We start from the raw sequence: 115,343 nt of genomic DNA on the forward strand, positions 1-115,343 counted from the left end.
TGGTTGCCACCCACGTTGTCCGCATCTACGCGGGCCTGTGCCTTGGCGATCGCCTTGGCGCAGTGGTACTCATCGCCCGTCACCGCGTACAACAGCGCGTGACCCGAGGCGGACGTGCCATTGGAATGGACATGATTGACCCAACTGGCCCACGCCTGACTATCCGGGTCGTGGTCCGGTAGTGGGATCATGCCGAGGGATTCAGGCTCTGGCAGTTCAGGTTCAGGTTCCGGTTCCGGTTCCGGTTCCGGTTCCGGTTCCGGGTTAGGCTCCGGTTCTGGTTCTGGTTCGGGGTCAGGTTCTGGCGTCTGCCTGCCCTTCCCGATCTTCTGAGAGTTAGTTTGACGCTCGATAGCGAGGGTAATGGCCGTGACTGCGGATGCCCACTCACCTCTACCCGCCCGGCCTAGTGCCGCGAGCAGAGCCGACTCGGCAGCCTCGGGCTGTGACTCCGGTTCGGGCTCCGGTTCGGGCTCCGGTTCGGGCTCCGGTTCGGGCTCCGGTTCGGGCTCCGGTTGCGGTTGGAGTACCACAGTCGGGTTGAGTTGATTGATATAGAGAGCGGCCTGATCGCTGTTTCGCTTTGCAGTTCCAGTGTTGCCGCCGCCCGCAACTATCACGTCAATATCGCCGTCGCCATCAGCATCGCCGGGGTAGATGGCCTCGCCGTCAACGTGTCGGAGAGCACGGGCGATATGAAACGCGCCCTCGCGGTTATCTAGTATCCACGCCTTGGTGCTGCGCTTGTTACTCATGATCAGGTCGAGGTCACCATCTTGATCAAGGTCTATGGCCCACACGTCCCACTCATAGGCTACTGAGCCAACAGACAGCTCGCTATTGATGGTCGGCATGTCACCAGATTCATCAAGCACAAACTGCCCGGCAGCGTCCTGACGATAGACGCCTGCGGCGGAGGAATACTGGACCACTACGTCCAAATCGCCATCACCATCTACATCCAGCGGTCTGTGGGCCATCCCACTTGGCGGCAGGCCAATGTCAACCACCTGGTTGTTGCGAATGGTGTAGATGAACTTTTCGCCGGCATAGCCTCCGCCGTAGGTAGCGATATAGGTCGAGGCGTCCAGGTCATAAATGCGCAGCCTGTGGAACCGATCATCGGCAGCCGCCACCCTGGCAACCACCTCTTGGGGTGCCCCTTCTGGCAGCGTTGCCGCTTGTGCCTGCCATGCGAATCCATGACCGGATAGATTGCTGCCCGTCAGCACAGCGCCCAGCGGCCACCGGCTGTTGCGGCTACGATATGTCTCTACATCGGGGTATCCGTCGCCGTTAGCGTCTATAATCCGTCCGTTGGATTTGGCCACACGGTGATCCTTGGAAAATGTCCACGTACCGTCACCGTTGTTCAACAGACTGGCAGCATCGCGCGACTCATCCCCCGTGTGCAGAATATCTACATAACCGTTGTTGTTCACGTCCAGCAACCAGGGGCGGTTTTCAGCCGGGCGAGTGATGCTGTCGTCTGGCGGGGTCGGGGAAATATCGGTGTAGCTCCCGTCCACATTACGCTTGAACAGGAAGCCGCTACCATGCCCGTGGAACACGAAGTAGGCGTAGGAGCCCGACGGGTCAGACCACGTGTTAGCGCCCCATAGCCAGGTACTCTGTCCGGCAGCAATAGCTTCTTGCTTGTGGGCTTCCAGCACCGCCCCGATGCCAACGTCAGCACCGTCAACAAACTGAAAGCTCAGGTCTGCCCGACACACACCGGGTATGAGCAGCAGGATGGCAAGAGCTTTTCGCATGGTTTCTCCCCTCAAAAGGACGGGACACTACATGAATGCCATTCAGCATAAAATAGTCGTCACAAGCTTTTCTGGACATTTCCGTAGAAAGCCGGGCTGAACTGGCCGACCTGAGGGGATAGTGTCCATACCGATCCGGTCCACCAACAGTGGAATGCCCCTAACAGGCTGCTAAAAAGGCGTTATTCTGACGTATTCGACTTTCTCGTCCTTCAAGACCAGGATAACTCTGGCCGCCGACGATACTTTTTTGTTGTACAATCAAAAAGGTAGACATCCGTGTCCGGGGGGGCCCGCGTTGGAAAATGTGTCCCATCGAAGCGCTGCCAAATTGGCGACATGCCCCACGGCTGTACATATCCTGCGGTCCAATTTTGGGGAGGGCCATTTATCTACCCTGCGGCGAGGCAAGAAAATCCCCGGAACTGGAGCGTGAAGTAGAAATGAATATACCCTGGAGAGTGAAGTCGGCAACATTCAAATTGGTCGATCTGTTTAATGCGCCGCGCTTTCTATATTTTCTTCAAAGACACGTTACAAAGCGGTCACGGATAACTCAACTTGGTATTAGCGACGACTGGGTCAGGCACGGCAACACAATAAATAAATATAAAGCTAGCTGCCGTGTATTTGAATTCGGTGCCGGGAAAAATCTGGCTCAAAATCTCTATTTGAGTGACATTATTGGTACGCAAATCGTGGTCGATCTAAATCCGATGATTGATCTAGACTTGGTGAATACTGCTCGCAGACTGCTTTCAGAAAAATGCCAGCTCAGATCGAACGAAGAAATTGATTCGATCAAAGATTTAACGTATTACGGAATTGACTACCGTGCGCCTTATGACGCCTCTGATACTGATTTCGAGGATAGCTCGATAGATTCCTGTATATCTACAAATACGCTTGAGCACATTCCACGGGAAAGTATTCTGGAAATTTTTGATGAACTGCATCGTATATTAAAGCCTGGCGGAATCATATCCGCAAAAATTGATTATAGTGATCACTACGCACACACCGATCCGTCGATTTCGCTGCTCAATTTTCTTAAATTTTCGGAGACTGAATGGAAATTATTTAATCACAATTGCCATTATCAGAACCGAATGCGGCATTATGATTTCATCCAGATCTTCGACAAATTGGGATTTAAAATTGTCGAGGAAGAAGCGACTTATGACGAAAACAAAATTCCCCAGGAAATTGCTGACAGGTTCGATACCCAACCCGATACCTGGGCTGCGACTTCAGGCTACTTCGTACTGATGAAGGACCCGATTCACCACCCATTTCTGAAGCGTTGAGCACAAAGTAATTTGCACGAGACGTTCTGTTGGAGCTTTTGGATGTCAAATCAAGTAAGCGTGATCGTTCCGGTTTACAACGCGGAGCAGTACATTGAGCGCTGCCTGGACTCCATCTTTCGCCAGACTTTTCAGGATCTGGAAATCATTGCAACAAATGATGGGTCTACCGATAAATCCTTCGAAATTCTCCGAGAGCATTCCGATAGCATAACAATACTATCCCAAACCAATCGCGGCGCGTCTTCAGCCCGAAATCTCGGAATACGAGAAGCGGCCGGCAAGTATATTGCCTTTATCGATGCAGACGATTGCTGGCACCCAGCTAAACTGCAAATTCAAGTGAGGCTCATGGAAGAAAATCCGCAGTTACTCGCTTGTTATACCGGAAAGACAAGAGAGCTTGATCTGCTAGCTTTGGAAATCAACCCTGACGCCCCGTTGAAATTTTCGACGAAGTCCCTCAGTGATGTTTTTCGATCGCCGTACCTTGGAACCTCCAGTTTCATGATAAAGCGAAGCGTTATTGATTACCTTGGCGGCTTCGACGAAGCACTGAAAACAGCCGAAGATATAGATTTGTATCTTAAGGTAGCAAGCCAGGGGGCCATAGCTGAGATAGACCAGCCACTCGTGTTTAAGGCGAGAATTGATGACAGCCTTGGGGGGCAACTGTCATCCTACCGCGACAATCTTTATGTGGTCGATCGATTCCTCTCGGGCTCAGATTCAAGGAACGAATTGCAAGCGTCTGCTAAAGTGGTCAAGGCAAAGATATATTATGATTGGGCAAAAGATCTAGCGTGGCACGGTCACACTGCAGAGTGCATTTTGAGATCTGCTCAACACCTTGGATACTCCCGTAAAGTTAAGGACTTGTTAAGTATTGGAAAATTTGTTGGTAAATCACTACTGGAGAAGAAAACGTAACAATCTCACTACAAACGAATCGGTGATCAAGGTAGTTTACCTGGCGATCACAACGTGTCCAAGAAGTGGACTATACCAATCCGGAATTGGCGGGCGACCTCTAACCGGTTTATGATCAGCATCGAATATTGATTGATCGACTATGTTTAACCTAGGCGGGTGCACAGAATTATTTGCAGGTTCGATGCTGGGCCTTTTGATGCGGCTGGCCGAATCGCTGGGCGATCTCCACCCCCTGGCATTGAACCTGATGGTCGATCCGGCGGCAGTCCGGGAGAGTCTGCCCACTCTGGTCACACAATCTGCCGGCAACATATGGGAGGCGGCATGAAGCACGCCGATATGAAAATCTCTGTCATCATTCCCTGTCACAATGCCGAACTCTACTTGGCGCAAACCATCGGTTCGGTACTGGATCAGAACCACTGCCCCAATGAGATTATTATCGTCGATGACGGATCCACGGACAGAAGTCTCGAGATTGCGCGTCGGTTCCAATTGGCTGCTGGAGATTTGGTTCAGGTGTATTCCGAATCCTTTCGGAACGCTGCCCGGACGCGCAATCTCGGCGCATCGCTCGCGAACGGAGACGCACTGATGTTTCTCGATGCTGACGATCTGCTCGCCCCCGATGCGCTTGAATCCTTGGCGGCCGGACTTGCAGATCGGCCAGGCGGAATTGCTGCCTGTCCGTGGCGAAGGCTTGAACTCGAGAACGGCGAATGGATAAGCCGACCTGCTTCCTGCGCTCGACGACGGCCCGACCAGGATGCGCTCAGCGCCTGGCTGGTGGGCTGGTATTATACTACTTGCTCGGTCCTCTGGTCGAAAAAGGCCTTTGTGCATACCGGAGGTTGGGACGAAGAAACATTCCTCAACGATGACGGCGACCTGATGATGCGCGCCCTGCTGAGCGACATTCCGTTGATCGAGACTGCTTCCGGGACATCATACTACCGCAGACTTCCAGAAGGGCAGACTTCTCTGAGCGGCAAGCGTTATACCTACGGCGGACTCATCGGGCGGATGGCGGTCATCGAAAAAGTTGCCCGTATGTTGGAGGAGCAGAAACGGATTGATATCTACAAGCCGTCGGTAAGTCACGCGTTTGCCTTGATTGCCGCCGACGCAGCCGGACGTTTCGACGGCCTCTGCCAGCAGGCCAGAACTCGCATGCGGCAGTACGCTCCTTCGCTTTGGTCGCGCGCGCTGGCTTCTCGCGCCCGCAGTCGCGTGTCGTCCAACGGGATGAAGCCAGTCGCCGCGCCGCCGCGAGATCGTGTTGAAGTGATTCGTTTCGGAACCAATCGTGCCGAAACTGTGCTAGCTTCGGCCTTGGCGAACTCTGAGCCAGATGCTGCAAGCCTCTGCCCGCTGCCGAACCTCCCGGCCGTCAGCGTCATCATTCCGGTCTATAACCGCGCTCACCTGTTACCACGCACACTCGATGGCGTACTCAAACAGACATTTACTGATTTCGAGGTCCTCATCGTCGATGACTGCTCGCAGGATGATCCCGCATCTGTCGTTGCAGGTTTTCAGGATCCGCGCCTGCGCTATTTGCGGCAGCCTGAAAACCGGGGGGTCGCGGCCGCTCGCAATCGCGGTCTGCGAGACGCCCGCGCGCCACTCGTTGCCTTTCTTGACGATGATGATGAGTGGTTTCCAGAAAAGCTGGACATGCAGGTTGATCTTTTTCGCCGATCCCCCCGCGAAGTGGCGCTGATCTATACGGGTCTCGAAACAGTGCGATGTGAGGGTAGTCATACTTTGCAGGAACCTACCGCGCGTGGTGACTTGTATCGGGAACTTCTCGTGAGAAACATTCTGCATGGCGCGGGAAGCAACGCGATGATCCGGCGAAATGTCGTTGCGGAGGTTGGCTTTTTCGATGAGAACCTGCCGGCGATCGAGGATTATGATTATTGGTTGCGTGTCTCTCGCCACTACAAGATCGATTGTATCAGTACGCCCCTGGTTCGCTACAATGACAGTCGCGATCTTTCAGGATCTAGTGGTGACGAGGTCCGTCGGTCACTGAATGTAAAAGCCAATCAAGAAGCGCGAAATCAATTTTATACAAAGCATGGCGCGCAGATGCGAAAGGCGGGGCTAGCTCACCTCTTTCTAATCGACAGCGCACGCAGGCTTCTCGCGCCCGGAAGGAATGATGTGAATGCTGCGCGGCGGCTTGCCTTGCGTGCCTTTGCTTTGGCGCCAACATCCTGGGAGGTGCGCAACATGCTGCTCCAGGCATTCACTTCCGACAAGATGCGCATATTTTTGGCTAAGGGGCAGCGCGTGTTCGAGCGTATTGTCCGGATGGGAGCACGAAATACCGCCCCTCGCAGGGAGTAGCTTGCCCGGGACCATCATCAGAAAAATGCTCCTCGGCACAAATAATTAGTGGCAAGTTTTTCTAGTGGAAATCAAAATAGCCATGGTCGTCCAGATCAACCCCAATCTTTGCAGCGAGTGCTTGATTACTCATCGAATATGCGCTGAGAATACTGCGCGAAATATCGGAAGTGAGTTCAATTGTGTGCTCCCTTTTGCCAAAGGACCAATTAGGCAAAGCAAATCCGCCAATTTTCCGAACAGCCGGGGGGCGCAGGCGCCATATTCCTTGCTCAGAGCGAACGTTTGCAGTTGTACCTCGGGTTAAGCGAACAATCTCCGCAATTTTGTCGGACGGAGTATCAAGTCTTTCTAACAAAGTCGGCAGGAATACCTCCGGTGATTTTCTCAACAGTTCGTACGGCAACATCAATAGGTTCCCTGTACCCACTACTTCCCTAAGTTGGTCGTAGATCACGCTGAAATCCAAAAGCATACCAAATTCATATCGGGCAAATTGGGGCGAGGTAACTTCTCGCACAAGACACTCGAAGTCCGCTTGCCCCGCAATGGGGTTTCGATCAGACATTTGTGCATAATGGGAGGCAAGCCAGTGATCCTGGCGACGAATTATGCACACAATGTTGAGGCGTCCAAAGCCCCATTCCTTAGCTTTTCGCTGCATCTCGTCGATGTGGGCGGCAAACAAGGCTGGACGCGTAGCTTGACGCCCCATTCCTTCATCGGAGATTAATAGGTCTCGACCATCCGTGAGCCATGTCTGACGATCTCCGAGCAGGTCCTTGAAAATCTCATCGCCAAAGCCCCGCCAAATTTCGCTGGATCGCCTGAAAGCGCCGGTCAACAGCCGCCGCTCAGCTACTTCACGAGCATGCTCAAATAATGAACTCTTTGGACAGTCCAGATACTCAAGATGCTGAAGCAATGTAAAGACTTTCTCTTGAAGCCAAGTAGAGGCTGTCTTCGGAAGGCCAATATGTAAGTGCAAAGCCCTCCGCGGACTTTTCCCGCTCAGTTTTCCGCTTTCCATGTCTTATCCAGTGTAAAGTTTTGGACCTTCAGAAATTTGGTGGGCGGCATCCAGCATCGGTAATGCCGCAAGCGAAGTATACAAGGCGATCCCTGTCGCATGAAATGTTCTAATGCATAGGACTTTCTGATAGTCAATTGGCTATCTATGATACCGCACAGACCTGACTGCCTCGCGCCCTGCTTCTGGCATTATAGTGTCCGCTTGAGGACTACTTAAGGGGCACTTGCAGAATGCTGGTACGATTTTTCGGTCTTCCACAGATTGCGCGTGCGGCGCCACGAAAAGCGGGGGAAGGGTCGAGCAACCCTCGTGCGGGTTGATTTACCGGCACAAGGATTTGTGCCAAAGTGGTGAGACAGGAAATGGCGCTGAATGCGGGAGTAAAAATGAGTTCAGTGAACGTAGAGAAAAATCCAAAGACTCCGAGGAAGTTGGCGTTGCGGCGAGTCTTGCTGATGAAAGGAGGCCCTGATCGTTCAGAGCCCATTCGTGACTTGGCCCGTGAACTGAATGACCTGGGCGTCAATGTAAAAGTTATCAATCAGATATCAAAGCTAAATGTGCCAGCCTGGCTCTATTTCGCATGGCGTAGCGAGGTCGTTGTATTTGTTCGATATCACAACGGCGACGGTACCTTCTTACGACGACAGCTTTACCGCGCCAGGATGCTCGACTGTGCCGTGGTGCGATGGTGGGTTGGCTCGGATGTACTGTACTCTAGCAAGTCCGATAAAACCGTCCGTGTCGCCAAGGCGATTGATGAGTTTATTGACCTGAATATTGCAGTTTCTCCTCATTTGGTTACCGAACTTCGTGAGATTGGGATCGAGGCTGAATATGTTCCTTCCTTCTGCAAAATTAACAGCGATCTGAATGATACACCGTCAAGTCTCCCAAGAGGTGTACTGACTTATCTGCCCACTGAACGCAGAACTTTTTACGGCGAAGACATGGTTATTGCGGCCATAGAGGCAAATCCGGACCTCCAATTCTTCATCATCGCTGATGAATCCCATTCTCTGAACCACTACCCGAATGTGACCAGCCTGGGCTGGGTCGAGGATATGAGAGAGGTCTGGGCCCAAATAGGTATGCTGTTACGCGTAACCAAACACGATGGCATGCCGCGCATGGTATTGGAGGCACTCGCCAGACGTCGCTACGTAATTTATTCAGAAATCTTTGAAGGTTGCTGGTTTGCACGATCGACCGAACAGGTACTGCAGCATCTGGAAACGTTCAGGACACTCGAGAAGCCGAATAATACCGGAACCGCAGTGATTGACTCATCAATAAATGCTGCCACCGAATATGCAGACAAATTGGCAAAACTCTTAAAAAGTCCCTCTTGAGCGAAGTGATTGAAGGGCGAGATAATTGCCTACAGATATTCACATCAAAGTTGAAGAGTTCACTTTTATGCTCCTTACTCAAGAACGTCTTGTCAACCGCAAGGTAGCTCTGCCGAATCTGCCGGGAGAGCTGGGGAATTGCACAGGCCCGCCGGAGCGGCTTGCAGCCTTGGTGCACCATGTTGTAAGCTCAGCTTACTGTCCAATAGAGCGCCCAGGTATCTTGTACTCCGCCTGGTCGGCCACTCTACGATTCCTCAAATGAATTTCTTTAAACCTGCTGCTCGTCTCCTCCGGAAACCTTTCTACAAAGTCGCTAATCGTTTATCCAGAATATCCAGAGAGCGGGCGCGGTTTTACGTTAAAGCCATACGCGCACGCGCAACTGATCCCGGCGCCCGTGTTCTCATCTTTGCCCAGGGCCGCAGCGGTACGACCGTCCTTGAGAGTCTAGTCTGCTCTACAGGACTGTTTGTCCCAAACGATGAACCGCTTATTGGGCTTGGTCGAGGAGCTCAGTGGCCAACTGCGTATGTCAAGGGTTTTTCCCGTGATCCCACTCGGCAGGGACCAGGGGGGAACTTCATTTGTCACGTTAAGCCGGATCACCTCGACACATACAGGGCGAGGTCAGGACTGGCTCCCGCCGACATCAATGCCTTTGTTCAGTCTTTGGTACGCGATCGTTGGCACGTTTTGCATGTTCACCGCGGGGACCTCATCAGGCAAGTGCTATCGGAGATAGTAGGTCAGGCCAGTGGCTACTGGCATAAGCGAGATGACCGTCCGGAAATGTTGACTGTCCACGTTGATCGGGATGATCTCCACGCCCGGATCCGTTACAACAAGGCGATGAGGGCACGAGAGCAGGAAATACTTGCAAAGATCCCCCACCTCTCACTCGTCTATGAGCGGGATCTTCTTGATCCCGCCTCTCACGAACGAACGGTTGATGCCGTCCTCAATCACATTGGACTTACGCGGGCAAGACCTGTTTCCACTGAACTCCGCAAGATCAATACGCGCCCTCTCACTGAAATCGTTGAGAACTATGAGGAATTCAGTGGCTGGGTCGAAGAGCTTGAGCTTGGGGGCTTACTGGCCCCTGATGCCAAATCGAGATGACGATGCTCGGCTATTCAACGAACTGGTGTAAGCTTACGGGAATACATCGAGAAACTACTGCAGCACTTGGGATTTGAGCGCACCCCATGTAATTCAGATGAACTCACGATAAACGAGCGAATCTATATCGCAAAGTCTTGCGATTTTCTCCTGAATATTGATCGGCTGCTCCTCAAACGTCGGGTATTTTTGCGCAGGGCTTGACATCAAGTGTTCCAGAGGATTCTTTATGTTGTACATTTCACGGAGTTGTTGTTCGAAATCCTTTCGCTTCTCAAGAATGCCAACCGCCAAAAATTTTCCTAGATTCCGGATCGAGCGCTCAGCAGCTTCCCTGGCTTCAGCAGGACGGGTAAACTGACAAAGAGACTCGCCCAGTCGTATATCGCCAACAAACATTCGCGTAAATACCAGCGCCGCTTTCCTCGCCTCCTCCGTACCCAGCCATTCCTCCAGGTCAGTTTCGATCGCAAAATGTTCCCTTTTCGGATTATAACGATTGTAGTAATACTGTGACAGAAGGCGTGACTTCGGTTCACGCAAAATCGTGATCACATCAAAGCTATCGAATATATCGCTCATCGTGCGTTCGCTAAAAGGATAATGTCCGCTGAAAAGGACCTTTTCCGGGAAGTAAAGATTGTAGGCGAGCAAGATTTCTCTGACCTGGCCCAGTGAGAGGTCCAATTTCTCAGATAGTTGCCGAGACGCATGAGCTGAGAGCGTCTCTCCTGTGCCGAATTTTTCTTGCAGTAGGGATTCCACGGACGTCCCACCGCACTTTGGGGGATGGAAGAAAAGTATTGGTTTGTGGTTTTTGGACTTGAACTCTGCGGGCAATCTCGACCGACGGCTAATATGAAGGTCCATTTTCGAAAGCACGTGATTATTAAGAAATCTCGCGATGTCAGGCAGCATAGGCAAGCTCTCCTTTAGCAGGCCGCTGAAAATTCATGATTTTGACGCGTTCAACTTTCTCGTCGTCTCATGCCCCGTGTTTAGAAACTTTGCTAGCTGTGGCACAGTAGAACTCCAGGAGAATTTTTTCGCGTACGTTATTCCTTTTTGAGGATCATGCTTTTTTTGAGAATCTATTAGTGAACGTACCAACGATATAAACTCATCGTGATCTTGAGCTACATAAAGGGCGTCTGCAAATTTACTCACGTTTGAGCAATTAGTCGTCACTACGGGTACACCACATGCCATATAGTCAAGAACCTTTAAGAGATCATTGCCACGCGTGTGTTCATTTATCAAGTGTGGAACTATCGCAACATCAAATGACTTAATGAAGTAAGGAAGGATCTCATAGGGTACTGACTCGATGAAAAGTACATTTGACCCAACCTCTGCTATCTCCTTTCGCAAAGACTTATCATTGGTGTAGCCGACAAAAATGAATGTAATGTCAGGGAACTGGCTTAACAGGCGTGTCACTAAAGGCTCATCTATTCGTCCCTTGTTGAATCCGCCAATAAACCCAACGTATTTAGTGCCTACGGGTTTCGGCAACACCGGAGGGTGGTAGTAGTATGGGTCGTCTTTGGCAAAGTTCGAATAATCAGTACAATTTGGAAAGATATACGTGTTCCAATGTGGGTATTTGGAGGCAACGTGCTTGTTAATAGCTATAACAGCGTGTGCTTTTTCCGTGTAATGTTTCAGTCTCCCATCGACATCATCATCTGGAGCATTTTTGAAGGCCGTGAAATCGTCAGAGAGATCAACCACTACCTTCTCGGCTCCCTGCATAAGTCCGTCTGCGATGTATAAAAAGGATGCTTCTGGGCTATTGATCCACAAACAATAGCGCTGATTCCCTATCAACCCTCTGACTTTTTTGACTACACATGAAGACAGAATTTTTGCAACAGGCCGCCGGTAACTGAATGGCAAGTAAAGAACAGGGGATAGCACCTTGATTTTACTGGAAAATCTTTTTACTCGTTGTGAAGTCTTTCTTGCTTTCAATCGATCAATCAATGATGCACTTCGCGGAAGATACTGGGGTACGTCAACAAAAATACCGGATGTAAAAATGGACTCACCCTCAACGAGATTAACGAATATAGACTGGTTTCTCTTTCTCATAGTTGAAAAAGGAAGGTTTGAGAGGTTGACGAGAATCAATGCGCACCTCCGAATACGACGTCCATAGCTAGATGCAATTTAACACAAGCGCGCTTTCAGTCGCAGCAGGGTCAAAGTACGCCAGCGGAAAGCCGCTGAAAATGTTGACCATGAGAGACAAGGTCACTCCAGTTTCCAACCTCAACGAGCTCACCTGCAGAAAACACACAAATAAAATCGCAATCCTTAACAGTGGTTAGTCGATGTGCCACGAGGAATATCGTTTTCTGGCCAGCAAGATTGTGAATTGCATCCATCACACTCTGCTCTGTCGCATTATCCAAGGCACTGGTAGCCTCATCGAAGATCAGGACTGACGGGTCCCGGTACAGTGCCCTTGCGATACCTATGCGCTGCCGTTGTCCGCCCGACAAGCGTACGCCCCGCTCACCTATGGATGTTTTGTAACCCATAGGAAGTTCGTTAACGACGAAATCGTGTAAATTGGCCAGTCGTGCAGCGTGCTCTACAGCTTCCTGGTCAATTTCGTCCTCTGGTACTCCCAGCGCGATATTCTGTGCCACTGACTGATCCGCCAAAAAAATATGCTGTGGCACATAACCCAATGTGGCCTGCCACTGCGGAATTGCTTCGGCGGTCAAAACAACGTCATCTATCCGAATTTCACCCTTCTCTGGGTCCAGCAAGCCAAGTAGCAAATCAATCAGCGTGCTTTTGCCAGCACCGGATGCTCCCACAATGCCCGCGGTAGATCGCGCCGGAATCGAAAGGCTCACATTCCGCAGCGCAGGCTCGTCAGCACCGGCATAGCGGAACGTTAAATCCATTAATTTGATTTCGTGCTTGGGAACCAAGGGATTCAGTGTCGCCGAGGCATCGGGCAATGGCCTTGAACCCTCTCGATCACCCAGGTCATCCAACACATTATCGACGGACGGCATGTTAAATCGCAACTCCGTAATCGTGCCGAAAATCCTGTTGACTGCTGGAATAAGCTGCTTTCCGGCAAGGCCGTACAACCCAATAAGTGGCAAAGCGGTTGCCACTCCACCCTCCCCGGCCATCAGAGCCAGCACGACCAGCAGCACACCACCAAACGCGATTGCCTCCATGGCAAACACCGGTAGATTTTTTAGCAATTTGGCATTTGCCGTGTGCATCGCAAGCCTCTGCGACGGCTCCCGGTAACGTTCAAGGTACTCGTTTTCGCGCGCTAGCAGGCGGATCTCCTTTGCGCCGGCAAAGGCTTCTGCGGATGCCGTAAAGCGTTGCCGGTTCGCCAGGATCCGATCCCTTCCAGTGCGGTCGAGCCATGCTCTCGAAACCAGATAGACTGCCGTGTAGCTAACACCAACAGCCAGCGCAACACTCACCGCAAGAACCGGGTGAGCTATCACAAGAAGACCGACAATGGCGGCGGCGAGCAGCACGTGGCCTACGAACTGCATGGCTGGCAGCAAAGCGCCATTCACTGCAATCCCGGTTTCCTGTAGTACGGTTTTGGCGAGGTCGCCGGAGTTTCGCGAAAGAAAGAAAGAATACGGCCTTCGGAGGTAGTCAGCCATCAACCGGCGCGAAAGATGATACTGCTGGAGTTGGGAGAATCGGGTAACCACCCAAAGCGAGGCCGCTTGCAACGCCGTGCCCATTGTGAATATCAGGAAGGCAGCAATACCTAAAAAGTAAAGGAATGCTTCCACAGAGTTAAAACCAAGCCGTGTGAATACGAAGTTGAGAGCGTCATTTTTAGTCACCATCTCGGGGTCAGCAAGAACCGCGAGAAAAGGCATGATGGAGGCGATACCGACTGTTTGGACAAACGCCGTCACCACCATGAGCATAACAACCAGGATCACCTTTTTGCGATCCCCGAATTCCAGTAGTGAGTTGAGTTTTTTTAAAACATTCCACATCTGAGTTACAATCTCTCTTCGCTTGAAGCGCATTGGCGGTAGCTTGACTCATCGCGATCGATGAAGTTGGCGGCTTGATTTTCGAGTATGAAATTCCGATAGGATCCGGGATTACCATCCATACCCGCCTCAGCTGCCTTGATAATATTGTAGACCTCCCTCGAGTTAACGTAATGCAGCATATGCTGCTCTCCGTCGTTATAGCGAGTCTCAAGATAGGAAAACATTCGATCCATTGGATCGCCGAGTAATGTATCCATATCCTGCTCCTGGGTGCCATGCGTATGCACTTTCACGAATATCCACTCAGGTCGCCCTTTCACATGAATATTCGCTTTTACCCAAAGGTCAGCCCGATCCTCTGTCGGGGGCATTGCCGACCTTATGTCACCCGCTTCAATGCGGGGCAGAAAGCCATACTTCCGGTCTTTCCAGTTGAGTGCCAGGGGACCCTGCACGATCATAAGGTCCCCTTCCGGCTCACCATTTACGCAGACATCGGTACCAGTGTCATGTGATTTTGGGGCATCGGGGTTGTCTGTCGCATAGTAAATGCTGTTTATTTTGCGTGTCTGAGTGTCGCTGGGCGCTGATGGTAAAGTGAAATCCGCGTAACAGCCGGTATTCTTTAACACCAGCAGCTCGTCATTTACTCCGCACCAGCGGCCATCCGCACGCGAATTGTCGAGGCTCCAGTTGCCGTGGATAAATCCGTATTTTACTTCACCCGTTTCCTTACAGACCGGTAGAGCTCCGTGATTTTCGTGAAGAGTTCTCACAAAACCCGTCAATGTTTGCGTAAGGTGGGTGGAGTTGTCGTTGTCGTGGTGCAGATGGACCTCAATCTCACCATAGCCCTTGTTGCACAGCCTGCTTAGTTTATCGAGGTGCTCTTTACGGTATTCTTCCTCCGGGTAGAAAAACGTATGTTGAGGGTGTACTCCATCGGCATCCACGTGCCTGGCGGCAAGTTTCGGGTATTCAGCACACCATCTGTCCACCCTCGCCCGCTCCTGCTCCAGTGTCACATCCTTGCCCCACTGCGGCTCATAGTGGTCAACAAAGCAGAACATGATGTGCCTGGGGCCGCTAACGGCGGGTCTTGATATCTTGTGACGAATATAGCCCGGCAGCCAATGCGTCATATTCTTGCGTTTCAGCACCAGATAAAGACCCAGCAGGGGGATGGCGAAAAGGCATACAATGCTCAAGTATATCATCGAACTGTCCTGGCCCATGTGCCCTTCGAATCTCGGCTGAACAGTCTCACAAACCCTACCATGAAGGCCATGTTCATCAGGAACAGGAAACCAGCAGCCCTCACCGGGGCAGGCATTCTGTCGAGGACTTTTAGCCAGACCAACAGGGACAGACAGAAATATACCGCAATCTGCAGGGCGAAAGTGATCAGGTAGAAAGGCTGCGAAAGCAGAAAACAGTTGGCCAGTAAAGCGCCAATAGCCAGGTGTGGCACGAACCAGCGCAAGACCTTATGCGAGACATAGGTAAATGTGAGCCAGCCATGCCGGGGGTGAAATAACCCCGGCAAGCGGAAAAAAGCCTGGTAATTACCCGTACCAATACGTACCCGGCGTCGAAATTCACTACCGACATCCGGTGAGGTTTCCTCCCTGGCGACAGCTGCTGGATCATAGCAAACCCGGTACCCCTGCATGGCCACACGCATGACAATCATGAAATCATCGATCAATGTGTCGCTGGGCAGCGCTTGGTAGAGTTCCTTCCGGATCGCGTAGATACCGCCATTGGCACCCAGCAGGCCGCCAAGTCTTGCTTCATGGAACTTGAGTACGCGCTCAACTTTCCAGTAAGCGCTGTCCTGGTTGGCAGATGCAACTTTTCCCGCGTTATGTAGTTGCAGCTCCCCGCAAACAGCCCCGACGTCTTCATCGACAAAATGTCGCGCCAGATTCCGTAACGCGCCCGCCTCAAAATCCGTGTTGGCATCAGAGAAAACTACGATTCCCTCGCTGACATTTTCCAGCAGATCGTTCAGCACAGTAGCCTTGCCGCGGTTGGGCTCAAACAAGAACACCTGTAGCCTTGGGTCAGAAAATGCCTCCAGTATACCGTTGGTGCCGTCGGTACTGCCGTCGGAGCCAATCAGAATGCGGTAGCGACCCAGCGGGTAGTCCTGCGCCATAAGATTTGTGACCCGTTGCTCTATGCAACTCTCTTCGTTATAGGCCGATATCACCACAGCAAGAGATGGCAACTGCGAATCATCGGCTTGAACAGCCACCCGGCGCTCGTTCTTGCGCAGGACATAGAGTGAATCACTTACAGCACCAAGGGTTCCGGACAACAAATGCAGTACCACGGCGTAGCCAATGTAAGTGTACACGACGGCCGAGATACATAACCAAAATACCAGTTCCACTTTACTGCTTCTCCGGGCTATCGGGCTTATGTGACCTGGCCGACCAACCAAGCATGCGTTGCGGATCCGCTGCCAATAAGGTCATGTGTTCACCAGGCCCAGTATTTGCTCGGCGTTATGGATCCACTGCCGTTCTGTTTCGATGTAGCTCCGGGCCTGCTCGCCAACCCTGCGCTGCGCACTCCGGTCCTGATAAACTTCCAGCACCCGGGCCACACAGGCGGCTCTGTCGCCTGCCGGAAACAGCCAGGCCGTCTCCGCATCGCGCACTACCTCACAAATGGGAGAGAAAGCCGGCGCTACCATGGCCTTTCCCATAGCCATGAATTCGAACAGTTTCATGGGGGAGCCATACTCGTTGGAGTCCGGCAAAACCCCAAAGTCCATTGCCGCCAGATACTCCGCCACCTCCGAATGACGCAGGCGCCCGGTAAGCAGTACCTGGGATTCAGCGTTGTGAGCAATCACTTGCTTCTGGATTCCCGGATAACAGACACCGTCGCCCACCAGCAACAGGACCAGGTCCGGGAAATCCCGCAGCATGGGCAGAATGTCCTCTACGAACCAGTCAATCCCGTGCCAATGCACAAAGGCCCCGACATAGCCACAGACTACCTTGCCTTCCAGCCCCAGCTCTCCGCGCAGCCTTGCAGGGTCTATGCCGTAGTAGTCAAAATCCTTGAGATCCGCAGCGTTTGGCAGCACCAGCAAAGGCCCACCCACACGCGCACCGGCCACGGCGGGGCTGCCGCCGGTCAATTGGTAGGACTCTTGCGCAAGGTCGCGGAAATACCCTGAAATGAACACCAGGCCATCGGCACGCCGGAAGATCTGCTTTTCAAACCAACCGGCCAATCTGCGGAATACCAACCGCCTCACCCGGGGCACCAGCGCGGAATCATTGACTTCAAGAATGAGTGGAATTCCACGCATCCGGGCCACCAGCAAGCCAGCAAACATGAACAAGGAATAACGTTCGTAAATGAAACCGGTGGTCTTGTCTGTCGCGCGGTATAAACGCACTGTGGCCATCAGGTTATAGGCGATTTCCAAAAGTTCAAACAGGAATTCCGGCAGCTCCCCAGCCAGGGAAGCCAGCGGGCCGTCTTTTCGCTCGCCAATTGCCGCCTGCGCTTGCCCGGTGACCTTGCGCTCTGGGTCTGCTCCCGGAAAGGATACAATGGTGACCTTGTGCCCCAGTCGGCGTAAGGCACTTACAATCCCCATGATATGTACTCCCTCGGCGCCAGCCCCCCGGGTACGATGATGATAAACAATATTCATGGCCTTGCTCGCTCGCCGTTCACCGAGGCAACGCGGCAAAAGTCATACCTGCAGCCCTCCACCAGGGCACCAGTTCCCACAGCGCGTCGGCGCATAAAGCGCCATCATCGTGAAAGAGCATGACATCGCCAGCCACCGGATTCGCGACTTTCATGCGCTGAATGAACTCCGCAGTCGGTTCCTTCTTGTAATCAAGGGAATCAAAAGACCAGTGTACACATCTGATTCCACGGGACATTAGCTGCAACAACAGCCCAGCGTTCCAATTGCCCTGAGGGGCACGAAATAGATGCCCCCGCTTACCGGTGATTTCCTGCAACAGGCGGTCTGTCTGTTCAACCTCCTGCAGCTGACTGGCGCGCGGCAGACTTCCGAAACGCTGGTGGCAGAACGAGTGGTTCCCCAGCGTATGCCCCTCCCGATGGGCACGGGCCGCCAGTTCCGGGTGGCGTTCCAGGTTCCGGCCAATGCAGAAAAATGTCGCCGGGGCCTCGAGTTCGCCGAGCAGGTCCAGCACCCGCGGTGTAAACTGCGGGTCGGGGCCGTCGTCAAAGGTCAGATACAACCGGTTGTCCACCCCTTGCATGCGGAAAACAAACTTCGATTGTGGCAACAGCAGTGCCAGGATTTCAGCCTTAACGGGTCGCGTGGATATCACCATGGTTATCCCTCCTCAGCCCAGCGCTGTGTCCAGCGCGGCGATATTGGCACTCCAACTGAACCGGGTGGAGTGCGCCGCTATATGCTCATGGCTCCAGCTGTAAGCGAGCGCCCGGGACAATGTCCGGGCCAGTGAACCCACATCCCTTGCCTTGCATAGAAAGCCCGTTTCTCCGTCGACCACAACCTCGGGGATGCCGCCGACGCGAGTTGCCACCACCGGCGTTCCAGAGGCCATAGCCTCCAGCACGACGTTCGGGACTCCCTCGTTGTAGCTGGGTAGTGCCAGCAATCTGGATTGCCGCAGGGCAAGGGCGACCTGATCGTGAGGCAAGGCACCGCCCAGGGTTACCCGTTCAGCCAGCCCCTGAGTCTTGATCGTGTCGCGCAGCCCGGCTTCTTCACCCCCAGAACCAATGATCAACAGCTGTAACCCGAGTTCGGCACTGGCTATCGCTCCGAATGCGGCCAACAATTCATAGATCCCCTTGTCCCGCTTGAGATTGCCAATAAAGATCAGCTGATTCAATCTATGCGAGCCAGGGAAAAAAGTCCCGTGGTCAACGCCATTGTAGAGCACCTGCACGCTGGCCCGTCCCTCGGTGATCTCCTCAATCCTCGTCTTCAGTGCGGCACTTACCGCAAAGACCTCGCGGGCTGACTCACAGCTCCTGCGAATGCACTGCAAGCGCAACCCTTTGTCGGCGAGAACGTTGATATCGGATCCATGCACTTTCAGGTAAAACCGTAAGCGGAATACACGCGCCAACCACAGCCCAGCGTAACCATCAGGATAAGCCCAACTAGCCAAAAGGGCATCAAATCGTTTGCCAGCGATCCATAGCCCGGAGTTAAGCAGCAGGGACAGCGTCATCATGAACCCATACAGGGATCTGCCCGCCCGGGGGGTATAGAAATACCACGTGTAGCGTATATCGGCCTGCGTCAGTGAATTCCGCAGGCCGACCTGCCGCAGCCAGGTACCAATGGCCACGGGCACCAGGATCTCCAGATCGCGCTGGCTGCCCAGGCGGGAAAACTGCTGCCTGTTGAACAGCCCCCGGTTGGGCTCCCAGGGCAGCGGATACAGATTGGTCAGGATGAGCAGTCTGGACACGTTCAAGGCCCCGTTAGCTCATTGACGACAACCCGGTGTTTGCCCGAGGGGGTGGCCGGAATGGCATCCACGGGTCTGAGCTCAATCGCCAATGAACCCTGGGTGTAGGTGTTCAGTGCCTTGGCGATGGCGGTTGAGGTGGCAGCTTGGATACCGGTACGGCAAACCACCAGCAGCTCAATCCGCTCAAGTTGGTGCTGCCTGACCTGGAATTTTTCGACTTCAGGGAAATCTTTGAGCAGATGCGGGAAAAACTCACCGGGGAGCCGGGCGCCGTTAGGTGCATGGATAATATCCAGCTTTCTGCCATTGATTTTCTCTATCAAGGGCAGCGGATTACCGCAGTCACACACTCTGTCAGTCAGGGTGGCCATGTCCCCATTGATATAGCGAATGAATGGCATGCCATAGTTGGACAGGTCCGTGATAGCCACTTGGCCTTCTACCCCGAATACGGAATCGCCCTGTTCATCCAGCGTTTCCACCACCAGGTGGTCAATGTTCGTATGCAACCCCTGCTTACGCCCACACTCGGCGGCCACCAGCATGAACTCCCGGCAGCCATAGGTGTTGATTACCGCGCATCCGAAAGCCTGCTCGATCACGCTTCGCTGAAATTCGTGCAGAGGCTCCGCACCGGTCAAAATAACCTTCGGAGACCTCACCGAGTTGCCACTTTGCAGTATGTAGTTCGCCAGGGTCACAAGGGGCGACACGTAGCACACCATGGCATCCGCCTTGTAGGTGTTGAGCGCGGTGACATAAGACGCCAGATTCTCTTCGTTCATGCCGAAGCTGTCGAATATCTTCCGATTATAGAAGCGATGATAGCCGGAGTCCTTTAGCCGCTGCCTGAGGCTGGAGGGGCCCACATTTACCCCCCACAAATAAGCTGTTTTCATTCCCAGCTGTAGCCCGGCCCATGCATACCCGCGCCACATGACCGCTTCCCGCAACTCATTGCTCTGCCGGGTAATTTCAAACCTGAGAGGCTCACCGCTTGAGCCCCCCGTTGCCTTGGCTATATTGGTAGGCTGAGTGCCACTGGCCCGTAGCTCACTGTAGTGCTGTTGTATGATCTCTTTGGTTATCACCGGGAACTGGGCAAAGTCACCAAGGCTATGCACATCTTGCGGGTGGATGCCCAGCGCCTCCCAGGTCTGCCGGTAGTAGGGCACCTGGTCGTGGGCGTGGTGCAATAGCGCTTTCAGCTTCCGCAGTTGCAGAGTTCGCAATTCCTCTGTGGACATGCCCAGGTTCGCCTGGTATTCGCGGAGCGCTTGTGCGGTGCCACGCCTGCGCAGCATACGGTCGTATACGGGGAAAATCACCTTGCGGAACAAGGAAGCATAAACGCTCATGTCAGCGCGCTCATGACATCACCTTGGTGGCAAAATGCAGCAGGTAGATGGATACCAGAATCACCAGGAATACCGGCTTGGCGATTGCTGGTGCTTGATAGTCGGGATAGAGCGCCTTCATCCTCGCGTGCTGGGCAACCGCCAGGCCGCACATCAGAAATATGACCACAATATAGGAGCGACTCAGGAAAAAGGCAGCCGCCAACGCACCCAGAATGGCGAACAACAGGGCAAATGCGATCTTGCGCTCCCGGATCTCGTGCGCGGTCAGTGCGCCCAGCGCTGCCAGGCGGTCTCCGAGGAATTTGTACTTGTACCAGAGCTGAAAGACGCTGTAGCTGAGCATGGCCATCCACAGTGAGTAACCCAGCATGCCCAACTCCGCCAGCACCAGTACCCAGGAATTGTGTGCGGTTTTCGGGTGGTAATCCATAAAACCAGCCTTGCCAATACCGAACACCGGGCGCCACTTGAACATCTTTATACCTTCATTCCAGGCGTAAATACGCTCCATGGACGACGAATCGTCGGTAATGAGCATTCGCGAGGGAGCCACTGCGTAAAACACCGGTGTCAGGATAGGCACCGCGATGGCCAGCACCACGACAGCTTTTATGCCCCCGTAACGGAACAGGGCATACAGCACGACGATGGCCATCAATGCCACCATGGTTCCCCTGGAGTTGGTCAACCATACCGCGTACAGGTGCAGTAGCAGCAGCGGGATCCACAGCGCCACTTTCAGACCAAAGCCGTCGCGGTTCAGAAAATACAAAATCAGCGGGATGCAGAACAGCAGATACATGCCAAGGTCATTGGGGTCATTGAATATGCCCACGTAGCGGATCTGCCATACCGGGTCCGCTATTGAGTCATACCTCACATTCGCGGCCACGCCCGACCAGCCGATCTTGTCGGGGTCCAGAATCTGGTCCACCCCGTGAAGAGCCATCACCGCACCACAGAAAATGAAAATTGCCAGTATTTTCTCCTCTCGCTCCAGGGTATCCGCGAATGCCGCGGCAAACAGAAAGGGCAAGACCGAATAAAGCACGAAGTCAAAGGTTCGGTCGACCATGAGGGACCAGGAAACCAGGAACAGTGAAACAGGTACGGCCACCACCAGGCCGAACACATGGAAGTATTGCGGAGCATTCAATTTCAGGCGGAACAGACAGCCGGACATTAGCAGCAACAAACTGAGCGCAAAGATCACCGGCTGTTCGAGCATAAACAGGAGGAAATCCTGCGGCCGGATCAGCAGTCCGAGCAGATAAAGAAAGAACAGGAAGAACCCCATCAGCAGCCGGCCCTCAACGAAAGTACGAGAATAGCTTGGGGTAGCAAAGCCGGGAGCAAAAATAGGGGTAGTCTACATAACGCTCCACATGTATACGCCGCAGCGCGTAGCGATCGAGCTTATGTCGGTAATTGACCCCTCCCCGGTAATCGCAGGCATAGAGGTATCCGGCGTCTGCCACCGATTTCATCAGCTCCCGCGAAAACCCGCTGCTGCCTCCCACCGGATAGGCGAAGGAGCGGCACTCCACATGGAGGTTACGCTCTATGCAGCGTTTCGATTCCAGCAGCTCATGCATAAGGCTGTCGTGGTCGAGCCGTCTCAATAACGGGTGACTGCAGGTATGCGAGCCGATTTCCATACCGTCAAGACTCATTTCCTGCAACATCGGCCAGGTCATCATACGACTGCCCGGGTGGCCATCAGCCGGCTGGGCACAGCCAAACGCCCGTTCAATCGCCCCGATCGTCTCAATGCGCGTATGGTCCGGTACTGCTTTAAGGTAATCCAACATGCGCCGAGGGGTATCCTTCGCCACCACCTCGTGGAACTCCCCATTGTTCACAGATAACAGCCTGCCCTGGTTTTCCTTGAGCATTTTTACAACCCAATCGAACCAGATTATTTCCTTGCTGCCGATCAGGTCGGTCGCCACGAACAGTGTCGCTGGCAAGTCGTGGGCCTTCAGCAAGGGAAAGGCATTGCTATAGAAATCATCGAAGCCATCATCGAAGGTGAGAACGCACAGCCGCTCATCCGGTTTGTCTTGCTGAATGGCCGCATCCAACTCGCCAAGGGGCACCACGGTGAAATTCGCTTTTACAAACCGGAGTTGCTTGTCGAACTCATCGCGACTGGCGCTGACAAGGTCCTCGTCAAAGGGAAAATCGGCATGATCATCGACGATCCGGTGATATGCCAGTATACGAACGTATTGCCCGCTTTCCCCCAGCGGGCTGAGTGCGTTGAGCCCCGACCAGTGAAACAGTCTGCTCAAGCCCTGCCTGGACATCATGCCGGACACCGCTTGTCAGAGCGCCAACGAATTCTGCTGATAACATTGAGCGCAGTAAATGCCAAATACCTCAATAGAGCGCCTACTCGCGGGCGCAGCATCGTATAGTTGTAAAGATTAACGCCGGGGCGACAGAAACTCTGCTTGTAGGACTCCCTCGCACCACCTTTCATGAAATCGTAGGTGGTGAAACCTTGTCGAATGGCCCACTCGATAGCCAGGTAATGCGCAAGAATCCCAGGGGAGACGTTTGGCGTCACTGTCGGATCAATGCCACTCTGGTAAAAATGACACTCGCCACGATAAACCAGCAAGTAAAGCACTGCAACCGGGGCACCGTCCAGGGCCAGCACCGCCAGATAAGCTGAACTTCTTGGGCCCGGCAAGCGCAGCAGGTCGCGATGGAAACCGGCAAAGCTGGCATCGGCAAATACGCCCCTGCCTCCCTTGCCCCGCCAGCGATTATTGTGCAACCGCACCAAGTCTGCATAGCAGATGTCGAAATCGACGGAATCAGTATCCACTACGATGAAATCACCACCTGCTTTCAGCATGCGGCGCCGGGCGACCTGCAATTTGTTGCGAAACGAAGAACTTTCCAGGCTGGCCAGATAGGCATCTGAGGACGGGTACTCCCGCAGCGCGACGCAATATCTGGCACCAGTGAGCCGCTCTCTTATCGCAGCGCGACCCAACACCCCGGCCAAAAGAGGCCTGACAGAGCTATTTGATTTCACATTAAGCAGCTGCACACCGTCCCACACCGAGGCATCCTTTCGCATCACGTCAGCAAATACGCGCTCGACCTCCAGGTGCGCACCCGGCAGCACAAGGATGTCGGCATATTCCGAGGCGACTTCACTCGCCTCCTCTTCACCCGTGCCAAGCAGATACAACCACTTGATTCCGCTCTGTTCCTTCCTGATCACGAAGGGGGCAATCCCCAGCAAGGACTCATTGCGCCAGACAAGCAGAATGTACAGGGAGGTGCCTGCCGTCAGGAACCAGGTGCACCAGGTCGCCAACCAATCGTGGGAAGTAAAAAAACTCCCTGCTTCACACTCGAGGTTGACTCTCTCCCAATCATCGCGGAGCGCAGCAAACCGACCAATCTCGGTCACGGTTTCGACAACCAGGCTCATTCAGATTCCACGTCCAACAAATGTCGATAGGGGTTCTGCAAGGCAACACCAAGTTCATTCATGGCGTCGCTGACAGACTCTGGTAGCTGCAAGGCGAAGTCTGGACCAGGCTCAAGCAATACGCCCAATTCCAGCAGCGCCGATGCATCGTCCTGCCCACGCCGTTGCCATGACCGGAATCCCAGCCGTTCCCGGTTATTCAGGACTGCGAAACTGCCAGCGTAATAGAAATAGTTTCTGTCTGAGGTGAACGGCAAGCCTTCTATCTCACTATAGGGAAGTACTCCATGCGACACGTTATTGACATCGTAGACACCGCGGCGCTTGTCCTGCGCGATAATAACATTGTTGCTGAAGTGGCTGCCGGGACCGCTTTTGTTGAAGATGATCGCCCAGCGCGACTCGGGCGCCATGACCAGAAGATTGCGCTGGGCATAGACATGGCGGCTTCCGATAGCGCCATCCTCCCTGAAGACTGTGATACCTGCCGCCTTGTTCCCGACCAGGATGTTACCTTCAATAAAGACCGTTTCAACACCATCCAGGTTAATCGCACCTCCCCCCCCGCTGCCGTGTCCAGCGAGGAAATTGTCGCGGATTTCGACGTGGGAAATCACCCCGTCCGGCGTAACCCCGGATGCCCCACCCATGCTTAGGTCACCATTCAACTGCACACCCGCCCGTTCAAAACCGACAATGTAATTGCCAATAATCTGTACATGGTCTGCACTATTGGAATGGTAAATGCCGTGTTGTCTCGCGGGGCCGACAATGGTGTTTCTGGTGGCGGAAAAATGGTTGGCATGGTTGGTAAAGATTCCCCATACCGCGTTGTTGTCCAGCAAGCTATTGCGGATTTCCACATGGTGGCTGTTGTTGACCCGGATGCCCGCTCGGCGGGCATGACTCACTCTGAGATTTTCAATCACCAAGTGCGATGAGCGCACAAGTTCCAGTGCATCGCGCCGGCCAGTATTGTCGCCACGGATAGTTGCCCCCTTGCTATCGGCGCTGGGTGCCACAGAGCTCCCACGAATTACGATCGGCTGATCAGGGGAGCCATGTACGCCGTGCACCACCAGCCCAGGGTAGCTTCCCGACAACAGATTGACGCTGTCACCCGGCACAAGCTGGACAAACAGCTCGCGTGTGAGTACACAGGGGGCGGCTTCAGTGCAGGAGCAGGCGGTGCTGGTGCTGGTGCAGGCGACGCCTTCGGGAGCTACCCACAAGTCCCTTGCCGCTGCTTCTCCCACAGCCGCCAACGCCAGGGTCAGTGCGAACACACTGAAGTATCGCCGCAAATACTTCAGGCTTGCAAATGTGCCTTTCATTGCCCTGGCCATCGCCGCTACTCCATCCTTGTTGCGCCACTTGCTGGCCGCCACATTTCAGCATGGCGAGCGCCCTCCTGTTCAGCCCGGCGCCTTCAGACGCTGTCCTCACCAGCTGTGACGCACGGACAGCTTCAGGCGATTTTCGTCATACTCATTGAACGGGTCTCGCGAGCTCTGTGTGGTATACGCATAAGTGACCGACAGGCGGGTACGTTGGCCCAACTGGCGGGTAAGGCCCAGGCTCATTCGCCACGTTTCGCTGTCACCGCTGAAAAACCCGCCTGCGGGGACATCGTTTTCTCTCACGTTCTCCCGCCAGCTCAGAAGCAGATTGGCATCCAGAATAGTGTTCAGTGAGCGTGTAATGCGGACACTGGCATTGCGAAAGGTCGCTTCCGCCTGTTCCAGCCTGCCGTACTGTGTCTGGCGAGACTCCGAGCCCGTCACGCCGATTGTGGTGCGACGAGCATTAAACATGTAGCGGAGTTGAAAAAGCTCATTCAGAATCGGCGCTTCACCAATAAGTGTGGGCACACCATCCTGTCCCAAGGAGTCACCAGGAATTCCGCCGAAGTCCGGATCGAATGGGTCGTCAGGGTCAGTGAAACCGGCGTCTCTCACCCGCAGGTTACGGGGTAGGTTCAGGCTTTTCTGGTAGCTGGCCTGCAACTGGCTACGCTTATGGCGGTAAGCTATGTTGGCCCTCGCGGTATCACCAAAAAACCGCTCACCTATGCCGACCTCCGCCTCAATACGCGGGTTGGGGGTCCAGCGCAGGCCAACATCCCAAAAGCTGCCTTCAATGTCATCGCGAGCGCTGACAAACTCGTTCCATTCCTCCCCTACTTTCCCATTTATCTCCCAACTGCTGGTTACTTTCAGGGCGGCGCGGAACTCTGCTGAAGATAGCTCGTTGTCAAAAGCTTGCACCTGAGCGTTGTCGTCATAGGTGACCTTGCTATATTCGCCACCCACACCTAAACGCAGTCGACCGGCATCGGGCAGAGTGTCAAGATCTATAGTGGCCCGGTTCCGAACACTGTCACCAAAAATAGAGGCCTCGTTGAACTGTTCATCGTATTGGTAGCGCATTCGCAGCCCTGCGTACTGGGCTATAGGTCGCTGCAATGTTGCCCCCGCACCATAACTATAAACAATGTTATTGTTGTCGCGGCCACTGAGCGGGTCATCCGCACCGGCGACAAAGGGATTGATCGAGGTGCGGCGTGCGTCGGCGTTAGCATCCAGTACCAGCCAGTCCCGGACGACTTCGACATCACTGGCGAACCTCAGGTTCGGAATAAACGACTCACGGCTGGTGCGCGTATTTGCCTGGTCGCCGCTGCATTCAAGCCCACTGTTGCCAAGGGTATTGTAAGCCACCCCCCCCTGCAGACTGACATTGGCGCGGGCGCCACTGCCACGCAAGGACACATCGGGGCGCACTGTTCCCACCCACTTGCCTTGCTCATCGTGCGGAGACAAGCATATATTGTCTGTGTAATAACTGCCCACCGAGACGCCAGCGCCGGTTTCCCATTCCGCGGGGAAGGCGACCGAGGCGAGCGACCCTGCCAGCAGGGTTGCCGCTGTTGCCAGCCACCTGCCACGGCTCACTGCCCCGATGCCCCCGACATTGCCTGGCCTGGCTCCGGATCTGCCGGAAGACGACTCCCGTAACCATAACCATAACCGTAGCCATAGCCAACGCCCTTGCCAAACAAGCCCAGCCTGCGCCGGGGCATGCAATTGAGAAGCATGCCCACCATCTTATCCGGGCCAATATGCTCCAGCGCTTCCAACACCGCTTGTTGCGGGGTGATGTCTGCCGCCGCCACAAACACGATCTGCCCCATGAAACTCGCCAGAACCCCGGCCTCGGTTGTCAGCAACAATGGGGGAGAATCAAAGATGATTACCCGGTCTGGATAGCGGGCGGAAAACTCCAGCATCAACTGGTGCATGTTTTCCCCTGCCAACGATTCGGTTGAGTGCTCATCCGGAGTGCCCGCTGGCAGGAAACGCAGTTTGTCCATGCTCGTTGGCAGGATCACATCCTCCGGCACCGCCTGATCGCGCAGGATATCGATCAAACCGGGAGTATTCGAAGGAATACCGAGCAAACGACCCGCTGTAGCCTTTAACACATCCGCATCGACAAACAGTACTGTCTTGTCCTGCTCCATGGCGATACTTATTGCCAGATTCAGGGAGGAAAAAGTCTTGCCGTCTCCCTGCAGGGCACTGGTAACCATAATCAGGTTGGCGTTGGCAACTGAGGCAACCCCTTTGCCGGCGATATTTTTCAGCAACGGCCGTTTGATCGCGCGAAACTCCTCGGCTATTTGGCTGCGCGGTGTTGCAGGCGTCAAAAACCCCTGCTCGTGCAGGGCATCAAAGGGGATATTTACCCTGAAACTGGAGCCAGTAGCTGTCGTACCCCCAACCTCGTCGCTGGTCGCCAGGGGACCTGCGGGCGCCGCACGTTCAACCGTATTGTTGCCCGGATCCGCCACCTCCTGTGCTGCACGCTTATCGTCTTTAAGACGATCCAAGGCCTTCTCGATGGTACTCATGTCCCGCTCCTTGCTGGCATTTACCTTGGGGGCTGATGGATGCTTGTCATGTGGCAATCAGCCCGGGAACCACAGTGACGCCCGCGAATGCGAGAAGCAGTGCGCCACCACAGACGACAAACGCAGCCAGACGCCAGAATCCCGCTTGCGCTCCGTTACGCCCCTTGCTCCACGTTACCATACCCAGAAGCGGCAACCCTGTGGCTTTCGACAACATGCGCCCATCGGTGATGATGGGATGCACAATCGAAAACAACAGAGCAGCGCCCACGCCGCCACCCAGGGCCATCAACAACACGCCCAGATTGAGCAACGGCTTATTGGGATGGCTCGGCTCCCGCGGCACAAACGGTGGGTCAATAACCCGAAAACTGACATCGCTGGCGCTACTTTCAACATCGCCAGACAAACGCGCGGATTCACGCCTTTGCAGCATCTGTTGATGCTGGCTGGAAATCACCCCATAGTCTCGGTTCAACTGGGTGAGTTGAGCTTCAATCTGGGGTATCAAATCGACCCGGCTGGAAAGCTCTTCAACGCGGCGCTGATACTCGGCAACCCGCACCCGCAATTCCGCTGCTTGCGCCTCAGCCTCGGCCATCATGGTACGCATACCCTGGTAAACGGGGTTGTCCCCCCAGGCGACAGCGCCGGGCTCGCTTCTCAGTCGGATAAACTCCTGGTCACGCTCCCGCTCAAGCTCTTCTATCAGGTTCTGCAAACGCACCACCTGTGGATGTTTGGCAGTGTAGCTGGCCAGATACATGTCCACTTGCAAGCGCAGAGAGTGAATGCGCTCATCAATCGGCAATCGCACACCATCACCCATCGGGACTTCCCCGTCGATTTGTCGCTGCAGTTCCGTGCGCCGATTTTCCACTTCCCGTAGCTGCAAACGGGCGACTTGCAGGTTTTCCTTGGCCGACTGCAGCCGGCTGTAGTAATCACCACGCTCACCAGGCAATACATCGACATTCTGCTGTTTGAACTCGGCCAACCGGTTTTCCGCCTCCACTAGCCGCTGCTCGGATTCAACAATTTGCCGCTCCAGAAACGACTTTGCGCCTGAACTGTCCAGACGCTTGTCACTGATGGATGTCTCAATAAACACGGTTATCAGGGCCTGTGCGATACGACGCGCCGTTTCGCGATCCGGGTCCGTAACAGTGATATTGTACAAAGACGAGCTTCGACGTTCGCCCGACAATTCAATGGAATCTTCCAATCGCTGGATGAGACTTTCCTGTTCTGCAACGGAGGTCGCCTGGAGATCCAGATCAGTCATACGCGTCAGCTTTTGCAGATTCGGACGGTTGAGCAGCGTCTGGCTCAACATCGCAATGCGCTGGTTGATATTCGCATCGATGGTGAGCCCTCTCATCAAGGGGCGCAAAATGGAGTTGGTGTCTACGTAGATGCGTGCACTGGCCACATAGGACTCAGGCATCTGCCAAACGAAAGCCCAGCCCGCCAGGGCAATCACCCACGCCAGCGCGAGCGCCAGCCAGCGGTGACGCCAGACACCAAGGATGTGAGTAACTACTTGCGCGAGGACGTCCTGCATAACTGTCTAAGCCCCCAATCGCTTGCCTGCCTGAACAGACATCAGAACCAGCTCTCCGAAATGATGACGATATCACCGGGCATCAGCGCCATATTGGCAGAAATGTCGCCTTTTTTCAGCAGGTCATCCAACCGCAATCCGTAGGAATCCTGTTTGCCGCTGTGGGTGCGCACCAGTACCGACTTGTTGCCTGCGGCAAACTCGGTCATGCCGCCTACCGCAATCATGAGATCGAGCAGAGTCATGTGCTGGCGGTAGGGTACGCTGGAGGGCGTGGCCGCTTCGCCAACCACGCGCACCTGCTGTTCCGGTACGCCGACAAAACCGTTGACGATTACGCTGACTACCGGCTGGCGCACGTACTCGCCGTAGGAGCTCTCAATATCCCGCGCCAGCTGGGTGGAGGTCTTGCCACTGGCCTGCAGGTCTTCCACCAGGCGGGTGGTGAACTTTCCGTCCGGGCGAACAATACCGGAGGTGGTCAGCTCCGGGTTGCCCCAGACAAAAATTTCCATGGTGTCGCCGGGCCCGATCACATAGTTGTAGTCCGGGCTGTCAAATCGATCATCGGCCGGCACCGGAGGGTGCGAGCCGCAGGCCGCCAGTACCAGAGCCATCAGCGCCGCGCCCGGCAGCGCCCCGAGGCGACGGGCCTCGCCAAAGCGTGTGAGTATAGTCATCCTCTTGTACTCCTCTTCTGGCCTTAGGCGGCCGGTTTTCTGTACAGGTCAAACACGGCTCTTCGCGAGGTGCCGCAGCTGCGACCCCGGGCTGTGCGGCAAGTGGCAGTGCAGTGCTCACTTCGCCTAGAATTTCCAGATATCGAACCCCGAAGCGGCCCAGAAAACAGACGCCACCGACAACAGGAAAATCAGCCCGTTTGCCCATGCACCGGTGTAATCGCGAACTGGTGGCGCTCCCGAAAGGCCCTCACCCGGCTTGGGCACCGTTGGTCTTATCTCAAGGAGTTGCGCCGCCCTCGCAGCACGTTTTCTAATCGGCGGGGGACTGGTGGGCGCCGGGACCTGGTTGTTGTCTGCAGTGCGCCGCAGCGATGCAACCCGCGCTTCAGGTGCGGTCACTGGCTCCAGATTGATCCTGCCAGCCTCAGCCTTGGGAGGGCGCGGGTCCGGCCTCCTGCTGTCAGTGCCGGTACGCCGCATCTCTACCTCGGGGGCAGTGACCACCACTTTCAGCCGCTGCGAGGGAGGTTTAGGTGCGGACTCTGCTGCCGCTGCCGCATCGCCGGCCACGGGTGGAAGGTCGCCCTCGGATGCGTGGCCCGCCGTAGTGCCGGGAGCAACAGGCTCGGGATCGACTTTCTTGGCTGTGGTTGCCGTAGCCCGATTCTTTACCGGATCCGCAGGCTGCTCCGGAGCGGCAGCTTGCGGTTCCGGCTCGCTCGGCTCGGAAAAATCCGCTTCGTTCCAGGTGCTGCCCGCTGCCAGATTCTCATCCTGCAATTCCAGGATCACCTCCCTGACATCCGCCACCTCTACCCGGTGGCGCTGCTCCAGCGCGCAGTGCAACAGCAGGCGGCTGCATATCAGATTAATACGCCGCGGGATGCCCTCGCTGAATTTGTGCAGCAGCGGAAAGACCGCTGTGTTGAAGGCCGGGTCACCGCTCCAGCCGACCACCTCCAGTCGGTGCATCACATAGGCCTGGGTTTCCTCCAGCTGCAGCGGACGCAAGTGACTGGCTGCAACGATGCGCTGGTGAACCTGCTCCAGTTCCGGGCGCAACATTAGCTCCCGCAGCTCCGGTTGCCCCAGCAGAAAAATCTGCAACAGCGGCCTGCCATCGACCTGTATATTGGTCAGCAGGCGCAGCTCTTCCATGGCGGTCACGGCCAGATTCTGCGCCTCGTCGACAATCAACAGAGCGCGCCGGCCATCGCGTCTCCAGGCCCGCAACTGCAGGGTGAGGCGCTGCAGCAGCTCGCCTTTTTCCACAATATCGAGGGAAATACCGAAGTCATAGGCGACCATTTTCAGCAGGTCGTCTGCCTTGAGCTGACTGCAGACCAGGTTGGCCACCTTCACATTCTCGCGCCCCAGATGCTCTATCAGGGAACCGATCAGGGTGGTCTTGCCGGTGCCAGGGCGACCAGTGATCATGACGAAGCCTTCCTCGCGTATGAAGGCGTAGGCCATGTAGGCGCGCGCCTTCATGTAGCCCTTGTGGGCATAGGCAAAGTCGTGATCCGGACTCAGACGGAATGGTTCAGCGCTTAAGCTGTAGAACTGTTGGTACACAGCTATCTAGTCCCTTTCCCCAGAGGTGGCAGGACACCTGTTCTCAACTGCCGCAGGATGCTCCAGGGAACAGTTGAGTTTTTCGACTACACGACAAAGCCTGCAACCCTGCCGTTGATCTCCACACTAAACCCAGGTGACAGCGGCCTCTGTACGTTAGCGCACATATATTCCCTACCGCGTAATCATTTGTACGTTTTTCTACAGAAAGCACAGGCACGGTTGGGAGGAAGCAAACTTGTAGACCTGCTTCAGGTCGCGCTCGTGCACGAGCGTCATTTACAGCTGGCCGACGGAGGTACGAGGGCTCGTGACACTACGGCCACGTCCAGGCATGGTGCCGGTCACAATCTGGTGACCTCTGCAGGGAGCGGCGTGGGAGCGCGCCAGTTCGACGCCTTCAACCACGGTGTCCTGTAAGGCTTGCATCGCAGGAATTAGCTGTGTTCGTTTACGTGGTTTGTGCATCAACACATGGCCTCAAGGGCTACAACCGCCACAGAGCCACGCCGCTGGCCGCGGCCTGGCCCCGGTCCAGCACACCCTTCACGTCCATCACCACCCCGCTGGGGGCGAGAATGGGCAGCACCAGGTCCAGGCCCCTCTCCAGATAGGCCGCGTGGGGCACCGCCAGCACCACCGCGTGCGCCAGCCCGAGTTGCTCCCAAGGGGTAAGGGTAACGCCGTACTCGGCCTCCGCTTCCTCGTTGCTGGCCAGGGGGTCGTGCACGGTGACCTCGCAACAGTAGTCCCGCAGTTCGCGGATGATGTCTTCCACCCGCGAGTTGCGCAGATCCGGGCAGTTTTCCTTGAAGGTCAGTCCCAGCACGGTCACTTTCGCGCCCGCTACCGGATGGCCGCGGCCTACCAGCTGCTTTACCGTCTGCTCGGCAATGAACTTGCCCATGCCGTCATTGGTCTGGCGCCCCCCCAGCACTACCTGCGGGTGGTAGCCGACGCTCTCGGCCTTGTAGGTCAGGTAGTACGGGTCCACGCCGATGCAGTGGCCGCCCACCAGGCCGGGGCGGAAAGGCAGGAAGTTCCACTTGGTGCCGGCGGCCTCCAGCACGTCCAGAGTGTCGATGCCCAGCTTGTTGAAGATCAGTGCCAGCTCGTTCATCAGGGCAATGTTGAGGTCGCGCTGAGTGTTTTCGATGACCTTGGCGGCCTCGGCCACCTTGACGCTGGCGGCGCGGTGCACCCCGGCCTCCACCACGGATTCGTACAAGGCGGCCACCCGCTCCAGGGTCGCCGGGGTATCGCCGGAGACCACCTTGGTGATGGTTTCCAGGCGGTGCACCTTGTCCCCCGGATTGATACGCTCCGGGGAATAGCCGATAAAGAACCCGGTCGCCGGCTCCACGTCCACTCCCTCGCGACCGCACCAGGCGAGACCGGACCCCGCCTCCAGCAGGGGGACGCAGACTTCTTCGGTGCAGCCGGGGTAGACGGTGGATTCGTAGATAACGACGGTGCCTGGCTGCAGGTATTTCGCCACTGTACGCGAGGCGCCTTCCAGCGGGCTTAAATCCGGGCGGTGGGCGTGGTCGATGGGAGTGGGCACCACCACGATGATGATGGAAGCCTCCGCCAGGCACACGGGGTCGCTGCTGTACGCCAGTCCGGTGGCCGCCGCCAGGGCCTCGGTGGTCACTTCACCGCTGGGGTCGCGCCCGGCGCGGTACTGCTCCAGCTTGCGCTCGTTCAGATCGAAGCCGATGGTGCGGCGCTGGCGGCCAAAGGCCACCGCCAGTGGCAGCCCGACATAGCCCAGGCCGACAATGGCGACTGTTTCGTTCATCTGCTTCTACTCACTCACGCTTGCGGCTGGGCAAGGAACCAGGCGGCGGTACGCGCCAGTCCTTCGTTTACATCGTATTCCGGGGCGTACCCCAGCAAATGCGCTGCCTTGCCGATATCGGCCTGAGAGTGGCGTACATCGCCCTCCCGGAACTCTCCGTACTCGGGCTCCGCCTGCGCCAGCACGGGGAGCCCGGGGCTCAGCAGGTCACGGATGCCGTAGTACAGCTCATTCAGCGTAGTGCGGCCACCGAAAGCAATGTTGTAGACCTGGTTCAGTGCCGCCGGGTCCGTCACCGTCGCCGCCAGCAGGTTGGCCTGCACCACATTGTCGATAAAACAGAAGTCGCGAGAGGTCTCACCGTCGCCGTTGATCTGGCAGGTTCGTCCCGCCACCAGCTCCCCGAACCAGCGCGGGATCACCGCGGCATAGGCGCCTTCCGGATCCTGTCGCGGCCCGAACACATTAAAGTAGCGCAAGCCAACGCAGTCGAGGCCATAGGCACGGTTGAAAACATCGGCGTAGAGTTCGTTGACATACTTGGTCACCGCATAGGGCGACAGAGGCTTGCCGATCTCGTCCTCGACCTTGGGCAGGCCCGGATGGTCGCCGTAGGTGGATGAGGAAGCCGCATAGACAAAGCGCCTGACCCCCGCATCCCTGGCCGCCACCAGCATGTTGACGAAGCCGTCGATATTGACCGCGTTGGTCAGCAGGGGATCCTCCAGCGAACGGGGCACGCTGCCCAGCGCGGCCTCATGGAAGACATAGTCGACACCGACCACGGCCCGCCGGCAATCCTCCAACGCGCGCACGTCACCCTCAATGAAGGTGAACTCGCCTTTACCCGCTGCGGCTGCCAGCACCGCATCGAGATTTTCGCGGTAGCCGGTGGAGAAGTCGTCCAGCCCCACCACCTTCTGCCCCAGCAGCAGCAGTCGTTCTATCAAATGGGAGCCAATAAAGCCCGCGGCGCCGGTTACCAGCCAACTGGCGGGGGCATCACTGAGCCCGGATTCCACTGTCCTGAATGCTTCCACTGTATCGTGCCTTCCCTGTCAGAGAGTTCCAGAAAGCCCGTTAACCTGTGCACCAGATCGAGCTTCCGACGCGCCGCCATTTACAGCGTGCAGTGGGGAGTATAAGGTCTGGCTGACTTTGCGGCCATGCCCGGGCATGACGTCAGTCACAGTTTGGCAAAGATAACAGGACATTGGATAACTGGATGGCGGGCAATATCGGCCTCTTTACCCACCTCTGTGCCAGCGCCAGTTTTACCTTGCTGGCGCTGCTGCTGTTGTGGGTCTGGCGGGTCAAACCCTTGGGCAACGCCCTGGTTCTGGCCTGCACGGCCACGGCACTATGGGCCGCGATCATCGGCCTGGGTACCTTGGCAGCCTACCCACCAGTGAAACTCATGCATCTGTCCGAGTTGCTGCGCAATATCAGCTGGCTGAACTTTCTGGCGCTGCTGCTTGCTTTGCAGGCGGACGGCACCACAGGTACCATCCGCGGCCGCCCCTGGCGACCCCTGTTTCTCGCCGGGGCCACCCTGGCACTTGTGCTGGTACTGCTGCCCCTCCTGCCTCAAGTATTGCCGTCCTGGCTGGCGGCGAGCTATGCACTGGTGGTACTGGTCTGGCTGGTTCTGGCGCTGGCCGGCCTGTTGCTGATCGAGCAACTCTATCGCAACGCCGCCCCCGAGGAGCGCTGGGCCCTGAAATTCCTTTGCCTGGGTCTGGGCGCGATCTTCACCTGGGACTTCTTCATGTATTCCGAGGCTCTGCTGTTCAGGCAACTGAACCCGGATTTGCTGCAGGCCCGGGGCCTGGTCAATGCCGTCGTTGCGCCGCTGCTGGGGGTAGCCTTTGCGCGCTACGGCAGCTGGCGGGTTCAGCTGCAGGTATCGCGCCAGGCAGTCTTCCATACCGTGACCCTGATGGGTGCAGGCATGTACCTGCTGGGCATGGCAGCCATCGGCTATTTCCTCAAGTACATGGGCGGCACCTGGGGCACGGTATTGCAACTGTCATTTCTGGTAGCCGCCGGCACCCTGTTGGCCAGTCTGCTGTTCTCCGGTCGCCTGCGGGCGCTGCTGCGAGTCCAGCTGAGCAAGCATTTTTTCAGCTACCGGTATGACTATCGCGAGGAGTGGCTGAAATTCACCCGGGCTCTGGCAGGGCTAAGCGGCGATGTGGCGGAGGGGATCATCCATACCATGGCGCCTCTGGCCAACAGCCCCGCGGGGCTGATCTGGGGCGGCAGTGAAGGCCAGCCCCTGCGTCTCCTGGCCCACTGGGGCATGCCGGTGCCCGAGGGTGCAGCGGAGGGGCTGGGCAATCTGCCCGCCTGGCTGCAGCGGACGGACTGGGTCATTGACCTGGCCGAATGGCGGCACACCCCTGACCTGTATACCGATCTGGAACTGCCAGAGTGGCTGGGAAATAATCCCTCGCTGTGGCTGATCATTCCGCTGACGTTTCGCGACCGCCTGGAAGGCGTTCTGATGTTGAAACAATCGAAGCTGAAGCACAGTATCAACTGGGAAGACCGCGATCTGCTGAAAACCGCAGGCCGCCAGGCCGCCAGCCACCTGGCGCAGCACCTGGCCAGCCAGGCGCTGGTGGAGGCGCGACAATTCGATGCTTTCAACCGGCTCTCCGCCTACGTGGTGCACGACCTGAAAAATATCCTCGCCCAGCAATCGCTGATCGTGTCGAATGCCGCCCGGCACCGGAACAACCCCGCCTTCATTGACGATATGATCAACACCGTGGAAAACTCGGTGGCCCGTATGCAGCGGTTGATGGAGCAGATGCGCAGCGGCGTCCGCAGCGCCGCTGCGGGACAGGTTGCGCTGGCCCCTCTGTTGCAGCAGGTAGTCGCCGCCCGGGATGAGACCCGTCCGGTTCCTCAGCTGGAGCTGGTGGAGGACGCGCGGGTAGAAGCAGACAGTGAGCGCCTGGCAACCGTGTTCAACCACCTGATCCAGAATGCCCAGGAGGCCACCCCCGTAGACGGCAGAGTCACGGTGAACCTGAACATAGATCGCCACCAGGCAATCGTGGCAATCGCCGATACCGGCCGCGGCATGGACGCCGACTTCCTGCGCCAGCGCCTGTTCCGGCCATTCGAGTCCACCAAGGGCCTGACCGGGATGGGCATAGGTGCCTTCGAGAGCCGCGAGTACATCCGCCAGCTGGGCGGCGATATCAGCGTGGAGAGCACGCCCGGGGCGGGCAGTGTGTTCCGGGTGAAGCTGCCGCTCGTCGCTGACCAGGCAGACGCTACCGCTGATGCAGTAGCGGACGCAGCCGCTCACTCACCTATCGGACAACTGGATTGACCATGGCAAAGACAAGCACCCGGCACTTGCTGGTAGTCGAGGACGACAAGGGGCTGCAGCGCCAGTTACGCTGGGCTTTTGATGGCTATGAGGTGGACATCGCCGGCGACCGTGGCGAAGCTATCGCCGCGCTGCGCCGGTTCCAACCCGGGGTTGTGCTGCTGGACCTGGGACTGCCGCCGGATCCAGGCGGGGTGACCGAGGGCCTCGCCACCTTGCGCGAAATCCTGAGCCTGACGCCGGAAACCAAAGTGATCGTAGTGACCGGAGACAATGACCGCGCCAACGCGGTCAAGGCTATCGCCGGCGGGGCCTGGGATTTCCACCAGAAGCCCACCGATCCGGAGCTGCTGGCACTGCTGGTCGAGCGCGCTTACCACGTCTATGAGCTGGAACTGGAGAACCGCCGCCTGCAACGGGCCGAAGAGAACATGCCGCTGCGCGACATCATCGCCATCAGCCCGCAGATGCTCAAGGTCTGCCGCACCGTTGAGAAAATTGCCCCCACTGACATCACCACCCTGCTGCTGGGCGCTAGCGGCACCGGCAAGGAGCGCTTCGCCCGCGCCCTGCACGAACTGAGCCCGCGCGCCGGCAAGCGCCTGGTGGCAATCAACTGCGCCGCGATCCCGGAAAACCTGCTGGAAAGCGAGCTCTTCGGCTACGAAAAGGGGGCCTTCACTGGCGCCAGCCAGCAGACGATCGGCAAGATCGAGTATGCCCACGAGGGCACCCTGTTCCTGGACGAGATCGGCGACCTGCCCCTGGAGCTGCAAGCCAAACTGCTGCGCTTCCTGCAGGAACGGGTGGTGGAGCGGATCGGCGGCCGCAAGGAAATTCCGGTGGATGTACGGATCGTCTGCGCGACCCACCAGGACCTGGAGCAGCAAATGAAGGAGGGACGCTTCCGCGAGGACCTCTACTACCGCATCAGTGAAATGAGCATCCGGATACCCGCCCTGAAAGACCGCACTGGCGACCCTCCGGTGCTGGCCAAGGCCTTCCTGGCGCGCTTTGCCAGCGAACTCGGGACTGGCACCCGGAGTTTCGATGCGGGTGCGCTGACAGCAGTCGAACAGTACAGCTGGCCGGGCAATGTGCGGGAACTCGAAAGCCGGGTGAAGCGCGCTGCGATCATGGCCGAGGGTAGCCAAATCACCGCCGAGGATCTGGAACTGGGCACGGCTGCCGATGGCAGAGAGGCCATGCCGCTGAATCTTCGCCAGGTGCGGGAGGCCGCTGAACACGACGCCATCGTGCGCGCTCTGGGCCACGCCGGCGACAATGTATCCGAAGCGGCCACACTGCTGGGCGTCACGCGTCCGACCCTCTATACAATGCTGGAGAAGTACGGGCTGAAATAGCCTTACTGCCCTGCTCCTGCAGGGTCCGGGTCCAGTGGTTGGAGTTCAGGTTGGCTTTCGCAGCCGCGCCTGGAGGTGTTCGACGAACCCTTCCATGGCTTCGTCCAGCAACATGAATACCTCGCTGAACCCCTGCAGGTCGCTGTAGTAGGGGTCCGGGATGACCGGATCCTCGCAACGCCCCAAGGGCAAATAGTTCCCCAGCAACTGCGTCCGGTACAGGCGGTCGCCAGCCTCAGCCAGAGCCGCCAGTTCCTCCAAGTGCGCCGGCTCCATGGCCAGGATGAAATCATGGTTACGCAACATCCGCGCTGTCACCTGTCGCGCCCGAATCCAGCCCAACGCGAACCCCGCGTCCTGCGCCAGCTTCCGCACCCGAGGGTCCGGCGGCCGGCCGGGCTGCCCAACCCGGGTGCCCGCGGAGCGTACCTGCACCCGCCGCCCCAGGCCCAGCACCCGCAGGCGCTGGCGCAGCATGGCCTCGGCCAGCGGTGAGCGGCAGACATTGGCGGTACAGATAAACAGCACTCGCAGTTCGGGACGCCACCAGCTCACGGCAATGGCGACTCCGAAGCAGCAGTTGCAGGCGCGGGGCTAGGGTTCGGCACGCTGCAGCAGTTCCCGCACCCAGTTCACCGGAATGGCATAGCTGATGCCCGAGGGCCGTTCCAGCACGGACTCCCGGGACTCCTTAACAAATACACTGTTGACTACACCCAGGACGCGCCCGGTCTCGGGGTCATATACCGGGCTGCCGCTGTTGCCGGGGTAGGCAATGGCATCCAGCTGGAACACATCGAAGGGATTGCGCATGCGCTGCAACTGCACCGCGGTGAGGTCGCGAGCGGCATCGGCGGTACGCGCAACCGGCGTGACTGACGAGACCATACCGCGATGGGTAACGGGGTAGAGTCCCAGTACCGCGCCAATGGGAAAGCCGGTGAAGGCGACGGGATCCCCTTCCCGCACACGACTGGCGTCACCCAGCTCCATTGTGGGCAGGGGCGCGCCCGTTATCCGCAGCAGCGCCAGGTCGTGCAAGGGGTCCTCACCCACAATCACCGCAGGGTGTCCCCGCGCCTCACCGCCGCGACCGGAGAACACCGCCAGCATCTGCTGGTTGTCGAAATCCAGCAGCTCCGGCAGCACATGGTAGTTGGTCACTACCAGATTGCCATCCCCTACCACGAACCCGGTACCGCGTAGTTCATTCGGTCGCTGGTCACCAATGGGCTGGCGCGGCGGGTAACTGGTGCCGACGCCGACGATGGCCGGGCGCACCCGCTCAATCACTTCCGCCAGAGAGGTTGCGGCAGCGGGAGTAGCCAACAGCAAGTAGCACAGCAGGGTCGGTAATGCTGCCAGATGACTAGTCCTTGAGAGATACCTCATAATGACGCTCCTGCGGGATGGGGTTACATTTTTGACCGGCTGTGATTGCCGCGATGACTACGACAAACAATACTGTAGCGTGTAAAACCATAGTCCGAACGTAATGCCAGCGCAAACAGCACCGCGACTCTCTGTACAAACCGGAAGATGAACTCTACTACGTCAGGAACCGGAGCCTGTTCCTGGACTTCCTGGTTCTGCTGCAAACCGCGGAAGTCGTCCTGTTCGGCAAGGGCGCCCACAGATCAGTGCAATTTTCGGCTCGCACCCGCGAGCATGAGACTGCCATGTGTCAGTTTTTTTAACTGCTGCGATCATTTCCCTTTTGAGCGGGAAGGGAAGCTTCAGTAACCTTTTGAAAGCTGGGCAAGTAAAATTAATGGTATATATCTTGCCTGATAATAAAAGCATAGCGTGAGGAGCGCGGGAGAACGGCCAGGGCATGAATATCCTATTGATCATTCTCGCTGGGTTGGGCGCTGGAGCCCTTGTAATTTCCGTCGCCATCTTCACCCTCGCCGTCCGCCGTTATGCCTCCGACGACGACTCCGACCGCGCAACGCTGTTTTCCGACACGGGCAGCGAGCATCGCACCCGCGACGACCGCCGCCAGGCATCCTCCCCCGCCGAATTTCCGCTTACCGTCAACGGTGTGCTGATAACTGAGGATCGCCGAAGCCGGCCCGATCGCAGGCGCTCTGTCAGAGGCTAGACCCCGGGTTCGTGATGACAATCCGCCCCGGCAGGGCTACACTACTGTTGCTAGACGCAAACAAGCAACCGTGCTGACGCCTGCCCTCGGCGGCTGCGGGCACGCAACAGGATCATTAATAATGCAGAAGACGATCGCCATCGCCGGCGGCACCGGTGGGCTAGGGGCAGCCATCTGTCGCGAACCAGCCATGCGGCACTACCACATTCTGGTGGGTTACCACAGCCGGCGGGACGCGGCGGAACAGCTGGTCAGTGCCATTACCGGCACAGGCGGCAGCGCCAGCAGCCACGCCGTGAACCTGTGCGAGGAGCACCAGGTACAGAGTTTCCTCGACCATGCCGGCAGCCTCGGGGCGGGGTTGGCGGGAGTGGTCAACGCCACCGGTCCCGCCATCCCGCTGCGGCCGCTGACCGAAATCAGCAGCGCCGAGTTCCGCCAGATCATGACCACCGACGTGGAAGGCGCCTTCAACCTGCTGACAGCCGCTGGCAAGCTGTTCGCCGCCAGTGGCGGTGGTGCCATCGTGCAGCTATTGACCACCGCGGTGCTGCGCACCCTGGAAAACGACGCCATGTCGGGTATACCCAAGACCGCGATCATGGGCATTGTGCGCCAGCTGGCGCGCGAACTCGGGCCGAAGAATGTACGCATCAACGGTATTGCGCCCGGCGTCATTGACGCCGGCATCGTCCACAGTTCTTTCATCGCGGACCCGGTGGCGGAGGCTGTAATCAAGGATTGTCTGGACAAGACCCCCATGCCGCGCATGGGCCGGCCGGAGGAGGTATCCGCCCTCGCCGCCTTCCTCCTCAGCGACGCTGCGGCCTACATCAACGGACAAATCATCGGCATCGACGGAGGTTACAGCGCATGAACACGCTGGCCAGCAAGCAATTCAAACTCACGATGGCCGCTGCCGCACTCGCCGCAGCCACCAGCAGTCCGCTCACGCTGGCGGATGCGGCCCTCGCCGCCAGCGGCGAAGCACTGTACGCAGACAGTTGCGCCACCTGCCACGGACTCAGCCTGCGCGGCTCGGCCCACGGCAATACCCTGAAGGGCCCCGGGTTCCTGGGCCAGTGGGGCCAGCGCGAGGCCATGGCGCTGCTGGCCTACAACCGCGCCAACATGCCCCCCGGCGGCGCCGGCAAACTGAGTGACGCCCAGCACGCCGCCATTGCCGCCTGGATCATCGAGGCCAACCGCGAGGCGGGCGACCCGGAGAGCCTGCTGTTCACCAGCACCGACGCTCTGGCGGCGGCGGCGGACGGCTCGGAAGTCGTCTCCTGGGTAGCCTTTGACGCCGCCGGCAGCATCGATGCCGATGCCCGCACCCGGGGCGGCTTCCGCAATCGGGAAGTCGAGGACTTCCAGCCGGTCACCGCTGCCCAGCTGAGCGACCCGGCGGACGGCGACTGGCTGAGCTGGCGCCGCACCCTGGACGGCCAGGGCTATAGCCCGTTGCAGCAGATCAATCGCGACACCGTCAGTGACCTCAAGCTGGCCTGGGTCCTGACCATGAAGGATGGCAGTAACCAGGGCACCCCGCTGGTACACAACGGCATCATGTACCTGACCCACCCGGGCAACGTGATCCAGGCTATTGAAGCAGACAGCGGCGAGCTGATCTGGGAGTACAGCTACACCTTCCCCGAGGCCTCGCGCACTCTGGGCGGCCCCACCCGCAACATCGCCATCTACGGCGACAAGCTGTACATGGCCACCTACGATGCGTCCATCGTCGCCATCGACGCCCGCAACGGCGAGGAAGTGTGGCGCACGCCGAAAGCGGACTTTGAAAAGGGCTACACCCACACGGCGGGACCCATCATGGGCGACGGCGTGGTGCTGAGCGGTATCAATGGTTGCGAATGGTACAAGGAAGAAGGCTGCTTCATCACTGGCCACGATGCCGACACCGGCGAAGAACTGTGGCGCACCTCCACCATCGCCCTGCCGGGCGAGCCCGGCGGTGACACCTGGGCCGGACTGCCGGCGGAAATGCGCGCCGGTGGCGACAACTGGATCGCCGGCTCCTACGACCCGAAACTGAAACTGTTCATTCTTGGCACCTCCCAGGCCAAGCCCTGGGTGGCCGCCAGCCGCGGCATGACCGCCACCGACGAAGCCCTGTATACCAACTCGACCCTTGCCCTGCGCCCCGATACCGGCGAGCTGGTGTGGTATTTCCAGCACATCCCGGGCGAGACCATCGACATGGAGATTGGTTTCGAGCGTGTCCTGATTGACGTCGACGGCGAGCAGCGGCTGTTCACCATCGGCAAGGATGGCCTGCTGTGGCAGCTCGATCGCGCCAGCGGCGAGTATGTCAGCGTGGCCGAAACCCTGCCCCAGAGCATCTACGCGGAGATCGACAAGGTGCGCGGCGTGGTGCGCTACCGGGACGACATTATTGCTGCCGGTGTGGGCGACACCATCGAAGCCTGCCCGGGCATCTACGGCGGCCACAACTGGCAGGCCTCCGCCTACAGCCCGGAATCCGGCAACCTGATCATCCCCTTGCACCAGCTGTGCTCGGACATGGTCGGCCGCGAGGTAGCGCAGGAACCCGGCTCCGGTGGTTACGGCGCGGATTCCCGCACCTACGAAATGCCCGGGGTGAACGGTATGCTGGGGCGGCTGGCGGCCTGGGACGTGCGCAGCATGCGCGAAAGCTGGGCCCACGAGCAGCGGGCGATGTTCCTCACCGGCGCCCTCACCACCGGCGGCGGGCTGGTGTTCATCGGCGACCTCGACCGCTACTTCAAGGCCTTTGACGTCAAGACCGGCGAGCTGAAGTGGCAGACCCGCCTCGGCGCGCCCCTGCACGGCTATCCCGTTACCTACACCGCGAATGGCAAGCAGTACCTGGCGGTGCCCACGGGGATTGGCGTGTTCCGCGCCATGACCGCGGTAGTGAGCCCGGATATCTACCAGCCCACGGGTGGACAGGCCCTGTACGTGTTCGAACTCCCCGCCAGCAAGTAACAGAAAAGGTGCAGCAAAAAGGGGTCAGGTCCTTCATGTGGCATTCGAACGAATGCCACATGAAGGACCTGACCCCTTTTATTCAGTGAGACCCTACTCCGGCAAACCGGATTTCCCCGCTTCGCGAATCATTGGCTGATATTCCGCGAACGCCGGCCCGGCGGCCGTCGCCCCCACGGTAAAGCCCGCATCCGTGGTCAGGGTGTGGCCGGTGGTGTAGCCGGATTCATCGCTGGCCAGCCACAGCGCCGCGTTGGCCACGTCCTCCCCCAGGCCCGGGCGACCGCGCAGCGGTGATGCCTCGGCCAGGATCGCTTTCGCACCCTCGATATCGCCGGGATCGCCGGTAAGAACATTGGCCACCATCGGCGTGGCCATGGATGCGGCGGCAATCGCGTTCACCCGCACAGTGCTGCCGGCCAGTTCCACCGCCACGTTCTTGGTCAGCCCCACTACACCGTGCTTGGCGGCGGTGTAGGCATGTGGCCCCAGGCCGCCCATCAGGCCGGCGGTGCTGGCCATGTTGATAATGGAACCGGAGCGCTGCGGCACCATGACTCGCGCCGCATGCTTCAGGCAGTAAAAAGCGCCGTTCAGCAATACGTCGATGCTGAAACGCCACTCGGCGCCGGGTGTGGTTGCTACCGGGCCCACCGCGCCGACGATGCCGGCGCTGTTGAACAGGATGTCGAGCTTGCCGAAGCCGCTGACTGCCGCATCTACCGCCGCGCTGACGCTGTCTTCGTCGGTGATATTGCAGTGCACGTAGATGGCCTGGTCACCGTAGCTGGCCGCGAGTGCCTCGCCCGCCTCGTCCTGGATATCGCAGAGGCAAACCTTGCAGCCTTCGGCAATAAATCGCGCCGCCGTGGACGCACCAATACCACTGGCAGCGCCGGTAATGAGGGCTACCTTTCCTTGCAAGCGCATGCTTGTCTCCTTGTCGATGAAGGCCGGGGGAGCCCCGGCCGGATTGGTCTCAGTCCTTGCCGGCCCAATGGTAGAGCAGGTCGTCCGGATAATGCTGGCCGATTGTCTCCGCGGCTATGTCGTGAAAGCCCTGGCTGTTCGGGGGCTCCAGCCGGGTCCAGTCGGTCATGCCGGTGCGCCGGGTGATGCGCCATTCGCCATCGCGGCAGGCGAAGTGGTCCAGGTAGCGGCCGCCGACGAAATAGTCCATCTCGGTATCGCAGGCATTGGGCGCCGCTTTCGGGTCGCCCCGGGGACGCATCCGGTGGTAAGCCGTAAAATAGGTTTCCGCGACCGCATGGTCAGCGGAAGTGAGTTCAATGAGGGTATTGCCGAGCTGGTGGTGGGTGCGGGTGTGGGTAGAGAGCACCCCCAGCGCAAATTCTACGAAATCCCGCGGGCCGCCGTCGGCGGGCCGGGGAGCGTCAGGGGCCGAGGAAGGCCCCTGATAGAAATGATGATGCACCGAGTCCGGATGGAAGACGCTGCGCAGCAGCGTCTCATCCAGCCGATCCAGCGCGCGCGAGTAGCGGACGATCACTTCCGTGATCGCCTGTTTCGCCAGCAGTGCCTGCAACGGGTCGTTCATGTCAGCCATGAAGATCAGTTGTTGAAGTTGTAAACCACTTCCAGGCCGTAGGTACGCGGCGGACGGGTAGCGGCGTAGGACCAGAGGCCCGCCACTTCGTAGCCGTGGGTGTAGCCATCTTCGTCGGTCAGGTTGCGCCCAAACACGCTGAACTGCAGGTTGTTGATCGAGTAGTTGATGGACGCGTCGACAAGACCCTGGCTATCGTTCTTCAGTTCCTCATTATTGGTTGCGTTGGTGAAGTGCTCACCAATGTAGCGATAGGAACCGCGAACCCAGGCGTTGCCGCCCGCCACGTCCCACTCATAGGTAGCGTCGAGGGTGCCGGTGTACTCGGGTGCACGCCGGAACTCCAGGCCACTCAAGTCGGTGATCGAGCCTTCGACGTCGGTATACACGTAGTCATCGTACTCGGAGTCCAGGTAGCCCAGGTTGGCTCTGATACTGAGGTTTTGGTTCAGGTAAGCCTGCGCCTCCAGTTCAATGCCCTGAATCGTCGCCGAAGACGGGTTGATCACGACCGTCTTTTGTCCGGTGTCGGTTACAGTGGAGGGCAACTGCAGCTCTTCCTGCTTGTCCTTGTAGTCCATCGAGAAAATAGTGGCATTCAGGCGGAGCCGATTGTCCATCAGTTCGCTCTTCACACCGATCTCGTAGTTGTCGATGGTCTCCGGATCGTAAGGCTGGTTCGCTTCTTCGAGGCTCGCTACGCGGCCGTTGAAACCGCCCGCACGATAGCCCTTGGAATAGGTAGCGTAGAACATGACGTCATCGGTCATGTTGTAGCGCAGGCCCAGCTTGGGAGTGAATTCGTCCCACTTTTCGTTCGGGTGTTGGCCGGGGATCGTGTTCACCTCACCGAACTGGCGCGAGGTTTTCTCATCCTCGGTATAGCGACCACCCACGGTCAGCACCCACTGGTCTGCAAAGCGATAGTCAGCCTCGAAGAATGCGGCCACTGACTCGGTTTCCTGCTGCGTGGTCTGCGGGATGTCCAGAATCAGGCCCGGTACTGCGAAACCAATGTAGCTGCGCATGCGGCTTTCATACTCGGAGTCCCAGAAGAATGCACCTGCGACCACGTTGAAGGCACCACCAGCGTCATAGGTGAGGCGCAGTTCGTGGCTTTGCTGCTCGAACTCCCCCGGACGGTCGGTGTGGTAGAGCAGCTCCGGCGTGCCGTCCCAATCCTGCAGACTGGCCTCGTCGGACTCCCAGGAACCATAGATGTAGTCAAAACGCAGGGTATCGTTGATTTCCCAGCGCGCTTCCAGAATGTGCGTATCGGTATCGAAGAACGCGTCCATAAAGGAGTCGTCAACGGCTTCAACCGGCGTGATGTTGGTCTCAAATGCCGGGGGCGCCGGCGGACGGCCGCCGCCGCCGGCCACACCGTTGCGGTCACCGGTAATGGTTGTATCGTTATTGGGTGAGCAATAGCCGTAGGCAACACAGAACAGCTGGTCGGGGCGGGTGGCATTTACCAGCGCGGGGGTGTCCTGATCCAGGCGCTCCATGGTATAGCTATACTCGAGTTCCAGCGCGTCCGTGGCAGTCCACAGGGCGTTAAACCCAAGCGACTCGTAGTCCTGACGGCCCTGGTCACCGCGCACCGTGACGTTGTCGTAATAGCCTTCGCCCTGGTCGCGCTTGGCGCCGGTCAGCTTGATGGCCAGATCATCGGTGACCGCAAAATTGAACAGACCGTCCACGTAGTAGGTATCAAAATTTTCGATACCCGCACGGAAACGGCCGCCCAGCTCGCCAGTGGGCTGGGTACGCGTAATATTGATCAGGCCGCCCACTGTGTTGCGGCCGAACAGCGTACCCTGCGGGCCGCGCAGCACTTCAACCCTGGCGATATCAATGCCGCGCATCAGCGCGCCGGCGTTGGAGCCGAGGAATACTCCGTCCACACTGACCCCCACCGCGGGATCGAAGTTCTTTTCCAGATCCGCCACACCCACGCCGCGGATGTAGATCGCCGCGGTACCACCGGGGCCCTGGCCGGTGTCATCAATAATGACGTTGGGGGCGATGTTGGCCAGGTCCTGGATATCGCGCGCGAACTGGCGCTGGATTTCCGTTTCGCTGAGCGCGCTGACCGCGAGGCCCACGTCCTGCATGCTTTCCTCGCGCTTGCGGGCAGTAACGGTGATCTCTTCCAGAACACCCGCCTGGGCATTGACCACGGTCGGGGCCGAGAGGCCGACCGAAGCCGCAGCGATGGCTGCGAACATGATGTTGCGTTGTATTTTCATGGGGCGTCTCCTCGACGATGTTGTTAATAGTTATTTGCGGGTTTTAGTCTGGTATCAGGTTTTATCTCAACCCTGCGGCGCCTGTAGCGGGACGCCGAGTATGGGATTGAAATAATGAATCTTGACGTCGCGCTGGGTGATCAGCCAGCGCCCGTCCTGCCGCTGCACAGTATCAGTATAGGTCGCCCCGACAATCTGGCAGTCAGTGTCGCCGGCGAGGGTCCCCACGCAGTCAACATCGCAGACACAGGTGGCGTTGTCAGCATCCTGGAAGCGGATGACGTGGTTGGTTGAAAGGTGATGTGACTCCTGCCAGGCGGGCCAGAGAATCTCCTGCACTGCCTCGCGGATACCGTCGTGGCCGCTAAAAGAACCAAAGGGCGGACCGATATTCCAGACGCAATCCTCGCTCCAGATTGCCAGGAAACGGTCAAAATCGCGCTTGTCAAAGCCGTGGCAGTAATCCGACGTCAGGTCGACAATCGCCTGCCGACTCTCCAACTCATCGATCCGCGCCACCAAAGCCGCCAGCATCGCGCTGTCGTCAGCCATTCTTTACACCTCGTGCCCTTGTTATGGTTAAAACGCTCGCAGCGAACCGCGGCAACTCATGGTAACCGTATTCGCTTGTTTGCGTCTAGCAAGTGTAGTGAAATTTCAAGCCGAGTCAAGCCACCGCCCAAGCGCAAACATGGACAGACAAGGGGTTGAGAGTCAGAGCTGGGTAGCGCCTAATTCAATTTGGCACAATGGTGAGGTCGGTGTCCTGATTTGGCGTTTTCGAGACCGTATGCAGCAAGGATGCTGCATACGAGCCTCCAAGGACGGATTCACGGCGTGTCTCGAAAGCGCCAAGTCAGGGCGGCGACCGGATTGCGAAGTCGCACGAGCATTGATTAAGTGGAGAGAACCAATGCCCCAGAGGGTTACTCCTGGGGCCCAAACGCAAGCAGCACATTCCCCGGCATATGGAAGTAAATACCATACCCCGAATTAACAAACATCATTCCGTCACTGAACACCGGCCCCGCCGCACCACCAAACGACCCCCCGTGCGCCGTCCCACCATCGGTAGTCCGGAACTCCCGCACACTGTCAAACGACCACAGCACCTTGCCATCGCGCTTGTCGTAGGCGCGCAGCACCCCGTCCATGGCTCCGGCGATCACTGCGCCCTCAAGGGCCGAAGCCGCGGCCGACAGTCCCGGCTGACAGAACTCGCGGCCATCGCAGATATTCGCATTGCGGTTGAACCACAGCTGCTCGCCGGTGCGGATATCCACCGCGTACATGCCGGGGAACATCTCGCCCGGCCAGCGCGGGCCACCGTCAAAATCCGACATCGGCACATAGAGCACATCGCCCTCCAGCGCCATGCCGAAATGGACGCCGCCCTGGATGCCACCGCGCCCCAGCTTCCTGCGCCAGACGATCTCCCCGCCGTTGTCCGGATCCAGGGCAAACACTTCGCCAGATTTCTGGCCCGCCAGCACCAGATCGCGCCCCTCGGACGTTGTCGCCAGGATGGTCGCCGCGCCGAAATCGTAATCGGGGCCGTCCTCTGGCGGACAGTTGACGCGCTCCTCGGTTTCGCAACCCATGTTCCAGGCGTCACCGGCCGTCATCTGCTGACTCCAGACAATGGAGCCATCCTCAAGGCTGAGCGCAAGGATCGCGTCGCTGGTGTTGTTGGCAGGAGATGAGTAGTTCTCGCCAGTACCGACGTACATGACACCGCGCGCCGGGTCCAACGCCGGCGTGTTCCATACCGGCGAACCGGAGGGCGCAATGCGCTCAGTGCCCACCGCATTCCTGCCCACCACGGCCGGCTTCTCCGCGATGGTGTAACTGGTGTGCAGTTTTTCCCCGGTCCCGGCGTTATAGACCGCTACCCCGCCACGGAAGGTGCAGCAGGCATAGCCCGGATCCGCCGCCGCTGTAACCTCCAGCGATGATAACGGCACATACAAGCGGTTGCCGTGGAGCGCCGGCGAGGCAGTCAGGGTCAGGCTCGGATGGTCGTCCGGCCGGTCGCGCCACACCAGTTCCCCGGTCACCGCATTGAGCGCGTAGACATTCCCCACCAGGTCGCCAAAATACAGCAGCGGCGGCGCCGAGGAGCCCTGAGCCCAGTCCGCTACCACAATACCGTTGCGCACTTCGGCAACGGTGGCGAAGCGCCAGCGGATACAGCCGGTCTCACGATCCAGGGCGTAAACGGTGCCGTCCTGGCTGCCGACGTACAGCGCACCGCCGGCAATCGCGGGCTGGGACCGGGCGCGCAGGGCACCGGGGAAGGCAAAAGCCCACTTCAGTTCCAGTTCCCCGATATTCGCCGCGGTTACCCCTGCGACCTCATTGTCGTAGAAGCGGTGGTTACCGGGGTTGACGCCCCAGCCTCTGGTATCCGGGCGCGCGCCGAAGTCGAACTGTGCACGCTCGGCGCTGCATATGGGCGCCTCGCTCTGCATGTCCGCTTCGGCCAGGGTCTGCCCTGACAGATACTCTGCCACGCGCTGCTGCTCCGCCGCGGTCATCTCCGCCGCCTGGGTCTGCATGACGCCGCCCTGCATGGCGCGCAAGATCGAGCTCGGCGGCATGATCTCCAGCAGACTGTACTGGGGCGCCTTGGCGACTCCGCCCTCGTGGCAGCTGGCGCAATACTGTTGATACAGGGCGGCACCATCGCGCTCTCCCGCCGTCTCCGCTTCAGCGCCGGCAAGCGCGCTGCCCGCTGCCATGAGCGCGGTCAAAAGCCAGTGCGAATAGTTCATGATGTTTTCTCCACGCGATAGCCCGAGCGGGGAAAGTGAACTACCACCTCGCCCGCCCGGGGGTCTGTACGACGTACGGCGATGTCCTGGGGGGTGAGCCTGACCAGCTCTCCCGCGACGGGCACTGCCCCGTAATCCTCCGGTGTCACCGCCACCTGCATACCTGCTGTCAACCCGGGCGTTGCCTCCTCCAGCACCAGTACCTCGGCAACGGACTGCTGTTCCCGGGCAATACTCAGCGCCGCCTCCGCATCCAGCTCGCGGCGCTCACCATGACCAAAACCGGCAACCCGCGGCTCCCAGGCAAGCACGCGCGAAAAGCGCGCCAGCAGAGCGTCGCCTCCGCGGATATTGCCCCGGCACATCCAGACCGGGAAATAGCCGAGAATATCCGCCCATGAGGGCTGTGCACCGAGCAGGTAATCGCGACCGTCCGCCAGCATGGTCTCCAGTACTTGCACCTGCGCGCTGAAGCCTGCGTAAAGGTGCGGCAGCTCGCTGGGCAATGAAGCGAAGTCGAGGAAACTGAAGAACTCGCGGCGGTCCTTGAGGATCTCCCCCGGCAGGTCGCTGTTGGTGCCCATGGACAAGCCGGCGCCGGGCTGGAAAAAGGCCGCGTCACTCCAGTTGGCCAGCGCCAGGCACAGGCCCTTGCTGCCCTGTGGAAATAGCGTCCGGGCAGGGTAGCGCTGTTCCAGCTCAACGGCGATACGCTGGGTGTCACAGTAAATGTCCGCGCCGATCTGCAGCACTGGCGTCTTGCGATAGCCCCCTGTCAGCGCGGTAAGATCCGGCTTGGGCATCACCACCGGAATCTGAACCGATTGCCAGGCCAGGCCCTTGAGACCAAAACCAAGGCGCACTTTTTCGGCAAAGGGCGATATATCAAAATGGTGCAGAATACAGTCCATCAGGCACTGTCCTCCTTTGCTCTGTGGTTGCGGCAGCAAAAAAAGGGCCGACAAAGCCGGCCTTCAAGCACCGCAAAATCGACTCAGTTACCGCCGAACTTCATGCCCACTTCCAGGCCATAGGACCGCGGCTGGCCGTAGTAGGTCATGGTCCACAGATCCCCCACCGGCAGTTCACCCACCCGATACTCTTCGTCGGTCAGGTTGCGGCCGTAGAGGCGGGCAAAGAACCGCTCATCGGCAGTGGTGTAGGTAACACTGGCGTTGACCAGGGTGCGGTCATCGGTCATGCCATGGTACTCGGGCGCCACGTTTGAATAGACAAAGATCGCCTCGTCTTCATACGTCGCCCCGGCTACCCAGGTCAGGTCGCCATTCATGAAGTTGTGGGTGTAGATGGCATCCAGGCTCCACTGCCACTCCGGTGCACGGTTGACGTCCTCATCACTGAGGTCAATGTCGATGGTGCCGTCGAAGTTGGTGTCGGCCAGGAACTCGTCGTACTCACTATGCAGGTAGCCGGCGTTGCCGCGCAGGGTGAGGTTGTCGGTGAGGACCGCCGTCATTTCCATTTCCAGACCGTAGGAGGAAAGATCAGCCGCGTTGAAGAAGCGGGTTTCCTGGAAGCTGCCGCCGAAGGGGTTGTCGAACACCGCCACCAGGTCGCGCTGGGCATCCGAATACTCCACATAGAAGGTAGCCATGTTCAGACGCAGGCGGTTGTCCATGAACTCGCCCTTGAAGCCCAGTTCCAGCGAGTCAGCGATTTCCGGATCTGTTGGCGCCGCAGAAGCGGCAGTGATCGGCGAGCCAGACGTACCGGTCTGGTCGTTGTAGGCACCGCTTTTGAAGCCTCGTGAATAGTTAAAATAGGCGAACAGGTCATCGGAGAAGGTGTGGCTGACCGTTACCCGCCAGGTCGGCTCTTTCCAGGTCTCGTCGTCGCTGAACACGCCATCCGGATAGCGGCCGAAGTCCGCTGCCTGCAGCGGCGAGTTGAAGTTACGCCAGGTCAGGTTGGGGTCGAAACCACCGTTGAGCTGCTGGAAAAATACCTGGTTGCGACCGGTCCAGGATTTTTCCTCGTTGGTGTAGCGGAAACCGGCAGAGACCGTCCACTTTTCATCGAGATCGTAGCTGCCATCCACGAACAGCGCCCAGTTTTCTGCCTCCTGTTCGTTGCAGAGGATCTGGGGATTGTTGTCCCACCAGGTGGGGTCACCAAAGAACTGGGTGCCCAGGCCGAGCAGGTCGAGAAAACCCAGAACCTGTACCACACAGAAGGTGGTATCGTCTTCCTGGTAGAAGCCACCAACCACATAGTTGAAAGGGCCGTTCAGGTTGGAAGCGAGGCGAATTTCCTGCTGGAAGGTTTCCCGGTCATCGACGCGGTTGGCGTCAAACAGTGAGCCACCCGGGCCGACTTCGCCAGTGTAGGTCGAGGGCAGCTGGCTTTCCTGCTTGCGCAAGCCGGTCACCGAACTCAGGGTGTAGTTCTCCAGCTGCCAGTCCATATTCAGGTAGTAGCCGTCGATATCCACCTGATGGCCATCGGACATATTCATCAGGAGGTCATCGCGGTTACTGATACCCGCCTTCTTCACCTGGTCGCCGCCGGGGTCGGAGGTCAGACCAAGGAAGTTGAATACCAGCGGCGCGCCGGGGGGTGTGCCGTTGGCCACCGGTGGCGAATCACCGTTGTCGCGGATGATCTCGTACTGGGCGAGGGCGGTGAAGTTGGCGGTCGGCTCCCACTGCGCTTTAAGCCGCGCGGAAATTGAATCATCGCCGCCCAGCTTGCTGCCATCACCGCGGCCGGATGTGCCCAGCGCCGGGTGGGTGGGGTCGAAGGCGGTGACCGGGCCATACTCGGCATTGTTGCGCCAGTAGCCGTCGGACTCCATGTACAGGCCCGAGGCGCGCAGCGCCAAAGTGTCTCCTACCGCCACGTTGCCGGCAACGCGGGTTTCAAAGCGGCCGAAGTTCTCAACCTTGCCCTGGATTTCCAGCGAGTTCTCCCCCATCACCGGGCGCTTGGTCTTGACGTTGACCACGCCGCCGGTGGTATTTTTGCCGAACAGGGTCCCCTGGGGACCGCGCAGCACTTCGATCTGGGCGATATCGAACATCTCCAGCAGCTGCGACTGGATGTGCGGAATCACGAAGTCATCGATGGTGACGCCGACCTGGGGGTCCTGGTAGACAATGATCGAGGTTTGGCCCACACCGCGCATGGCGAAGGAGGCGGCGTTGAAGCCCGCCGGCTTGGCCGCGGAAAAGTTGGGCACCAGGCTGGCGATGTCGCCAAGGTCGCGCGGGGTCAGTTGCTCGATATCGTTGCTGGTAATGGCACTGACCGATACTGCCGTGGTCTGGATGTCGGTTTCGGTGCGACGGTTGGCGGTGACCAGCACCTCCTCCAGTTGCGCCATGGCGGTCAGTGGCACACCACCCAGCATGGGAACACTGGCCATGGCCAGCGCCAGCGGCAGCGCCTTTGCGGTAAACCGCAGCTTGGGATCACTCTTGCTGTTTATCATTATGACTTACTCCTGCACATAGGTTGTTGGTGTCTTGTTTCGGCGTTCTCCGCCCTGCTGCCCTTGCCTGCTACTTCGCCAGCCTGCGCTCCAACTCCACATGGAAGTGCCGCAGGCGCTGCTCCTGTTCGCTCCAAAGCTGGCCGTCAAAGCCCCGTGAACGCATGCCCTGCTGCACTACCGGCAGCAGGGAAGAATCCTGGCTGAGCACCAACCCCAGGTTGGCATCGTCGGCAATGCCGTAGTGCTCGGTGGCGGGGCGCTGCTTGCCGCTGGTGTCCGTGCCCTCCGGCAGACCCATCCAGCCCGGCGGCTTGTAGCTGCCATCCGCCACCGGGAAGATCAGGGTCATGGTGTCGTAGTAGAAGCGCTCCGGGTCCGTCTCGTGGGGCAGGAACCGCATCAGGAACACCGCTTCCGGATGGCAGCCGATCTGGACGTTGGGGAATATCCCCGTCGCCCAGCTGTCCGATAGCTGGCCATCGACAAAGCGGTCGTACTCCAGGCCCAGCCGCCGTGCCCGGGCACGCTTGCCCTCCTGGATCGCGCGGCGCACATCGGCGGCGGTGCCGTTGAAGCCAGAGGGATCAATGCCCGCGTCCTCCAGCATCATCTTCAGACCCTCGCTCACTGTAGTCTGGTCGTGGATGCGCGGGCTGGGCTGCCCCAGAGGCACGATCATGCGGCTGGCGCCGTTCGGGTACAGATCGTACTGCACGTTCAGGTCACCCATGACCCCGCGGGTTTCCGGGTGCACTGCATGCAGGTGGTAACTCTCGTAGAAGGCTTCCACGCCCACTTTCCAGTTCGCGCCCCATTCACTGCGGACGTGGCGCACCACCTTCATCTCGTCGAGCCGATAGGCCTCAAGATAGCCCTCTGGCAGGCCGATCGCCTCCAGCAGCGGCCCCGGCCTGGCATCCATGTTGATGAACACGATGCCTGCATGGGTGTTGCAAGCCACCGGCTTGAGACCGGGCCGGTGGGCGATCACTTCCGGCTTGAAGTACTCTTCGTCGGTAATCCGGCGCAGCTCCCCGGTATTGTTAAAGCTCCAGCTGTGGAAGGGGCAGACAAAAACCTTGCGATTGCCGCGCTCCTCTTGCACCAAACGGGCACCCCGGTGGCTGCAGACATTGTAGAAGGCGCGCACACCTTCTTCCGTGCGGGTGACGATGATCGACTCGTTGCCAATATCGAACAGGAAGTAATCGCCCACCTTGGGGATATCCGCTTCTACCCCGGCAATCAGCCAGCTGCGAGTCCACACCTTGTCCCACTCGCGAGCCATGTAGTCGCGGCTGAAATAGCCCTCCTTGCCGGCGATGTCGACGCCATTGTCGAGGTCCGGCTGCTTTGACTCCAGAGACTCCGCGGGAGCATCCGGATTGATGACTGCTATCGGAATTCCTTTCGCATTCATGGTTGATCTCCTCTAGTCTCGACTTTCGAGTGTAAATACCGGCAGGCTCACGCTGTCCGACCAGGCCGCAAAATCGACCTGTACCGGCGCTCCCACCGCAACGTCTTCCGGGGCGCAGGCAACGATGTGACTCATCATGGTCGGCCCCTCTTCCAATGCCACAAGGGCCACCACATAGGGTGCCTCATAGGCCGCCGATATCCCGCGCCGCACTACGGTGAAACTGCGCACCCGGCCGCGGCCACTGGCGGCGGTCCAGGACAGGTCACGGCCGTGACAATCTGCACAGATGATCCGCGGGTAGAACTGGTAGGCGCCGCAGCTGCCGCAGCACTGCAGACGCAGTTCGCCCACCCGGCAGCCGGCGATGAAGGTTTCGACGAGGGTTCCGGGTGTCGGCTGGATTTTGTTCATGTCAGCCTGCCTCCCGGCCGAGAACCAGTGTGCTGTGGCTGGACATGATCCCGCCCTGGGCATGCAGCAGACCGACGCTGGCGTTGGCCACCTGGCGCTCGCCCGCGCTGTGACGCAGCTGCCACACTGACTCGGTCAGCGCGAACATGGAGCCGGGGTTGCCCGGGTGGCAGTGGGACAGCAGGCCGCCGTGGGTATTCACCGGCAGTGCGCCACCGGGGCCGATACCAGTGCTGGCAATAAATTCACCGCCCTCGCCCTTGGCGCAAAAACCGAGGTCCTCCAGTTCCACCAGTACCGTCGGGGTAAAGCAGTCATAAAGCTGGGCGAAATCCATATCCCGTGGACCCAGCCCCGCCATGGCGTAGGCCCGTTGTCCCGACTCCACCGCAGCCGAAGTGGTCAGGCTGCGGGCCTGGCTGATGTGTTCGTGGCTGTGGCCTTCGCCTACCCCCAGCAGATACACCGGCGCGTGGGGAAAATCCCGCGCCCGCTCAGCGGAGGTCAGCACGATCGCGGCACCGCCGTCGGACACCAGCGAGCAATCCAGCAGATGCAGCGGGTCGGCAATCATTCGCGAGCCAAGCACATCGTCCACGCTGATCGGGTCGCGCTTCTGCGCCGCCGGGTTGCGCGCCGCGTGAGCCCGACAGGCCACAGCAACTGCGGCGAAGTGCTCAGGCCTGGTGCCGTATTGCGCCATGTGCGCCTGCGCGATCAGCGCGTAGTAGGCCGGCACCGTGGGGCCGTAGGGCTGCTCGTATTGCGGGTGCCCGGTGGAGGACTGCATCAGCATGGCCTGGTCGCGGGTGAGACCGCTGCGCAGGCTGTCCGCCATCGAAATCACGATGGTCTCCGCCATCCCCGTGGCAATCGCCGCGGCGGCGTGATGCAGCACAGAGAAAGTGGTGCCACCACCGGCGCCGGCGGCAAAGCAGTAGCGCGGAAAAATCTGCAAATACTCGGCGATGGCCTCCGCGTGATACAGCATTGGCTGGGACATGCTGTTGCAGGTCACCAGTCCATCCACCTCGGTCTTGTCCAGGCCGGCATCCGCCAGCGCCAGCAGAATGGCCTCGACACAGAGCTCTGTGGCGGTGGCGTCGGGCACGATGCCAACCCGCGTATCCGCGGCGCCGACAATGGCGACCTTGCCGCGCAGGCTGGCCATCAGGCGCCCATGACCGCGGTGGCGACGCCGGGGGTGATAACTTCATCGGCCTCATTCACGATAAATACCTCGATGCGCACTTCGCCGCTTGCGCCATCGATGGCGACCACCTTGCCGCCGGAACGGAGCGTCTCACCAATATAGCTCGCCGCGCGATTGGAGTATTCGATGCCCACCAGTCGGCCGGCATCACCCAGCCATTCTTCGACGCACTGGTTGAGCCAGTCGCCCAGCATCGGGCCGGCGATCACCAGCCCGGGGTAGCCCTCGACCTCGGTCGCATAGGGGTGGTCAAAATGAATCCGGTGTGCGTTCCACAGCGCCGCGTTGTACAGGAACAGCTGCACATTGTCGGGCTTGAGTTCGCGCCCCGGCAGTTCGTCTCCCACCTGTACGTTGGCCAGTGGCAATCTCTCGGTCAGTGACACTGTCATTACCTCAGAATTCTCGTGGTTTTTTCGCGGATTACCGGCTCACCGGCCTCGTTGACAATCTGCATGTCCACCTCGTAGAAAATCAGCGGTCCCGAGCGTCCGTGTTTTTCATAGATATTGGTCAGGGTGCGGGTCGCGGTCAGCCAGTCCCCGGGATAAACCGGCTGCAGATAGTCGATCTTCAGGCCCCCTGCCATGGCCCGCTCCAGCGGGAATTTCGGCAGCAACTTGTCGATGGACACCCCATCGGCTGAAAGCTCCTCCAGCTCCACCACGTCCCAGAACAGGGCCACGTGAAACATCGGCGGCGCCTGATCACCATCCAGATACTTGCGCTGGCGGTTGCCGGTCGCAATGGCGTACTTGCGGATGTCCCGTCGGGTCACCAGCTCGCGGTGCGGCGCACTCTGGCGCCCGATATTGGCGAGCAGCTCGTCACTGAGCAGGGTGGTCATACCTTTCTTTCTCCCGTGTTCCAATAGGGGTCGCGCAGCTCGCGCTTGAGGATCTTGCCGGTGGGCGCCTTGGGCAGGCTGTCGACAAAATCCACCGAGCGCGGCTTCTGGTAGGACGCCAGGTGCTGGCTCGCGGCGGCGATGATCTCTGCCTCGGTGGCGCTCATGCCGGGCTTGAGCACCACCACGGCCTTGACCGACTCGCCCCACTCCGTATCCGGGATACCGAAAACAGCGGACTCGAGCACTGCCGGGTGCTGGTGGATGGCCGCCTCGACCTGGGTGCTGTAGATATTCTCGCCCCCGGAGATGATCATGTCCTTGGCGCGATCGACAATGAATATATAGCCCTCTTCGTCCCACACCGCGACATCGCCGGTACGCATCCAGCCGTCGCGCAGGGTCTGCGCGGTGAGGTCCGGGCGCTGCCAGTAGCCGACCATGTTGGCCTCGGACTGCACCAGGATCTCGCCGGGGGTGTTGCCGTCGCGAGGCACGGCATTGCCGTCAGCGTCCACCAGCTTGATGCTGGTCATGAATCCTTCCCGGCCACAGGAACTGAGGCGCTCGGGATGAATTCCGGCAATGGCGTTGAGGTGGTCTTCCTGGGACAGGAAACTCATGGTCATGCCTTCGGTCTGGCCATAACCCTGGATCAATGTGCAGGGAAAAGAGTCCAGTGCGGCCTTGACCACGCTGTGGGGCATGGGGCCCCCGCCGTACTGGATGTTGCGCAGGCTGCTCAGGTCGTAGTTGGCGAAGTTGTCTACCGCCATCATCCAGTTGAGCATGGTAGTGATGCCCAGGAAGGCCGACACCCGCTCGCGCTGGATAACCTCCAGTGCCAGCTTTGCCTCGAAATTTATCAGCACCAGGGGACAGCCGTGGGCCATGTAGTTCATCGCCAACCCCACCGGGATGTGGAACATCTGGCCGGTGAGCATGTAGACGTCCGAAGGCACGATGCGCTCGGCAACAGTCTGGTTGATCATGCCCGCGAACAGGGAGCGGTGCGTGTGCAGAGCACCCTTGGACTCGCCGGTGGTGCCGCCGGTATAGAGAATCAGCACCGGGTCATCGTCGCCAACCGCAGCCGACTGGGGCGGCTCTTCGGCGTTGGCGGCAGCCAGCAGCGCGTCGTAACTGCCGTCACTGCCGGTACCAAAACCAAGACAGTGGGGAATGTCGGCGTCCGCGGCCAGAGCCGCTGCGATGTCTGCATACTCGCCGGAGTGAACCAGTACCCGCGGCTCGCCCCCGGCAGCTATTTTCAACAACTCGGCGTTGCCCAGGCGCCAGTTCAGCGGCTGCACAATCAGGCCGATACGGGCGCAGGCGTAGTAGACCTCCATGAATTGGATGCAGTTTCTGGCGAGCACGGCCACGCGGTCACCCTTGCCCAGCCCCAGCTGCGTTGCCAGCCCGTTGCCCAGACGGCGCACGCGTTCATCCAGTTCGCCATAGCTCATGCGCCGGTTGTTCGGCACATCGATCAGTGCTTCCCTGGCGGGCGCCAGGCGCGCCGTCTTGGCTGGAATCTTGCCTATGTTCACCCGTCGCGACCTCAGTAGCTTTTGTCGAGTTCGAGATGGCGCTGCAGCAGCTGCCAGACACCCTCGCGCTGCACCACGCGGTCTTGATAGACCCCCGCCGACAGCAGTGAGATCGCGCCGTTTTCGGTCGCAAACAAAGTCAGGTTGGAGACCACAGTGACACCCTCTTCGCTGCCGGTATCCGCCGGAAAGAAAATATTGGAGACCACGTGTCGACGCTTGTCGGTCTGTTCGGCCATGGCGCCGGTCATCAGTTGCATGATGCCTTCGCGGGTTTCAAAGGGACCGATCAGATCGCCCCCGGCGATGCGCATGCTGAAGCTGGCGTCCTCGGCGAAGCTCGCAGCAAGCATTTCCACATCGCGCTCATCGAGGGCATAGGCCGCGCGCGACAACAGCTCGTGGATCGCGAGCTTTTCCTCTGTATCGAGTACGCTGGTCATACCCTTTCTCCCATTCCAAGCACGTCCAGAGTGCCGCGCCAGGCGAGGGAACCCCCGTCTATCAGCCACACGGCACCGTTGATGAAACTGGCCGCGGGGCTGGCGAGAAAGCACACCAGCTCAGCGACATCCTGCGGCTGACCCATCCGCGGAATCAGGTGAGTCATGGTCATGGTGTTGAGCATGGCCTTCTGGTCCGGCGCGGCGGCCAGGAAGTCGTCGACCATTTTCGTGTGAATGGACCCGGGGCAGTAGCAGTTCACCCGGATACCATCGGGCGCGAGGTCCACCGCCAGCATCTTCGTCATCTGCATCACCGCGCCCTTGCTGGAACCGTAGGCGACGCAGTTGGGGTAGCCGGTAATGGAGCTGGTGGAGCCGGCATTGATGATGGACGCCTGGCTGCTCTGGCGCAGCCAGGGTAGTGCGTACTTGGCGCAGAGCCAGACCCCGGTAACGTTGATCGCCATCACCTTGTCGAAGGTGGCACGGCTCATGTTCTCCAGCGACAGCCCACCGCCGAGCATGCTTTCGTGAATACCGGCGTTGTTGTGCAGCACATCAATGCCGCCAAGCTGCTCCGCCGCCGCCTGCATCAGCGCCTGCACCTGGGCCTCATCGCTCACATCACAGTGCTGGTAGCAGGCCGTGCCGCCCTCGGCGCGAATACCTTCAGCCACCGCTTCACCATTGGCATCGTTGGCGTCCGAAAGCATGACCCTGGCGCCATGGCTCGCCGCCAGGCGCGCGGTGCCGGCGCCGATACCGGCCCCCGCGCCCGTAATCACGAAATTCATGCCTGCAATCTGCATTTTATAATTGTTCCTTGAATTATATTCAGGATAATAGTGGCGCCTTGAACATTATTCAACTTATTTCCGATGCCTTTCACGCACAAAGTGCATGACCGCGAACGGGCTTAGCTGCTAAAGTTTTGCGCCATGAAAAACGCCTCTGCGAAAGCAACCACCGACAGCCCCTCGCCCACGAAGGCCGAGCCGGCCCCACGCCGCGACAGCCGCGGCGAGAAGCGCCGCCGCCGTATTTACAAGTCCCTTCACGACTGCATCATCAACAAGGGCTATGTGAAAACCACCCTCGCCGATATCGCCGAGGGCGCGGGCATGACTGCCAGCCACCTGCTGTATTATTTCAATGGCAAGGAGGCGATTCTTGAACAGTATTTCGCCAACGTCTCGGTGCGGTTCCTGGAAAAAATTGAGTCGTTCTCGGAACACCCGCCGCAGCAGCAGGTGCAGCTACTGGCGAACTTCTGGTTCCGGGGAGAGACCAGCACCCGACTCGAGATCGGGTTCATGCTGGAATGTTTCGGGGCGGCGGTAAACGATGACGTACTGCGTGTCACCAAGGCGGATTTTGACAGCCGCTGCAAGGCACACCTGGTGGAAATATTCCTCGCCGCACCCGCACTGGTGCTCGACGACGCCGGCGATTCGGCAGAGATAGCCTACTCGATGATGATAGGCCTGCGCTCCGCCGTGTATTTCGATGAAGATATCAGCCTGGAGCGCGCGCACGGCCTGTTCACGAATGCCGTGAACAGGATGTGCGGTTTCGGGGTCTAGCGCAGGCGCGGCAACACCTTTTCCGCAATGTAGCGCAGGCGCTTGTTGCCGGACTCCAGCGGTTCACCCGGGAATTGCGCCCAGAAGTGTATGTCGCTGATCATCGGATAATCGCGCACCAGTTTGCTGAGATTTGCCACCGCCATCTCGGCGTCCCACAGTTCGTAGAGGCCGTTTTCGATCGCGGTGGAAACATCGTCAAACAGGGTCGCCTGCTCGGGCGGGCCGAACGCACCCCACTTGATGTACTCGTTGGTCTGGTAGAGGATATGTTCGCCGATGCGCTGCGCTTCCGCTTCCGGGTCTTCCGCGATAATCGCCCAGCAGCCAAGCACCACGTTGCCCTGCTCCAGGGTCTTGCCCTGGTTGAGCAGCGCCTCACAGTAGCTGTCGATACCCAGGCCACCGGTGCAGAGGAACCCGTCCGCAATCCGCGCCGCTCTATCGATTGCCGGTGGCGCCATGCCGCCCAGCAATATTTTCGGCGCGTGCACCGGCGCCGGCGTAACGCTCAGGTCTCCCACCGTGAAACGCTTGCCGCTGAAGTTTACCGGCTTGCCCGACCAGCTGCGGCGGATCACCTCAATGCCTTCTTCCACCAGGCTGGGACGGTGTGACAATTTTCGCTCGAACTGGTCGAACTCCAGCTGCCGATAACCAATGCCCACGCCAAGGTCAAAGCGGCCGCCACTGAGTAGCGACACCGTAGCGCAGTCTTCCGCCATCCGCACCGGATCGTGCAGCGGCAGCAGCATGAGGTTGGTGCCGATGTGCATATTTTGGGTCCGCGCAGCGATCGCCGCGGCGAGCACCAGCGGGGAAGGCGTGTAGCCGTCATCGCAGAAATGGTGCTCGGTGAGCCAGGCCGAATTGAAGCCCAGCTCCTCGGCGGCGGCAATCTGGTTGAGACGGCTGGCGTAGAACTGCTCGAAATCCTCGCGCCAGGGAGCCGGATTGCGGAAGTCGTACCACAGACCGTAGTTTACTGATGATGTCATGGTCGGATTCTCCAGCGCTCAGGCAATGTCGGCAAGAAAGGCGAGCAGGTCGCGGTTATAGCGTTCCGCGACTTCGACAAAGGGTGCGTGGCCAACCCCCTCGTATTCGACTACCCGGGCATTGGCGTTGTGCTCGCCAACCCAACGGCAGATCTCCGGAGCGACAAACACATCAGCGCTGCCGACAAAGGAAATGATCGGCACGCCCAGGGCAGCCAACTGCTGCCGCTGGTCAAGCTGCGCCAGCTGGCCCAGGGTTACGTGCGCCATGGGCGAAGACTCGCAGAACACCTGCCACATCCAGTTGACCAGCGGCTCCCCGACATCCTTTGCGCATACCGCCTGCGACAAACCCGCGAGGAAGCCGATGCGGTCCGCCTGCAGCGCCGCTACCGTCCCCGCCATATCCTCGTCGGTGCCCCCGGCCTGGAAGTCTGGCTTTTGCGTGTAGATCGGGGTGGCGCCGCCGGTAAGGGCCAGACCAGTGCAGCGCTTGCCGAGCCGGTCTGCCGCCTCCACCGCTACTGCGCCGCCCAGGGACCAGCCATTCAGCACCACCGAGTCCAGGCCCAGCTCGGCGACCAGGGCCACAACATCGCCCGCAATCGCCAGGATACCCATGTCGGCAAAGTCCTTGTCGGAGCGCCCGCAGCCGCGATGATCGATCATCACTACCCGGTGGCCCGCAGCCAGCAGCGCCGGCAGGGTATTGTCCCAGGCTCGGCAACTAAAGCCCCAGCCGTGGATCAGCAGCACTGCGCTGTTGCCGCTGCCATAGTCCTCATAGTAGACATTCTTGCCACAATCGGTCGTCAGGTAGGCCATAGTCTTATTCCCTCTTGCTGAGAAGCCGTTTTATGTTGGCTTCGTAGTCGTTGAAGATCGCCGGCAGATCCAGGGCGTCGGCGTTGACCAGCCACTGGTAAATGATTCCGAAGATAAACGCGTTGAACTGCACCGAGAACTGTTCCGGGTTGATGACGGGGTCGATCTCACCCGCCTCGATACCTCCGCGCACCCAACGGGCAGCGTCCTCACGATAGACACGGTGATGGTCCGCAAGCTTGCTGCGAATTCTGGAGTCATGCCCCAGAGACTCGTACCAGAGGATGTACATGGCGCGCATGTAGTTCGCTTCGGCGGTGAGGAAGTCGCGCAGCGCGTCCAGCGCCGCCAGCACTGCCTCAACCCCGGTCTTGCCGCCCACATAGCTGGTGAGGTGCTGCTTCCAGCGCCCGTCAAAGCGCACAAACAGCTTGTTCAGGAAGCCCTCCTTGGAGCCGAAGCGCGAGTGCGCCAGACCGCGGCTGTAGCCCGCCAGCTCCCCGATTTCTTTCAGGGTCGTGCGCTCGGTGCCGCGCTCGATGATCAACTGAATGGCAGCCTCAAACATGCGCTTGTCCGATAACGCTGTCCGTTCTGCCTGGGTCCTGCGCCGGGCGGACACCTCTGGCGGCTTTGCCTGTGCTCTCATCAACTTTTCTCCCCGATGGCAACCTTCAGGGCAAAGGTTGCACCTATTTTATCGTTTCGATGTTGAACTCTCCGGCGACATGCTGGAGACGCAACAGTTTCTTGTCTATTTTGCCGACACTGGTCTTCGGTATCGCGGCGACAAACGCCCAGTGTTCCGGAATCCAGAATTTCGCCACCCGGTCACGCAGATACGCGCGCAGCTCCGCCGCGCTGATCTCGCTGTCGGTCACCAGTATTGCCAGAGGCCGTTCCTGCCAGCGCTCGTCATCGGTGGCGATCACCGCCACCTCCACCACGGAGGGATGGGCCAGTAGCGCGTTTTCCAGATCGACCGAGGAAATCCACTCACCCCCGGACTTGATCACATCCTTGGTTCGGTCCGTCAACTGGACAAAGTGCTTTTCATCGATATGGCCGACATCGCCCGTGCGCAGCCAGCCATCGGCGGTAAAGGAGTCAGGGGCGCTGTCCTTGTGGTAGGCGCCCGTGACCCAGGGTCCACGCAGCTGCAGTTCACCGACATCGCGGCCATTGTGCGGCAATTCACGACCCTCTGCATCCACTACCCGGACCTGGATGCCGGGAACCGGGCGCCCACTCTTGGCCCGCCAGGGTGTTTCACCGCCCGGGCCCGGGTCCCGGGGCGGATGCGACAGGTGGCACAGGGGGCTGGTTTCGGTCATGCCCCAGCCCTGCAGTACGGGCACACCCCAGCGTTCCCAGGCGGCATCGATCAGCGCAGGCGCCACGGCGGCGCCGCCACAGACCAGCATCCGGAAGCTGCTCATGTCGAGATCGCTGTTTTGTGAGGCGCGCAGCAGGTCGCCCAGAATCGTCGGCACGGTGGCGGTAAACGTGGGCCGGTTGGTGCGAATCATGGCTTCGATGCCCGCCGCCTGCAGGTGCGGCCCGGGCATGATGAAATCGCTGCCGCTGAGCCAGCCGCTATAAGGCAGGCCCCAGGCATTGGCGTGGAACATCGGCGGCAGCAGCAGGATGCGGTCGCGCTCATTGATGCCAAACGTGTCCGTCGCCCGCGACGCCAGCGAGTGCACGAAGGTTGTCTTGTGGCTGTAGACCACGCCCTTGGGGTTGCCGGTGGTGCCGCTGGTGTAGCAGATGGCAGCAGGTGCCGTCTCCTGCAGCTCGGGCCAGTCAAAGCGACCACTCTGGGCTGTTAGCAGCGCAGCGTAATCCGTGGCCGGTATGCCGCCGACGTCCTGGTCGGTACCGTCCACCAACAGGATATGCTCGACGCTTTCCAGCAACGGCACCACTGGCAGGAACAACTGCTGCAGGCTGGCGTCCAGGATCACCACGCGGTTGCCGGCGTGGTTGATCACATAGGCCACCTGCTCCGGGGCCAGGCGAATGTTGACCGTGTGCATCACAGCGCCCATCGCGGGTATCGCCAGGTAGGCCTCCATGTGCGCGAGATTGTTCCAGCTGAAAGTCGCTACCCGGTCGCCGACCTCAATCCCCAGCGCCTGCAATCCCTGCGCGAGCCGCTCGGCCCGCTCTGCCACTGTGCGGTAGGGAGTCCAGTGGGTTTCCTCGCCGTCGAAGACCCCCACCCGGCTGTCGGGGAACACGGCCGCGCCGTGCTCCATGATCATCCGCACCGTCATCGGCAGGTGCATCATTGTCGCTATCATGTTGAATCGTCTCCTTACCAGCGACCCTTGGCCGCCGCTTCCGCCTCGGCCAGCAGAGCTGGCACATCGTACTCAAGGCCCCGGGCGTAGGCCGAATCGACCTTGCCCTGGCAGTACAGGGCATAGGCACCCTCGACGATCGCCGCCAGGCGCCAGAAGGCGAAACACAGATAGAAATCAAGCTTGCCCAGGGGGTAGCCGGTGGCAGTACCCCAGCGTTCCGCCAGCGCCCGCCGGCTGATGATCCCGTCGCGGCGGCTCACCGCCTGGATGTGCCGGAATCCCGGTGGATCGAGGTCGCGCGGCCCCCAGAACATCAGGAACAGCCCGAGGTCGGCGAGCGGGTCACCAATGGTTGCCAGCTCCCAGTCGATGACCGCGGCGAGCCCGGGCCGGTCTTGATGTGACAGCGTGTTGTCGAGGTGGTAGTCACCGTGCACAAGACCCACAGGGCCGTTGGCGGGCAGGTTACGCAGCAACCAGTCAGCGAGCTCCTGCAGCAGCGGCAACTCCCGCACCGGCGTCTCCGCACGGACCGACTGCCAGCGGGTGATCTGGCGCTGCAGGAAATTATCCGGATTGCCGAATTTCTCCAGCCCGATGTCGCGCCAGGGTACCCGGTGAATGGCGCCGAGTTCATCGATCAGGTCTTCACCCAACCGATTGACGCTGTCGACCGTGTCGGGGTACGCCGGCGGCAGGGTGTCGGTAATAGCCACACCATCGACGTGAGAGACCAGCAGGAACGGACGCCCGATAACCCCGGGGTCCTCGCACCAGCCCATCATTTTCGGCGCCTTGACCAGCCCCTGGATCGCCCGCAGCACGGTGGCTTCCCGCTCAATGCCGCGGTGCGCTGTCACCGAGATGGTGTTTTCTGGCGGCGTGCGCAGCACCAGGGGCCCGCTGTCGGTCTCCAGCAACAGAGTGAGGTTGGCGTTGCCACCGCTGAGCGCGCGAGCGACCCTGGCGCCCGGCATGCCTACTTCTTTGGCGATCCATGCCGCCAGCGGTTCGTCGAACGGGTGGTTGCTCATCCCGGCACCCCGAAGCTGCTCAGCAGCCCTCCATCCACGGGCACAAAAGCGCCGGTCATGTAGCGGGAGCGCGCGACCCATTCCACTACCTGGGCAATTTCCCCGGGGTCGCCATAGCGGCCCATGGGTATGGTCTTGCGCATGCCCTCCAACGCCTTTTCCGAGAGACCACTGGTCATCTCCGTCAGCACCAGGCCGGGGATCACCAGGTTGACGGTGATGCCGCGGGCGGCGAACTCAATTGCCAGCGCGCGCGTCAGGCCCGCCAGGCCGGCCTTGGACGCGGCGTAGGCGGAGTCGCCGGGGAAGCCGCGGAAGCCAACCACGGCGCCCACGTTGATCACCGCGCTGCCCGTCCCGAGGTGTGCATCAGCCGCCCGGATCACGTTCACCGCGCCGCGCAGATTCACATCGATCACACTGTCCCAGTCAGCCAGGGGGATGCGACCGATGCGGCCACCGCGGTGCAGGCCCGCGTTATTTACCACCACATCGATTGTGCCCCAGTTGGCGACAACCGCTGCCACTGCCGCGGCCACCGCCTCCGCATCACTGACGTCGGCGCGACAGGCCATGCAGTTCGCGCCCAACTCTTCCGCCAGGGTCTCGACTTCCGCGCCCCGCGCCAGGATAGCTACCTTGTCCCCAGCGCCAAGCGCGCTCTCGGCGATCGCACGGCCGATGCCACGCGATGCGCCGGTAACGAACCAGATTTTTTGGTCTACCATAGTGTTGTATCAACCCGAGTGAGTTTATTATTTGCTTGTTTGCATCTAACAAGTCTAAACTAGGTCCCGCTCAAGTCAAGCAAAAGTAATGCTGCCGGGGATATTGCACCGGTTGCAGAGCTGGCAACACAGGCACGGCAAAGCGGCCCGCCAGCATTCAAAAACACGCATTATAAGGACATCACCGTGAGTTGGAGCTTCGAAACTGACCCTGAATTCCAGCAGCAGTTGGACTGGATTGCAACCTTCACCCGGGAAGAGATAGAACCCCTGGACCTTGTGTTTCGCGGCCCCGGGGACCCCTGGGATCCGGATTCACCCGCGGCCAGGGCGATGGCGCCGCTGAAGGAGATCGTTAAACAGAAACGGCTCTGGGCCTGCCACCTGGGCCCGGAACTGGGCGGGGAAGGCTATGGCCAGGTAAAGCTGGGCCTGATGAACGAGATTCTCGGCCGCAGCCGTTTTGGCCCCAGCGTCTTCGGCTGCCAGGCACCGGACTCGGGCAATGCGGAAATCCTCGCCCACTTCGGCACCCCGGACCAGAAGAAGCGCTTCCTGCAGCCCCTGCTGGACGGCAACATCGCCTCCTGCTATTCCATGACCGAGCCCCAGGCGGGCGCCGATCCCGCGGAGTTCACCTGCACCGCCACCCGCGATGGTGACGAGTGGGTCATCAACGGCGAAAAATGGTTTGCCTCCCACGCCCGCTTCTCCGAGTTCCTGCTGGTGATGGTGGTTACCAACACCGACGTCCCGATTCATGAAGGGGCCTCCATCGTGCTGGTGGAAAAGGACACCCCCGGCATGGAAATCCTGCGCAACTCCGCTGTTGGCCCCTATGTCGAACAGGGCGATGGCGTGCACGCCTACATCCGCTTCACCAATTGCCGGGTGCCCGCCGACAACCTGCTGGGCGAGGAAGGCAAAGGCTTCCTGGTCGCCCAGACCCGCCTGGGCGGTGGCCGCGTACACCACGCAATGCGCAGTGTCGGAGTGCTCAAAAAAGCCATGGACATGATGTGCGAACGGGTCCTCAGCCGCACCACCAAGGGCGAGCCGCTGGGCAGCAAGCAGATGACCCAGGACAAGATTGCCGACTCCTATACCCAGATTCTGCAATATCGCCTGCATGTGCTGTATACGGCCTGGTTGATCGACAAGCACAAGGAGTACAACCGCGAGGTGCGCAAGGAGATCGCCGCGATCAAGGCCGCGACCCCGAAAGTACTGCAGGAAGTCATCTATCGTGCCATGCACCTGCACGGCAGCCTCGGCATGTCGGATGAAGTGCCCCTGATGAACATGTGGGCGAATATTCCGGAACTGGGCGTGGTCGACGGCCCCTCGGAAGTCCACAAGATCACCGTGGCACGCACTGTGCTGCGTGACTACAAGCCGGCACCGGGCCTGTTCCCGACCTACCACACGCCGACCCAGCGCGAAGCGGCGATGAAGAAGTACGGCCACTTCCTCGATCAGGCCTGAAGGCAACCGGGGCCCAGAGGGCCCCCGAACCTGTTGCAGCCCGCGCTGCAGGAGCTCGCCCTGTTGTGGGAGCTCGCCCTGCTGTAGGAGCGCACTCCGTGCGCGATCGCCCGCAGACAAGGTGAATGGCCGCGCAGCGGACAGAGAAGGTGGCCTGCCACGATCGCCCGCAGAGCGGGCTCCTACCCTGTTAAAGCCCACCCTGTAGGAACTCGCTCCGCGAGCGATCGCGCACCTGGCCGGCCGCACCTAACGGGGCACGCTGATCTCCAGCCGTGGCATTGCCTCCGGCATCCCGCCCAGCGCCACGGCGCAGCGCGAGGAGCCATTGAACCACGCCACCAGCAGTGACAAGTGCAGCAACTCATGTTCGCGGAACGCCGCCAGCAGGTCCTGCTGCAGCTGCGCCGGAATACCTGCGGGATCCAGATTGTACTGGTCGACAAAGGCCACGATGAGCCGCTCCCGCTCACTGAGCTGTGCCGCGGGGTCGTCCTGGCGAATCACCTGTACCTTGTCCTCGGTCAGGCCGTCGGCAATTGCCACATCATAGCGTACCGCCTGGCACAACACGCAGCCGGTATGCCGGGCATTGCGCAGGCGCGCCAACTCAACCTCCGCGGCACTGAGTGGCCCCGCATCCCAGATAGCCGCATTCAGTGCAAGATAGTGATCCAGGGTCTCGGGCACAATGCCCAGCGCCGAGTCCCTGATTACATTGCCGGTATTGCCCGCAGGTGGGCTCACCCTTGCCGCACTAGTCATGTTGCTTGCCACCCGCAGGCGCTGCCTGCCAGATCAAACCCAGACGAATAAAGCCATCGAAGACACCGAGCGCCTGCAACAGCGCCACCAACCCCGCCTCGCCAAAATGCTGCTTGACCGCATCGGCCTGCGCATCGGTGATGGCGCTGCAGTCCATCGCATGCACCTCGGCGAGCTCCAGGCAGGCCCGCTCACCCGCGGAGAAGGGCGACGCATTGTGCCAGTCCTGCAGCTGCTCGCGCTTGCCAGCGGCGAGCGGATACTCCTCCAGCGCAAAGTCGGCGTCACTGCGGTGCAGCTGCGCCAGGCGCAAACGACACAGCTCCACTGTCTCCGGCGGCAGTTGCGACAGACTGTAAAAGCTGGCGTACAGGCGCTGGAAGTGTTCGCCAATGGCGGGCAACCGATCCATGATCTGTTCCCGGCCGAGATCTCCTGCAATCCAGCTCATCCGCACTTACTCCCGCTTGGCCTGATTATCGTTGCGCAAACAAGGGGTCAGGTCCCGACGGGGCCTGACCCTGTCAACCACCAAAACCTTCCCCGGCGCTCGCATCCGCCATCCGGATCAGGCGGCTATCCGCAACAGCCACCTGGCGGTGTACCACCGCCTTGCGGTAGTCCTCGTCCGTCACCATCGCCATAAAGGCACCAGCGTCAGGGTAACGCGCGATAAAGGCGATATCCCAGTGCTCATCGGCAGGACCAATCACTACACACTCGGGCCTGCCGCGCCAGACGATGCTGCCACCCAGGCGCTTGAAAATGGGGCCGCTGTGGCGACCATAGCGAGCGTAGGCTTCAGCGCCGGTGACCGTCTCCCCATCAGGGTATTTGGCGCTGGCATTGAGGCGGATGAGATTCAGCATCATGATCGGGGTGTCACGCGGCAGGTTCTTGAATTGATCAAACTGCTCCCGGGTTGGGTCCACGTTATTGCTCATGCTTTAGTCCTTTTTTATCTGCGTAGCTGTCCATCTTGCCATCTTTCCACCAAACCAACGGTCAGGCCACCACATGCCCCAGCACCGCGCCATACCCGTCGAAGGCGGGCACGTTGGCCAGGGCGTTACAGCCCCGCAAGTGGCGCCGCAGGGCCGCCAGCCGGTAACAGGGCACGCTGGCCATGAAGTGGTGCTCAAGGTGATAGTTGACGCCGTTGGGCGCGAGCACAAGGCGCTGCCACCAGGGGGCGTCCACGGTGCGCGTGTTGTAACGCGGGTCCGGGTGATACAGGTCCGGCACCGCAGCGTGCTCCGCAATCTGGCGCAGGCGGATAACCAGCATATAAGCTGTGAGGAAAGTGCCCAGCCACAGCAGATAGACCCAGCCAATGCCAAAGGCCATCAGCACCAGAAACAGCAGCACTTGCACCAGCAGCTGGCTGACAAACGGCCTTGCGCTGGCACGTTTCTCGCCACTGGTGATTCCCGCGGCGCCACGCAGGATTGCAGCCAGCAGTTTTACTCCGGTGCGACCGCTCAGGTCGCGCAGCAGCTTGCGCCGAAAACTGGCGCGAGATACGGGGTAACTGGCGTAGTTGGGGAGGTCCGGGTCTTCCAGGGTGCCGGCGAGCCGGTGATGCCGCAGATGCCCCCGGGCGTAAGACGGCATGTCGTTGAACACCGGCAGCGCGCAGAGCCACTGCCCTGCCACGTCATTCAGCCAGGGAGTGCGAAACAGGGTGCGATGGCCGGCCTCGTGGGTGAGTACCGCCAGCCCCAGCTGACGCCCGGCCAACAGCGGCACCGCCAGCAAAATCAGCAGCGGGTGCGGATACCAGCCCACCAGCGCAAAGATGGTAACGATACCCAGCCAGTTACCCAGCACCAGCCGCCACGCCTGCAGATCGCTCTTGGCGGTGAAGCGTGCGATATCCTCGCGGCTGAGGTAGTCGGTGACTTTCATGCCCTGATTCTACACCCGCAAACCGAGCGAGTCCCGCGCCTCCCGGGCCAGCGACTCGCGAAAATCCGGGTGCGCGATAGCAATCAGGTCCGCCGCCCGCTCACTCAGGGAGCGGCCACGGAGTTCCGCAACGCCGTACTCCGTTACCACGTAATCGACCTGGGCGCGGGTGGTAACCACCCCGGCGCCGCGCTCGATCGCCGACACCAGCCGCGATACCGCGCCATGCTGTGCCGTGCTGGGCAGGGCGATGATGGATTTGCCCCCTTCCGAGTACATGGCACCCTGCACAAAATCGACCTGGCCACCGACCCCGGAGTAGATACGATGGCCCATGGAGTCAGCGCAGACCTGGCCGGTGAGGTCGACCTGGATAGCACTGTTGATGGACATGACCTTCTTGTTCTTCGCAATCACCACCGGATTGTTGACATATTCCACATCCAGAAAGGCTACTTCCGGGTTGTCGTTGACATAGTCATACAATCGTCGAGACCCCATGGCAAAGCTGGTCACCACCCGGCCCCGGGCTATTTTCTTGCGGGCGTTATTGACCACTCCGCTCTCCAGCAGGTCCAGCACACCGTCGGAGAACATCTCCGTATGCACCCCCAGGTCCTTGCGGTCTCCCAGGCAGGCCAGGGCGGCATCGGGAATGGCGCCAATCCCCATCTGCAGGCAACTGCCATCCTCCACCAGGCTGGCGACGTGCTCCCCCACGCGCCGGTCGACCGCGGAGGTCTCCCGGCTTTCGTGCAGAATCAGCGGCGTGGCCTCGGCATAGGCGTAGTCGATACGCTTGAGGTTGATGAAGCTGTCACCGTGAGTCCGCGGCATATTGGGGTTGATATGGGCAATAATGCGGCCGGCAACGTCGCAGGCCGCGGCGGTGGCCTCCACGGAAATACCCAGCGAACAGTTGCCGTGGGGGTCCGGTTTCGATACCTGGATAATAGCCGTGTCCACGCGCTGCTCGCCGCGTCGAAACAGCTTGGGGATTTCCGACAGAAAAATAGGCACGTAATCGGCCCGGCCCTGATTTATCAGGTCCCGAGTCACCTTGCCGGCGAAGAAACAGCGGTTGCGTATATGCCCCTCCAACGCCGGGTCGGCCAGTGCCTCGGCATGCTCCAGATGCAGTTGCATGATGTTGACACCCTGCAAGTCCTGCGCCCGGGCAGCGACGGCTTCCAGCAGTACAGTTGGCGTTGCGGCCATGGAATGGCTCCAGAGGAATTCACCGGAACCGATGGCGGCTACGGCCTCGGCGGCACTGTTTACAAATCGGGTCACTGGCGGCTCCGTGGTTGCTGCACCCTGCGTCGGTACTCACCATCATAGCGGATTCCATGCGCGCCGGTCCGAAACCGGCTATCCTTCAAGCATGAAAAAGACCAGTGCAATCCTCTGGCAGGATGCCCAGCATCAGGTGCTGTTCGAGATCCTCGACCTGATCGCCCAGCCTGACGCGGGCGCCGAGGTCCTGCGGCAGCTGCACGACTACAGCGAGAACCATTTCGCCATGGAAGAGCATTATATGCTCGCCATGGACTATCCCCGGACGACGGACCATATCCGGTCCCACGACCAGTTCCGGGAGGAAATCAGCTCGTTGCTAAGTTTGCAGGTAGACGACCCGGAGTTCCGGGCAGTGGTCTCGACTTTTTTGACCGAGTGGCTGACGCGTCACGTGCTGGGCATCGACAAGGACCTGGAGGCGTTTATCCTCGCCTCCGACCTCAAATAGTGGCTACAGGCGCAATTCCGCAATTAGCCAGGCCTTGTCCGTATCCCGGTAGCCCGACCCTGAGGCTGCGTCGAACAGAGCCAGCTTGAACTGCAGTGACAGGTGCGGGCTGACCTTCCAACCCAGCAGCAGATCCAGTTCCCGCCCCAGGTCGCGGCTGCGCTCGTCGCTGCGGAAGTCGTGGTAGGCGGTGGCCCAGTTGAGGCTGCCGCGTTCACCCGCCAGCCCCAGCCAGGAATCACGCAGGCCTTCTCCGGGGGTGACCAGAAACATGTCCGCCCAACCCTGAAACTTGTGCAGGGTCGCCAGGGGCGTGCGAAAACCGCTACCGTTATCCGCGCCCAGCACCTCGTGTCCGGCTTGCAGGCGCAGCGCAGACAGCGCCAATGTCGCCTCCAGGTTGTGATACTGCGCCCGGTAATTTCCGGGGTTGTCGCCAATGTCCCCCTGGCTTGCCCAGGAGGCTGTCACGCTTAAAGCCTGCCACTCGCCGCTATATTCCAGACCAACGGTTTCGCTGGCATTGGCAACCGTTAACGCGCTGCTGAAATCGCGGCTGGGGTCGATATCGAGATGATAGGCGAAGGCCGCCAGGGTGTGCTTCGGCAGCGGGCTCCAGGTTGTTCGCAGCAAAGCGATTTCACCATCCCAGTCCGCGGACTGTGCGCCATCGTCGGGCCCGAACACCCGCTGTACCCGGTACACATAGCTGCCGTCCAGGGTCGTAGAGCCGCCCTGCCACTGCCAGCGCAGGCCATCGTAGGTCTGTTCGTTCTGGCGCCAGCCGACATTGCCGACGAACCGCTGGTTGGCGTGGAGAATGCGCTGGCGGCCAGCAGTGGCGTGTAACCCGCCGCGCCGATAGTCCAGCTGGGCGCGGTTCACCTCCGTACCCTCCGGGTCCGCCACCACCGGATAACGACCGTGGCCGTTAACGGTGGAATTGTAACGATCATTGCCCAGGGCGGTGACGTCGTCCAGCTCCAGCTCCAGCGCAAACCCCGCCAATGGCGCGGTCGCGAGACTGATCCGCGAACGCAAGGTGGATGCCAGTGCCGATTCCGGCATGCCGTCCTGGTCGACGTGCTCGAGGCGGTAGCGTAAGTTCAGCTCCACGGAACCGTTGCGCACCACGTCCGCAAAGTCGCCAACATCGGGGGCGGTGTTGGCCGCCGCCACGGGGCCTGTGGCGGCGAGGGCAGCGACCCATAAATACCGCTTGAATTTCAGCATGCAGTAACGCAAAAAGGCCTTCCGCCAGAAACGGAAGACCTCCTTGCCGTACCTCCTGTCAGTAAACGTCTCGACGCGTGTTATACACGTTGAACTTGCCGGTCGGTGTCACCAGTCGCGGATCTTTTATCACATGCTTGAGCGTGCGGGTCTTGTCGTCCACCACCACAATCGCGGATACCTGTGACATGCCGTTCCAGACCGAGAACCAGACTTCGTCACCCGCAGCATTGAACTCGGGCTGCACCACCCGCGCCGGGCCTTCGCCCACATCAGCCCACTCAGCGATCGGCAGCACTTCATAGCCGGCGTCGAGATCATCAATGTTGTAGACCGCCACTGACTGGCTCACGCTCTCCTGCGGGTGCAGGGTATTATCGATCCAGAGGTTGCGGGATTCTGGGTGTGTCTTCACGAACAGGGAACCGCCACCCTGAGCCGACAGGGTCCTTACAACTTTCCATGCATGTTGCGGATGCCCTTCAGGATCAGTGCCGATAAAGGTGACGTTCTCATTACCCAGGGCGGAGGTTACCCATACCGGCCCGAATTCGGGATCCGTCAGGTTGGCCCCGCGGCCGGGGTGGGGAATCTTGGTGACATCCACCAGAGCCTCGATTTCGCGCTCCTTGGAGTCTACCACCGCAATCTTGTCAGACTGGTTGGCCGCGGTGAGGAAATAGCGGTGAGTGGAATCCCAACCCCCGTCATGTAGGAAACGGGCAGCCTCAAGAGTGGTCACTGACAGGGCGTCGATGTTGCTGTAGTCCACCAGCAAAATCTTGCCGGTTTCCTTCACATTGACGATGAACTCCGGGTGCTCGTGAGAAGCGACAATGGCCGCAACCCGCGGTTCCGGGTGATATTCCTGGGTACCCACCGTCATACCGCGCGTGGAAACGATCTTTTGCGGTTTCAGATCGGCGCCATCCATCAGCACAAACTGCGGCGGCCAGTAGGCGCCGGCAATGGCGATCTTGTCCTCGTAACCCGGGAACTTGGAGGTTTCAACGGAACGTGCTTCCAGCCCGATCTTCACGGTTGCGACCTGGCGCGGCGGATTCATCCACAGATCGATCATGTCGATCTTGGCATCGCGGCCAATGGTGTAGACATAACGCCCGGAATGGGAAGGGCGGGAAATGTGCACCGCATAGCCGGTCTTCAGCACGGCGATGATGTCCTTGCTGTCGCCATCAATGAGGGCGATTTCGCCTGAATCGCGCAGGGTGACCGAAAAGATGTTGTCAACGTTGTAGTCATGCTGCGGCTTGACCGGCCGGTCTGCCTCCGGAACCAGCACTTCCCAGCTCTCCAGCATCTCGGCCATGCCCCACTCGGGTGGTGCCGGCGGCTCATGCTGCAGGAAGCGCGCCATGATATCGATCTGCTCATCGGTAAAGTCACCGGAGGTACCCCAGTTGGGCATACCCGCCGGGGATCCGTAGTTGATCAGTATCTTGAGGAAGTCGGTGCCGCGCTCCTGGGTGATATCCGGCGTCAGCGGCTTGCCGGTGGCGCCCTTGCGCAGCACGCCATGGCAGCCGGCACAGCGCTCGAAATATAGCCGTGTGGCGATGTCGTACTCGTCCTGGGTCATGTCCGGTGCCCCGGGTGAAATCACCCGCTGGACATCGCCCATGGTTGTCGGCGCGCCTTTATAAGCCATTTCGCCGGGAGTGACACCGGGGTGATCAGTCTCTTCCTGCGCCGCTACCGTGGCTACTCCCAACCCAAGCACGGCGGACAGCAGGCAGGCACTTGCACGTTGCTTCCAGGGGTTTTCAGACAATCTCATTACCAGTTCTCCTTCTCTGCAACGGCAATCGCGCCGATTTAAGATGCATTTTATATTCTTGTTCTATCTCAGGACATGATCCAGGTCAACCCGCTGGTCTTTCCGCGGCGGCATCGGTGGCGATCACAGCGTCGACTCCAGAACGGTTGCCTTCGCGCTTCTTGCGTTTGCGCACCAGCGGTGGACAGCGGTGCTCGTCCCAGTAGGTTACCTGGCACTCGAGGCAGTAATGACACTCGTTGTCGATGATCTCGCCGGTCGGCCTGATGGCACCGATCTGGCATTCATTGGCGCAGGTCTGGCAGGGGTGGCCGCACTCCACCCGCCGGCGCAGCCAGTCGAAGACCCGAAAGCGGGTGACAAAGCTGAGCGCAGCACCCAGCGGGCACAGGTACTTGCAGTAGAACTTGCTATTCAAAACGGTGATCGCCAGCAGCGCCAAAGCGTAGATGACATACAAGGGCGGTCGTTCAAAATTCATGACAAACACGGTCTTGAAGGGTTCGAGCTCCGCCATGCGCGCGGCATTGGCCATCGAATCCAGGGCCAGACCACAGATTGCTATCAGCAACAGGTACTTGATGGCCCAGAGACGCTCATGCAGGGCCTGGGGCAGCATGTAGCCGGCGAAGCCCAGCCGCCGGGAGAGTTTCGAGAGCAGCTCCTGGGCCGCACCGAAGGGGCACAGCCAACCGCAGTAAACACCGCGGCCCCACAGCAGAATACTGAGAGCGACAAAAGCCCAGAGCAGGAACACCACGGGATCCAGCAGCAGGCTGTCCCAGGAAAAGCCGCCGGCCAGGTTGCGGGCGAACCCCAGCAGGTTCACCACCGAAAGCTGGCCGTGCCAGAGCCAGCCGATAAACACCAGGGTAAACAGCAGATATGCCACTCGCAGGCGCTGGAAGAACAGTTTGTGTTGTACCAGCCAGTCCTGCAGGAACAGCACCAGCAGCAGCACCAGCAGCGCCACCGCCAGCACGATCACCCTGAGCTGATGTTGCTGCCAGCTCCAGTGCCAGTCCGGTACCGCGGCAGACGGCGGGGCGGTGACAGCAGCAGCGGCATCAGGTCCCGGCTCGGCAGCGAGCTGCGGCAGTTGTTCCCGGTACGCTGCCAATACCTGTCCCGCAGCCTGGGTCACGGTGCGGGCGATGACCATCGCAGTGATGGTGGCACCACTCAAGCCATCTATACCGACGTATCCCGTGCGCCCGCTCGCACCCACCCGGATCCGATCATCCGCGCGTTTGCCCTCGAGCTGGGCGACAAATGCCTGCAGGTGATTGTCGGTAATACCGACTACGAGAATCGGCTCCTGGTGCGACCTGACCCGCACACCGCGAATCAGGCCGTCGGGAGACAGGGTGACCAGCAGGTTGACGGGTGATCCCGAGTAGGCGGGAATGCGGACAAAATCGTCAGTCTGGAACAAGAGCACACGGTCGCCGCTGGCGTCCACCACCTGGTACAGGCCGGGAACGGCCACCACCGGCTCCAGCGCGGTCGCCGCCGGGAGCAACTGGCGCGCATCGGCCAAAGTAAGGGCCGCCAGCGACGCCGGTGCTCCCAGCAGCAGCCACAACAAGCCAATCAGGCGCAGACAGTTACCGACTGCTTTACGGCGTCTCCGCATCCATCCCCCCCTTTCAAGCCTCTGGCCATCATAGTCAGGCTCTTTTAAGATGCAAATGATGTGCATCATTTTAATGAGGCGGAGTCTGGGGTTTACTGGGCGCATGAAACCGTGGCTGGCAATTTTGATCTTCGCTCCCCTGACGTCGGCGGCGAACGATCTGGTGAACGAGCGCCTCAGCGCATCGGCCGCGGCGAGGGAGGCGCACTGGGGTATCGATTGCAGCGCCACCCTTGTGGCGCTGCGTTCTGCCTCCGCTCACAATGCCGAAATCGAGGACACACTGACAAAATGTCGGTTCATTCACCAGCCTCCGGGGGCCGCGGAGGTAGAGAACTGTCCTGATTTTCGGGCTATTCTCTCTGCCTACCGGGCCAACAACGCCGAGACGCTGCAACATGTACTCCAGAGTTCACAACACTGCCCGGGTACGCAACCCGAAAATGAGCGTGACCATGACTGAACGGGAGCCTCGCAACCAGCGGCCTGGACTGCGGGCACTGGCGTTGGGCTCCCTGCTGCTGGCAGGGGAGCTGGCCGCTGCGTCGAGCGGCAACAATCTTCTGGAAGAAGTGGTGGTGACCGCCAGCCGGGTCAAGGAGCGTCTGCTCGACAGCAGTGCCAGTATCAGCGTGTTGACTGCGGAGGATCTCGCCCGCATGACCGGCAACGGTGTCGCCGACTTCCTGCGCGATGTACCCGGCCTGCAGGTGTCCGACTCCGGCCAGGCCGGCCTCAAGCGTATTCGCATCCGCGGCGAAGCCTCGCGGCGCAGCGCCATCCTCGTCGACAGCCACGAACTGTCCGATCACAGTGAGGTCGGGGCGCCGCTGACGATTCACCCGGACATGCTGGGACGCATCGAGGTGATCCGCGGCTCGGGTTCGGTGCTCTATGGGTCAAAGGCGCTCAGCGGTGTAACCAACCTGATGACGTTGAAGGGTGGCAGCGCTCCACTGCAGGCAACGATAAAGGCCGGCTACGATGGCACCACCGGCGGTGACACCCTGTTTACCAGCCTCCACGGCGCCCAAAATAGCTGGAGCTATCGGCTCGCGGCGGCCAACAGCGAACACGGCCAGCGCCGCACCGCGGCGGGCCGCGCCGAAAATACCGCCTTCGACCACCGCGGCTACTATGGCTTCCTGGAAAAAAGTGCTGGCAGCCACACCCTGGGACTGACCTGGGATCGCTTCGAATCCAGCTCCGAGGTGTTCGTGGAGGACGCGGCGCGGACCACTTTCCCCCTGACCGACTTTGCTCTCAGCACCCCGCGGCGGGACCGGGAGCGTTTCGGTCTCGACTACTATTTCGAGCCCGGGCAGGGTGCGCTGGACCTGCTGACCCTGTCTGCATTCACCCAGGACAGCCTGCGCACCTTTATCAGCAATACCGAAACCGTCTGGTACCAGCGCGACATCGATACCCGCAGCACGCTGCGCAGCGACGGCCTGCTACTGCAGGCGGACTGGCAACCGCTTGGCAGGCACAGCCTGATCAGCGGCTTGCAGTACAGTAATGACAACGTTAGCCAACAGCGCTCGGTTGTTACCCGTTCCTGGGTGCCTGCGGTTGCGGCAACCGGCACAGAGCAAATTGACGACGAAGCGACCATTCGCACTGTGGCTGCTTTTGTCCAGGACCGCTGGGACCTGGGCGATCACCTGACAGCGATTATTGGCGCGCGCTATTACCGGGTGGATGGCAAGCTGGATGCTAGCGATCGCCCCGGGCTGGTGGCCGCAGCGCTGGACTCCGACCGCCACCTGATAGGCTCTGCCGGGCTCAACTGGGCGTCGCAGCCGGACAGTGTCTGGCGCCTCAACGTGTCCGAGGGCTACCTGTACCCCTCGCTGATGCAACTCGCCACCGGAGCCTATGCCGGCTCCAGCTTCGTTAATCCGACGCGCGACCTGAAACCGGAGACCAGCCTCAACTACGAACTCGGCTGGCGCCTGATGAGCGGCCCCTGGACCGTGGACGCGGCCCTGTTCCACAGCGATTCCAGCGACTACATCGATCACCTGTTCTGTCGCCCGCAGGATCAGTGCCTGGACGCGAGCGACAAGATCTATCGCAATATCGGCGCCTCCAGCGCCCGGGGGCTGGAATTGTATCTGGGCTGGCAGAGTCCCGGCGGATGGGCCCGCCCCTATCTCAACCTCACCTGGATGCGGCGCCAGAATGACTTCGGCGACTTCGAAACCTCCGAGACCGGCATCCCCACCGTGGCCGGCCGCGCGGGGGTGGTGCTGGAACCGGGGCCGGCCGGTCCCTGGCCCTCCCTGTGGGCGGACCTGTACCTGCGCGGGGAAAGCGATTCCCGGCTGGAAGAACCGGGCTCGCGCGGAATCGTAGTCAGCGAACGCAGTGGCTGGGCCACCCTGAACGCGGCGCTGGGCATGAACCTGGGGCCCGGGGACAGTCTGCTGCTGGCGCTGGAGTTGAACAACCTGCTGGACCGGCGTTACCGGGAGTCCAGCGAAAATCTGCTGGCTCCCGGCCGCGGAGTCTCACTCAAGGCCACCTGGAATATCAACTGACCAAGGGAGCGCAAACCAGTGAATACGTCAACATCCCACCACAGCGACCCAAGGCTCAGCCGACGCGACAAGGACGCACCGGGGCGAGGCGCCGCGGTCATTATTTACGGCCTCTACCTGGGCGCCATCATGAGTGTGGTCACCCTGCCGCTGGGCGCCCTGGTGGCGCACTACAAGCTGGGACGTGGGGCGGCCTGGGTCGACTCCCATCTGCGTTTCCAGATCATGACCTTCTGGCTGATGCTGCTGGCATCTGCTGCGGCGGTGGTAGTGTGGCAGCTGCTGGGGTGGCTGGCGGTACCGCCGATAACTGCCTGGTCCTTCGGTTACCTCTACATCACCGCCGCCATCGCCTGGTACATCGGCCGCTGCGGGGTCGGCATTCACCGCCTCACCGCCAATGAGCCCATTGCCCGGCCCAACAGACTGCTGTTTGGCTGACCTTGCCCGGGGTCGCGCGTACGCGGCCTACTGTCTCACCAGCTGCCGGTAAATCGCCGGCAACGACGTCGCCAGGTGCTCCGGACGGAACACCACGGCGTAACCACCGCGGCCAAATATGCGCGGGAAGTAACCCTGGGATTCCCGGTCGATGGTTACCGCGAACACCCGCACCCCTGCCCTGCGCGCCTCCAGCACCGCGCGCCGGGAATCTTCCACCGCGTAGCGGCCCTCGTAGTAATCCGTGTCGTTGGGCTTGCCGTCAGTCAGCAGTAACAGCAGGCGGTGACGGTTGCCACAGTCCGCAAGGCCGCGGGTGAGGTGGCGGATCGCGGTGCCCATGCGGGTGTAGTGGCCCGGCCGCAGGGCGGCGATACGCTGTTCCACTGCGCTGCCCATGGGCTCTCGGAAATCCTTCACGGTCGTCAGCCAGACCCGGTCCCGGCGTTTCGAAGTGAAACTGTGTACGCTGAAATCATCGCCACAGGCCGCCAGGCCGTGCGCCAGCACCAGCAGCGCCTCCTGCTCGATATCGATCACCCGGCGGTCGTCGACCCAGGCCTCCGTGGACAGGGATACATCGACCAGGATGGACACAGTGAGATCGCGTTCCAGGTTGCGGGCATCGGCGAACAGGCGGTCACTGCTGGTGCCCGCGGCCTGCTGGTCGGCGTGGGCGCGAACCACGGCGTCGATATCCAGTTCGCTGCCGTCGAGCTGGCCGCGCAGCAACACCCGCCGCGGACGCAGGGCCTCGAACTGGCGCCGCACCCTGCGTATGCGCTGTTGCATGGCCGCATCCGGTTGCCAGGTCTCCGCCGCCGCTTCCTGCTGGCCGGTGAGCACGGTGCAATGGTCCGGCAGGTGCGCCTGCAGGCGGTAATTCCACTCAGGGTAAGTGACCGCTGCCTGGGCGGGCGCACCGGTCACCTCTCCCGGCGGCAGGTCCAACTCCATGCGCAGGCGCGCGGCGGCCTGCTGCCGGTGCGGGCTGAGGGTGATTTCCTCCAGCTGCTCGGCGGCCTTGCCCGCGTTCTCGTCTTCTTCGTCATCCACCAGACGGTTGACGTTGACCATCTCGGCAAAAGACAGCATTTTCTCGAAGCGGTTGAAAATCAGCGAGTCATCGCGGTCCGCCTGGTCCTGGTGCCGGCGGCTGGCCTTACGCTTGCCGCCGCCGTTGTCGCCGCTGGCGGGGGCCTGGTCCTTTTCCTCTTCCTCAGCTTGCTCCGGCACGGCGCGGGTGCCGAGGCTGAAACTGGTGGCCCACAGGGGCACCGGCAGCGGCGGCCGGTAACCCTTGGGGGCTTGCACGCCCGCGACCGGCACCCGGGGGCTGGATACCAGCGTCACCAGCTGTGCCGCCAGTGCAGGCTGCTCGCCCCGATCGCCCAGGGCATGGCGGATAACATATTCCAGCGCACGCTCCGTAGCCGGCAGCTGGCGCCGCGGGCGGATCGCCAGCAGGGCCTCACAGAGGCGCTGGTAGCGGCTGCGAAAACCGGGCAGTTCGTTGCACACGCGCTCCACCGCCAGCAACGCGGAACGCAGTGCCAGCAGGTCGGCCTGCAGAGGGTCTGTGGTGACAGCGAAGGGTTCCAGCGCCGCCGCGTGCGCCGCCAGCCAGAAATAGAGCTCCCGGTTCAGGGCGCGCTCGGGAAACAGGCCAATCACGGGTGGCAGCAACAGGGATTCTTCGTCGATGCGGGCCTGGTCCAGCAGTTCCCGGTCAAAACCGAGGCGCTGGCGCAAGCGCAGGCGGTGGCCGGACTCGCGGGCCGCGATGGCCCCGAGCGCTGCGCTGCCCTCGCCGCCGGCAGCGCGAAAGAACACCGCCAGTACCGGCGCAACCTCCTCCAGGGTGACCTCGGCTGCGGCATGGTGAGGCCAGGAAGCAGCGGCAGACGCCCAGCGATGCCAGTAGCGTCCGACCAGCTCTTCCAGTTCGAGAAAATGCAGCATGGGTTCCGCCCCGGGTTGCCGGTTCAGTCGCCGCCAAAAGCCATGGTGACAAGCTCCAGCAGAGCCTCATGCACGTCGGGCTCGTCAGTCAGCGGTTCCACCAGGGTGGCGCGGGCGGCCTGCATGACCGGCAGTCCCGCCGCGATCAGGGTGGCACAGTAGATCAGCAGCCGCGTGGATACCCCTTCCTCCAGATCCTGCCCCTTCAGCGCCCGCAGGCGGTGCGCCAGGCCCACCAGGGCACGGCAGCGCTCCGCTGCGAGTCCGCTCTCCCTGGACACTATCGCCACCTCCTGTTCTGGAGGCGGAAAATCGAACGTCGCGGAAACAAACCGCTGGCGGGTGCTGGGTTTCAGGGACTTGAGCACATTCTGGTAGCCGGGGTTGTAGGACACCACCAGCATGAACTCCGGCGGCGCCTGCAGCAGTTCACCGGTGCGCTCCAGCGGCAGCAGACGCCGGTCATCGGTGAGAGGATGCAGGATCACGGTGACGTCCTTGCGCGCCTCCACCACCTCGTCGAGATAACAGATGCCTCCCTCGCGCACCGCGCGGGTGAGCGGGCCATCGACCCAGCGCGTCTCTCCCTCCAGCAGCAGGAAGCGGCCTGTGAGGTCGGCCGCGGTCAGGTCATCGTGGCAGGAAACGGTAAACAGCGGGCGCCCGAGTCTGGCAGCCATGTGCGCCACAAAGCGGGTTTTGCCGCAGCCGGTCGGCCCCTTCAGCAGCAGCGGCAGGCCGTGCCGCCAGGCGTGCTCGAACAGTTCACATTCGTCGCCGACCGGCTCGTAGTACGGCAAGGACCCGCTTTCTTCTGCTACCGCCGCGGCCTTCACCATCAGGCTGTGGTCAGGGCAGTGTCGCCCTCGGGCAGTTCTTCACGGGCGGGCCCGAATATCGCATACAGGAACAGTACCGCGGCGACCGCCACCACCATACCGGCACCGAGGCGCATGTAGTAGAACAACACCAACTGCTGCTGCACTTCCATGTAGTTCATACCCATCACCCGCTGCAGGTGGGTCTGCACCACCCCGGCGAACGTCAGGGTAAATGTCATGAAGCACATGGCCGAGGTCATCAGCCAGAAACTCCACATATTGAGAATCTGGTTGAAGGGCTGCAGCCGGCGCAGTTGGGGCATGGCGTAGGTAATGACCCCCAGCACCATCATCACGTAGGCACCGTAGAAGGCGAGGTGGCCGTGGGCCGCGGTAACCTGGGTCCCGTGGGTATAGTAGTTGACCCAATGCAGGGTGTGCATGAAGCCCCACACACCGGCTCCGAAGAAGGCCACCGTGGCACTGCCCAGAGTCCAGAGCATGGCGGTCTTGTTGGGATGATTGCGGCGGCCCTTCCAGAACATGTAGAAGGCAAACATCACCATGGCGAAGAACGGCGCCACTTCCAGGGTGGAAAAGAAGCTGCCGACAGGCTGCCAGTACCCGGGCGCGCCAATCCAGTAGTAATGGTGGCCGGTACCCAGCAAGCCGGAAAACAGCGCCAGGCCGATAATGACGTACAGCCACTTCTCGATGATCTCGCGATCCACCCCGGTGAGCTTGATCAACAGGTAGGCCAGCAGGGACGCCATGATCAATTCCCAGACACCCTCGACCCAGACGTGCACGATCCACCACCAGTACAGCTTGTCCACAGCCAGGTTGGACGGGTTGTAGAACGCGAAGAACCAGAAGATGGCAGCCAGCCACAGGCCCAACATCAGGACGGAATTGATCGCCGTCTTGCGCCCCTTGTACAGGGTAATGCTGGTGTTGTAGAGAAACATCAGGAAGGAGATCGTGATCAGGATCTTGGACCACAGGGGTTGCTCAAGAAATTCCCGGCCCTCGTGGATACCAAACTGGTAGCTGAGGAGAGCGCCGGCGCCCGCCACGGCGAAGATCGCCAACTGCACATAGGCGATCAGCGGGCTGTGAATTTCCCGCTCGGCCTCCTCTGGCAGTAGAAAATAGGTGCAGCCCATGAAGCCCATCAGCAACCAGACGATAAGCAGGTTGGTGTGGCTCATGCGCATGACGTGGAAAGGCACCAGATCCACCATGAACTCTGGCAAAACGTAGACCGTGGCGGCGAGAATGCCAAAGATCACCTGTAACGCGAACAGCGCCATGGCCACGGCGAAAAAGGGTAATGCCACCCGCTGGGTTTCGTATTTCATTGTTTAGTCCTCTGCGTCCTTTCCTGCCCGATCAACCGGGCCCTGTGTTCAGCCCACCGGGTGTGGCGGCCAGCCCTGGGTATTGATCGAGTCGGTCCAGCGGAAAAAGTCCACCAGATCGTCCAATTCTTCTTCGCTTATCTCGAAATAGGGCATCTGCCGGCGCCCGGGCACATTCAGGGGCTGCGCTTTGATCCAGCCCTTGATGCCGGCGCGGGCTCCATCTGGATTTTCCCGGCCGCCATAGCGGGTCCACACATTGCCCAGTTCCGGGGCAAAGTAAGCCCCCTCGCCGAGTATGGTGTGGCAGTTGATACAGCTGTGCTTCTCCCACACATGCTTGCCGGCCGCCACAGATTCCGTGAGCCCCTCCTTGTCGGTAGAGACGTTCACCATGTACCAGTGGCTGTGCGCGGTTAGCCCAGCGAAAACCAGAAAGAAAAACAGCGACCCGCCAAAGAATATATTGCGCGCCGCCGACCGTGTGAGCGAGTCCATCATGCTAAGTTCCCCTTGTGCACTGCAGTCCCCAAAACGGAAAATTGCCGCCAGGCAAGCTATTTATAAGTGGTATACTAAATGCATGTATTTATTTTCACACCTATTTCAGGCCGGCGTCAACCTTGATCGGAGTGCAGGTGCCACAGCGAGCGATGGCGTCGGCGGGACGTTCCCGCTAAGATGCACAGCTCCCAGAATTGCCCGCCATGGTGGTATTTCTATCACCGACTCCCAGCCAACAGTGCCGAGGCCCAGCGCTGTTAACCTCTTTCGAGACAAGACTGACTGATGCGCTTGACCCAATATACCGACTACGCCTTGCGTACCCTTATCTACCTCGCGGTGGGCGCAGGGCGTCGACACACGATCCGCGATGTAGCAGAAGGCTACGCCATCTCGCGGCACCACCTGACCAAGGTTGTGCAGCGACTGCATCACCACGGCTTCGTCGATGCGGCCCGCGGCAAGGGCGGCGGCCTGACCCTGGCCCGTCCCGCTGGAGAAATCGTGGTCGGCGACGTGTTCCGCACGATGGAAACCTCCAGCGCGCTGGTGGAATGCTTTGAGAGCAACGGTGACTGTGCCATCCAGGGCAACTGCGGTCTGGCCCGGGCCCTGCGCGAAGCATTGAATGCGTTCGCAGCGACCCTGGACGACTACACTCTGGAGGACATCGTGGGCGACCGGGAGCACCACCTGCGGACCATCCTGCGTATCCCTGTCGTGGAGCTTGAGCGCTGACCTCACCGCAATCGGCCCATGCGACAGATCAATGTATCAGGACAAGGGAATAGGCTAACCTGTCGGCCAACAAATCCCGATCGTTAACACCGGGGAGCACCGATGAGCGACGAACACACCAGACCACCCCTGATCACCACTCTGCTGGCGGAGCACGAGCACATTGCCCGCATCACGCTGTTGATGGCCGCGCAGTTGGACGCCATTGAAAGTGACACAACGGCCGACAGCCATGTGCTGTACGAGATCATGTCCTACATGGTCACCTGGGCGGATCGCTACCATCACCCGCGGGAGGACCTGATCTATGGACGCGCGGCCGAGCTTGACCGGCAGCTGGCCGATGATGTCGACAGCCTGCAGCGCCAGCACGATGCCATGGCGCACAGCGCGCTGGCGCTGCAGGAGCTGATCGCTTACTGGCGCCAGGGGGCGGCTGACAGCGACGCTGTAGTCAGCGCGGGACGCGCCTACATTGACCACAGCCTGGCCCACATGCGCAGCGAGGAGCAGCTGGTATTTCCCAGAATCGAATCTGTCCTGACACCGGCGGACTGGTTGGAACTGGAACTGGACGACCGCCTGCAGCCCGCCACCGACCCGGTGTTCGGACCAAGAATCGACCGTGAGTTCAGGAACCTGAGACGCAAACTGCGCCGGGGTGCACGCCGGCGCATAGAGCAGGAAGTGCTGGCGGAGTGGACCGGCCTGGAAGCGATAATCGAATCAATGGACGTGCTCGGCAGCGCCAATCACAGCGCGGCGCAGGCCACGGCTGAAACATTGCGCAACTCGCTGCGCGACTCGCTGCGGATCCTGCGCGAGACGCCATTGACCGCCGCGCCACGCTGCGCCATCAACAACACCCGCCTCGGGGGACGCTGGCTGGGCACGGTGGTGGGTATCGCCAGTGACGCCATGACGGACCTGGCACGCATCAATCGCGAAAGACGGCAACAGCTGGAAAAGCTGAAGTCAGCCTGAGAGTGCCGCCGGTACCGGCGGCTTGGGCGATGGATGCCGCTCAGCAGACACTACCCCCTCCACCACGATGCGGTTGCGGCCACTCTCCTTGGCCCGGTACAGCGCGCCGTCCGCAGCGTGATAAAGCGCTTCAGCCGACATATCGGCTGCAAACACCGCCACTCCTATACTGCAACGGATCGCCAGCGGCGGATTCAGCCCCGGGAACTCGAGCGCGGCTACATGCTGGCGCAGACGCTCGGCGATTATCGCCCCGGCACTCAAGCTGGTCATGGGCAGCTGAATGGCAAACTCTTCACCCCCGAGCCGCCCCACGCTGTCCGACCGCCGCAGGCGGGACTGCAGGCTACCGGCGATACTCACCAGCACTTTGTCGCCCACGGTGTGGCCGTAGGTGTCGTTGACCTTCTTGAAATAATCCACGTCCAACACGGCCAGACAGAGCGGCTGCTGGTATCTGGAAGCCATGGCGATATTGCTATCCAGCACTTCGAAAAAGTAGCGCCGGTTGGGAATGTGGGTGAGGTAATCGGTGCGCGACTCCTGCCGCAACAAGGCAGTAAGCAGCCGCTGGCGACGATACAGCACCAGCACGACAGTCAGCGTAAGCGCCATCATTGCCAGCAGCACGGTCAGGGTTGTTTCGGTGACGGTAGCGCCCAACAGTTGTTGCGCCCCCGCCACGGGCGTAAAAAGGGTGAGCGGCAGCGAAAGCCAAAGCCCTGCACCGCGGCTGTGGCGCGCCCGTTCCGCTATGTCCACCACCCTGTCGGCCACCTGCGGGCTCAGGCTGCTTCCAGATTGGACGTGCAGTGGCTACAGCGAGTGGCCCTGATCGATATGTTGGAAAAGCAGTAAGGGCATTCCTTCTCGCTGGGTGCCGCGGGCGGGGTCTCTTCCTCGCGCTGCAGTCGGTTAATACCGCGAATCAGCAGAAACACGGCAAAGGCCACGATGAGGAAGCTGATCACGGCGTTGATAAACAGGCCATAGCTGACGGTAACAGCCCCTGCCGCCTGGGCACTGGCCAGTGTGGCATAGGGTCCTGCAATAGCGCCCTGTTTCAGAGTGATGAACAAATCGGAAAAATCCACGCCCCCCACCAACAATCCGATCGGCGGCATCAGTACATCGGCGACCAGGCTTTTCACGATGGTGCCAAAGGCGCCGCCAATAATGATCCCCACAGCCATGTCGACGACATTGCCGCGCATCGCAAATTCCTTGAATTCCCTGAACATCGCATTTCCCCGGGTTTGTTCTGGATAGCTGCAGAGCCGATTCTTCACGCCTGGTTCGCGTCTGGGCCGTCGCTTGACTTATTTTGCATTGCGGCGAAGGAAACACAAGCACATTGTCGATCTCCACCTGTCCAGAGCGGCAAATCTGCTAGAATGGCCGCTACTTCCAGACAGGAGCCCTGTTTTGCCGCGCCCCAAGCACAGCAATTCCCGCAAAGACAGTACCACGGGACGGCTGCTCACCCTCGCGCTGATGTCGCTGCTGTTGGCTCCAGGGTTGATCCGGGCGCAGGCACCTGAAGCGGAGGCTCCAGTCGTGGTTGAAGTCGACATATCGTCGGATGCGGCAGAAACTGCGGCTGCAACTTCCGAACCAGAACCTGAGCCAGAACCTGAGCCAGAGCCAGAGCCAGAGCCAGAGCCAGAGCCAGAAGCGGAGCCGGTAGCTGGAGAAGCGGACACCGAAGCGCTGGAGCAGGAGGCGGGCGAGGCAGACCGGGAGGAGCTGCCCAAGGCGCGCAACATGCCGCTGGACGAACCGATCGCATCCCCACCGATACCAGAGATCACGGTAATCAATGAGCCGGAAGCGGGTCAGGACCTGGTTTTGCTGGGTACCGAAGTGCCCCCGAGGACCTCAACCCGGCTGGCCTGGGCTCCGACGCAGTCGTTCGAGGGCATTTACATCGCCACCCCGGTACTGGTGGTCAACGGTGTTGAGCCGGGGCCCACCCTGTGCCTGACAGCGGCCCTGCATGGCGACGAGCTCAACGGCATCGAAACCGTCCGCCGGGTGCTGTACAACCTGGATCCCGGCAAGCTCAAGGGGGCGGTGATCGGCGTGCCCATCGTCAACCTGCAGGGTTTCCATTCCGGCTCGCGCTATCTCAGTGACCGCCGCGACCTCAACCGCTACTTCCCCGGGGACCCCAGCGGCAGCTCCGCCTCGCGCCTGGCCTACTCCTTTTTCCACGAAGTGATCGCGCACTGCAGCGCGCTGGTAGACCTGCATACCGGCTCCTTCTATCGCACCAACCTGCCGCAACTGCGCGGCGACCTCGGCGACCCCAGGGTTGTGCAATTGACCAAGGGCTTTGGTTCTACCGTGGTGGTGCACAGCGAGGGTACCTCCGGCACCCTGCGGCGGTCCGCCGTAGAGGCCGGGATCCCGGCCGTGACCCTGGAAGCAGGCGGCCCGTCGGTACTGGATGAAGATAGCGTCAGCCATAGCGTCAAGGGTGTCCGCACCCTGCTCAACCATCTTGGCATGACCACCCGCTTCAGCCTCTGGGGCGATCCGGAGCCGGTGTACTACAACTCGGCGTGGCAGCGAGCGCCGGTGGGCGGTATCGTGTTCAGCCGCGTCGCGTTGGGGCAATCCGTCAGGAAGGGCGACGTACTGGGCACCGTGACCAACCCCATCACCAACGTCCGCACCCGCATTGTCTCCAGCTACAACGGCCGCATCATCGGTATGGCGCTGAACCAGGTGGTTCAGCCCGGCTTTGCCACCCACCATATCGGTATTGCTCCCCCCAAGGGCCAGGTCAGGCCGCCGGCCTCTGTGGCTGCCGGGGAAGGTGCCGTCACCGGGACAGCTGCAGACGGCGACAATGGGTCCCGGGAAAGCGCAACACAAGAGGCTTCCGCGGCGGAGGCAGCCGGTGAGAACGACCATTCAGTGCCGCTCGACGCGACCGAAGAGGAAGACGAGGATCTGGAGGAAGACTAGCGCCTGTGGCGGCGAGTCACGAACCGCCCGCCAGCATCCAGATCCAGCACCAGGCGTCGGCCCGCCAGCAATGCAAGGCCGACAGCCATGGCAACCACCGCCGTCAGCGCCGCCCATATCACGGTCAACGACGCATTGAGCTGCAGCATGATACCAACCCCCAGGGGGCCCAGTGCGGCCAGACAATAACCTATACCCTGGGTCATCCCCGAGAGCTGACCGGCCACCGCCGGATTGGCGCTGCGCAACACCAGCAGGGTCAAAGCCAGACTGAAGCTGCCACCCTGGCCCAGACCCAGCGCGACCACGCCGGGCCAGCGCAGCGCGGGCGGCCCCTGCAGCAGGCAGTAGAAGCCGATGCCGATCAGCAGCAGCAAAAAAACCAGCGCCGGGCGCTGATCGCGACCCAGGCGCGCCAGCCAGGGTGCGGCCAGAGCCGCGAATAGCTGCACAAACACTGAAGCTCCTAGCAACAAACCCGCCTCGGCCTCGCCGACCCCGCGCCGTTGCAACAGGACTGGCAACCAACCGAACACAATATAGGCCAGGGATGACTGGGAGCCCATCAGCAGGGTCACCTGCCAGGCCAGGGGCGACCGCAACAGGCCACGCCCCGGGCTGGACTGCTGCCGCGCCAGGCGATCCGGGACCGGATGCGGCGCACTCAGGCGCCAGCACACCAGGGCGAACAGGGCCAGCAGCGACCAACTGGCCAGGCTGCGCTGCCAACTGCCCAGCCATTCAGCCAGGGGAATGCTGAGGCCGGCGCCCAGAGCACCCCCCAGGCACAGCGCCATGGTGTAAACGCCGGTCATGAGGTCTGCTCCACGCGGCAGGTCGCGCTTCACCAAGACCGGCAGCACGGTGCCGGCAATGCCGATAGCGGCACCGACCAGGGCGGTGCCTGCGTACAGGGGCCAGATATTGGCGCTGGCCCGCAGCGCCAGGGCCGCAGCCAACAGCAGCAGGGCCAGGGACAGGGTCCGCTCGATCCCGATACGGCGCGACAGCCAGGGCGCCAGTGGCGCGAACAGGCCCAGACAAAGCACTGGCAGCGTGGTCAGGGCTCCGATCGCGGCCGCCGACAGTCCTGTCTCGGACTGCACACGGGCTAAAAGCGGGGCCAGGGAGGACAGCGCCGGGCGCAGGTTCAGGCCCACCAGTACCAGCAACACGATCAAGCCGACGCGCACTAACGCTGCTCCGCGAGTTGCATGGCGATCTGGTCCTCGATGAGGGAACGTGCGCTAACGTTGCTTGCAGGCTGCAGCCGGGTCTCACCGATGCGGATCTCGTTGCCGGGCATTCGCGACAGGGCCTCCGCGTTCTCGCCCACCAGGCTGGCCCGCTCCCACTCCAATTCGGTCAGCTGCTCAAAGCCGCCACCGGATATCGGCATGATACGGGATTCTTTACCGCTTAGGTTCACTTGGTCAGTATCCCGAAGGCCGGGCAGTGGTGATTCATGCTCCCGGCCTCGGGGTGTTTCCCCCATGTCGCTCCGGGCCCGCCGTCTAGCTTTTTGTGTTGGTATTCGGCCTCCTCACGCTCAAAACGTTCTTGCGCTCGCACCCCAGTCTTCCTTTTTGCTTCAGCCACCGCTACAAGCCGGGTTTCGCGTCGGGCAATCTCAGCGGGAAGATCCACGCCTTCAGCAAACGGCACCTGATCTGCTTCCTCCGCCACTGCGGCGAGTGCTCTCACTTCCGGCTCGAGTTGTGCTTCAATCTTCTATGCTGCGATTATAAGATTCCCCATCATTGTATCCTGATCATTAACTGTGGCCCTGATTATCCCACTTCGAGAGTGTGTGGTTAAGTCCGAAGGCTGCGAGGCCCTGTAGGATCGGGTCCGTAAAGCTGTGTGCGTGCAGCACGGCATTCTTCTCCCGCAGCAGCCGCGAATATGCGCCTTCAGGTCGTCTTCCTGTAGCGCACCAAGTTCACTGTCCCGGGGGCACGGCGTTCAGGTGCTCGCGCAGCACGCGGTGGACGGCGGTCCGGTTGGCTTCCTGTCTCTATACAGCAGTTACATCCGAAACCTTCGCCTCAAGCCTCATGTCACGATAATATCAAAGCGTGTCACCCACAATGACCGGTTTGGAGCGCCCTCCGTTCCGAAATCAGGCACAGGCAACAGCGGTAACTTATTTTCACTAGATATGGCGGGGGCGGTTGCAGCCGAACGCCACAATCGTCGCTGAGCGATGCTCGCGGACCATCGGTGCCAAACTCTGCCGATTGATGATCGACTCAGACTGTCGGCTTTCTTTACAGTTCCTTATTTAGCCCAATCCCCCAGCACCTCTTATCGGAAATAACGTGCTAATAAATAAAAATAATCTCCAGTTTGGCCTTGATTTTGCTACGTTTAGGTTGCCCGCATGAGCGTGAGTACAATTTTGCTGGAACAGGCGGGTGGAAAGAGTCTCGCATCTATTATCGCTCTTTCCCAACATTCTCAAACAAATTGGAGAAGCGTCTCATGACTTTATTCAGAAGACTTTTAGCCCCGCTGCTTGTCGGACTTGCTGCGACACTGGCAACCGTGTCGTCGGCATGGGCAGCGCCCTTTCAACTAGGCTTCGCCCTCGACGGATCGGGAAGCGTGTCCACATCTAACTACAACCTACTAAGGTCCGGCCTGAGCAACGCAATGGCTGCCATTCCGGCAGACGGGACCATCGAGATCACGGTGGTGACTTACGGCAGCTCCGTAAGCACCGTGGTTTCCCCCACCATCCTGACCGCTGCCAGCCTGCAAGGTATTCAAGTCAACATCGTAAACCATACTAAAGCGGGTGGAGGAACCAATACCGCCGCAGCGATTGACTCGTTGACCGCCCTGATGACGGGGTCTTCGGTATTTCAGGAACCAGATGTCACGTCAATAATCAATCTGGCGACTGACGGTTTTCCAAATAGTCAATCAGCGGCCGAAGCCTCAGCGCAAGCCGCTGCCGCGGCCGGGATCGACGCGCTCTCCATTGAGGCCATAGGGTCCGGGGTGGCAAGCCAAAGTGCGCTCAGCAATCTGTCTCAGATTGCATTTCCCGATCCGGTATCGATTTTGGGCGTCAACACAACCAATATCCCTAACCCGCTCAACGGCAGTTTTGTGGTACCCATCAGCGATTTCAACTCACTGGAACCGGTTATTTTGGCCAAGGTGATCGCTTCGGTAACCCCCAACCCTGATCCGACACGCGTGCCCGTGCCCGGCACACTGCCGCTGTTCTTGATCGGAACGTTGATCGCCGCGTTGCGTTCAGGCAGGATGACCGTGAGAGCAGCGGTCTGAAACGCCAGAAGTGTTGCCCGCAAGGGCAACACTTTTCCCGCCTCCCTGCCTGCAGGCTCGTAGAGTTTGCGGGACAGTCAGGCTCTCGCCTCGTTTACCTTATTCAATCCCTCATGGGAGATGCCAACGTGAAAACCGTTCTTCTCAGAATCCTATGCCTGACTGCCTTGATCGGCGCAGCTCCAGCAACCTTTTCTGCCGAATCTTACAATGGGCGGATGCCGGCGGAATGCGTTTTGAAGGATCGAAGTTCAGAGGTGGCACTGGTAATCTGCACTCCGGAAGCCGGAGACTCGATCTGGCGTGAAGCTGGCCAAGCCGCCTGTGGCACAGACCTCATGTGTAACGTATGGATATGGAACGGTGAAGAAAAGGCTCCCGACGCTGCACCCGCAACCGACACCGATTTGGGAGAGCAGTATACCGGCACGGCGGTCGCGGTATGGGTCAATGACTCGCAAACGCTGATCGCGCTCAGGCGCGTCCGGTAATCGGCCAGGTTCTCTTTTTTCCACTGGTCCGGACAAAAAGCATGAAATGGCCGCCTGATGGCGGCCTTTCTATGCTGATGCATCCGTGCCAGCAGCGGGGCCAGGGAGAACAGCGCCGGCCGCAGACTCAGGTCCAGCAATACCAGCAATACCAGCAATACAATCAAGCCGACACGTATTAACTGTGCTCCGCGAGTTGCATGGCGATCTAGTCCTCGATGAGGGAACGTGCGATAACGTTGCTTGCAGGCTGCAGCAGGTATTGCAGCAGGGTGCGAGTGCCGGTGCTGACCAGCACTTCCGCGGGCATACCCGGGAGCAGGCGAACATGGGGCATGCGCGCCAGACTGGCAGGATCCACCTCCACCTGCGCCAGGTAGTAGGGCGCGCCGCCGGACTCCCGCACCAGCCGGTCCGCGGAAAGATTTATGATCGTCCCCTCGGCAACCAGGGTAGTCGCGCTCTTGAACGCGCTGAACCGGATCCGCGCGTGATCGCCGGCGCGAACCCGATCTATATCCTGCGGTGCAATTTCCGCTTCGATTATCAGCTGTAGCTGCTCGGGCACAATATCCATCAGCGCCGTTCCCGGCCGTATCACACCACCGACGGTGTGCACTGCCAGGCCGAGCACGACGCCGCTTACCGGAGCCCGGATGACGCCGCGAGCCAGGCGGTCTTCCAGCGCGCGCAGACGCTCGCCGAGATCGTAGAGCTTGGCTTGCACTGTCTCCAGCTCATTCACGATCTCGGTGTGCCGATGGCGGTCCAGCTGGATAATCTGCAGCCGGGTCTCACCGATGCGGATCTCGTTGCCGGCAATTCGCGACAGGGCCTCCGCGTTCTCGCCCACCAGGCTGGCCCGCTCCCGCTCCAACTCAGTCAAACGCTGTTTGCCGGTAAAGCCCTGTTCCTGCAGGCGCCGCAGATCGCGCATCTCGGTGTCGAAGGATTCCAGCAAACGCGCGTTGCTTTCGCGCACCGCCCGAATGCCGTCGCTTTGGGAACTGAGTTGCTCTATGCGCTGCTCCAGCACTTCGCGCTCGCCGGCGGTCGCCTCGCGACGGGCATTGAACACCGCGTTCTGGCCGGCGATGGCCGCGTCCACGCGCGAATCCTGCATTGCAGTGAATTCAGGCGGATAGACTACCGCATCGAGGTCATCCCGCTCCGCCAGCAGGCGCGCCTCCAGGGCCTGGAGGCTGACATACTGGCCCCGCAGCATGGAACGCTCCGCCTCCAGTTGCGTGGTATCCAACCGCACCAGCGGGTCGCCGGCGCGAACGGTACTGCCTTCAGCCACCAGGATCTCCTCGACGATCCCCCCCTCCAGGTGCTGCAGGGTCTTGCGGGAGTCCTTGACCGTGACCACACCCGGCGCCAGGGCCGCGCTCTCCAGCGGCGCCAGGCTGGCCCAGCCGCCGAAAACCACAAAGGTAACAAACACAACCAGCATACCAATCATGCGGTAGCGGCGATCAGAGCTCTCGGGAACCGCGCTGTTCATGGCGCAGCCGCTCCCGCTTGACGCTTGGCCTGGGCCTGCTTGCGTCCCGCTTCCATCTGCTGCAGCACCTCGGCCTTGGGCCCATAGGCGACGATAGCGCCCTCCCGCATCACCAGTAACTTGTCCACCGCCGCCAGGATGGTATTGCGATGGGAAATCACAACGATAGTTGCGCCGCGCCGTTTTTCTGCCTGCAGGGCGGCAATCAGCGCGCGCTCGCCCTCGTCATCCAGGTTGGAGTTGGGCTCATCCAGCACCAGCAACTGGGGGCTACCGTAGAGCGCGCGGGCGAGAGCCACGCGCTGGCGCTGCCCCGCCGAGAGAGCGCTGCCGGCATCGCCGATATCCATGTCGTAGCCCAGTGGCAGGCGCAGGATGGCCTCATGCACACTGGCCAGTTTGGCCGCCGCTACGACGCTGGCCGGATCCACTTCGCCGAAGCGGGCGATATTGGCGCTGACTGTGCCCTCAAACAGCTCCACGTCCTGCGGTAGATACCCTACATGCGGGCCCAACTCGGCACGGTCCCAGCTGAACACCTCGGCCCCGTCGAGCCGCATCTTGCCGGAGGTCGTCGGCCAGATCCCCAGCATGGTGCGCACCAGTGAAGTCTTGCCGGAGGCGCTGGGGCCGATAATGGCGACGGCGTCGCCCCGCTCGATGCGGAAGTTGGCATTGCGCACCACCATTACGCGCTTGCCGGGCGGGGCAATGGAGACGTTCTCCGCGGTGATAACGCCCTCCGGCGCGGGCAGCGACATGCGTTCGCGGCGCGGAGGGATGCGCTGCAGCGCCCCCTGCAGGCGCCGGTACTGCAGGCGCGCCTGCACCCACTGGCGCCAGCCGCCGATCAGCTGGTCAACAGGCGCCAGCGCGCGCCCCAGCAGGATTGAGCCCGCGATCATGACCCCGGGAGTGATGCGCTGTTCAATCACCAGCCAGGCACCCAGCCCCAGCACCAGCGACTGCACCGCCAGGCGGAAAACCCTTGAAATGGACCCCAGCATGGCGCCGCGACCGGCGGCCCGACCGTGGGCGGAGAGCAGGGTGTAGTGGCGCTGCCGCCAGTGGCGCCGGATGTCACCGAGCATGCCCATGGACTCCACCACCTCGGCATTGCGCAGATTGCGGGCGACAAAGGCGTTGCTGTCCGCGGTCGCGTCGCTGACTTCCTGCAGGGGCTGCCGGCTAACCCGGGCATTGAGCAGCGCCAGCACTACCAGTACTACGGCGGATAGCAGCCCCGCCAGCCCGAACAATGGGTGCAGGAGGTACATGACGAAGAGGTAGACAGGCAACCAGGGAACATCGAACAGCGCATTGGGACCCGGGCTGGCCAGATACTGGCGCAGGCCCGCGAGATCTCCCAGCGCCTGGCCCTGGGCTGAACGACCACCGGTGTACAGCGCCTCCCGGAAGGAGACATCGAACACCCGGTCATCCAGCGCCAGCTCCAGCCGCAATCCCAACTTCAATAAAATCTGCGAGCGAACCCATTCCAACGCGCCGATGGTGACGAACAGGAACAGCACCACCAGGGTCAGCATCACCAGAGTCGGCACGCTGGCGCTGGTTATTACCCGGTCGTACACCTGCAGCATGTAGATTGCGGGCGCCAACAGCAGCAGGTTGATACACAGGCTGAACACACCCAGCGCCAGCAGGGAGGGACGGAAGCTTGCCAGCGCCTGGTACAGCTCGGAGCTTGGGCGGGAAGTCGTCACATCAACTGGAAACCGGAGTCAGGCCCCGCAAGGCAAGGTACCTCACCCTGGCTGCTGTGAGAGATCAATAAACTCATCGTTCAACCAGAAGTCATATTGGCTTTCTTCAAAGATGAAGATCCCCGTGCCACCATCAGCTGCGAGCGGATTATACAGGTCGGTGACATCGTTGAGTCCGAGGCTGCCAGCGAAGTCAAGCCGGACGAAAAACGCCATGTCAGTGTCCAGATCAAATCCACCATTGCGGTCGGCATCGATGTAGGCAATAAACTCCTCGCCGTCGATGTTTGAATACTCGACATGCATCGCGCGGTAAACCAGGTTGTCGGGGTCGCTGTTGTCGAGAAAGAAATCACTGGTGTCCTCCTGCGACGGTTCAGCAGCCAATAGTCGATCCAGGAGATAGCTAGAGTCCATACTGGTGAAAAGGATCTCCTCCACCGCGACCTCGGTACCCGCTACCGTTGTGCCCACGCCCTCGGCGTCGACAATTTCACGGGTATCTGGACCACCGTCACCGACGACAAAATCAGTGAGGCCCAGGGCGGTGAGATCGAACTTGTCCTGGCCGCCGATCGGCCCCTCGGCAGGTTTATTGCCAAAGATAACCGGCTGCAGTCGAAGGTTCTCAAATATGTCGTAGGTCCCGCTCTGTGACTGGTCTGCTGAGCGGTACACTAGTTCATAGGCACCATCAAAGAAACTGTCCTGATTTAAAATGAAAACTGGTTGATCGAGATATTGCCGGTCGGTAATCACCGCCGTCGACTGCTCAACCGTGAATACAACGCTACCGACGCCCATTGCACCGCCGACATCTTCAATGCTGAAGAATTCCTGATCGCTGCCAAAGGACATGGAGGCTTCGAGCAGCGGTTCCCCCTGATTACCTGTCTGCTGCCCTACCCCCAGACTCAGAGATCCAGACTGTGGGTCCAGCATGATGTCGTCGAGCGAAAACGCCAGCAGGTCCTCTCCCACTGTAAAGTCGGTGATGACATTGGTACCGTTCTCACCGTCGGAAACCCCAAACCCGGTATTGACGCTGGGAACACCCTCCTCGCCAACGCCTATTTCGTAGTCATTGGCGAAGACAAAGCGGTCTCCGTCGGCGCCGCCAGTCAATTCATGATTGCCGCTGCTGCCAAATAGCAGGTCGTTGCCGGCCCCGCCGTCGAGCGTGCTGGTCCCAAAGTTAGAGCTTTCACCGCCGTAGAGGATGTCATTGCCCGCGCCGCTTGCCAGGATATCGTCCCCGAATCCACCAAATATGGCATCACGGCCGGAGCCACCGGTTACACGCGCGTTGTCAAAACCCCCGAGGAAGGAATTGGTACCTTCGCCCAGAATGTAAGTGTTGCTTCCATAGTAAGACAGACTCTGAAATCCCGGATTGCCTCTGATGGCGGAGTCGCCATCATTGCCAATGACCGTGAAGCCTGAGAATGGAGCACTTTCAATACTGTCTCCGAACGCTACTGCTTCGAGCTGCACGTCCAGAGATTTGGCGCCAATTCCAGAATAATCGAACACACGCACGGTGCTGTCGAAGGTCAGGATCTCTTCCACCGAGTTCATAACCGTTCCATCGGAAATGGAAAACCAGGGAAATCCGAAAAACGCCACAGTCTCGGGAGTGAAGGCAAGGGTTTCAAAACCTGAGATGGCCGCAGGAGCGTCCTGTTGCAAACTTACCGAGAAGGTATCAAAGGCACCGATGGTAATGCGACTACCAGGCAGGCCCAGGCCGAGGACGGTGAGCCCGCCAGCGCCCACCTGGGGATCAAAGTTTGGCAGCCCTTGCTGTGTGACACCGGACACATCCAGACTGTCGATCTGGTAGCTCTGGCCCAGCAGTGCGGTCAGGGACGCCGAGAGCGCCGCCAGATCCAGGTTCTCGGTAATGCTCAGACCTACCGAGCCAAAGGCGGATTCAGAGAGCTTTAACGATGCCATATGTCTGTCCTGTCAATACTGTTGTTGATCGGGTAGCCGTCAGTCGCGTCAGAACGACATTTCCCAGCGCATGCCGAGCGAAACAATTTCCCCGCTCAAGTTTTCATAACTGCCCAGCGCCTGGTACGACACAAATGCGCTGACGCCGTAGGCAAACTGCGCTGCGACGCCCGCGCCATAGATGAAGTAGCTGCTGTCCGGATCATCGACGTCAATCAGCAGCGACTCTTCAGCTGCGGCGAAAGGATCGTTGGCGAAGCGGTAGCGTACGCCGTCGGCGCTGTCTTCGAATTCGCTGGTGTACTCCAGTCGCACATAGGGTGTTACTACGCCCCAGGAGGGCAAGAGCGTATAGCTGAGTTGACCGCTGGCAGTCAGACTCATGGATTCAAAGCCCTGTTTGTCGACCACGAGATCCAGACCACCGGCGCCGGTCTCGGTAAAGCCGTCGAATTCGCCGTCGAGATAGAAGAACCTCACCAGGGGGTCAAACTTGAATCCGCTGAAGTCCAGCGAATGGCCCACGTTAAGGCTGATGTAGTACTCGTTGCCATCGGTGGAGGCCTGCGCACGGCGGTTCACGCTGCCGCCGAAATCCTGGTAGACAATATTGCGTTCGGTTTCGACGTCAGACCAACCGTAGCTAGCCACTGCATCCATAAAACTGGCGCCGCGATAAACACTGCCGTAGAAGGCCAAAGCGTAATTGTCGGTGTCGGTGGAGGCGGCGTTAGCGTCAAAATCAACCTCGGTCTTGCCGACCGACAGCGACGTTCCCACAAACAGATTGTCATTGATCCGGTAATCGAGGCCACCAGTCAGGGTCTGGGCGTCGAAGTCGAAACCGGACTCCAGGCCGGTACGATCCTGCTCGCCGAAGCTGAGGTCACCGCGGACCCAGAGGCCCGCGCGACTGCCCGCCAGCAACTCGCCTTCGCCCTCGCTGTCACCGCTGGCGCCCATGCCCAGGGCCTTGCGGGACTCTTCCAGGGCGGCGTCGAGCTGGTCACCGGATACTACCGTATCGCCGTATCTGAGATTCAGCCCGGCCAGGCTGAGCCCTTTGGAACCGCCCTCCCGGACCCGCGCCATGCGCGCCCCGATATTGCGGAAGCGGGAAAAGGAGAGCACGCGCACGGATTTGCCCATGGCCGCCAGCTCCTCCGGGGTCAGCGCTTGCAACGCCACCAGCGCCTGCTTGGCAGTGGTTCCCTGACTGCGCAGATTGGTACAGAGGTTGAGCAGGTCTTCCTGGTCGGCGTTGTCCGGCTCCAGGCGGGTACAAATACTGTCGATACGGCGCGACACGCGCAACTCGTTGGGCGATGCGCTGGCGATCACGGTAGTGCCGTCTGCATCCTGCTTGCCGGTCACCCCTTCCTCGCCCGCTGCATCGCCGTCTACGTTGAAGCCGACCGTGGCGACATTGGAATCGCGCCCCTGCTGGTCGCGAATCAGGTAGGTGAAGGAATCGCCGCCAGTGAAGCCGGCAAAGGGTCGGTATACATAGCTGCCGTCGGGGTTGATCTGCAGCGTACCACCCATCGGGTCGGTCACCTTCACCACCGTGAGGGTGTCGCGATTGAAAAACAGGTCGTTGTCGAGCACGTTGCCGGTATCGAAGTCATCGGCGAAGTCGTCATCCACCGCGACCGGCGGTGAGGAGGCCTCGGGGCTGATAACGAAGCGGACGCTCGCCACACTGCTCTGCAGTTCACCATCGGAAGCGCGGTAACTGAAGCTTACCTCGCCCACGAACCCGGGGGCGGGGCTGTAGCTGAAGCTGCCACTGGAGTTGAGAGTCAGCGTACCGTTGCCCGGAGCCTGCTCCAGCACTGCGCTGAGGGCGTCGCCATCGGGATCCGAGTCATTGGCGAGGACATTGGCATCGGCAAAGTCAGCGCCGAAATCGTCATCCACAGCATTGGGAGCGTTGTTGACTGGCTCCGGCACCAGCAGGGTTGCGGTGGCAACGTTGCTCAACGACTCAAAGTCACCCGCCCGATAGGTGAAACTGTCAGTGCCGAAGAAATCCTCGTCGGGGACGTAGACGAAGGTACCACTCTGATTCAGGGTGAGACTGCCATTCTGGGGGCCGGTCACCAGGCTGGCAGTAATCGGATCACCATCGGCATCGAAGTCATTGGACAGCACATTGCGGCCGGCATAATCGGCGCCAAAATTGTCATCCGCCGCAACCGGCGGGGTGTTGGTGGCCGGAATCGCGACCGTGCCGCAGCTCGGATCCACAGAGTTGTGGTAGGCGTTGGTGACGTTAATGATGGGCAGGCCGACAATATCGTCATTGGCGTCGAACAGGGCCAGGCGCACGTCCTGGTTGAGCGTCGCGGTATCTTCGTAGACATAGACCAGACAGGCGTTCTGGCCGGTGAAATCAACCACTACCGCGCCGGGGTCACCGGGCGCGACGTTTTCGGCTCCCAGTACCTCAACCCTGACAATGGATGGGTCCTGCAACGCCACGCTCTGGTCGCGGCCGACAGCGACCGGGGCGGCGCTGGCAAGAGAAGATAGCGTCAGGGCCGCCAGCCCTGCAGCGAATACCCTGGCGCGGTGACAAATATCCATATCCTGGCTTCCCCCAAACACCTCCCGGCACCCTGGTGCGGGCCATAGAGGTGGTATATCTATCTGTAATTATTTCTTATGACTGCCGTGTACACCGGAGCATACTACCGCGGGACAGCTTCGGAAGTATCGTCGCTGTAAGCGCAATCGTCAACGGACGCCGGGTGGTCGCTAAAAAAAGCGGCAGTGATGCCGCCGTATCTGCTAACGTTTTACCCTCTCTGCGCCGGAAACTCAAGCGACGCTCTCGGCCCGGCGCTCTGATCAGGTAACCAATGCAGCGGGAAGGCAGCGTCGACCGGAGCCGTGCCGACGCCGTACCCGACTATGGCCGGCTAGATCTTTTCCAGCTGCATATCATCCATGCCACCCAGGTCGCCGCTCTTGTTGACCCGGATGTGCAGGGACACATTGTTACGGGAGTCGGCGAACTCCACCGCCACCTCCGCACTGATGGTGCCCGCCTCGTACAGCGCGATCAGTGACTGATCGAACGTGTGCATGCCGTAACTGTGCCCGGCCTTGATCGCCTCGTGAATGTCCCCGAACTCGTGGCGCTCTATCAGGTCCTTGACCCGGGGCGTGTTGATCAGCACTTCGGTGGCAGCGGTTTTTTTTCCATCCAGGGTCGGCACCAGCCGCTGACAGACAATCGCCCGCAAGTTGTCGGCAATGCGTGGCAGCTCCTGGTTGTAGTTCTCTATCGCAAAGAAGCTGATCATGCGCTCGATCGCCGAAACCGAATTATTCGAGTGCAGAGTGCTCAGGCACAAGTGGCCGGTGTTGGCAAACTTGAGGGCGTACTCCATGCTCTCGGTGTCGCGGATTTCCCCGACCAGGATTACGTTCGGGGCCTCGCGCATTGCCGAGCGCATGCCGGTGCTGAAGGATTCGGTATCCACCCCTATCTCGCGCTGCGCCACCACCGACTTCTTGTGCTTGTGCAGATATTCGATCGGCTCCTCCAGCGTCAGGATGTGGCCCGCGGCATTGCTGTTACGGTAGTCCACCATCGCTGCCAGGGTAGTGGACTTGCCACTGCCGGTGGCACCGACCACCAGCACCAGCCCGTTCTTCTGCATCACCAGGTCTTCCAGCACCTTGGGCAGAGACAGGCTGTCGATGGTCGGTATCTCACTGTGCACGTAGCGGAAAACCAGTGAAACTTCGCCGCGCTGGCGAAACGCATTGGCGCGGAAACGACCGACCTTCTGGATACTGACGCCGAAGTCCACCTCACCGTGTTCCTCGAAGTCCCTGATCTTGGCGTCGGTGGCCAGCGAGCGGAATATGCGCTCCACGTGCCCCGGTTCCAGTTCGTCTCCCATCCAGGCGAAACCGCCGGGACCCTTGAACAGAATCTTGGCCCCCGTGTGCAGGTACATGTCCTCACCGCCCTTGGTCACCATGACCGACAGGTAGGGCGCGATTTCGAGATCAGTTACTGCCATAGGTCACTCCTCCTGGAGGCGTTTATTCGGATACGGCGTCCAGCGCCGGCTGACTGCTGCTGTCACCAGTGGCCGCCACGCATCACCTGGGAAAACAACCTGCGCGCCAGGGCCAGGCGCGACGAGGGCAGGTTCGCAAGCTCCGCCGCGGTCTCAGCTTCGCTCAGCCCCCGGGCCGCGGGCGAGTCGGGAAACAGTTCGTAGGCCTGACTGAGGAAGGCCTCGGTGACACTGGGCAGGGTCGCCTGGGCCACCGCCCCCGCCACACCCAGCGAGGTTGAGACTTTCTTGGTCCGGGTCACGATGGCTTTCATCACCAGATCCCTGGCCTGCTCCGGAGAGAGAGTGGGAAAGGCCTTGTAAAGCCCGGTGGGGGCAATCATCGGCGTGCGCACCAGCGGCATGTGGATGGTGGTGAACTCAATATTGCAGTGTCTGAACTCCGGCGCCGCACACAGGCTGAATGCGTCCAGCGCCGCCTTGGAAGCCACGTAGGCAGAAAAGCGCGGCGGGCTGGTGAGCACACCGATCGAGGAGATGTTGATGATGTGCCCCTCATGGCGCGCCTCCATGCCCGGCAGAAAACCGGTAATCAACCTCAGCGCGCCGAAATAGTTGAGCTGCATGGTGCGCTCGAAATCGTGAAAGCGATCATAGCTGTAGCGCACTGAGCGGCGAATGGAGCGGCCGGCATTGTTGATCAGGATGTCCGCGCCACCGAGGTCGGCGGTGACGTCCTGCACCAGGCGGTCACAGGCCTCGAGATCGGAGACGTCGCAGGCGTAGGCCCGGGCAGTGCCGCCTGCCGCGGCTATCTCCGCCAGGGTGGCGTCCAGTTTCTCCACCGTGCGCGCCACCAGCACCACCTGCGCATCGGCCCGCGCCAGCCGCAGGGCGCATTCGTGGCCGATACCCGACGTGGCTCCGGTGACAACGACAACCTTGCCGCGCACGCGCCGGCGCAGGGCTGCCAGAGTGGGGCGACCCACCAGCCGATCAAACAGGCTATCAACCTCCGCTACAACGGAAGCCGAATCCTTGCGCAGGAAGTGCAGCCAGTAATCCCAGATCGCAGGGGCATACTCCTCGAAGGGCGGACAGATGATACCCGCAGGTTCCAGCAGGGCGCGGGTGCGGGTGGAGTCAAAATGGGTCGGATAATTGATATAAGAGACCACCTGCGGCGGTATACCCATGCGGCCGAGCAGGCGCTCGCCCAGCGTCTTCACCGGCTGCAGACGGCCAATGCCCTTGCCCGCCAGGCGTGTCGCGGCATCGACCAGGGATACGTCAACCGCGTGCAAACGGGGGCCGTGAGAGACCCGCATGAGGGTCTTGAGTACCTCGCCGACCCGAATACCGTCAGGATCGGTGAGAAAAAAACACTCGCGGTCGTGACCCGGCAGGTGTGCCAGATGATCCATGGCCTTGACCACATAGTCGACCGGCACGATATTGAGCAGGCCGGCCTTGTTCATCAGCAGCGGAAAGCCCTCCGGCACCACGCTGCTCAGATTGTGCAGGGTCTCGAAGAAATAATAGGGGCCGTCAATCTTGTCCATCTCGCCGGTACGCGAGTGGCCCACGACCATGCCGGGGCGGTAGATGCGCCATTTCATGCGCTTTTCCGCGCGCACGATACCTTCGGATTCGTGTTTGGTCTGGAAGTAGGGATGATCCAGCGCGCCGGCCTCCTCGAACATCTCCTCGGTAAAGGTACCCTCGTACAGCCCTGCTGCTGCGATCGAACTGACCTGGTGGAAACAACCGGCCTTCAGCGCCTTCGCCAACACGACTGCCTGCCGGGTCCCCTCGACATTGCTGCTGCGCTGGCTGGCGGCGCTGGCCTTCAGGTCGTAAATGGCAGCGAGATGGAAGAAGTGATCGATCTTGCCTGCATGCTGCCGTATCCAGGCGGGCTTCACGCCCAGCTTGGGCAGGCCAAGGTCGCCCTCCACCGCAATCACCTGTTGCCGGGTTGCCCCCCAAAGCTGCCTGAGGCCGTCGACCTTGGCCAGGGAACCGGACCGCACCAGCAGATAAACGCGCCCGCCCCTGTCCAGCAGCCTCGGCACCAGAAACCTGCCGATAAAGCCCGTGCCTCCGGTCACGAAGTAATTCATCTTGTTATCTCCGCTGCGTCAGTACCGGAACACATTACTGGCAAAGGCTCGGCTTGTCACCGCCGCGCGGGCACCAACGGCCAAGGACACTTCGCCGAGCCGTCAAATCACCCAGTTGTGGGGCTTGTTCTGGTGTGCCTCGTCCTCCACCGCCATCACGTGCTTGACCGCGTGGTGCTGGGACATGAACACCTTGCCGCTAAGCTCCTCCAGAAAATGGGTGTGCCGCAATACGTCCATCACCGGCCCCTTCACTTCCGACAGGTGCAGGGTGATATTGCGGTCCCGCAACTGGCGGTTGATGGATTCCAGCGCCTCCAGCGCGCTCAGGTCAATCTCGTTGACCGCGGTGCACATCAGGATCACGTGGCGGGCATCCGGCTGCTCGTCGAGCAGGGCGTAAAGGCGCGACTCGACGAAGCTGGCGTTGGCAAAGTACAGGCTTTCGTCGATACGCAGGGAGAGGATGTCACTGCGGGTAATAACCTCGTGGCGATCGACGTTGCGGTAGTGTTCGGTGCCCGGCACCTCGCCCACTACCGCCATGTGGGGCCGCGAGGTCTTGTACAGGTGCAGCGCCAGCGACGCCAGTACGCCGCAGGCCACGCCGGTCTCCACCCCGAGACCGAGAGTGACAAATATCGTGATCGCCACCGCCACGAAATCCGAGAGACCGTAGTCCCAGGTTCGCTTGAGGATCGAAAAGTCCACCAGCGACAGCACGGCAACAATGATGGTTGCCGCCAGGGTGGCGTTGGGCAGGTAGGCAAGGTACGGGGTGAAAAACAGGGCCGACAGGCCGATCCCCAGGGCGGTCAGAATACCGGACGCCGGGGTCGCGGCACCGGCGTCGAAGTTGACAATGGAGCGGGCAAAACCGCCGGTGACAGGATAGCCACCGGAAAAGGCCGCGGCCATGTTGGACGCCCCGAGACCGATCAGCTCCTGGTCCGGCATGATCCGCTGGCGCCGCCGGGCCGCCAGCGTATGCCCCACCGACACCGACTCGACAAAGCCGATAATGGAAATCAGCAGCGCCGATACCAGCAGCTCGCGCCAGGCCGGATGCACCAGCACCGGCATGGTAAAGTCCGGCAGACCGGCGGGAATGTGCCCGACCAGCGACACCCCGCGCGCGCCGAGATCAAGATAGTAGGCCGCGACGCTGGTGCCGATCACCGCGAACACCGGCCCGGTCCGGGTCAGCATGCCGGCCCAGTAGTCCGACAAACCCAGGCGCAGCAACAGGGGTTTCAGGCCGCTGCGCACCCACAGCAGGAACAGCAGCGTCGCCCCCCCGGTGACCAGGGTGGGAAGGTGGGAGTCGGCAACGGTGCCGCCAAGACTGGTGACCAGTTGCAACAGGTTATCCCCGCTCGCCTTGATACCGAGGATATGCCGCACCTGGCTGATCGCGATAATCACACCGGAAGCGGTTATGAAGCCGGCGATAACCGGGTGCGAAAGAAAGCTGGCGAGAAAGCCCAGGCGCAGGACGCCAAACACCAGCAGCATGCCGCCGGACATCAGGGACAGCAGGATCGCCGCTTCGATATAGGCGACGCTACCCGCGTCGGCAATCTGTGCCACGGCCGAAGCGGTCATCAGCGACACCACCGCCACCGGCCCCACCGACAGCGTGGTGCTGGTACCGAACACGGCGTACGCCACCAGCGGCAGCATGCTGGCGTACAGCCCCATCTCCGGCGGCAGACCCGCCAGCATGGCGTAGGCCAGGGACTGCGGAATGAGCATGACGGTCACAATCAACGCCGCGAGGCCATCGTCCATGAACGCGCCGCGGTTGTAGCGACGACCCCAGTCCAGTATCGGCAGGTAGCGCCTCAGCCTGTGCAAATACTCAACCCTCGCCAATTACCGGGCTTGCCAGCCACTCCTTGCCCCGCAACATCGCTTTCCAGTAGATCGGTGGCAGCATCCGCTCTTTCAAAAACCAGGCCGCGCGACTGGGGCGGGTTCCGTCTATGAGCCAGCGCGGCATACTCGGCAACAGCTTACCACCGTAGCCAAACTCCGCGAGCACGATTTTGCCGCGCTCTACCGTCAGCGGGCAGGAACCGTAGCCATTGTAATGTGCGACACCACGCACCCGGCCCATGTCGGCCAGCAGATTGTTGGCCACCACCGGGGCCTGCATCCGCGCGGCCGCCGCGGTCTTGGCATTGGGCGCGTTCATCACGTCCCCCAGGGCCCAGATATTCTCAAAGCGCTTGTGCCGCAGCGTGGCCTGGTCTACGTCTACCCAACCGTTCTCGTCCGCCAGCGGGCTGGCGCGTATGAAATCGGGCGCTGTCTGCGGCGGCACCACATGCAGCAGGTCGAAATAGCGGGAAACGCGCTCCACTTTGCCGTCGGCATCCGTGTGCTCGAACCAGACGGTGCGCTGCTCGCCGTCCACCCGGACCAGGCGCTGGTTGAAATTGAGCTGGACGCCGTAGGCCTCGACATACTTCATCAGCGCCGGCACATAGTCCTGCACCCCGAACAGCACCGCCCCGGCGCTATGGAAGTCGACCTCAATACTGTCCAGACATTTCTCCCGGCGCCAGTGGTCGGCGGAAAGGTACATGGCCTTCTGCGGCGCCCCGGCACACTTTATCGGCATCGGCGGCTGGGTGAACAGCGCCCGGCCACCGCGCAAATTGCGCACCAATTGCCAGGTATAGGGGGCAAGGTCGAAACGGTAATTGGAGGTGACCCCGTTGCGTCCCAGGGTATCGGTAAGGCCCTCAATGCCGTCCCAGTTCAGCTTGAGCCCGGCGGCTACAATCAGCCGCCGGTAGCGCAGGATCCGGCAGCCCTCGAGAATTACCGAGTGCCGCGCGGGATCAAAGGCGGCCACCGCGGCCTTGACCCAGTCGACACCCTTCGGAATAAGCGATGCCATCGTCTTTGCAGTTTGCGCCGGTTTGAAAATCCCCGCACCGACAAAGGTCCAGCCGGGCTGGTAGTAGTGAATGTCCGCCGGGTCGACAATGGCCACGCTCAGGCTCTTGTCCCTCGCCAGCAAGCTGGACGCCACTGCGATACCGCCGGCTCCGCCGCCCACGACCACCACGTCATATTCCGCCAGCACCATGCCGCCGTCCTTGACCCCGCTGCCCGCAACACGCGCAACAACGCCGGTCATGTCGTAGCCAGCCTCCCTGGCGCGACGGACAATTTCCGCGAGGCCCGGGCCGGCGCCGCCGCGGGACAGTGCCCAGAGGGTGGTCGAGCGCATCCCGGTGCGACAGTAGGCATGCACGGGGCCGGTTGCGTCTGCCAGCAGGCGACCAAATTCCGCAGCCTCCTCATCGCGCACATTGCCCGATGTCACCGGCAGGTAGTGTGCCTCGATCCCCACCGCTTCGGCCGCGCGCTTGATCTCGGCAAAGGCCGGCTGGTCCGCACCCTCGCCATCGGGCCGGTTACAGAGGATATGCCGAACCCCCTGGGCAGCGAGTGCCGGCATGTCGTCGCTGCCAACCTGGCCGGATACCGTCAGGTCGTCGTCCAGAACTCTGATTTGCATGTGATTTCCCTCGTTGAAAGGCCGGGTAGAAGTATTCCCGACTCAGAGCAGATTGACAGGCACCTTGAGATAGACAGTGCCATTGCCGTCCGCTTCGGGCAGATGCCCGGCGCGCATGTTGACCTGTAGCGATGGCAGGATAAGCCGGGGCATGTCCAGTGTGGCGTCACGCGCTTCGCGCATCGCTACAAATTCATCCTCGCTTGTCCCGTCGTGAACGTGGATGTTGCCTGCGCGCTCCGCCGCCACGGTAGTTTCGTACTCCACTTCGCGGCCGTTGGGCATGTAATCGTGACACATGAACAAGCGGACCTCTGCCGGTAGACGGAGGAGGCGCTGAATGGAACGGTACAGGACCCGCGCATCGCCACCGGGGAAGTCCGCTCGCGCGGTACCACCATCCGGCATGAACAGGGTATCGCCGACAAACACCGCATCCCCCATGACATGGCTCATGCAGGCGGGGGTATGGCCCGGGGTATGCATGGCGTGGCAGAGCATGCCACCCACCTGGTAGCTGTCGCCATCGGCGAACAGGCGGTCAAACTGGGAACCATCGCGGGCGAACCGGGTATCGGCGTTGAAGACCTTGCCGAAGACTTCCTGCACAGTCACGATCTGTTCGCCGATACCGATTGTGCCCCCGAGCGCCTCCTGGATGTAGGGCGCCGCGGACAGGTGATCGGCGTGGACATGGGTTTCGATAATCCATTCCAGCTGTAATTTCTGCTGGCGGATGTAGTCGATGATCTTGTCGGCCCCTGTGGTACCGAGGCGACCGGCGGCATAGTCGATGTCCAGCACCGAATCCACCACCGCACAGGACTGAGACCCCGGGTCGCGAACGACGTAGGAAAACGTGTTGGTGTCCTCATCAAAGAACGGCACTACCTCGGGCTTGCAGGTAAGGTCCAGCTCCCAGGTCTCTCTTGCTTGCATAACGGTCACCTCAATCAGGGTAAGGAAATGTCGCTGCTTGATCAGTCATGGCAGCGGGCTGTCGCTTTGCTTCATCTGAGCAAACCCCGTGCCATGCTGTGCCATTAGTAGTTGTGGGGACTATCGTTATGTTTTATATAGTATTTTTTGAGAGGGACGGCACAGGCTGTGCAGCGGGGCTGGCCGCCATCGACCGTTTGTGCCAAAATCGTCAAAATATTTGCCGAATCTGACATGTCACAGATAATTGCCAGCGACACCGACCCGCGCCTGGCCCACATGCTGGAGGGCCACGAGTGTCCGGCGATTCTGGTGGATATGGACTACCGCATACTCGCGGCCAACGACGCCTATCGCGACAGTTTCGGTGAAATCCCCGCGGACAGTGATGCGCACTGCTTCCAGGTGTCCCATGGCTATAGCGTTCCCTGCGACCAGGCGGGCGAAAGCTGCCCCCTGGCCGCGGCGCGGAACAGCGGCCAGAGAGAGCGCGTCCTGCACGTACACCTGACGGCGACCGGACGCCAGCACGTGGATGTGGAGATGCTGCCAATTCACGGCGCCGACGGCAAATTGCTCTACTTTGTCGAGTTGCTTAAACCCGTCTACCTCGCCAGCGCCGAGTTGAACACCCAGCAGATGGTCGGGCGCAGCGCCGCCTTCAATGAGTTGGTCAACCAACTCAACCTGGTCGCCCCGCATGACACCTCCGTGTTGCTGCTGGGGGAGTCGGGCACCGGCAAGGAACTCGCCGCGCAGGCTATCCACCGCGCCAGCCAACGCCGGGACCAGGCTTTGGTTACGGTGGAATGTGCCGGCCTCTCGGACACCCTGTTTGAGAGCGAGCTGTTTGGCCACACCAAGGGTGCATTCACCGGCGCCACCCAGAACAAACCCGGCCTGCTGGAAGCAGCCCACCAGGGCACCCTGTTTCTGGATGAAATCGGTGATGTGCCGCTGGGAATGCAGGTCAAGCTGCTGCGCCTGCTGGAAACCGGGGCCTATCGGGCCGTGGGCAGCACCCAGCTGCGCAGCGCGGAGTTCCGGCTCATCTGCGCTACCCACAAGGACCTGCCGGCGATGGTCGAACGCGGTGAATTCCGCCGCGATCTGTACTATCGGATCAATGCCTTCCCCGTGCATCTGCCTGCACTGCGCGAACGACGCGATGATCTGCCGCTGCTGGCCCGTTCAATACTTGGCAAGCTGGCGGGGGAAAAGCGCTTTCACCTCACCGATTCCGCCATTCGACGGCTCAGCCGGGAATCTTTTCCCGGCAACATCCGCGAACTGCGCAACATCCTCGAACGCGCGATCATCTTCGCCCACAGCAATATCCTTGATGCCCGGGTTCTCGAGCGCTGCCTGACGCTACCGATCCCGGCGACTGCTGCGGAGAGCGCCGCCGCGCCTGACCGGCAAGCGGCATGGACGAACCTCAAAACCCGGGAGCTACAGTACCTGCTGGATCTTCTGCGGCATTGCGGCGGCGACAAGGAGCAGGCTGCCGCCATCGCCGGCATCAGCCTGAGATCTCTGTACCGCAAGCTCGGCGCGGGGAATGGGACGCAGTAACATGCGCGAGCGCTGAACTGGTGCTATTGTGCGACCTGATTCCTGAACACCGCACCGGGTGCAGGGCAAGTCCACGCGAGGGGAAAAGAAAAATGAAAGCATCGGACCTGATGATCAAGGCGCTTGAAGCGGAGGGAGTGGAGTACATTTTCGGTATCCCGGGGGAAGAGAATCTCGACCTGCTGGAGTCGCTGCGAGAGTCCTCTATCAAGCTCATCCTGACCCGTCACGAACAGGGCGCGGGATTCATGGCCGCCACCTATGGCCGCCTCACGGGCAAGGTAGGTGTCTGCCTGTCCACCCTTGGGCCCGGCGCTACCAACCTCGTCACCCCCGCCGCCTACGCCCAGCTGGGCGCCATGCCGATGCTGATGATCACCGGCCAGAAGCCGATCAAGACCAGCAAACAGGGCCGTTTCCAGGTCATCGACGCGGTGGACATGATGCGGCCCATCACCAAGTTCACTACCCAGATCGTCAGCGGCGACCGCATTCCCTCCGTTGTGCGCGAAGCATTCCGGCTGGCGTCGGAGGAGCGCCCCGGCGCGGCACACATTGAACTGCCGGAAGACATTGCTGCAGAGGAAACCAGCGCCCCACTGATTCCGGCCAGTACCGTGCGCCGGCCAATCGCCGAGTACAAGGCGATCAACGCCGCCGTGGCCATGATCGAGCAGGCAAAAAGCCCGGTGCTGGTGATCGGTGCCGGTGCCAACCGCAAGCTTACCTGCAAGATGCTGCGTGAGTTTGTCGACCAGACCGGCATCCCCTTCATCACCACCCAGATGGGCAAGGGTGTGCTGGACGAACACGGCGAGCTTTTTCTGGGCAGTACCGCGCTCTCGGACAACGACTTTATCCACCGGGCGCTGGCCAAAGCGGACCTGATCCTCAACGTTGGCCACGATGTGGTGGAAAAGCCGCCCTTCTTCATGCGCCCGGGCGGCGCCAAGGTCGTGCACATCAACTTCCAGTCGGCGGCGGTAGACCCGGTTTACTTCCCCCAGCTTGAAGTGGTCGGCGATATTGCCAACAGCATCTGGCAGCTGAAGGAAAAGGTCACCGTGCAGTCGCAGTGGGATTTCGACTTTTTCCGCGAAGTACACGCGGCCTACCTGACCCACCGTCGCGAACTGGAAGACGACGATCGCTTCCCGATACTGCCTGAACGCTTCGTAAAAGACGTGCGCGGCGCCCTGCCCGGGGACGGTATCGTGACCCTGGACAACGGGGTCTACAAAATCTGGTTTGCGCGCAACTATCCGGCGGCCTATCCCAACTCCCTGCTGCTGGACAACGCCCTGGCCACCATGGGCGCCGGCCTGCCCTCGGCGATGGCGGCGAAGATGGTCTACCCAGAGCGCGCGGTCATCGCGGTCTGCGGCGACGGCGGCTTCATGATGAACAGCCAGGAGATGGAGACCGCCGTCCGCCTCAAGCTGCACATCGTGGTGATCGTCCTGCGCGACGACGCCTACGGCATGATCAAGTGGAAGCAGGCGAACATGAATTTCGCCAATTTCGGGCTCGACTACGGCAACCCTGATTTCGTCGCCTATGCCGAGTCCTATGGCGCCAAAGGCTGGCGTGTGGGCGCTACCGAGGAGCTGCAGCCCAGAATCAGGGCCTGCCTCGAAGAGCCCGCCGTGCACCTGATCGATGTTCCGGTGGACTACAGCCTCAACGACCAGACCCTGAACGTTACCATCCGCGAGCGCAGCAAGGCCATCTGAGCCACAGCCGGCGCCCGGCCTCCAGCGCCGGGCGCTTCCCCGCTATCCCCAACCGATCAGTCCGCGGCAGCTGCAGGCGCAGGTGGGCACAACCGCGACAGCGGCAGTCCACCCCGCATCCACACCCGTAATTTCAATGTGCAGATCCTGCTGCACGCCGACTCCACTCTTATCAAAGGATTCAACCATGATTACTGCAACCCGCTTTCTGTCAATCTTTGCCGTTTGCGCCAGCCTCCTCGGCGCCGGGGCCGCCAGCGCAGACCACCACAACGAAGGTGAAATGAAGAAGCCCAACATTGTCGAGGTAGCAGCCGGCAATGACGATTTCTCCACCCTGGTCGCCGCCGTCCAGGCAGCGGGACTCGCTGATGTGCTGTCCGGCAAAGGCCCCTTCACCGTCTTCGCGCCTACCAACGCAGCTTTTGCCAAACTGCCCGCGGGCACGGTAGAAAGCCTGCTCGAGCCTGCCAACAAGCAGAAGCTCGTGGACATCCTCACCTACCACGTCGTGGCAGGCAAGGTGTACGCCAAGGACGTGGTAGAGCTGACTGAAGCCACTACGGTCAACGGTGCCAACGTCAGCATCACGGTGACCGATGCGGGCGTGCAAATTGACAATGCCACCGTAGTGACCACAGATATCGAAGCCTCCAACGGCATCATCCACGTCATCGACACCGTCATCCTGCCAGGCGCCTGAACCTGACCGAGCTTGCAAGGGCGGCCTTCGGGCCGCCTTTTTTATCTCAAAGATTCATGCCCGCATAGGGGTTGGGACCACCCTCGGCAATCCACTTGTCCAACTGCTGTTCAAGTACTGGCAGAGGTACAGACCGCAGGCCCAGGATCACGTCGTGGAAATAGCGCTTGTCAAAGGCTTCGCCCAACGCCGTTTCGGCTTCCGCCCGTTTGCGCCGGATCAGCATCTCACCGAGTTTGTAAGCCAGCGCCTGGCCGGGCCAGGAAATATAGCGATCAATTTCCGTGGTCAACTCGTGCTCGGACAGCGCGGTGTTATCGCGCAAGTAGGCCTGCGCCTGCTCCCGGGTCCAGCCGTAATGGTGCAGGCCGGTATCGATGACCAGCCGGGCCGCGCGCCACATCTCATAGGACAGCCGCCCGAAATGTTCATAGGGCGTATCGTAGACCCCCATCTCCACACCCAGCCATTCCGTGTACAGCCCCCAGCCCTCACCGTAACCGGAAAAATAATTGTTGGCCCGAAACTCGGGAATGTCACCCGGCGCCTCCTGGGCGATGGCGGCCTGCAGGGAGTGACCCGGCGCGCATTCATGCAGGGTCAGCGCGGTGAGGGTATACAGGGGCCGGGACGGCAGGTCCCAGGTATTGAACAGGCAGCTGTCCAGCCCGCCGCGACCACCGGTGTAGAACGGCGCCACCGCATCGGGCACCGGCAGGATGGTAAAGCGGCGTCGCGGCAGGAACCCCAGGTTCTCCGCCAGCTTCCCGTCCACCCGCTTGGCGACCCAGGCGGTAAAAGACAGCAGCTCGCGCGGGGTTTTGGCGTAGAACTGGGGATCGGTGCGCAGGAATTCGAGGAAGGCGGGCAAATCGCCTGCAAATCCCGCCGCCTCGCGGGTGGCTTCCATCTCGGTCCGGATACGCGCAATCTCCCGCAGGCCAACGGCGTGGATCTCCTCTGCTGTGAGGTCAAGGGTAGTGAAGGAACGGATCTGTGCCCGATAAAACTCAGGGCCGTCGGGAAGGTCGCGAGCGGCCAGGGCTTCCCTGGTCCGGGGCAGGTATTCCTCGCGCATGAATTGCAACAGCTCCGCGTAGGCAGGCACCACCGCCTCATCGATGACCGCGCGCAGCGACGAGCGCAACTCCGCCTGTCGATCCGCGGGAATGGACGCCGGCAGCGACCGCATCGGCGACCAGAACGGATTGTCTTCCCCCGACTCCAGATAGGGCTCAATCGAATTCTCACGTCCCAGCAGAGTGATTCGCGGCACACTATAGCCGCGGCCCAGGCCCGCCTGCATATTGGCCTGATGTTCCGCAAAATACCGGGGCAGCTCGCGCAGACGGGCAAGGTAATCGCGATACGCCTCTTCGCTGTCGAAGCCACCCAGCCGCGGGTACAAACCGGTCCAGAAGAAGGTGTCGGAATTCAGCGGTGCCTCATAGGTCCGATAGCGAACCTCGTCGGCCAGGGTGGTCACGATCTGCCTGAATACGGCTGCGTTGATCGCAGCCTCCGGGCTCAGCTCTGCCGTGGGGATTGCCGCCAGCTCCGCCAGGCTGCGCTCCCAGCGGGCGAGCCGCCGTGCCTGGGTATCGGCATCCACCCGCGGCAGGTAGGCGCCGGCGCGCCAGCCGCCCTTGCCGTCGCGCACCTGCCCCATTTCCTGCTGCCGCCACGCGTATTCGGCCTCGTAAAGTTGCTGCAGACGCTGGTCCGCGGCGGCGCCGTGCGCGGCTGCGGCCTGCGCGGCTGCCTGAGCAGAGTGGGCACTGGCAACTGCCAGCACAAGGGCAGTGCCCAGAAGGACCGCGCGACTAATCTTCATCGGCAAACAGGTACTCCAGCGGTTATTGCGACAGCAAGAAAGAAACCCGCATGTTTGGATAG

Annotated in this window: 95 protein-coding genes; 23 read left to right on the top strand and 72 right to left on the bottom strand. The window is 60.3% G+C overall.

All coding sequences use genetic code 11. The annotated features are described in order from the left end of the window. Window positions 1-1,772 (bottom strand): VCBS repeat-containing protein (locus Q6D67_RS01765; protein WP_304703803.1); only part of this gene is annotated, 1,772 nt, incomplete at its 3' end. Between the two features lie 305 nt (window positions 1,773-2,077). On the opposite strand from Q6D67_RS01765, the gene Q6D67_RS01770 reads away from it, so the two are divergent. From Q6D67_RS01770 to Q6D67_RS01780, 3 genes are all read left to right on the top strand, one after another. Next, window positions 2,078-3,079 (top strand): class I SAM-dependent methyltransferase, encoded by a 1,002-nt coding sequence (locus tag Q6D67_RS01770; RefSeq protein ID WP_304703804.1) that lies wholly within the window; start codon window positions 2,078-2,080, stop codon window positions 3,077-3,079. 42 nt (window positions 3,080-3,121) lie between these two features. Next, window positions 3,122-4,009, top strand: a complete 888-nt coding sequence (locus tag Q6D67_RS01775; protein ID WP_304703805.1) for a glycosyltransferase family A protein — start codon at window positions 3,122-3,124, stop codon at window positions 4,007-4,009. Window positions 4,010-4,336: 327 nt separating this feature from the next. After that, the gene (locus Q6D67_RS01780) at window positions 4,337-6,367 is read left to right on the top strand and encodes a glycosyltransferase (protein ID WP_304703806.1); all 2,031 of its coding nucleotides are present in this window, start codon (window positions 4,337-4,339) and stop codon (window positions 6,365-6,367) included. A 61-nt stretch (window positions 6,368-6,428) separates the two neighbouring features. Here the strand turns inward: Q6D67_RS01780 and Q6D67_RS01785 are convergent, their stop codons facing one another. Further along, window positions 6,429-7,397 (bottom strand): hypothetical protein, encoded by a 969-nt coding sequence (locus Q6D67_RS01785; protein WP_304703807.1) that lies wholly within the window; start codon window positions 7,395-7,397, stop codon window positions 6,429-6,431. A 365-nt stretch (window positions 7,398-7,762) separates the two neighbouring features. Here Q6D67_RS01785 and Q6D67_RS01790 point away from each other — a divergent pair, with 365 nt between their 5' ends. Together Q6D67_RS01790 and Q6D67_RS01795 are read left to right on the top strand one after the other, a co-directional pair. Then, complete coding sequence (locus Q6D67_RS01790) at window positions 7,763-8,752, top strand: hypothetical protein (RefSeq protein WP_304703808.1); 990 nt, start codon at window positions 7,763-7,765, stop codon at window positions 8,750-8,752. 792 nt (window positions 8,753-9,544) lie between these two features. Next, the gene (locus Q6D67_RS01795) at window positions 9,545-9,877 is read left to right on the top strand and encodes a hypothetical protein (protein WP_304703809.1); all 333 of its coding nucleotides are present in this window, start codon (window positions 9,545-9,547) and stop codon (window positions 9,875-9,877) included. Window positions 9,878-9,970: 93 nt separating this feature from the next. Here Q6D67_RS01795 and Q6D67_RS01800 read toward each other — a convergent pair whose 3' ends face one another. From Q6D67_RS01800 to Q6D67_RS01895, 20 genes are all read right to left on the bottom strand, one after another. Next, a complete protein-coding gene (locus tag Q6D67_RS01800) occupies window positions 9,971-10,642 on the bottom strand; it encodes a hypothetical protein (RefSeq protein WP_370551907.1) in 672 nt (223 codons plus the stop codon). 186 nt (window positions 10,643-10,828) lie between these two features. Beyond that, on the bottom strand, window positions 10,829-12,010 hold the full coding sequence (locus Q6D67_RS01805; RefSeq protein WP_304703810.1) for a glycosyltransferase: 1,182 nt from the start codon (window positions 12,008-12,010) through the stop codon (window positions 10,829-10,831). Between the two features lie 71 nt (window positions 12,011-12,081). Continuing rightward, window positions 12,082-13,917, bottom strand: a complete 1,836-nt coding sequence (locus Q6D67_RS01810; protein WP_304703811.1) for an ABC transporter ATP-binding protein — start codon at window positions 13,915-13,917, stop codon at window positions 12,082-12,084. Continuing rightward, window positions 13,890-15,104 (bottom strand): hypothetical protein, encoded by a 1,215-nt coding sequence (locus Q6D67_RS01815; RefSeq protein WP_304703812.1) that lies wholly within the window; start codon window positions 15,102-15,104, stop codon window positions 13,890-13,892. Before Q6D67_RS01815 ends, Q6D67_RS01810 begins: the two co-directional genes overlap by 28 nt. Beyond that, the gene (locus tag Q6D67_RS01820; protein ID WP_304703813.1) at window positions 15,101-16,285 is read right to left on the bottom strand and encodes a glycosyltransferase family 2 protein; all 1,185 of its coding nucleotides are present in this window, start codon (window positions 16,283-16,285) and stop codon (window positions 15,101-15,103) included. The genes Q6D67_RS01815 and Q6D67_RS01820 overlap by 4 nt, the downstream gene beginning before the upstream one ends. An 81-nt stretch (window positions 16,286-16,366) precedes the next feature. Further along, window positions 16,367-17,512 (bottom strand): glycosyltransferase family 4 protein, encoded by a 1,146-nt coding sequence (locus Q6D67_RS01825; protein WP_370551908.1) that lies wholly within the window; start codon window positions 17,510-17,512, stop codon window positions 16,367-16,369. A 76-nt stretch (window positions 17,513-17,588) separates the two neighbouring features. After that, window positions 17,589-18,230, bottom strand: a complete 642-nt coding sequence (locus Q6D67_RS01830) for a polysaccharide deacetylase family protein (RefSeq protein ID WP_304703815.1) — start codon at window positions 18,228-18,230, stop codon at window positions 17,589-17,591. A 12-nt stretch (window positions 18,231-18,242) separates the two neighbouring features. Next, window positions 18,243-19,346 carry a glycosyltransferase gene (locus tag Q6D67_RS01835; protein WP_304703816.1) on the bottom strand — a complete coding sequence of 368 codons (1,104 nt, stop codon included), beginning with the start codon at window positions 19,344-19,346 and terminating at the stop codon, window positions 18,243-18,245. Window positions 19,347-19,348: 2 nt separating this feature from the next. Further along, window positions 19,349-20,707 (bottom strand): phenylacetate--CoA ligase family protein, encoded by a 1,359-nt coding sequence (locus tag Q6D67_RS01840; RefSeq protein WP_304703817.1) that lies wholly within the window; start codon window positions 20,705-20,707, stop codon window positions 19,349-19,351. A 10-nt stretch (window positions 20,708-20,717) separates the two neighbouring features. Beyond that, a complete protein-coding gene (locus Q6D67_RS01845) occupies window positions 20,718-22,007 on the bottom strand; it encodes an O-antigen ligase (RefSeq protein ID WP_304703818.1) in 1,290 nt (429 codons plus the stop codon). Window positions 22,008-22,020: 13 nt separating this feature from the next. Beyond that, window positions 22,021-23,004 carry a polysaccharide deacetylase family protein gene (locus Q6D67_RS01850; protein WP_304703819.1) on the bottom strand — a complete coding sequence of 328 codons (984 nt, stop codon included), beginning with the start codon at window positions 23,002-23,004 and terminating at the stop codon, window positions 22,021-22,023. A 14-nt stretch (window positions 23,005-23,018) separates the two neighbouring features. Next, window positions 23,019-24,164, bottom strand: coding sequence for a GNAT family N-acetyltransferase (locus tag Q6D67_RS01855; protein WP_304703820.1), 1,146 nt, complete (start codon window positions 24,162-24,164; stop codon window positions 23,019-23,021). Further along, entirely contained in the window at window positions 24,161-25,510 is a 1,350-nt protein-coding gene (locus tag Q6D67_RS01860; RefSeq protein ID WP_304703821.1) for a right-handed parallel beta-helix repeat-containing protein, read from the bottom strand. Before Q6D67_RS01860 ends, Q6D67_RS01855 begins: the two co-directional genes overlap by 4 nt. 96 nt (window positions 25,511-25,606) lie before the next feature. Next, complete coding sequence (locus Q6D67_RS01865) at window positions 25,607-27,118, bottom strand: TIGR03016 family PEP-CTERM system-associated outer membrane protein (protein ID WP_304703822.1); 1,512 nt, start codon at window positions 27,116-27,118, stop codon at window positions 25,607-25,609. Continuing rightward, window positions 27,115-28,077: an XrtA-associated tyrosine autokinase gene (locus Q6D67_RS01870; protein ID WP_304703823.1), complete on the bottom strand. Its 963-nt coding sequence runs from the start codon at window positions 28,075-28,077 to the stop codon at window positions 27,115-27,117. The genes Q6D67_RS01865 and Q6D67_RS01870 overlap by 4 nt, the downstream gene beginning before the upstream one ends. Window positions 28,078-28,123: 46 nt before the next feature. Then, window positions 28,124-29,641 (bottom strand): XrtA system polysaccharide chain length determinant, encoded by a 1,518-nt coding sequence (locus Q6D67_RS01875; protein ID WP_304703824.1) that lies wholly within the window; start codon window positions 29,639-29,641, stop codon window positions 28,124-28,126. Between the two features lie 41 nt (window positions 29,642-29,682). Next, window positions 29,683-30,321, bottom strand: coding sequence for an XrtA/PEP-CTERM system exopolysaccharide export protein (locus tag Q6D67_RS01880; protein WP_304703825.1), 639 nt, complete (start codon window positions 30,319-30,321; stop codon window positions 29,683-29,685). 126 nt (window positions 30,322-30,447) lie between these two features. Beyond that, entirely contained in the window at window positions 30,448-31,899 is a 1,452-nt protein-coding gene (locus tag Q6D67_RS01885; protein ID WP_304703826.1) for an ExeA family protein, read from the bottom strand. A gap of 487 nt (window positions 31,900-32,386) precedes the next feature. Next, window positions 32,387-33,700, bottom strand: coding sequence for a nucleotide sugar dehydrogenase (locus Q6D67_RS01890; RefSeq protein ID WP_304703827.1), 1,314 nt, complete (start codon window positions 33,698-33,700; stop codon window positions 32,387-32,389). A 14-nt stretch (window positions 33,701-33,714) separates the two neighbouring features. Further along, window positions 33,715-34,740, bottom strand: coding sequence for an SDR family oxidoreductase (locus Q6D67_RS01895; RefSeq protein ID WP_304703828.1), 1,026 nt, complete (start codon window positions 34,738-34,740; stop codon window positions 33,715-33,717). A 185-nt stretch (window positions 34,741-34,925) separates the two neighbouring features. On the opposite strand from Q6D67_RS01895, the gene prsK reads away from it, so the two are divergent. Both prsK and prsR read left to right on the top strand, forming a co-directional pair. Further along, the gene (gene prsK / locus Q6D67_RS01900) at window positions 34,926-37,046 is read left to right on the top strand and encodes an XrtA/PEP-CTERM system histidine kinase PrsK (RefSeq protein WP_304703829.1); all 2,121 of its coding nucleotides are present in this window, start codon (window positions 34,926-34,928) and stop codon (window positions 37,044-37,046) included. Window positions 37,047-37,048: 2 nt separating this feature from the next. Continuing rightward, on the top strand, window positions 37,049-38,410 hold the full coding sequence (gene prsR / locus Q6D67_RS01905) for a PEP-CTERM-box response regulator transcription factor (protein ID WP_304703830.1): 1,362 nt from the start codon (window positions 37,049-37,051) through the stop codon (window positions 38,408-38,410). A 45-nt stretch (window positions 38,411-38,455) separates the two neighbouring features. Here prsR and Q6D67_RS01910 read toward each other — a convergent pair whose 3' ends face one another. Both Q6D67_RS01910 and Q6D67_RS01915 read right to left on the bottom strand, forming a co-directional pair. Beyond that, entirely contained in the window at window positions 38,456-38,965 is a 510-nt protein-coding gene (locus Q6D67_RS01910) for a low molecular weight protein-tyrosine-phosphatase (protein WP_304703831.1), read from the bottom strand. Window positions 38,966-39,004: 39 nt separating this feature from the next. Beyond that, a complete protein-coding gene (locus Q6D67_RS01915; RefSeq protein ID WP_304703832.1) occupies window positions 39,005-39,802 on the bottom strand; it encodes a S1C family serine protease in 798 nt (265 codons plus the stop codon). Between the two features lie 442 nt (window positions 39,803-40,244). Here Q6D67_RS01915 and Q6D67_RS01920 point away from each other — a divergent pair, with 442 nt between their 5' ends. From Q6D67_RS01920 to Q6D67_RS01930, 3 genes are all read left to right on the top strand, one after another. Further along, window positions 40,245-40,514, top strand: a complete 270-nt coding sequence (locus Q6D67_RS01920; protein ID WP_304703833.1) for a hypothetical protein — start codon at window positions 40,245-40,247, stop codon at window positions 40,512-40,514. Window positions 40,515-40,635: 121 nt separating this feature from the next. Next, window positions 40,636-41,391, top strand: a complete 756-nt coding sequence (locus Q6D67_RS01925; RefSeq protein WP_304703834.1) for an SDR family NAD(P)-dependent oxidoreductase — start codon at window positions 40,636-40,638, stop codon at window positions 41,389-41,391. Further along, window positions 41,388-43,505, top strand: coding sequence for a PQQ-binding-like beta-propeller repeat protein (locus tag Q6D67_RS01930; RefSeq protein ID WP_304703835.1), 2,118 nt, complete (start codon window positions 41,388-41,390; stop codon window positions 43,503-43,505). Before Q6D67_RS01925 ends, Q6D67_RS01930 begins: the two co-directional genes overlap by 4 nt. A 93-nt stretch (window positions 43,506-43,598) precedes the next feature. On the opposite strand, the gene Q6D67_RS01935 is transcribed toward Q6D67_RS01930, so the two are convergent. The 15 genes from Q6D67_RS01935 to Q6D67_RS02005 all read right to left on the bottom strand — a co-directional run bounded on the left by Q6D67_RS01935 (window position 43,599) and on the right by Q6D67_RS02005 (window position 60,254). Then, the gene (locus Q6D67_RS01935; RefSeq protein ID WP_304703836.1) at window positions 43,599-44,435 is read right to left on the bottom strand and encodes an SDR family oxidoreductase; all 837 of its coding nucleotides are present in this window, start codon (window positions 44,433-44,435) and stop codon (window positions 43,599-43,601) included. Between the two features lie 49 nt (window positions 44,436-44,484). Further along, a complete protein-coding gene (locus Q6D67_RS01940) occupies window positions 44,485-45,072 on the bottom strand; it encodes a nuclear transport factor 2 family protein (protein WP_304703837.1) in 588 nt (195 codons plus the stop codon). 5 nt (window positions 45,073-45,077) lie between these two features. Beyond that, window positions 45,078-47,324 (bottom strand): TonB-dependent receptor, encoded by a 2,247-nt coding sequence (locus Q6D67_RS01945; RefSeq protein ID WP_304703838.1) that lies wholly within the window; start codon window positions 47,322-47,324, stop codon window positions 45,078-45,080. A 66-nt stretch (window positions 47,325-47,390) separates the two neighbouring features. Beyond that, a complete protein-coding gene (locus Q6D67_RS01950; protein ID WP_304703839.1) occupies window positions 47,391-47,876 on the bottom strand; it encodes a nuclear transport factor 2 family protein in 486 nt (161 codons plus the stop codon). Window positions 47,877-48,250: 374 nt separating this feature from the next. Continuing rightward, window positions 48,251-50,098, bottom strand: a complete 1,848-nt coding sequence (locus tag Q6D67_RS01955; RefSeq protein WP_304703840.1) for a PQQ-binding-like beta-propeller repeat protein — start codon at window positions 50,096-50,098, stop codon at window positions 48,251-48,253. Beyond that, the gene (locus tag Q6D67_RS01960; protein ID WP_304703841.1) at window positions 50,095-51,009 is read right to left on the bottom strand and encodes a glutathione S-transferase family protein; all 915 of its coding nucleotides are present in this window, start codon (window positions 51,007-51,009) and stop codon (window positions 50,095-50,097) included. Before Q6D67_RS01960 ends, Q6D67_RS01955 begins: the two co-directional genes overlap by 4 nt. An 83-nt stretch (window positions 51,010-51,092) precedes the next feature. Further along, on the bottom strand, window positions 51,093-53,549 hold the full coding sequence (locus tag Q6D67_RS01965; protein ID WP_304703842.1) for a TonB-dependent receptor: 2,457 nt from the start codon (window positions 53,547-53,549) through the stop codon (window positions 51,093-51,095). Window positions 53,550-53,619: 70 nt separating this feature from the next. Continuing rightward, complete coding sequence (locus Q6D67_RS01970; RefSeq protein WP_304703843.1) at window positions 53,620-54,972, bottom strand: aromatic ring-hydroxylating dioxygenase subunit alpha; 1,353 nt, start codon at window positions 54,970-54,972, stop codon at window positions 53,620-53,622. A 12-nt stretch (window positions 54,973-54,984) separates the two neighbouring features. Continuing rightward, complete coding sequence (locus Q6D67_RS01975) at window positions 54,985-55,386, bottom strand: Zn-ribbon domain-containing OB-fold protein (protein ID WP_304703844.1); 402 nt, start codon at window positions 55,384-55,386, stop codon at window positions 54,985-54,987. 1 nt (window position 55,387) lies between these two features. After that, complete coding sequence (locus Q6D67_RS01980) at window positions 55,388-56,557, bottom strand: thiolase family protein (RefSeq protein ID WP_304703845.1); 1,170 nt, start codon at window positions 56,555-56,557, stop codon at window positions 55,388-55,390. Beyond that, window positions 56,557-56,985: a hypothetical protein gene (locus Q6D67_RS01985; protein WP_370551909.1), complete on the bottom strand. Its 429-nt coding sequence runs from the start codon at window positions 56,983-56,985 to the stop codon at window positions 56,557-56,559. The genes Q6D67_RS01980 and Q6D67_RS01985 overlap by 1 nt, the downstream gene beginning before the upstream one ends. A gap of 5 nt (window positions 56,986-56,990) precedes the next feature. Then, complete coding sequence (locus Q6D67_RS01990) at window positions 56,991-57,446, bottom strand: MaoC family dehydratase N-terminal domain-containing protein (protein WP_304703847.1); 456 nt, start codon at window positions 57,444-57,446, stop codon at window positions 56,991-56,993. After that, window positions 57,443-58,999 (bottom strand): AMP-binding protein, encoded by a 1,557-nt coding sequence (locus tag Q6D67_RS01995; RefSeq protein ID WP_304703848.1) that lies wholly within the window; start codon window positions 58,997-58,999, stop codon window positions 57,443-57,445. Before Q6D67_RS01995 ends, Q6D67_RS01990 begins: the two co-directional genes overlap by 4 nt. Window positions 59,000-59,010: 11 nt before the next feature. After that, entirely contained in the window at window positions 59,011-59,442 is a 432-nt protein-coding gene (locus tag Q6D67_RS02000) for a nuclear transport factor 2 family protein (protein WP_304703849.1), read from the bottom strand. Next, on the bottom strand, window positions 59,439-60,254 hold the full coding sequence (locus tag Q6D67_RS02005; protein WP_304703850.1) for an SDR family NAD(P)-dependent oxidoreductase: 816 nt from the start codon (window positions 60,252-60,254) through the stop codon (window positions 59,439-59,441). The genes Q6D67_RS02000 and Q6D67_RS02005 overlap by 4 nt, the downstream gene beginning before the upstream one ends. Window positions 60,255-60,383: 129 nt before the next feature. Between Q6D67_RS02005 and Q6D67_RS02010 the strand changes: the two genes are divergently transcribed. Next, window positions 60,384-61,028, top strand: coding sequence for a TetR/AcrR family transcriptional regulator (locus tag Q6D67_RS02010; protein ID WP_304703851.1), 645 nt, complete (start codon window positions 60,384-60,386; stop codon window positions 61,026-61,028). On the opposite strand, the gene Q6D67_RS02015 is transcribed toward Q6D67_RS02010, so the two are convergent. Genes Q6D67_RS02015 through Q6D67_RS02040 form a run of 6 tightly spaced genes read right to left on the bottom strand, consistent with a single transcriptional unit; the run spans window position 61,025 to window position 66,922 of the window. Next, entirely contained in the window at window positions 61,025-62,026 is a 1,002-nt protein-coding gene (locus tag Q6D67_RS02015) for an LLM class flavin-dependent oxidoreductase (protein WP_304703852.1), read from the bottom strand. The genes Q6D67_RS02010 and Q6D67_RS02015 overlap by 4 nt on opposite strands. Before the next feature lie 18 nt (window positions 62,027-62,044). Further along, window positions 62,045-62,851 (bottom strand): alpha/beta fold hydrolase, encoded by an 807-nt coding sequence (locus Q6D67_RS02020; RefSeq protein WP_304703853.1) that lies wholly within the window; start codon window positions 62,849-62,851, stop codon window positions 62,045-62,047. Window positions 62,852-62,855: 4 nt separating this feature from the next. Then, window positions 62,856-63,500, bottom strand: a complete 645-nt coding sequence (locus tag Q6D67_RS02025) for a TetR/AcrR family transcriptional regulator (protein ID WP_304703854.1) — start codon at window positions 63,498-63,500, stop codon at window positions 62,856-62,858. 43 nt (window positions 63,501-63,543) lie between these two features. Next, on the bottom strand, window positions 63,544-65,157 hold the full coding sequence (locus tag Q6D67_RS02030) for a long-chain fatty acid--CoA ligase (RefSeq protein WP_304703855.1): 1,614 nt from the start codon (window positions 65,155-65,157) through the stop codon (window positions 63,544-63,546). A gap of 14 nt (window positions 65,158-65,171) precedes the next feature. Next, on the bottom strand, window positions 65,172-66,194 hold the full coding sequence (locus Q6D67_RS02035; RefSeq protein ID WP_304703856.1) for a phosphotransferase family protein: 1,023 nt from the start codon (window positions 66,192-66,194) through the stop codon (window positions 65,172-65,174). Next, window positions 66,191-66,922 carry an SDR family NAD(P)-dependent oxidoreductase gene (locus Q6D67_RS02040; protein ID WP_304703857.1) on the bottom strand — a complete coding sequence of 244 codons (732 nt, stop codon included), beginning with the start codon at window positions 66,920-66,922 and terminating at the stop codon, window positions 66,191-66,193. The genes Q6D67_RS02035 and Q6D67_RS02040 overlap by 4 nt, the downstream gene beginning before the upstream one ends. 186 nt (window positions 66,923-67,108) lie before the next feature. On the opposite strand from Q6D67_RS02040, the gene Q6D67_RS02045 reads away from it, so the two are divergent. Beyond that, complete coding sequence (locus Q6D67_RS02045; protein WP_304703858.1) at window positions 67,109-68,407, top strand: acyl-CoA dehydrogenase family protein; 1,299 nt, start codon at window positions 67,109-67,111, stop codon at window positions 68,405-68,407. 249 nt (window positions 68,408-68,656) lie between these two features. Here the strand turns inward: Q6D67_RS02045 and Q6D67_RS02050 are convergent, their stop codons facing one another. From Q6D67_RS02050 to Q6D67_RS02070, 5 genes are all read right to left on the bottom strand, one after another. Beyond that, on the bottom strand, window positions 68,657-69,172 hold the full coding sequence (locus tag Q6D67_RS02050; protein ID WP_304703859.1) for a carboxymuconolactone decarboxylase family protein: 516 nt from the start codon (window positions 69,170-69,172) through the stop codon (window positions 68,657-68,659). Beyond that, window positions 69,165-69,623: a carboxymuconolactone decarboxylase family protein gene (locus Q6D67_RS02055; RefSeq protein WP_304703860.1), complete on the bottom strand. Its 459-nt coding sequence runs from the start codon at window positions 69,621-69,623 to the stop codon at window positions 69,165-69,167. Before Q6D67_RS02055 ends, Q6D67_RS02050 begins: the two co-directional genes overlap by 8 nt. 73 nt (window positions 69,624-69,696) lie before the next feature. Continuing rightward, window positions 69,697-70,116: a DUF1330 domain-containing protein gene (locus Q6D67_RS02060; protein ID WP_304703861.1), complete on the bottom strand. Its 420-nt coding sequence runs from the start codon at window positions 70,114-70,116 to the stop codon at window positions 69,697-69,699. Between the two features lie 61 nt (window positions 70,117-70,177). After that, a complete protein-coding gene (locus Q6D67_RS02065) occupies window positions 70,178-71,080 on the bottom strand; it encodes a fatty acid desaturase family protein (RefSeq protein WP_304703862.1) in 903 nt (300 codons plus the stop codon). Between the two features lie 9 nt (window positions 71,081-71,089). Continuing rightward, complete coding sequence (locus Q6D67_RS02070; protein ID WP_304703863.1) at window positions 71,090-72,373, bottom strand: acetyl-CoA hydrolase/transferase family protein; 1,284 nt, start codon at window positions 72,371-72,373, stop codon at window positions 71,090-71,092. Between the two features lie 91 nt (window positions 72,374-72,464). Here Q6D67_RS02070 and Q6D67_RS02075 point away from each other — a divergent pair, with 91 nt between their 5' ends. After that, complete coding sequence (locus Q6D67_RS02075) at window positions 72,465-72,827, top strand: bacteriohemerythrin (RefSeq protein WP_304703864.1); 363 nt, start codon at window positions 72,465-72,467, stop codon at window positions 72,825-72,827. A 3-nt stretch (window positions 72,828-72,830) separates the two neighbouring features. On the opposite strand, the gene Q6D67_RS02080 is transcribed toward Q6D67_RS02075, so the two are convergent. The 3 genes from Q6D67_RS02080 to Q6D67_RS02090 all read right to left on the bottom strand — a co-directional run bounded on the left by Q6D67_RS02080 (window position 72,831) and on the right by Q6D67_RS02090 (window position 77,494). Further along, window positions 72,831-74,060 (bottom strand): alginate export family protein, encoded by a 1,230-nt coding sequence (locus Q6D67_RS02080; RefSeq protein WP_304703865.1) that lies wholly within the window; start codon window positions 74,058-74,060, stop codon window positions 72,831-72,833. A 58-nt stretch (window positions 74,061-74,118) separates the two neighbouring features. Continuing rightward, window positions 74,119-75,858 carry a nitrite reductase gene (locus Q6D67_RS02085; protein ID WP_304703866.1) on the bottom strand — a complete coding sequence of 580 codons (1,740 nt, stop codon included), beginning with the start codon at window positions 75,856-75,858 and terminating at the stop codon, window positions 74,119-74,121. 85 nt (window positions 75,859-75,943) lie between these two features. After that, on the bottom strand, window positions 75,944-77,494 hold the full coding sequence (locus tag Q6D67_RS02090; protein WP_304703867.1) for a 4Fe-4S binding protein: 1,551 nt from the start codon (window positions 77,492-77,494) through the stop codon (window positions 75,944-75,946). 103 nt (window positions 77,495-77,597) lie between these two features. Between Q6D67_RS02090 and Q6D67_RS02095 the strand changes: the two genes are divergently transcribed. From Q6D67_RS02095 to Q6D67_RS02105, 3 genes are read left to right on the top strand one after another with little or no spacing between them, the layout of a single operon-like run. Further along, on the top strand, window positions 77,598-77,957 hold the full coding sequence (locus Q6D67_RS02095) for a hypothetical protein (RefSeq protein WP_304703868.1): 360 nt from the start codon (window positions 77,598-77,600) through the stop codon (window positions 77,955-77,957). Then, on the top strand, window positions 77,950-80,037 hold the full coding sequence (locus tag Q6D67_RS02100) for a TonB-dependent siderophore receptor (protein WP_304703869.1): 2,088 nt from the start codon (window positions 77,950-77,952) through the stop codon (window positions 80,035-80,037). Before Q6D67_RS02095 ends, Q6D67_RS02100 begins: the two co-directional genes overlap by 8 nt. A gap of 18 nt (window positions 80,038-80,055) precedes the next feature. Beyond that, window positions 80,056-80,478, top strand: a complete 423-nt coding sequence (locus Q6D67_RS02105) for a hypothetical protein (RefSeq protein ID WP_304703870.1) — start codon at window positions 80,056-80,058, stop codon at window positions 80,476-80,478. Between the two features lie 27 nt (window positions 80,479-80,505). Here Q6D67_RS02105 and Q6D67_RS02110 read toward each other — a convergent pair whose 3' ends face one another. The 4 genes from Q6D67_RS02110 to Q6D67_RS02125 are packed head-to-tail and all read right to left on the bottom strand — an operon-like array spanning window position 80,506 to window position 85,123. Beyond that, a complete protein-coding gene (locus Q6D67_RS02110) occupies window positions 80,506-82,440 on the bottom strand; it encodes a nitric oxide reductase activation protein NorD (protein WP_304703871.1) in 1,935 nt (644 codons plus the stop codon). Window positions 82,441-82,463: 23 nt separating this feature from the next. Beyond that, window positions 82,464-83,279 carry a CbbQ/NirQ/NorQ/GpvN family protein gene (locus Q6D67_RS02115; protein WP_304703872.1) on the bottom strand — a complete coding sequence of 272 codons (816 nt, stop codon included), beginning with the start codon at window positions 83,277-83,279 and terminating at the stop codon, window positions 82,464-82,466. After that, window positions 83,279-84,622, bottom strand: a complete 1,344-nt coding sequence (locus tag Q6D67_RS02120; RefSeq protein WP_304703873.1) for a cbb3-type cytochrome c oxidase subunit I — start codon at window positions 84,620-84,622, stop codon at window positions 83,279-83,281. Before Q6D67_RS02120 ends, Q6D67_RS02115 begins: the two co-directional genes overlap by 1 nt. 48 nt (window positions 84,623-84,670) lie before the next feature. Continuing rightward, window positions 84,671-85,123, bottom strand: a complete 453-nt coding sequence (locus tag Q6D67_RS02125; protein ID WP_304703874.1) for a cytochrome c — start codon at window positions 85,121-85,123, stop codon at window positions 84,671-84,673. Window positions 85,124-85,411: 288 nt separating this feature from the next. Between Q6D67_RS02125 and Q6D67_RS02130 the strand changes: the two genes are divergently transcribed. Together Q6D67_RS02130 and Q6D67_RS02135 are read left to right on the top strand one after the other, a co-directional pair. Further along, entirely contained in the window at window positions 85,412-85,864 is a 453-nt protein-coding gene (locus tag Q6D67_RS02130; RefSeq protein ID WP_304703875.1) for an Rrf2 family transcriptional regulator, read from the top strand. Window positions 85,865-85,966: 102 nt separating this feature from the next. After that, complete coding sequence (locus Q6D67_RS02135; protein ID WP_304703876.1) at window positions 85,967-86,848, top strand: hemerythrin domain-containing protein; 882 nt, start codon at window positions 85,967-85,969, stop codon at window positions 86,846-86,848. On the opposite strand, the gene Q6D67_RS02140 is transcribed toward Q6D67_RS02135, so the two are convergent. Further along, window positions 86,840-87,625, bottom strand: a complete 786-nt coding sequence (locus tag Q6D67_RS02140; protein ID WP_304703877.1) for a GGDEF domain-containing protein — start codon at window positions 87,623-87,625, stop codon at window positions 86,840-86,842. The two genes, Q6D67_RS02135 and Q6D67_RS02140, sit on opposite strands and share 9 nt — an antisense overlap. Before the next feature lie 8 nt (window positions 87,626-87,633). Then, window positions 87,634-88,089, bottom strand: coding sequence for a large conductance mechanosensitive channel protein MscL (mscL, locus tag Q6D67_RS02145; RefSeq protein ID WP_370551910.1), 456 nt, complete (start codon window positions 88,087-88,089; stop codon window positions 87,634-87,636). A 184-nt stretch (window positions 88,090-88,273) separates the two neighbouring features. On the opposite strand from mscL, the gene Q6D67_RS02150 reads away from it, so the two are divergent. Further along, window positions 88,274-89,821 (top strand): succinylglutamate desuccinylase/aspartoacylase family protein, encoded by a 1,548-nt coding sequence (locus Q6D67_RS02150; RefSeq protein WP_304703878.1) that lies wholly within the window; start codon window positions 88,274-88,276, stop codon window positions 89,819-89,821. Here Q6D67_RS02150 and Q6D67_RS02155 read toward each other — a convergent pair. After that, complete coding sequence (locus Q6D67_RS02155) at window positions 89,818-91,014, bottom strand: MFS transporter (protein ID WP_304703879.1); 1,197 nt, start codon at window positions 91,012-91,014, stop codon at window positions 89,818-89,820. The two genes, Q6D67_RS02150 and Q6D67_RS02155, sit on opposite strands and share 4 nt — an antisense overlap. Continuing rightward, complete coding sequence (locus Q6D67_RS02160; protein ID WP_304703880.1) at window positions 91,014-91,220, bottom strand: hypothetical protein; 207 nt, start codon at window positions 91,218-91,220, stop codon at window positions 91,014-91,016. Before Q6D67_RS02160 ends, Q6D67_RS02155 begins: the two co-directional genes overlap by 1 nt. Window positions 91,221-92,305: 1,085 nt before the next feature. Between Q6D67_RS02160 and Q6D67_RS02165 the strand changes: the two genes are divergently transcribed. Further along, complete coding sequence (locus Q6D67_RS02165) at window positions 92,306-93,121, top strand: vWA domain-containing protein (protein WP_304703881.1); 816 nt, start codon at window positions 92,306-92,308, stop codon at window positions 93,119-93,121. A gap of 205 nt (window positions 93,122-93,326) precedes the next feature. Here the strand turns inward: Q6D67_RS02165 and Q6D67_RS02170 are convergent, their stop codons facing one another. The 10 genes from Q6D67_RS02170 to Q6D67_RS02215 form a co-directional block, all read right to left on the bottom strand. Next, complete coding sequence (locus tag Q6D67_RS02170) at window positions 93,327-93,779, bottom strand: hypothetical protein (protein WP_304703882.1); 453 nt, start codon at window positions 93,777-93,779, stop codon at window positions 93,327-93,329. Between the two features lie 41 nt (window positions 93,780-93,820). Beyond that, the gene (locus Q6D67_RS02175; RefSeq protein ID WP_304703883.1) at window positions 93,821-95,119 is read right to left on the bottom strand and encodes an HlyD family type I secretion periplasmic adaptor subunit; all 1,299 of its coding nucleotides are present in this window, start codon (window positions 95,117-95,119) and stop codon (window positions 93,821-93,823) included. Continuing rightward, window positions 95,116-96,843 carry a type I secretion system permease/ATPase gene (locus tag Q6D67_RS02180; RefSeq protein WP_304703884.1) on the bottom strand — a complete coding sequence of 576 codons (1,728 nt, stop codon included), beginning with the start codon at window positions 96,841-96,843 and terminating at the stop codon, window positions 95,116-95,118. The genes Q6D67_RS02175 and Q6D67_RS02180 overlap by 4 nt, the downstream gene beginning before the upstream one ends. 42 nt (window positions 96,844-96,885) lie before the next feature. After that, window positions 96,886-98,799 carry a calcium-binding protein gene (locus tag Q6D67_RS02185; protein ID WP_304703885.1) on the bottom strand — a complete coding sequence of 638 codons (1,914 nt, stop codon included), beginning with the start codon at window positions 98,797-98,799 and terminating at the stop codon, window positions 96,886-96,888. A gap of 48 nt (window positions 98,800-98,847) precedes the next feature. Next, the gene (locus Q6D67_RS02190) at window positions 98,848-101,388 is read right to left on the bottom strand and encodes an Ig-like domain-containing protein (RefSeq protein ID WP_304703886.1); all 2,541 of its coding nucleotides are present in this window, start codon (window positions 101,386-101,388) and stop codon (window positions 98,848-98,850) included. Between the two features lie 335 nt (window positions 101,389-101,723). Beyond that, entirely contained in the window at window positions 101,724-102,839 is a 1,116-nt protein-coding gene (locus tag Q6D67_RS02195) for a PilT/PilU family type 4a pilus ATPase (RefSeq protein WP_304703887.1), read from the bottom strand. 62 nt (window positions 102,840-102,901) lie between these two features. Continuing rightward, window positions 102,902-104,962: an SDR family oxidoreductase gene (locus Q6D67_RS02200; protein WP_304703888.1), complete on the bottom strand. Its 2,061-nt coding sequence runs from the start codon at window positions 104,960-104,962 to the stop codon at window positions 102,902-102,904. A gap of 102 nt (window positions 104,963-105,064) precedes the next feature. Continuing rightward, window positions 105,065-106,819 (bottom strand): SulP family inorganic anion transporter, encoded by a 1,755-nt coding sequence (locus tag Q6D67_RS02205; RefSeq protein WP_304703889.1) that lies wholly within the window; start codon window positions 106,817-106,819, stop codon window positions 105,065-105,067. Between the two features lie 4 nt (window positions 106,820-106,823). Beyond that, window positions 106,824-108,497 carry a bifunctional protein tyrosine phosphatase family protein/NAD(P)/FAD-dependent oxidoreductase gene (locus Q6D67_RS02210; RefSeq protein ID WP_304703890.1) on the bottom strand — a complete coding sequence of 558 codons (1,674 nt, stop codon included), beginning with the start codon at window positions 108,495-108,497 and terminating at the stop codon, window positions 106,824-106,826. A 42-nt stretch (window positions 108,498-108,539) separates the two neighbouring features. Further along, entirely contained in the window at window positions 108,540-109,436 is an 897-nt protein-coding gene (locus tag Q6D67_RS02215; RefSeq protein WP_304703891.1) for an MBL fold metallo-hydrolase, read from the bottom strand. Window positions 109,437-109,670: 234 nt separating this feature from the next. Here Q6D67_RS02215 and Q6D67_RS02220 point away from each other — a divergent pair, with 234 nt between their 5' ends. From Q6D67_RS02220 to Q6D67_RS02230, 3 genes are all read left to right on the top strand, one after another. Next, window positions 109,671-111,011 (top strand): sigma-54-dependent Fis family transcriptional regulator, encoded by a 1,341-nt coding sequence (locus tag Q6D67_RS02220; RefSeq protein ID WP_304703892.1) that lies wholly within the window; start codon window positions 109,671-109,673, stop codon window positions 111,009-111,011. 92 nt (window positions 111,012-111,103) lie between these two features. Continuing rightward, on the top strand, window positions 111,104-112,744 hold the full coding sequence (locus tag Q6D67_RS02225) for an acetolactate synthase large subunit (RefSeq protein WP_304703893.1): 1,641 nt from the start codon (window positions 111,104-111,106) through the stop codon (window positions 112,742-112,744). A gap of 187 nt (window positions 112,745-112,931) precedes the next feature. Beyond that, on the top strand, window positions 112,932-113,447 hold the full coding sequence (locus Q6D67_RS02230) for a fasciclin domain-containing protein (RefSeq protein WP_304703894.1): 516 nt from the start codon (window positions 112,932-112,934) through the stop codon (window positions 113,445-113,447). A 46-nt stretch (window positions 113,448-113,493) separates the two neighbouring features. On the opposite strand, the gene Q6D67_RS02235 is transcribed toward Q6D67_RS02230, so the two are convergent. Beyond that, the gene (locus Q6D67_RS02235; RefSeq protein WP_304703895.1) at window positions 113,494-115,281 is read right to left on the bottom strand and encodes a DUF885 family protein; all 1,788 of its coding nucleotides are present in this window, start codon (window positions 115,279-115,281) and stop codon (window positions 113,494-113,496) included. Window positions 115,282-115,343: the final 62 nt, after the last annotated feature.

Source organism: Haliea sp. E1-2-M8 (assembly GCF_030649675.1).
Classification (GTDB): domain Bacteria; phylum Pseudomonadota; class Gammaproteobacteria; order Pseudomonadales; family Halieaceae; genus Haliea.

Excerpts from the sequence above, each read along its gene's own strand:
- Q6D67_RS02230 (WP_304703894.1), top strand. The coding sequence starts at position 112,932 with ATGATTACTGCAACCCGCTTTCTGTCAATCTTTGCCGTTTGCGCCAGC.
- Q6D67_RS02160 (WP_304703880.1), bottom strand. The coding sequence starts at position 91,220 with ATGCCGATATCCGGTGGCGGCTTTGAGCAGCTGACCGAATTGGAGTGG.
- Q6D67_RS01840 (WP_304703817.1), bottom strand. The coding sequence starts at position 20,707 with ATGAGCGTTTATGCTTCCTTGTTCCGCAAGGTGATTTTCCCCGTATAC.
- Q6D67_RS02065 (WP_304703862.1), bottom strand. The coding sequence starts at position 71,080 with ATGAAAGTCACCGACTACCTCAGCCGCGAGGATATCGCACGCTTCACC.
- Q6D67_RS01980 (WP_304703845.1), bottom strand. The coding sequence starts at position 56,557 with ATGGCCAGCCTGCGCGGCAAGGTCGCCATTGTCGGCGCCGCGGATACG.
- Q6D67_RS02130 (WP_304703875.1), top strand. The coding sequence starts at position 85,412 with ATGCGCTTGACCCAATATACCGACTACGCCTTGCGTACCCTTATCTAC.
- Q6D67_RS02050 (WP_304703859.1), bottom strand. The coding sequence starts at position 69,172 with ATGACTAGTGCGGCAAGGGTGAGCCCACCTGCGGGCAATACCGGCAAT.
- Q6D67_RS02085 (WP_304703866.1), bottom strand. The coding sequence starts at position 75,858 with ATGAGATTGTCTGAAAACCCCTGGAAGCAACGTGCAAGTGCCTGCCTG.
- Q6D67_RS01945 (WP_304703838.1), bottom strand. The coding sequence starts at position 47,324 with ATGAAAATACAACGCAACATCATGTTCGCAGCCATCGCTGCGGCTTCG.
- Q6D67_RS01890 (WP_304703827.1), bottom strand. The coding sequence starts at position 33,700 with ATGAACGAAACAGTCGCCATTGTCGGCCTGGGCTATGTCGGGCTGCCA.
- Q6D67_RS01815 (WP_304703812.1), bottom strand. The coding sequence starts at position 15,104 with ATGATATACTTGAGCATTGTATGCCTTTTCGCCATCCCCCTGCTGGGT.
- Q6D67_RS01775 (WP_304703805.1), top strand. The coding sequence starts at position 3,122 with ATGTCAAATCAAGTAAGCGTGATCGTTCCGGTTTACAACGCGGAGCAG.
- Q6D67_RS02055 (WP_304703860.1), bottom strand. The coding sequence starts at position 69,623 with ATGAGCTGGATTGCAGGAGATCTCGGCCGGGAACAGATCATGGATCGG.
- Q6D67_RS02200 (WP_304703888.1), bottom strand. The coding sequence starts at position 104,962 with ATGAATTACTTCGTGACCGGAGGCACGGGCTTTATCGGCAGGTTTCTG.
- Q6D67_RS02010 (WP_304703851.1), top strand. The coding sequence starts at position 60,384 with ATGAAAAACGCCTCTGCGAAAGCAACCACCGACAGCCCCTCGCCCACG.
- Q6D67_RS02020 (WP_304703853.1), bottom strand. The coding sequence starts at position 62,851 with ATGGCCTACCTGACGACCGATTGTGGCAAGAATGTCTACTATGAGGAC.
- Q6D67_RS02185 (WP_304703885.1), bottom strand. The coding sequence starts at position 98,799 with ATGGCATCGTTAAAGCTCTCTGAATCCGCCTTTGGCTCGGTAGGTCTG.
- Q6D67_RS01785 (WP_304703807.1), bottom strand. The coding sequence starts at position 7,397 with ATGGAAAGCGGAAAACTGAGCGGGAAAAGTCCGCGGAGGGCTTTGCAC.
- Q6D67_RS02190 (WP_304703886.1), bottom strand. The coding sequence starts at position 101,388 with ATGGATATTTGTCACCGCGCCAGGGTATTCGCTGCAGGGCTGGCGGCC.
- Q6D67_RS02100 (WP_304703869.1), top strand. The coding sequence starts at position 77,950 with ATGACTGAACGGGAGCCTCGCAACCAGCGGCCTGGACTGCGGGCACTG.
- Q6D67_RS02015 (WP_304703852.1), bottom strand. The coding sequence starts at position 62,026 with ATGACATCATCAGTAAACTACGGTCTGTGGTACGACTTCCGCAATCCG.
- prsK (WP_304703829.1), top strand. The coding sequence starts at position 34,926 with ATGGCGGGCAATATCGGCCTCTTTACCCACCTCTGTGCCAGCGCCAGT.
- Q6D67_RS01845 (WP_304703818.1), bottom strand. The coding sequence starts at position 22,007 with ATGGGGTTCTTCCTGTTCTTTCTTTATCTGCTCGGACTGCTGATCCGG.
- Q6D67_RS02095 (WP_304703868.1), top strand. The coding sequence starts at position 77,598 with ATGAAACCGTGGCTGGCAATTTTGATCTTCGCTCCCCTGACGTCGGCG.
- Q6D67_RS02235 (WP_304703895.1), bottom strand. The coding sequence starts at position 115,281 with ATGAAGATTAGTCGCGCGGTCCTTCTGGGCACTGCCCTTGTGCTGGCA.
- Q6D67_RS01870 (WP_304703823.1), bottom strand. The coding sequence starts at position 28,077 with ATGAGTACCATCGAGAAGGCCTTGGATCGTCTTAAAGACGATAAGCGT.
- Q6D67_RS01860 (WP_304703821.1), bottom strand. The coding sequence starts at position 25,510 with ATGGCCAGGGCAATGAAAGGCACATTTGCAAGCCTGAAGTATTTGCGG.
- Q6D67_RS02110 (WP_304703871.1), bottom strand. The coding sequence starts at position 82,440 with ATGCTGCATTTTCTCGAACTGGAAGAGCTGGTCGGACGCTACTGGCAT.
- Q6D67_RS01795 (WP_304703809.1), top strand. The coding sequence starts at position 9,545 with ATGTTGACTGTCCACGTTGATCGGGATGATCTCCACGCCCGGATCCGT.
- Q6D67_RS01940 (WP_304703837.1), bottom strand. The coding sequence starts at position 45,072 with ATGGCTGACATGAACGACCCGTTGCAGGCACTGCTGGCGAAACAGGCG.
- Q6D67_RS01825 (WP_370551908.1), bottom strand. The coding sequence starts at position 17,512 with ATGGGGATTGTAAGTGCCTTACGCCGACTGGGGCACAAGGTCACCATT.
- Q6D67_RS02225 (WP_304703893.1), top strand. The coding sequence starts at position 111,104 with ATGAAAGCATCGGACCTGATGATCAAGGCGCTTGAAGCGGAGGGAGTG.
- Q6D67_RS02080 (WP_304703865.1), bottom strand. The coding sequence starts at position 74,060 with ATGCTGAAATTCAAGCGGTATTTATGGGTCGCTGCCCTCGCCGCCACA.
- Q6D67_RS01920 (WP_304703833.1), top strand. The coding sequence starts at position 40,245 with ATGAATATCCTATTGATCATTCTCGCTGGGTTGGGCGCTGGAGCCCTT.
- Q6D67_RS01975 (WP_304703844.1), bottom strand. The coding sequence starts at position 55,386 with ATGAACAAAATCCAGCCGACACCCGGAACCCTCGTCGAAACCTTCATC.
- Q6D67_RS02040 (WP_304703857.1), bottom strand. The coding sequence starts at position 66,922 with ATGGTAGACCAAAAAATCTGGTTCGTTACCGGCGCATCGCGTGGCATC.
- Q6D67_RS01880 (WP_304703825.1), bottom strand. The coding sequence starts at position 30,321 with ATGACTATACTCACACGCTTTGGCGAGGCCCGTCGCCTCGGGGCGCTG.
- Q6D67_RS01810 (WP_304703811.1), bottom strand. The coding sequence starts at position 13,917 with ATGCGCTTCAAGCGAAGAGAGATTGTAACTCAGATGTGGAATGTTTTA.
- Q6D67_RS02210 (WP_304703890.1), bottom strand. The coding sequence starts at position 108,497 with ATGCAAATCAGAGTTCTGGACGACGACCTGACGGTATCCGGCCAGGTT.
- Q6D67_RS01790 (WP_304703808.1), top strand. The coding sequence starts at position 7,763 with ATGGCGCTGAATGCGGGAGTAAAAATGAGTTCAGTGAACGTAGAGAAA.
- Q6D67_RS02215 (WP_304703891.1), bottom strand. The coding sequence starts at position 109,436 with ATGCAAGCAAGAGAGACCTGGGAGCTGGACCTTACCTGCAAGCCCGAG.
- Q6D67_RS01925 (WP_304703834.1), top strand. The coding sequence starts at position 40,636 with ATGCAGAAGACGATCGCCATCGCCGGCGGCACCGGTGGGCTAGGGGCA.
- Q6D67_RS01930 (WP_304703835.1), top strand. The coding sequence starts at position 41,388 with ATGAACACGCTGGCCAGCAAGCAATTCAAACTCACGATGGCCGCTGCC.
- Q6D67_RS02075 (WP_304703864.1), top strand. The coding sequence starts at position 72,465 with ATGAAAAAGACCAGTGCAATCCTCTGGCAGGATGCCCAGCATCAGGTG.
- Q6D67_RS01915 (WP_304703832.1), bottom strand. The coding sequence starts at position 39,802 with ATGAGGTATCTCTCAAGGACTAGTCATCTGGCAGCATTACCGACCCTG.
- Q6D67_RS01830 (WP_304703815.1), bottom strand. The coding sequence starts at position 18,230 with ATGGTGATATCCACGCGACCCGTTAAGGCTGAAATCCTGGCACTGCTG.
- Q6D67_RS01990 (WP_304703847.1), bottom strand. The coding sequence starts at position 57,446 with ATGACCACCCTGCTCAGTGACGAGCTGCTCGCCAATATCGGGCGCCAG.
- Q6D67_RS02025 (WP_304703854.1), bottom strand. The coding sequence starts at position 63,500 with ATGAGAGCACAGGCAAAGCCGCCAGAGGTGTCCGCCCGGCGCAGGACC.
- Q6D67_RS01780 (WP_304703806.1), top strand. The coding sequence starts at position 4,337 with ATGAAGCACGCCGATATGAAAATCTCTGTCATCATTCCCTGTCACAAT.
- Q6D67_RS02090 (WP_304703867.1), bottom strand. The coding sequence starts at position 77,494 with ATGCGGAGACGCCGTAAAGCAGTCGGTAACTGTCTGCGCCTGATTGGC.
- Q6D67_RS02115 (WP_304703872.1), bottom strand. The coding sequence starts at position 83,279 with ATGGTGAAGGCCGCGGCGGTAGCAGAAGAAAGCGGGTCCTTGCCGTAC.
- Q6D67_RS02000 (WP_304703849.1), bottom strand. The coding sequence starts at position 59,442 with ATGACCAGCGTACTCGATACAGAGGAAAAGCTCGCGATCCACGAGCTG.
- Q6D67_RS01875 (WP_304703824.1), bottom strand. The coding sequence starts at position 29,641 with ATGCAGGACGTCCTCGCGCAAGTAGTTACTCACATCCTTGGTGTCTGG.
- Q6D67_RS01770 (WP_304703804.1), top strand. The coding sequence starts at position 2,078 with ATGTGTCCCATCGAAGCGCTGCCAAATTGGCGACATGCCCCACGGCTG.
- Q6D67_RS01965 (WP_304703842.1), bottom strand. The coding sequence starts at position 53,549 with ATGATAAACAGCAAGAGTGATCCCAAGCTGCGGTTTACCGCAAAGGCG.
- Q6D67_RS01960 (WP_304703841.1), bottom strand. The coding sequence starts at position 51,009 with ATGGACTGTATTCTGCACCATTTTGATATATCGCCCTTTGCCGAAAAA.
- Q6D67_RS01855 (WP_304703820.1), bottom strand. The coding sequence starts at position 24,164 with ATGAGCCTGGTTGTCGAAACCGTGACCGAGATTGGTCGGTTTGCTGCG.
- Q6D67_RS02035 (WP_304703856.1), bottom strand. The coding sequence starts at position 66,194 with ATGAGCAACCACCCGTTCGACGAACCGCTGGCGGCATGGATCGCCAAA.
- prsR (WP_304703830.1), top strand. The coding sequence starts at position 37,049 with ATGGCAAAGACAAGCACCCGGCACTTGCTGGTAGTCGAGGACGACAAG.
- Q6D67_RS02220 (WP_304703892.1), top strand. The coding sequence starts at position 109,671 with ATGTCACAGATAATTGCCAGCGACACCGACCCGCGCCTGGCCCACATG.
- Q6D67_RS02005 (WP_304703850.1), bottom strand. The coding sequence starts at position 60,254 with ATGCAGATTGCAGGCATGAATTTCGTGATTACGGGCGCGGGGGCCGGT.
- Q6D67_RS01970 (WP_304703843.1), bottom strand. The coding sequence starts at position 54,972 with ATGAATGCGAAAGGAATTCCGATAGCAGTCATCAATCCGGATGCTCCC.
- Q6D67_RS02125 (WP_304703874.1), bottom strand. The coding sequence starts at position 85,123 with ATGATGGACTCGCTCACACGGTCGGCGGCGCGCAATATATTCTTTGGC.
- Q6D67_RS02195 (WP_304703887.1), bottom strand. The coding sequence starts at position 102,839 with ATGGCAGTAACTGATCTCGAAATCGCGCCCTACCTGTCGGTCATGGTG.
- Q6D67_RS02120 (WP_304703873.1), bottom strand. The coding sequence starts at position 84,622 with ATGAAATACGAAACCCAGCGGGTGGCATTACCCTTTTTCGCCGTGGCC.
- Q6D67_RS02060 (WP_304703861.1), bottom strand. The coding sequence starts at position 70,116 with ATGAGCAATAACGTGGACCCAACCCGGGAGCAGTTTGATCAATTCAAG.
- Q6D67_RS02175 (WP_304703883.1), bottom strand. The coding sequence starts at position 95,119 with ATGAACAGCGCGGTTCCCGAGAGCTCTGATCGCCGCTACCGCATGATT.
- Q6D67_RS01950 (WP_304703839.1), bottom strand. The coding sequence starts at position 47,876 with ATGGCTGACGACAGCGCGATGCTGGCGGCTTTGGTGGCGCGGATCGAT.
- Q6D67_RS02135 (WP_304703876.1), top strand. The coding sequence starts at position 85,967 with ATGAGCGACGAACACACCAGACCACCCCTGATCACCACTCTGCTGGCG.
- Q6D67_RS01955 (WP_304703840.1), bottom strand. The coding sequence starts at position 50,098 with ATGAACTATTCGCACTGGCTTTTGACCGCGCTCATGGCAGCGGGCAGC.
- Q6D67_RS01935 (WP_304703836.1), bottom strand. The coding sequence starts at position 44,435 with ATGCGCTTGCAAGGAAAGGTAGCCCTCATTACCGGCGCTGCCAGTGGT.
- Q6D67_RS02165 (WP_304703881.1), top strand. The coding sequence starts at position 92,306 with ATGACTTTATTCAGAAGACTTTTAGCCCCGCTGCTTGTCGGACTTGCT.
- Q6D67_RS02030 (WP_304703855.1), bottom strand. The coding sequence starts at position 65,157 with ATGATAGCGACAATGATGCACCTGCCGATGACGGTGCGGATGATCATG.
- mscL (WP_370551910.1), bottom strand. The coding sequence starts at position 88,089 with ATGTTCAGGGAATTCAAGGAATTTGCGATGCGCGGCAATGTCGTCGAC.